A 115,343-nucleotide genomic window follows, 5' to 3' on the forward strand; every position below is an offset into this window, starting at 1 on the left:
AACAGACCTACTAGAACTTGGTAATCTTCATTTCGATATCTATACCGGCAAACTTACGATAAGTTCAATTTACGATCAGCTGATTACAATGTTGCAGGATGCAAACGTTAGTAATGAGCAAAGCTATTTTAGTTTTTTGGGAGATCAGTTAAGTTATAAACAGCTTACAATTTCAGATTGCAGCAATTGGATACTTCGATGGGGAAATGCCCCACCGCAGTTTATTCACATTCATCCTGCTCGTTTTGGTGAGCATATTTACCGGGTAAGGGCAACTGCCCTTAAAACGGTAATTGCAATGAACATATTAGGTAATAATATAAATGAAGTTGATCTTGAAGTCATAAACAGCACTCGCATCAATCTTGGTATTTCTCCAATAACTAATAATGGAATGAGATCTGTTATGGAGCTGATGTGTCTTTTGAAAGATTATTAAGGCCGCTGATATCAGTTTAAATAAAAAAGCACAATCCTATTCTTGCTTTAGGTGAATAGGATTGTGTAAATGCTTAATAAAAAATCTCAAAACACAAGACAGCTACTACCATAATTCCCAGGCCTATAAAATGTAAAGGTGGAACAATAGTTTTAGCGTTTACTTGTTGTTGAACTTCTGTTAGGTCATGTGTGAAATATTCTTCCTCTAAGACCTCCTGACAATTGGTACATTCAGCAACAGCCTTACGCCCCGTTGAAAATAAAGGGATTTGTAAGATGTGTGCGTAAGATGCATAAAATGACATTTGCATCTGTCCCGATGAGTTGCAGTTATTACAGCAATGCTCGGGAAGGGGAATTGAGCCGATCTGGGAATTGCGGCTTCCGAGTATTAACATAGTTAAAAGGTTTGGTATTCTTTTTAACTGCAAAAGCTTCTTAAAAGTTACTTAATTTAAACAAAAGTTTTCTGTCTTCTTTGTCAAATCCATAAACATCATCCCTGAAATTCAGGATATTACTGTCGTCAACCCAGGCTGTTAAGTAAATGATCGATACAGGAACACCTCGTTTTAGTGTAACCCAGGTTTCCTTTCCCCCGTTCATTGTTGCGGTTATTTTTGAGCTATCCCAATCCCTTTCATTTCTTAATAAATGTTCGGCAAGTTTTTGTGGTTCCGAAATTCGTATGCATCCATGACTAAACGAACGGGAAGTTGCTTTAAATAAACTTTTGGAAGGCGTATCATGTAGATAAATGTCGTATTCATTCGGAAAAAGAAATTTAACCAGGCCAAGTGAGTTTTCGCTTCCTGGTTTTTGTTTGACACTGTATGGAAATGGATTAGCAGGATATTGTTCCCAAAGGATGCTTTCGGTAGGGACGACTTTGTTACCTTGCCAAAACTCTAGTTGTTCCTTATTAATATAACCTCTGTTTTTTTTAATCTCAGGAATAATTTCTTTCTTAACGATGGATGGGGGTACATTCCAGTAAGGACTGAAAACAATATATTTCATATTTCCTGTAAACAAGGCAGTAGATGAAGAAGGTTTGCCTACCACTACTGGGCTGCTCCAGCAAAGTTCAGTACCTTGATAAACATGCATTTCGAACTCGGGTATATTAACCAGAATGTATTCAGAAGAATCTCGCTCAGGAAGCCATTTTAATCGCTGTATATTAATTAAGAGCTGCATGACCCTTTTCTCCGGAGAGATATTTATCGATTTTATAAAGTTCTTGCCAATAATACCATCGGGTGTTAGGCCGGTTTTGTTTTGAAAGTCAATTACATCATTTTGCATTTGTTCATCAAATACAATAGAGGTATCGCTCGAGTCAAAACCCTTAAGAATGTGTAAACGCTTTTTAATAGAAAGAATTAATGAGTCTTTAGCACCCACTTTTAATGATTTCTTCGGAAAAGGAAAAGGATTCCAATTGCCTTGATTTTGAAGCTTTTGATAAAACATGATCTCCTTTTCAAGCAGATTCACCTGGGTAGGTGTTTTAATATCTAGTGAATTAAGAAAAGTTTTTAATTGATAGTGCTTTGAAACGACCGAATCAACCGGCATTGGATTACAAGGGAGAAACCATTCCTCGATCTCGTCATAATTTCTACTATAAGTTGTTTTAATAAATTGAATAAATGCACTTGTTAATGAAAGTTCCAGCCGTATACGTTCACTTTCGAGTTGTGTTGAGTCAATGGTTCCGTTTTCAAACTTCTTGAAGTAATCCTTGGTTCTGGGTGAAAGATCTGAAAAGGAAGACCGGAGTAAATTTCTCAAGCTGCGGGCCTGCTCATTTAACCCATTCAGGTTGATCCATTGATAAGTGTAATTCCGTTTTTGATAAAAGCTAATGATTGCTGTATCAGAATGAATGAGTAATGAATCGTTCTTAATATAAACTTTAACAGAATTACTGTCTATGGAGAGTTGTGGGCTTGAATTAGGGGAATCGGTAGCGGCTACAAAAGCTCTATGCTGAGAAAGGGCCAAATTCGGGCAAAAAAGCGACTTCAACAGGTAAAGTGCTAAAAACAAATCCAATTTGAGCCACCGTTTCATAATTGAAAACCGTTGTTACAGGTGACTTCTGCTTAAAAACGAAACCTCCTGTTTTGCTTAATTTAACAAAAAGGAGGAATTCGAACAATATATAGTTTAATCGACTACTGCAAAAAAGTTGATTTATGATCATAAGATGGGCTGTTTCCGGCAATAAACAATACTGCTCCATCTTTTAAAACATCAATAATTTGTTTGTTGAGCTCTTTCGGTAAAGCCGGACATCCCCAGCTGCGTCCTAACATGCCATTGTGTGCAATAAATGAATCCGAAACGTAATCGGCTGAATGCACAATGATCTCACGGTCTTTAGCATTGCTGTTAATGCCTTTTTCCAAGCCATTTAAAATCATTGCATAGCCGTGCTTCGGACTAATAATAGTTTGACCTGTAAGGTAAAATCCTAAGCTGCTTTTTAAAGAACCCTCAATGTTTGAAAATTGCGTGGCATATTCCTCTCCTGAATTTTTGCCATGCGCAACAAGGGTATGAAATAACAATTGTTTGCTGGCTACATCGATAATGAATAGGCGCTTTTCATTCGAAGGCTTATTAAAATCGATAATTGCAAGAATTTGTTTTTTGGGGTTAATTTTTCTGAAACCGGTTAAGGCTTTTTCAAGAATATCTTTGTTTAAAAAGTTATTTAACCCGGTTGCCAAATAGAGTTGGTCAAGCTCCATGGCTGAATTGCTTTCTTTTTTGGCTACTAAAGGCGATTCATCTTTTAAGTTTTTTAAAAGCATTTTTCCATCGCTATTTCCCGCCATTAATGAGAAGCTAAATATCACTGCTATCCCAACTATTCTCTTCATTATGAGCTCTCCAGTTTTGGTTTAATTGTATAGGACTTGTACGAAAGCGTAATCCTCTGGGTTACAAATAATTGAAAGTTAATTTAAGGTAACATTTTCTGTATTAAAAACAAAGTTTTGTAACCAAGTTTATACTAAAGTAATTGTTGATTTCTTTCCACAGTTTTTGCCGTTCACTGTTTAATTAATCAATTGATTTTAAAACGTAAAATCCTGCATTTTAAACGTTACAATCAATTGACGTATTAGCTCGTTATTAATACTACTTTTGTAAATTAAAAACTAATGCGATGGGGACTTTTATAAGATTTATTCTTGAACTCATTTTAATTTTTTGGCTGTTAAGAGTTTTATTGAGATTTGCTGCTCCATTTTTATTTCGTTCGGTGGCGCAAAAAATGACCAATCAGGCTGAAAACTATTACCGTCAGCAACAGCAGCAATACTATAATAATGCTCGTAAATCTGATGGTGAAATGAATATTGATAGTGTTCCACACAATTCTACTCATCGAAAAGCTAACCTTGATAAGGGCGGTGAGTTTATTGATTACGAAGAAGTAAAATAGGGCTTAAGAATAGAACATACGAAAACATGAAATTTTACGACCTCGAAACCGAATTCAATTCTGGGAAATACCAAGGAAAAACATTACAGGAGATTGCTAAAATTGATCCCGAATATTTAAATACTTGTGCACTTAGTGACCAGAACTTTTTAATTACTGCGCCGGTTATTGAAGATTTGCAGGGTATCAATCCGGCCATAAGTTTTTCAGATCAGGCTATTCAAACGTTAATTGATAAGCACAGCAAATGGAAATCGGAGATGGATATTGAAGATGAGGATGACGAAGAAACATATGCATATTTCGATGAGCAATCATGGAAAGATGAATTTGGATTACCTGAGGATGATGATGCCGAAGATATTTTAAGTTTGGAGGCAGCCAGTTTAGCCGCAGAGGTTACTGGCGAGTTTCCTCGAATGGACGTTTCGAAAGGAGAAAAACCGACAAAACAAGTGGATAATTTTAAAGAAGAAGATGATGACTCGTTGGAAGAATTTCCCTTTGAAAAATTTGACGAGGATGAGGAAGATTGGGATGGGGAGTATGATGCGGATGATGAATGGAACTAAATCAGAAAAATAAAAATATTAAAGGCCGTGAATGAGCAATCATTGCGGCCTTAATTTTTACTATGAACTCTCGTTTGCTCTAATCCGAATTTAGTTTGGGTACAATGCCCTTTCACAGTAAATTCATTTTTCTATATTTGGCGGTTTCAAATAAACTAAAGACCAAAAAGATGAACCAGTGGTTTAAGAAAAATTGGCCGAGTATACTGGCCCTAGTGTTGTTTATCGCAATTTGTTTTATCTATTTCAGTCCGTTATTGCAGGGCAAAAGATTACTCCAAAGCGATGTGATCCAGGCTTCTGCTGTGCAGCAAGAAATCATGGGTTTTAGAAAAGACGGAGTTGGTCCTTTATGGACGAACGCCATGTTTGGCGGTATGCCTTCTTTTCAAATATGGGCTCAATACCCATGTAATCTCGCTTCACATATAATAGATATATGGAATAAGGTATTTCCTAATCCGGTAAACTTTGTGTTATTGTATTTGGTAGGAGGATTTTTCTTATTCAGAATGCTTCGCTTTAAGCCATGGCTTTCGTTTCTGGGAGCAATTGCTATCGCTTTTTCATCTTACAACTTTGTTTTAGTAGAAGCTGGCCATACCGGTAAAGCACTTGCTATTGCGTTCTTTGCCCCTATTTTAGGTGCAATTCTAATGGCATTCAGAGGACGCCGTTTATGGGGTGCAGCTTTACTAAGCTTGTTTTTAGCTCTGGAAATTCGTTCGAATCACCTCCAAATGACGTATTACCTGATGATCGCCATTTTGGTTTTAATTATTGCAGAATTAGTAGATGCAGTTAAACAAAAGAAACTTGTTGACTTTACAAAAACAGCTGCCGCTTTATTGGTGGCCGCAATTATTGGTTTAGGGGTGAACTTTGGTACTTTATGGGTTACGTACGAATATGCCCAGGAAACTATTCGTGGTAAATCTGATCTCGTGAAGCCGCAGGCGACTGCTAAAGAATCTAAAGGTTTAGATAAGGAATATGCATACCAATGGAGTGAAGGAGTGATGGAATCGGTTACATTCTTAATTCCTGATGCTTACGGAGGTGCTAATGGAATTCCTTTTACGCCAAAATCAAAAGTTTATGGCGAATTGGTTAAAAACAATGTACCTGCCCAGGATGCTGCCCAAATAGCTGCCCAAATTGGAGGCGCTGCAAGATACTGGGGCGATAAGCCTTTTACCTCTGGTCCCTATTATTTTGGTGCCGCGGTTATTTTCTTGTTTGTTTTGGGATTAAGTTTAGTTAAAGGTCCGTTAAAATGGGGAATTGCAATTGCTACCTTATTAAGCGTGATGTTATCATGGGGTCGAAACTTCCAATGGTTCTCAGATATCTTCTTCGACTATTTCCCAATGTACAACAAGTTCAGGGCTGTTGAGTCGATTTTAGTAATTGCTGGTTTATTGGTTCCTGTGTTGGCAGTTGTTCTACTTAATCAAATTTTTGAAGGTAAGATTTCGAAAGACAAGGTCCTTAAAAACTTAAAATATACCACGTATGGTTTAGGTGGTTTCTTGGTTGTGTTTTTGGCAATGCCAGGTTTGTTCCTGTCTGTACAATCTCCAAACGACACTAACTTATTGCAGCAATTAACTGGAATGGGTGGTGAATCGATGGCGAATAATCTAATGGCCGCAGTTAAAGCCGACCGATTAAATATCGCTCGTCTTGATGCTTTCCGTTCATTAGTTTTCGTGTTATTGGCAGCAGGTTTAATTTGGGCGTATGTTACCGATAAGATTAAAACCGAATTTGTTGCCCTTGGATTGGTGCTTACAATTATTGTTGATATGTGGGGCATTGATAAGCGCTACCTAAAAGACGATAACTTCGCTGAAAAACGCATGTTTGCTCAAACTATTCAGCCGCGTGAAGTTGACCTCGAAATCAAACAAGATACCGATCCATATTATCGTGTTTACGATATGACTACTGGTAACGCTTTTGCAAATGGTGCAACTTCAAAATTCCATAAAAGTATAGGGGGATATCACGCAGCTAAACTGATGCGTTATCAGAACTTCATCGATAGTCAGTTGGTAAAAGGTAACCCTTGGGCGTTCAATATGCTTAATACTAAGTATATCATTATGCCTGATAGTGCTAAAGGAGCTAGAGTTGTACGCAATGAGCAGGCTTTAGGAAATGCATGGTTCGTTAACGGTGTTAAATTCGTTAATAACGGAAATGAAGAATTAGCAGCTTTAGATTTTGCTAATCCTAAAACAACGGCAGTTATTAATGAGCAGTACAAAAAGAATATCGACATCATTAAAATGAACTTCGATACTACTGCCACAATTAAACTGGTAAGTTATCATCCTGAGAAATTGGTTTATGAGTCAAACTCTGCGGTTAGTCAGCTTGTGGTATTCTCGGAGGTTTACTATGATAAAGGCTGGAATGCTTATGTAGACGGAAAGCCTCATACTTATTTCCGCGCCGATTACTTATTGCGTGCAATGCAAATTGACGCAGGTAAGCATACAATTGAGTTCAAGTTTGAGCCAAAATCGTACTATGCAGGAGAAAAAGTATCATTGGTTTGCTCAATTTTACTTGTAGCCGGAATTGCCGGGGTTGGGTTCATCGAGTTTAAGAAAAGAAAAAAGACGGAAGCTTCTGAAGAAGTGAATGTTTAACAATAAAAATTAAATTCTTAAAAAAGGCTTGCAATCTTTTGATTGTAAGCCTTTTTTAATTGCATAACTTATAGTCTCAGGTTATAACATTTCTACAGTAAGGTTCCTTCCCTCTAAATTGGAAACAAGTACAGATTAATTGGTTCGTTTTTCACCTTTTAATTTCTGGCCAATGAATCGGGCCGTTATAGCCAAATGAGAGCTAATAACGGAAACAACTCCGTAATGCTTTTTCATTATATCAAACCGTTCCCTTAATGCTTTTTTCTGGTTTTGCCATGATGTTCCTCCTGTAAGGTATCGACATATAACTAAACCGGTATTTTCAATTTTGGAGGCTGATCTCATACAGGTGATACACCAATCAATATCTGCCGCAATCTTATAGTTAAGGTTATACAATGGAGCTAAACTTCTTCGGACAATAAACGACTGGTGACAAACCAACATGCCCATTCTAAAGCTTTTCCAGGTTAAGTTTTTAGGAGGTCTTAATCTTCGTAAACCCAGATCACTGTTATTATCATCAACAATTAAGGCATCTCCATAATAGATATCAGCGTTTGAATCATTTTTAAAGATATTTTCAACGGTGGTTCCATCATAAAACTGATCTCCGGCATTCATAAACAAAACATAATCACCTGTAGCTTGCTGCAAGCCCTTATTCATCGCATCATAAATACCTTTATCTTTTTCTGAAATCCAGAAAGCAATATGTTCTTCATAATGTTTCACCTGTTGCAAGGTATTGTCTTTTGATGCGCCGTCAACTACAATGTATTCAATGTTGGTATAGCTTTGTTCAACAACACTTTTAAGGGTTCGCTCTATAAAATGTTCTCCGTTATAAACAATGGTAATTACGCTTAAAACAGGTTTGTCGGCTGTTTTTTTTGAGGTTATATTTTGAAGTCGGTATCCGCCCTGCATGGTTCAGTTCAAATTAGCTTTTCTGTAATAGAGTTTTGTAAAGTTCAAGATGCTTATGGCCTACAGCCGTTAAGCTGAACTTTTGCTCAACAGTTTGTCGTGCATTTTCGTTTAATACTTCACGATTAGGGTGATTGAAAGCCCATAAAATTCCATTGCAAAAATCTTCAGAAGATTTGTATTGCGCCAGATAACCGTTTTGCTGATGACTGACCATGTCCGGTACCCCACCGGTGGTAAATGAAATAACCGGTGTTCCGCATGATAGACTTTCCATCACTGTATTTGGAAGATTATCTTCAAGGGTGGTAGTTAAAAAAACATGAGCGGCAGAATAAATAGTTGCTAATTCCGCATCGTTATTGATAATGCCTAAATACGTGGTTTTTATTTTGAATGATGGTTTTTCAGCGTCAGGCTTATTGCCAAAAATAACCAGCTCAACTTGGGAAAGATCTACTTTTGATGCCAGCATTTCTAAGGCTTCCAATAAATAGCTGGTTCCCTTATGCATATCAACCTTTGATGGCATGAAACCGCTTAACATTATAAACCGATTAGAATTAAGGTTGAGTTTATTTCTTGCTTCAGTTTTATTAGTAGGTTTGAATAAATCAGCATCAATGGCATTTGGGATAACCTGAACGTTAAAGTTATTCATTAAAGAGCTTTGCTTTACGGCGTTTCCAAGCCAGTTACTTGGTGTAATTACCTGAAACTGATACTCGGCATAAAGGGCCTTCTTTTTTAACCAAAACTGGTGTGAAACATCCCTAGGTGAAGGGTTCTTAACAACCGGACAGTTTCCACATTCTGCTTTATAATTCTCACAACTATAACGAACATGGCAGCCTCCTGTAAATGCATAACTATCGTGAAAGGTCCAGACTACAGGCTTGCCCATCGCCAATAACTTTTTAAGCGAACTGATAGTTAAAAATCCCTGATTGGTCCAATGTAAATGAAGAATGTCAGCAGCTTTAATTAATGGATGTTTCTCAATGGATTTGCCGATAAAGGGAATAGAAAACGGGATCTTTACCTTTTTGATCTGAAGTTTGGTGTAAACATGCTCGAGGCCGATCAGAAAAAAAGCATACAATCTGGCCAATTTACCTTCAGAAAAGGTTTTTATACTAGTATCTGTTCCATATTTGTAGTTGACAATGAATTCACTTTCTACCTGTTGAAGTTTTAATGCTTCGTTCAATCTTGCTGCCGCACGCGCTGCTCCCCCGCTTCCATCGTAACTGTTAATATGTACTACTTTCATTAACTGAGTAAGTGGCTTTTATTTCAAATAATTCTTAATCTTACAAATTATTAAAGTGGGTCAAAAGTACACATTCAAATAGTTAATTTCGCGGACAAAAATGGAAACCCAAGCATTGGAGAATAGTTTAACCGACCAAGAGTTTTGGTCGAAATATTGGGAGTCAAAAACGGATATCTTACATGAGATCAATTCGAATTATGTATTCTCTGCATTATTCAGAAAAGTTTGTGCTGAAAATAAGATAACAACTTCCATTGAGCTGGGAGGCTTTCCAGGCTACTTTTCGCTGTTTCTTACAAAATATCTTAAGCGAAAATGTACATTACTTGATTTCTTTATTCTTCCAAAGATTATTCATGAGCTCGAAGAATTTAATAATGTACCTACAGGAAGTATTCGGTTTATAGAAGGCGATTTATTTGAGGCTACTGAACGCGAGAAATTTGACCTGGTGTTTTCATGTGGGTTAATAGAGCATTTTCAGGATACAAAAGATATTATCCGTAGGCATATCGACTTTTTAGATAAAGACGGAACCTTGTTGTTAACGCTTCCAAACTTTAGAGGTGTTAACGGTTGGTGGCAGCGCAAATTTGATAAGGAAAACTACGACAAACACAACATTAATTCCATGGATCCTGAACTTTTGCGTTCGATCTTTAAGGAATTGGGGGTTGAAGTAAGTGAATATGGTTATTTAGGGAAATTCTCAATCTGGCTCGAAAACAAAAAAGAGCAGCCAATACTTATTAAAGGTTTGTTCAAACTATGCTGGCTGGTTGGAAAAGTTATTACAAGAGTTATTCCTGTTGAAAGTAAGCTAATGTCTCCCTATATTTTTATTTGGGGTAAAAAGAAATAATAAAAAAGTTGGAAACAGATTAAATGCTAGAAAAGAAATTAATACAGGTCGGTGAATTTATAAAGTTGGGTTTTGATTCGGTATTAACAATTGCGAAAGTAATTGCCAAGTCAGGTTTTAATGTTAAACTGACGCCTGCATCGCAAGCTCGGTGCAGTATTTTAGGCAACGGTCCATCCTTAAAACAGTCATTAGAGAACCATTTGGCTTTTATTAAGAGCACGGAGATGGTGTGCGTAAATAACTTTACTCACTCCTCTTACTTTGTTCAGCTAAAACCTCAAAGCTATGCTTTGCTCGATCCGGCGTTCTTTATGTACGATGGTGTGACTTTCGTTCGTGAAGATATTGGGATTACTCTTACTGCTTTCTCAAAGGTTGATTGGCCAATGAATGTTTTCATTCCAATGGAAGCTAAAAAGTCCGCCTACCTATCGAATATCTTCCAACAAAACGCCAATCTAAAACCCGTGTACTATAACTATACTGTGATACAAGGTTTTTCTTGGTTTCGGCATTGGTTGTTTAAAAAGAACCTGGGAATGCAGCAATCGCAAAATATTTTGGCCGTTTCCATCTTCCTTTCATTAAACAGAGGTTTTAAAGAAACATTTGTGTTTGGTGCCGACCATTCATGGCATGAGCAGTTGACTGTGGTTGATAACAATGATCTGGTAAGAAAGGATGTTCACTTTTACGATGAAAAGGAGGTGAAGGCTACTACTATTATTGATGTGGTCCATAATCAATCTTCCCGAATGTCAGACCAGTTCATGTCGCTTTCAAAGGCTTTTTATAGCTATGAAGTGCTCGAAACTTATGCAAAACATCTCAATTTAAAAGTTTATAACGCAAGTGCTAAAAGCTACATTGATGCATTTGAAAGAATTAGGCTATCTTAGCGTTTTTATTTTTGAGCATGTTAGATTTAAATCATAAAGCAGTACTAATAACCGGAGGAACTGGTTCGTTTGGGAAAAAGTTTGTCGAAACCATTTTAACTAGATTTCCGGATGTCAAACGAGTGGTTGTTTACTCAAGAGATGAACTGAAACAGTTTGAAATGTCGCAAACTTTTCCACATTCAAAATACAAAGCCATCCGTTATTTTATTGGTGATGTACGTGATGGTGAGCGTTTAAAAAGAGCATGCGAAGGAATAGATATCATCATTCATGCTGCAGCTTTAAAGCAGGTGCCTGCGGCCGAATACAATCCGATGGAATGTATCAAAACCAATGTAATGGGTGCCGAAAATGTGATTGAAGCAGCATTAGCTTGCGGTGTAAAGAATGTGGTAGCTCTTTCAACAGACAAAGCTGCTGCTCCAATTAACTTATACGGTGCAACCAAACTGTGTTCTGATAAGTTGTTCATAGCAGCAAATAATATTAAGGGCTCTCGCGACATTAAATTTTCTGTTGTGCGTTACGGAAACGTAATGGGCTCTAGAGGTTCAGTTATTCCTTTTTTCTTGGAGAAGCGGAAATCGGGTGTATTGCCAATTACAGATGATAAAATGACCCGTTTCAATATTTCATTAGAAGAGGGTGTTAGTATGGTGCTTCACGCTATTGAACATGCATGGGGAGGAGAGGTTTTTGTTCCTAAAATTCCATCATACCGAATCACTGATGTGGCAACGGCAATTGGTCCTGAATGTAAACAAGAGCTTGTAGGTATTCGTCCCGGAGAAAAGATTCATGAAGAAATGATCACTTCTTCAGATTCGTTTACAACGGTTGATTTGGGTCGTTACTATGCTATTCTTCCTCAGGTGCCAAATTGGAACCGTGATGAATTTGACAATCATTTTAATGCTAAAGCAGTTCCAATGGGCTTTCAATATAACTCCGGAACCAATGATGAATGGATAACTGTAGAGCAGATCAGGGAGCTCATCGTTCAGTACGTAGATAAAGATTTTAAAGCGTAATAGCTTTCAATGATAGTTTGATAACCATGCCGGAATATTTAACCATTTTCCGGCATCTCTTATTTTAAGAAATGAATCCAATTCCATACGGCAAACAACACATTACAGAAGAAGATATAAACGCTGTAATCGAGGTGTTAAAATCTGATTATCTTACACAAGGCCCTACTATTCTGGCTTTTGAACATGCTTTTGCGCAATACATCGGAGCGAAATACGCTGTAGCTGTTTCAAACGGAACGGCTGCCTTGCATTTGGCTGCTTTGGCATTGGACGTAAAAGATGGCGATAAGGTAATTACTACGCCAATTACGTTTGCTGCTTCGGCCAATTGTATCAGATACTGTGGTGGTGAGGTGGTTTTCGCCGATATTGATGAAGAGACCTATTTGCTCGATATCGAAAAAGTAAAAAAGTTATTGGAGGCCAGTCCGAAAGGAACTTACAAGGGCATTGTTCCGGTTGATTTTGCGGGTAAAGCAGTTGATCAGGAAGCCTTCAGAGAACTTGCGGATGAATATGGTTTGTGGATCATTGAAGATGCCTGTCACGCTCCAGGTGGGTTCTTTATTGATCGCAATGGAGATAAACAATTGTGCGGAAATGGAAAGCTTGCTGACCTGTCGATCTTCTCTTTTCACCCGGTAAAGCATATTGCAACAGGCGAAGGAGGAATGATTACTACCGATAATGAAGAACTCTATAAAAAGTTGATAAAACTACGAACTCACGGAATTACCCGCGAGACTTCGTTGTTTGAGAATACACCGGAGTTTGCTTGCGGAACCGAAAGTGAGGTTTACCCAGGCTGGTATATGGAAATGCAGGCTTTGGGGTATAATTATCGTATCACCGATTTCCAGGCGGCATTAGGATTAAGTCAACTTAAAAAGGCGGATAAGGGTTTACAGCGACGTGTTGAAATTGCAAGGAAATACGATAATGCCTTTAAAGATGTTGCTGGCATCACATCGCAGTTAAACGAGTTGACCAACGAACATTCAGGCCATGCCTATCATTTATATGTGATCCAGGTTGAAAACCGTCTTGGGTTGTACAACTACCTAAAAGACCAGCAGATTTTTGCCCAGGTGCACTACATTCCAACGCATTTGATGCCGTACTACAGAGAGCAAGGTTGGAAAGAAGGTGATTTTCCTATTGCAGAGGCTTATTATAAACGTTGTTTAAGTCTTCCAATGTACCCATCAATGACAGATGAACAGCAGAATTATGTGATTGAGAAGATTATTAATTTTGTCAATTCTTAAGCTTGACTTCCATGAAGATCGGAATTATTTCTCAGGCCCGAATGACCAGCACCCGTTTGCCGGGCAAGATTTTGCTTAAAGCCGGCGGGCAGGTTATGCTGAAGCATCATGTTAACCGATTAGCATGGAGTGGCTTGCCAATTTATATTGCCACTACGACAAATGAAACGGATGATCCTGTGGTGGCTTTTGCCGAACTTAATGGAATTTCTTTTTTCAGAGGGGACGAGGAGAATGTACTAAGTCGATATTATGGCTGTGCAAAAGAAAACGGGTTAGATGTTATTGTTAGAGTAACTTCTGATTGTCCCCTGATTGATGGCGATCTTATCAAAAGTGCGGTCAATTATTATAAACAGCATTATACACCAAATTTATACGTTTCCAATGCATTGGAGCGTACGTATCCACGTGGTCTTGATTTCGAAATATTTTCCTTTGCACTTTTAGAAGAAGCCTTCCAGAACGCCACATTGCTATCAGACATCGAACACGTAACGCCATACATTCATCAAAATCGGTCAGGCAAAGTTGAGTTCCATCATATAAAAAATGAAACGGATAAAAGTGCTTATCGTATAACGCTTGATACCGAGGATGACTTTAAACTGATAAAAACGTTATTTGAAGAATATAGTGCGGCAGCCTTAAGTTATAAGCAGCTAATTTCATTACTCGATTATATGCCCGATTTGGTGGCAATTAATGCACATATAGAACAAAAAAAACTGTAAACCATACTAATGAAACCCTTAACCATCGATACACAGCAGTTTAATAAAGAAGGATATACAATTGTAAAAAATGTTTTTTCAGCGGATGAAATTCAACAGCTGAGAGACAATGTTTATAAGTCGTTTGAAATTGATAAAGCCAAAGGTTTAACGTATAAATTGCCTCAGGTTAAAGACGCAACATACATTAATGGAGATGTATTAAGTAAAGAGTTGCTTTTCTCTTTGGTTTATGATGAGCGTATTCTGCATATTGTGAAAACAGTGATGGGAGTAAATGATATCTTCTACTTTGGTGACAGTTCTTATCAAATTGGAAGAGGCTTGCGTGGCTTCCATCGCGATAATGTTGATCGTAAATTCAATGAGGGTCCCGATTGGAATAACGAAAATTACGGTATCATTCGCTTAGGAATTTATCTTCAAGATCATAAATACCATAGTGGCGGCCTGAAAATCAGACCGGGTTCGCATCTGAATGAATCAGGGCCAGCTATGTTTGTTGATACCGAACCAGGTGATCTGGTAATTTGGAACATGAGACTATTGCACAGCGGAAATGCGGTTCGTTTACGCTTTTTAAAAAATGCTTCTGTAAATAAGGCCACCCGCGAATCACTGATTCCGTCTTTTTTAAGAAGACCAGAGCAGAAGGAAAGAGTATCATTCTTTATGGCGTATGCAACTCCTTCGGCCGACTTCGAACGATATAAGAATGAATACATGCTTAAGCGTAAAGATGTTAAAGAACATTTGAAGGTTTCGGTTTACCCTGAGAAAATACTTCAATTGGCGAAAGAGAATAATTTAGAAGTGGTTGATTTAAAACCGTTGATTGGGTAATCGAATGGATCAAGGTCGCCGAACAGTATACTTACGTGCTGATGGGAATAGCCAGATCGGACTAGGGCATGTTGTTCGAACTTTGGCCTTGGCCGAAATGCTTAAAGCTCATTTCAACTGCATCTTTCTGATAAGGGAGCCTAAACAGCATTTGATCGAACAATTATTGATGACTTGTTCAGAGGTCATAAAACTTTCGTCAGATGGTTCATTCGTTGATGAGGCTGCAGAAATTGCTTCCAGGTGTTTATCTCCTGAGGATATCATTGTAATCGATGGGTATTCTTTTGAAACCGAGTACCAACGATTGCTAAAGAAATCAGGGTGTAAATTGGTTGCAATTGACGATCTGCACAAGTGGCACATGGTAGCCGATGTAATCATTAATCAGGCTGGAAACATTGAATCTAATCTTTATTCTTGCGAACCATATACTCGGTTTTATTTAGGGCCTCATTATGCGTTGTTGAGACCTGCATTCTTGCAAAAAAAGCCTTATCAGTTTAATGATCAATTAATGATCAATCTTGGAGGGGCTGATCCTGAGAATATTTCGTTGAAGGTTTTAAGTTGTTTGCATCTTGTTGGAACTCAGTTTAAAGTTAAATTAGTTGTAGGTGCAGCAAATAAACATCTGGAATCAATAGAAAACTTTATAAAAATTAATAACGATTTAAAGGTCGAGATCCGCTTAAACTTATCTGCAGATCAAATGGCTGAGGCTATAGCAGAAAGTGGATTGGTTATCTGTTCTTGCAGTAGCATTTCTTATGAAGCGGCTGCAATTGGAAGACCCATAATAGGAATTCAAACAGCCGATAACCAGAAAGACTTCAGATCTTTTTTGGAAGATGAAACACTTGCGCTCTTAACGATCGATAAAGATTTTAAGTCTTCAGAATTGATTAGCGGTATTTATAACTATTTAAGAGATAAGAGTCAGCGAGAAGAGGTTATAAAGGCGCAAGAGCAATATTTTGACGGACAATCGGGAAGCCGACTTTTAAATGTATTTTTGGCGCTATGATCAGTTTTAGACAAGCCGAACCTGCTGATGTAGACTTGATTTTTGATTGGGCTAATGACGAATTGACCCGTAAAAACTCTTTCAACTCAGATCCGGTTAAATATGAAACTCATGTAACATGGTTCAATAATCAATTGCAAAACGCTGGTTCAATTATACTGATCTTTTTCTCAGATCAGGTTGCTTGTGGACAGGTTCGTTTTAATATGGGGAATGAAACCATAATTGGAATCACTATCGCAAGAGAGTTTAGAGGAAGATCACTCGGGAAGATTATGTTAAAAGAGGCCTGTGATTTTTTCTTTACAAAATTCCCAAAGAATGAAATAACAGCTTATATAAAAGAAGAAAATAAAGCGTCGATAAGCGCTTTTGAAAAGGCAGGGTTCTTATTTTACGAGAAAAGAACCGTGAGTAATTGCGAAAGTGTGGTTTATAAAAAGCGGAAAGAGGAAATAAAATGAGACCTTTTAAAATTGGAAGTTTTGAGATAAGCCCGGAGCATAAGCCGTTTATCATTGCCGAGATGTCGGGCAATCATAATCAATCGCTAGAGCGGGCATTGGAGATTGTTGATGCCGCCGCCGATGCGGGTGCGCACTGCATTAAGCTTCAAACATACAGAGCTGATACAATAACATTTAATAGTAGTTCGGCAGAGTTTACCATAAATGATGATAAATCAATATGGAAAGGTCAAAACCTTTACAAGCTCTATGAACAGGCCTATACTCCATGGGAATGGCATCAACCTATATTTGAGCATGCAAAGAGAAGAGGAATACTGGCTTTTAGTTCTCCTTTTGATGTTACCGCAGTTGATTTTCTTGAGACCTTAGATGTTCCTGCTTATAAAGTAGCATCGTTTGAGAACACTGATCATATTCTGTTAAAAAAGGTCGCAAAAACAGGTAAACCTGTGATTATGTCGACCGGAGTAGCTTCAGTTGCTGATATTGAAGAATCGGTAAGGGTGTTGAGAGATGCAGGTTGTGAGCAATTGGTGCTGTTAAAATGTACGAGCACCTACCCTGCTTCACCAGAGAATACGAATATTCTAACCATTCCGCATATGGCCCAATTATTTAATGTGCAGGTAGGGCTTTCTGATCATACTATGGGTATTGGAGCTTCAGTAGCTGCTGTGGCCATGGGAGCAAGAGTTATTGAGAAACATTTCACACTACGTAGAGCCGATGGAGGTGTTGACTCTACTTTCTCTTTGGAGCCTGAAGAAATGAAAGCACTGGTTATCGAATCGGAGCGTGCATTTTTAGCAATGGGTAAAGTAAATTATACCCTTTCAGATAAGGAAAAGAATAGTTTACAGTTTAAGCGATCATTATTTGTGGTAAAGGACCTGAAAGAAGGAGAAGAGTTCTCAGAAGAGAATGTAAAATCGATCAGACCTGCAAATGGACTGCACACTCGATATTATGAGCAAGTTTTAGGTAAAAGGGCTAAAACTGCTATAATAGCAGGAACTCCTTTGGCCTGGGATCTTATAAATTTGTAATTTTTAAAACATAACCGTTACTTTTACTGATTGATTGAATTTGATAATCAATCAGAATTTATATCTAAATATCTATATGATCATTCACCGCCTAGCGAAACCTACCGACGTTGATTTATACTTTAAATGGGCAAATGAAGACCAGGCTCGTAAAAACTCTTATAGTCAGAAAAAGATCGATTATCAAACACACGTAAATTGGTTCAATGCCAGTTTAAAGGATGAAAACTCGATCATGCTTTTGTTCGAGTATGAAACTGGAATGCCAATCGGGCAAATTCGCTTTGAACGACATAATAGTGATACTATCATTCGTATTTCTATCGATAAGGATTTTAGAGGTCGGTTATTGGCGAAACAAATGATCATGGATGCATGCCGCCACTTCTTCACTCTTTTCCCTGGAGATTTGGTGCGAGCTTATATCCGCAAGGAAAATATGGCATCAGTTAGGGCCTTCGAACATTCGGGGTTTGAATTTGAGAAGGAAACCGTGATAAACGAAATTCCTAGTTTTGTTTACACCATTCGGAAATCATAATCACCATTATTCCTTTAATTATTCCTGATGGGATTAATTCAAAAACAAACCATAAAAGGAACAATCTACTCATATCTGGGGGTGGCCGTAGGATTTGTAACAACAGTTGTCCTTCGGCCTCGTTGTTTAAGTACTGATGAAAACGGTGTTTTAGGGCTTTTATTAGCTTACTCCAGTGTAATTGCCCAATTATCTAGCTTAGGGTTTCAAACGGCTTCCATGCGTTTCTTTCCCTATTTTCGTAATGCCGAAAAGAACAATCATGGCTTCCTGTTTCTCTCTAGTCTTGTTTCGGCAGTAGGATTTCTTCTTTGCTGGCTCTTTATAGCTTTTGGAGGAGAAGCCCTTTGGGGTAGCAATGCTGGATTTCAACTGGTGTTTAAGCAGTATGGCCCTGTGCTTTGGGGACTATCATTCTTTCTTCAATTCTTTGGAGTACTTGATAACTATAACCGGGCGCTATATGATACCGTTACAGGAACAGCTTTACGTGAGTTTTATCAGAAATTGTTTGTGGCGTTGTCTATGACACTGATTTTGGTGTTTACCCTCAACTTTCAACAGTTTATTTATGTTTGGCTTTTTGCTAATATTTTACCCACACTAATTATTGCGATTAAGTTAGGGCGTGAAAACCGACTAGACTTTACTTCGGAGCTTTCTTTCCCCAATAAGGCACTCATTAAAGGAATGGTAAGTATCAGTTCTTTTGCCATTATTAGTGGTTTTACCACCGCGGTTATTCAATATATTGACAAGATAATGATCAATAACCTGTTGGGATTAAGCGAAACAGGTATTTACGACATTACCATTTACTTTGCCGCGGTAATTGCAATGCCTTCGCGGGCGATGTACCGTATTGCAGGAACAATCATTGCCGATCGCTGGAAGGAGCGTGATATGAATGGTATCCTTTCGATTTATCGAAAAAGCTGCATCAACCAATTGCTTATTGGTCTACTGTTGTTTATTGGCATTTGGGCTAATATTGATAATGTGTTTCATATTCTGCCTGCTGAATATATTGAGGGTAAATATGTGGTGTTGTTTGTTGGTCTTGGTAGTTTATTTGATATGGCCACAGGTGTAAATGGGGTTATCCTTGGAACTTCAAAATACTTTAGATTCGATACGTATTTCTTTGTTGCTCTTATCGGAATCATCATTGGTGCTAATTATTTATTTATCCCCAAATACGGTTTAACAGGCGCAGCCATGGCTGCCGCATCAGGGACTTTCTTATTTAATTTTTTCCGCTACCTCTTTGTATGGTTTAAGTTTGGTTTACAGCCATTTAATTATAGAAACGCTGCAGTTTTACTGGTTGGTTTGATTGTTTTGGCGTTGAATTATTTACTGCCGGCTTTGCCTAATTTTATCATTGATATTATCATCCGTTCCGGATTAATAACAGTAATTTATTTATTCGTTATTTACTGGTTCCACCTTTCACCGGAGATGAATGAGTTAGTAAATGGGAAACTAAAACAAATTGGATTGAAAAAATAAGATAAGGGAAACCTCCCCTTGTCCACTTCGCATTTTTGGCTACAATAAACATCGATTTGGCTACATCTTTCTTTCAGTTGTTTTGAACCTTTGTATTGTCAAAACAAGTGTAAAATGAAGATCATAGTCACCGGTTCTTTAGGGAACATTAGCAAACCTTTAACACAGCTGTTAGTTCAAGACGGTCATTCAGTAATTGTTATTAGTAGCAATGATTACAAAAGAACTGAAATAGAATTGCTGGGCGCCAAAGCGGCAATTGGCAGTATTGACGATCTGGCATTCTTAAAAACAGTCTTCAAAGGGGCTGATGCTATTTATTGTATGATACCTCCTGATTTCGCAGCACCTGATCAAGTGGACTATTATAGTTGTATTGGCACTAATTATACTAAAGCAATCGAACATGCGGGTGTAAAACAAGTGGTTGAACTGAGTAGCTATGGTGCCCATCGGCCAAGTGGTACTGGTTTTATAGTAGGGTCAAATAGAGTTGAGCAACTGTTCAATGCTTTGAAAGACGTAAATGTGATGCATATGCGCCCTGGATATTTCTATTATAATCTCTTAACTTTTATTCCAATGATAAAGGCCACCGGTAGGATGGCTGCTAACTTTGACGGGAAGGATAAGCTTCCTTTAGTATCACCCCTGGACATTGCTGCGGCTGTAGCTGAAGAACTTACCAAACAAACTTTTAAATCAGGCGTTCGTTATGTGGTTAGTGACAATCGAACTTGTAACGAGATTGCCGGTGTACTTGGAAAAGCAATTAACCTTCCCGAACTTCAATGGAAAACAATTTCAGATGCGGAAATGCAACATAATCTTGAGCGAAATGGGATGTCGCCAGCTACTGCAGCAGCATTGGTAGAACTTGGTGCAGCAACACACAATGGCATTTTAAGGGAGCATATGAATCTGCAAGAGATAACCCATGGGAAAGTAACCCTCGAAAGTTTTGCAAAGGATTTTGCCGTTGCTTACAAACAAAATCAAATGAAATATTAAACGATTTAATTAGATAGAACATGAGTAACAATAATAAAATAGCCTTGGTTACCGGTGGTAGTCGGGGATTAGGTAAAAATATGGTAGTAGCACTAGCTCAAAAAGGTATTGATATAGTGTTTACTTACCATACAAATAAAGCAGCAGCAGATGAAGTAATTGCCGAAGTAAAAGCATTGGGACAAAAGGCATTTGCTTTTCAGTTAGATACAAGTAATGTTCAATTATTCGATTCTTTTCTGACAAAAGTAAGTGAGCACTTACAAGCTGAAACAGGTAGCCCTAAGTTTGATTTTCTGATTAACAATGCCGGTACAGCCTTATATTCCCCAATTACCGATACCACAGCAGAGCAAATGGATGCTATCTTCAATATTCATTACAAGGGAATTTTCTTTCTTACTCAGAAAGCGCTGTCGCATATGAATGATGGAGGAGGAATTGTTAACATTTCCAGCGGTCTTGCTCGTATCACCATGCCGGGGTCTTCGGTGTATGCTTCAATGAAAGGTGCAGTTGAGGTGCTTACTCGCTATATGGCTAAAGAATTAGGTAGCCGGAAAATTCGCGTGAATGTAGTGGCGCCGGGAGCTATTGAAACTGATTTTGGAGGAGGTCGTGTAAGAGATAATGAAGAAATCAATAAACAAATTGCAAGTATTACCGCACTTGGACGAGTGGGCCTGCCTGATGATATTGGTGGAGTAGTTGCGTTTTTATGCACTGATGATGCGCGTTGGATCAATGCGCAACGCCTTGAAGTATCAGGCGGCCAAGCAATTTAATCAGTTTAATGCCGTACAAAATGACACCCTTGCGAATCAAAAGTATTACCGAGTTTCATCGCTTGTTCAACCTGCCGCAGCCGGAGCATCCTTTAATTAGTGTGGTGGATTACACGCAAGTGGCCGCTGCAAAAGATACGAGTAAAGTTCAGGCTACCGTTGCCGACTATTATTCTATTTCAATTAAACGTGGTTTAAGTGGAAAGATGCGTTATGGGCAACAGGAATATGATTTCGATGAGGGTGTTATGTATTTTTTGGCTCCTGGTCAGGTGTTGCATTTGAGTCCGCCAAATGATCCTTCACTACAGCCTTCAGGTTGGATACTCTTGATCCACCCTGACTTTTTGTGGAATACTCCACTTTCAAAGAATATACGGCAATATGAATTTTTTGATTATGCAGTAAACGAAGCGCTTTTTTTATCTGAGAAAGAAGAAGCTATGATTAACATGATTGTCAAAAATATTCAGCAAGAGTACCATTCTAACATTGATAAATTCAGTCAGAACATCATCATAGCCCAATTGGAGTTACTACTTAATTACGCAGAGCGTTTTTACCAACGTCAGTTTATTACACGTAAAATAACCAATCATAAATTGTTAAATGAGTTGGAAAATATCCTTAATGGCTATTTCAACAATCCTCAACTTTCAATATCGGGTTTGCCTTCGGGGCAGTATGTAGCTGATAAGCTAAATGTTTCATCCGGTTATCTGAGCGGTTTACTTAAATCATTAACGGGTCAAAGTACGCAGCAGCACATTCACGAAAAGCTAATGGAAAAGGCTAAGGAGAAATTGTCAACTACTGACTTGTCTGTAAGCGAAATTGCATATGAGCTGGGCTTTGAACATTCACAGTCATTTAGTAAGTTCTTTAAAACAAAGACAAACCTTTCTCCTTTAAAATTCCGACAATCATTTAACTAAAAACGCCCCGATTTATTCGGGGCGTTCTTTATGCTAGTTTAGCAATGATACTTTCAATTGCGAGTTTTTCCTGTTCACCACTAATCATGTTTTTAATGGTTAGTTGACCTGACTGAATTTCCTCATCTCCGATCAGAATTACATAAGGAATTCGTTTAGCATCGGCATACTTCATTTGTTTTTGAAGTTTTGAAGAACTTGGATACAGTTCGGTATTTACTCCTTCTGCTCTTAGTTTAGCTAAAATTGGCAAAGCATATTTCTCTGCATTTGCGTCGAAATTGGTAATGAGTACTTTGGTGGAGATAACTGCACTTTCGGGGAACAGGTTAAGGTCGAGCATTACATCATAGATACGGTCGGCACCAAATGAAATACCAGCACCTGTAACACCTTTTAATCCAAACATACCGGTTAAGTCATCATAACGACCACCTCCGCCAATCGAGCCCATTTGGACCTCATTTGATTTTACTTCAAAAATGGCGCCTGTATAATAATTTAAACCACGGGCAAGGGTAATATCGAGCTCTACTTTAGCTTTTTTTAACTCAAATGCCGAAAGATAGCTAAAGATAGTCTCCAGTTCTTCGATGCCTTTTTTACCAATTTCTGTTGACCTTAGGCTTGATCTTAGCACTTGTAGTTTCTCTTCATTTGAACCGCTTAGCTCAATGAACGGACGAAGTATTTCAACATCCTGTTCGTTGAAGCCACGTTCAATCAATTCCTTAACAACGCCATCATAGCCTATTTTGTCCAGCTTATCAATGGCAACCGTCATATCTACAATCAATTCGGGTTTGCCAATAATTTCGGCTATTCCGCTTAATATCTTGCGGTTGTTGATCTTTATTGTGAAGTCATTTAAGCCCAGGTTTGATAAAGCCTCATCGTAAATGCAAACAAACTCCGCTTCATTCAATAACGATTCAGAACCTACCACATCAGCATCACACTGGTAAAACTCACGGTAACGTCCTTTTTGTGGTCGGTCGGCACGCCATACCGGCTGCACCTGGTAGCGTTTAAATGGCATAGCGATCTCATTCTGATGCATAACCACATAGCGGGCAAACGGAACAGTTAAATCGTAACGAAGCGCTTTTTCTGAAATTTCAAACGTAAGAGCCTTTGAGTTCCGGTCTTCCAGTTTTTTGGCATCGGCCTTTGATAAGAAATCCCCCGAATTTAACACCTTAAATATCAGTTGATCGCCTTCTTCACCATATTTGCCGGTTAAGGTACTCAGGTTCTCCATAACAGGTGTTTCAATAGGCTGATAGCCAAATTTCTGAAATACACGTTTAATGGTATCGAAAATATAAGTGCGGCGGGTTACTTCAACTGGAGAAAAATCGCGGGTTCCCTTTGGAATACTAGGCTTCATTCGTTGTTTGTGTTTCTTTTAAATGATCGTTTACCCAGAATATAAAACCTGGGTTCATACGGCGGGCAAAAATACAATTATTTAAGTGTTTAAAACTTATTCAGTATGCCTAATTCAGCATTGATAATCTGATTGCATGCCTGTTCAATTTGTTTGTAAACTGGGATGAACAGTGATTCATCGAACCACGGATCCTCAACTTCCATGTTTTTGCCCGGATGAGAAGCGTTTAATAATAAATCCACCTTTAAACGATCTTGTTCATTGCGAACCATTGAAAGAACATTGCTATAGTTCGACTGGTCCATCACATAAATCCGGTCAAATTCATCAAAGTCAGCTTGTGAGAACTGTCGTGCACGCAGGTCGCTGATATCAACGCCAAAATTTTTGGCTGTTCGTTGTGCCCTGCTGTCAGGAGCTTCGCCAATATGCCAGCTACCGGTTCCACATGAATCTACCTTCCATTGCAGCTGGTTCTTCTCAATCATGTAGCGCATTACTCCTTCTGCCATAGGTGAGCGGCAAATATTTCCTAAGCAAACCATCAGTATTTTCATGCTTCAAAGATAAATGTTTAATGAATACTAACCTTTAATGATTTGTAGCCAGCAGAAAGCAATAGGATGAATCCGAAAGTGAAAAACTTTCGCGGTTTTTTTCTGCAATAATCTTTTAAGGATTTCTATTTTTACTTCAAACCCACACATTATCATGAATTCAATCAATATAACTTCAGTCCTTGAGGAGTTACACATTTTAGAAAACAATGAAGCATGGAGTACCGGCCAGAATTGGGGTGCAGGTACAAATGCCTCAAGCAAAACAATTTTTTCACCTGTTGATGGAAAAGCAATTGCCAACGTTCTATTTGCCACTAGAGATGATTTCGATCAGGTAATTAAAACAGCTCAATCAGCTTTTGAAAGTTGGCGTTTATTGCCGGCACCTAAGCGCGGAGAAATTGTTCGTCAGCTGGGTGAAGAACTTCGAGTTAAAAAGAAAGCATTAGGTGCTTTGGTATCGTATGAAATGGGCAAAAGTCTGCAAGAGGGCCTGGGCGAAGTGCAAGAAATGATCGACATATGCGATTTCGCAGTTGGTCTTTCTCGGCAGTTATATGGCTTAACGATGCACTCGGAGCGATCACGTCATCGTATGTATGAGCAGTATCATCCATTGGGTTTAGTTGGAATCATATCAGCCTTCAATTTTCCAGTAGCGGTTTGGTCATGGAATGCCGCATTGGCTTGGGTCTGTGGAGATGTTTGCATCTGGAAACCTTCGGAGAAAACGCCTTTAACAGCTATTGCCTGCCAGAAAATTGCTGCCAAGGTGCTTGCGGCCAATGGAATTGATGAGGGTGTATCATGCTTAATAATTGGCGATAGAGAAATCGGGGAGCTAATGGCTAATGACGAGCGTGTGCCACTTATTTCGGCTACCGGTTCAACCCGCATGGGTAAGGCTGTTGGAGCAGCAGTTGGTCAACGCTTAGGCAGAAGTTTGTTGGAGTTAGGCGGCAATAATGCGATCATCATTTCAGAACATGCTGATTTAAATATAGCCTTGCCAGGAGTAGTATTTGGCGCTGTAGGTACTGCTGGTCAACGTTGTACAACTACTCGCCGATTAATTATCCATGAGTCGGCTTATGAAGAATTTAAAACCAAACTTTCAGCCGCCTACGCTCAACTTCGTATTGGCGATCCTTTAGATGAACTCAATCATGTTGGTCCGTTGATTGATAAAGACGCTGTTCAGCAATATCAAAATGCCATTGCTAAAGCAAAAGAGCAAGGTGCAAAAATACTTGTAGAGGGCGGTGTTCTGGAAGGCGATGGTTTTGAATCGGGATGTTATGTGAAACCTGCCATTTTTGAGGCTGAGAATCACTTTGAGATCGTTCAGCACGAAACCTTTGCACCGATCTTATACATTATGAAGTATAAGACAATTGAGGATGCCATTGCTTTGCAAAACGGTGTTCCACAGGGGCTTTCTTCTTCAATTATGACAACCAATTTGCGTGAAGCGGAAAAATTCCTTTCACATGCAGGCTCTGATTGTGGTATTGCAAACGTTAATATTGGTACTTCTGGCGCCGAAATTGGTGGAGCCTTTGGTGGCGAGAAAGAAACCGGTGGTGGTCGTGAGTCAGGATCGGATGCATGGAAAGTATATATGCGCCGTCAAACGAATACGATTAACTACGGGGCTGATTTGCCTTTAGCTCAGGGTATTAAGTTTGATCTATAAGAACTCAAATTCACTCGATAAAGGAGCCTTAATGGGCTCCTTTCTTATTTTGTATGGATATGGTAACTATTAAGTAATTTTCCCGAATGAAAGCTGCATCTATAACAGATCTTAAAAAAGAACTTCAATCCCAGCCTCCTAATAAACTGATTGAACTTTGCCTAAGGATGGCGAAATATAAAAAGGAGAATAAGGAGCTGTTAACGTATTTGATTTTTGAAGCTGAGGATGAAAATGCTTACGTGATAGCGGTGAAGAGTTTAATTGATGAGCAGTTTGAAGATATGCCGAGACTAAACACCTATTTAGCAACTAAGGCTGTTCGAAAGATACTTCGTACTACTAAAAAATATATTAAATATTCAGGCCAGAAGGCAACAGAAGCAGAATTGCTTATTTACTTCTGTCACAAATTAAAAGGTTCAAGAATTAAACTGAATACAAGTACGGCATTAACAAATCTTTATCAGCAACAATTAAAGCTAATTAATAAAGCAATTGAAAAGCTTCATGAAGATCTGCAGTTTGACTTTCAACAGGAATTGGAAGCATTATTTTAGCACAAAAGCCAATGAAGTTTATCCATTGGCTTTTATGTTTATACTGATTCATTTAGAGTTTAGCTTAGGTTCAATTTAAAGTCAATTGGAAGCACATATTTAGCATTTACAATTAATCCATGGTGAACAGCTGGTTTCCATTTTGGCATTGCTTTAATAATCCGAACCGCTTCTTCACTTAATCCATCCTTCACTTTTTTAATCACTTTAATATCACTAATAGAGCCATCTTTCTTTACAACAAATGAAACCGAAACTTTTCCTTGAGTGAAATTTTCTAATGCTTTTTGAGGATATTTTAAATTTCGATTGATGAAATTGGCTAAAGCTGTTGAACCTCCGGGAAATTTTGGTGGATTCTCAACATACAAATAAATATCATTGTCCTCAGGATCTTGTTGAGTTGTTTGCTGTATTATTGAGGTTGTTTGGGAAGAAACTTTGCCTTCGATAAAGGATGAGCATAGGGTCATTACAAGAATTCCCAAGCAAAAAGATTTAGATGTATTCATATAATAGAGTTTGGTTTAACTGTTTAATGATTGAATGTAATCTATTAATACTTAAAATCAAAAACTTTTGTTTAATAAATATTCATTCTAATAAATACAAACTCTTGTAAGTAAGGTTTTTATAAATAGAGTTTGGTTTTAATGTTTGATTTTATGATAGATATTTTAAACACGATAAGTGTTAATATTCATTTAATTATCAGGATATCAATTAATTATCTTCTTGTTGATTTTGTTTAGATCAAGTAAAGATTCTGGAAGGGGAACAAACAAATTCAGCTTCATTAGAAAAGCCAATAAAGCTGAAAATAAAATACTTGTAAAATAAAGAAGCTGCCGAAGCAGCTTCATTTTATTTCTTTATAAGTTCAATACCTATGTCTGAGATTTCTTTTAACGGATCATCGCGCATGTATTGTTCAAGTTCGATTCTATAAGTGCCGGGCTTCGCAAATTTAAATCCATCGGTTAAGAACACTTTTCGAGCAACCAGTTTTCCAGAACCAGATCCAATCCATTTTCCGTCTTTTTCAGCCAATTTAACCTCAATAATACGGGTTGTTTGATTCTTTCCATCTGGATTCTTAACATACATCCGGAAGAAAATGTTGGAATATTTATAATCATCCGTATGTCTCAAATTAAGATAAATTGAATAAGTGCCAGCCTGGTCAAGCTTTACGTCATAAACAGCCTTGTCGTTTGAAAGCCAGCCTTTAGGTTCAATGGTTAAAGTGTTGTTATAAACCGAATTATCTGTACAGGAAAACAAAAACAAAGCGATGGCTATAATGCCGCTCAATAAACAGGTTTTTCTAGACATTTACTCCTTAGTTGAATCGTTATTGGTTGGTTTTGGATTATTCCTCTGCTGACCGCCACGGCGTTGATTATTACGTTGATTTTTGTTGCCTTGTTGGTCATTTGGCTGTTGTTCACGATTTTGATTTTCAGCAGGTTTATTTACACGTTGCTGTTGCTGTGGGCGGTTCTGTTGTTGACCTCCTCCTTGTTGTTGAGGACGATTTTGTTGTTGGCCTCCCGGCTGTTGCGAACGGCTTTGCTGTTGAGGTTTATTGCCTCCGGGGCCCTGTTGAGGGCGATTTTGTTGCGGAGTCACAGCTTGTTGTGGCTTTGGCTGAGCTTGTTGTGGCCGTTCTTGCGAACCTCTTGCCTCATCTTTCTGGCCAGCACCTCCCTTAGATTTTTTCTTTTTCTTCTTTTTGTTCTTTTCATCGAGGCGGGTTAGTGAATCCTGACCAACCACATTCTCATAATCAAAGGTAACAGGCTTAGCTGCAGTAGAAGAAGTATTGTATTCAAGGAATTTGATATCAGCCGATTTCTGACCTTTGGCATTTATCGACAGAATTTCACGCACTTTAGTTACTTCCAACGGAATCCAGTCGGTAACTCCTTCGTAGCTAAACCACATAATTCTTTTGAAAATATCCGTTTTTTGTAAGCGTGCATAACCACGTTCCGTTTGCAGTCCGCTAACGTTTTCTGGAATATCTCTTAACGCATCAATGTATGTGTCCAATTCGTAGTTCAGACAGCACTTCAGCTTGCCACATTGCCCGGCAAGTTTTAATGTGTTTAAAGAAAGGTTTTGATAACGTGCAGCAGCGGTTGATACCGTCCGGAAATCAGTTAACCATGTCGAACAGCATAGCTCTCGTCCACATGAACCAATTCCTCCTAAACGGCTAGCTTCCTGACGCATTCCAATCTGGCGCATTTCAATTCGAATCTTAAATGTTTCGGCCATGCGCTTGATCAATTCACGGAAGTCAACACGATCATCAGCGGTATAATAAAAAGTAGCTTTGGTTTTATCTCCCTGATAGTCTACGTCACTAAGCTTCATCTTTAACCCTAGTTCAAGAGCCAGCGTACGAGCTTTATGCATTGTTTCATATTCAAGGCCTTTGGCTAATTTCCATTTGTCAATATCTGACTGGCTAGCTTTGCGGATGATTTTGCGAAACTCAACAGAGTCTTTCACGCCTTTTTTCTTCATCTGCATACGCACAAGTTCACCCGTCAATGACACGTGTCCTAAGTCATATCCACCTTGATTGCCTTCTACGGCTACCATTTCGCCCATTTCGAGGTAATGATTGTTGGGGTTCACATAAAAGTCTTTACGTGATCCTTTAAACTTTACCTCAACTATGTTAAATGGTTTATAGTGTGCAGGCAGGTCCATGTCGGACAGCCAATCGTAAACATCCAGCTTACTACATCCACCGTCGGTTAAGCACGAGCCGTTGCTTTTACATCCGGCCGGGGTACAACCTCCGGTTGAACAGGTACTACATCCCATATTTATTTTTCTCTATCTATAATGAAACCGATCCTTTAAATTTATCAGGACGGTTGTGTTCGCAAATAACGATTAATTTGCAAAGATACATCTAAAAATAAGATTTTCGGGTTTGCATTTCTTTCAACATGATAGATGGCCTCTTCGAAGCATTTGACTATCATTTCGCCCTTTTTTACGCCTACCAATGCCGAAAATTTACTTACAAACTCCAATTCTTCTCCTTCCAGATAGATCATTTCTTTAACACCATCTCCGTATAACAAGCAATCGCGAATGATGTTGAGGCCGTAACGAATAAAATTTTTCTGTCGCTCACGGCCAATTTTGGCAAAGTCCTCTACCCATTTTACAATTCCGGTTCCGTTGCCAGTATAACAAAGTCGCATCCAGTCAGCAAAACTTCCGGTTTCTTTATTTTCTTCTTCATTAAAAATAGAGTAAGCTGTAGCCATGTTTCCATTAGAAAGATAAGCTATGCGGTTTGCCTGTGTCGAATCGCAGTTATGTGATTCAATAAAATGCTGCTGAATATCTTTGTTACTAAGCTTATTGATTTTAACCAATTGCGTACGTGATAAGATCGTATTCAACATTTTATCACGGTTTTCGGCAACTAATAAAAACAACGTTTTATGTGCAGGCTCTTCAATAATCTTCAGCAAGGAGTTTCCTTCATTGCCTAAAAATTCAGGAAGCCACATGATTAACACCTTGAATTCAGATTCAAACGGCTTTAAGCTTAATTTTTGAATGATCGCATGGCATTCGGCAATGGGTATGTTGGGTTGCTTGTTTTCAACGTCGAGATATTTTAACCAGGCGTTAAGTGACAAGTATTTATCACCTGAGAGGGCTTTCCGCCACTCTTCAATCACATCTACGCTGGTTTCCACTTTATGGGTTTTGTTGGCAATAAAGGGGTAGGAAAAATGAAGGTCGGGATGAATGAACTTTTGATACTTGCGGCATGAACTGCATTGCCCGCAAGAGTCATCCGCTTGTTTATCTTCACAAGCAATATATTGGGCATAGGCAATGGCCAATGACAAGGCGCCGGAGCCTTCGGGGCCTAAAAATAATTGCGCATGACTGATCCTGTTTTCGTTAACCGATCTAATCAATTGTTCTTTAACGTCTTTGTTGCCTACAATGTCTTTAAACAGCATGTCGTAAAGTTCTAAAATATTCGGTCTTTTTCACTATTCTGTTTTAAAGCTTCTAATATCTGACCACCTTTGCATAAATTTATTACTTATGGCTCGATTAATGGCTTTTGATTTTGGCACTAAACGCTTAGGGATAGCAGTTACTGATCCCTTACAAATTATAGCAACAGCTTTAACAACCATTCATCCAAAGGATATTGTGACATTTTTAAATGATTATCTTAAAACGGAAACTATAGATGCATTTGTTGTTGGGGAACCAAAACAAATGGATAGCTCTCCCTCTGAATCGGCAAGACACGTGGATGCATTTATTAATTTATTAAAAAAGCAATTCCCTTTGATTCCTATTGAACGTATGGATGAACGGTTCACCTCAAAAATGGCCAGTCAAACTATTGCTCAAAGCGGTCTAAAGAAATCTCAGCGAGAAAAGAAGGAATTAATAGATACTGTTAGTGCTGTAATTATCCTGCAATCATATATGGAAAAACGCTCATTTGGCTTTTAAGCCTTTTTCGTATTTTTGCAGCCTGTTTAAAAATAAAAAATGCAAATCGGCCCTCCAACGGTTGATTGAGCAATTGTTCAATAATTTTCAGAATAAATGATATTACCAATCACCGCCTATGGCGATCCTGTTTTATTAAAAAAAGCACAACCAATTGATAAAGATTATCCCGATCTGTCAGGGTTAATTACCAATATGTTCGAAACCATGTATAATGCCAGTGGTGTTGGTATTGCAGCTCCACAGGTAGGGCTTTCTGTTCGCTTATTTGTAATTGATGCAAAACCTTTTGGCGATGATGATGATGATGAAATAACTGAAGCTGAATCAAAAGCGTTGAAGGGGTTTAAAAGGGTATTTATTAACGCTGAAATGATAGAGCAAACAGGTGAAAAATGGCCCTTTACTGAAGGATGCTTAAGTATTCCTGAGATCAGGGAGGATGTTTTAAGACCTGCCAATATCAAAATAAAATATTTCGATGAACATTGGGTGGAGCATATTGAAGAGTATTCGGGTATTGCAGCAAGGGTGATTCAACATGAGTACGATCATATTGAAGGTAAATTGTTTACGGATTACCTCAATCCATTGAAGAAAGCGATGCTAAAAGGCCGTTTAGATGCAATTTCTAAAGGAAACATCAAAACGGATTATAAAATGAAATTTCCGGCAAGGAAAAAAGGCAGAAGGTAGTTAGGGCTCATATCCCTAACTCCCACCCTGATATTTCACGTTCTTTTCTGTCGATTTTATAAATATAAAGAAACATAAAATTGGCAGCTAAAGCCCCGAAGGCATGCCACAAAAAATGAGTTCCAATCGATAATAGTCCCCAACTATCCGAAATTCTGAAAAACAAGGCCAGCAGAAAGGAGGCGAATGCAAAAACCGGCAGTTTCCATTTATAAAAGTTGTTGATGAGCAAATGAGAAAATGCTGGTCCGACTACAATTGCGGCCATAAAACCATAATTAAGATTGATGCCCAAATGAGTGTGTTCTGAAACTGTGAACTTCCAGATAATGCTCATAATAATCAGTGCTCCTAATATAACCGAAGCCGTATAATACTTCTTGCGGGTAACTTTGTAGAGCAGGTAAATACCGGCCATGAAACACAGAATGAGGATGGGAACCCAGTCCATTAATAGAAATACATGTGATTCTCTGAACGCATGATATAACGTACCCCCTACAGCGCCAATGCCAAGGAAGATGACGGATAAAGTTAAAAACCAAAACTCCCGATAACGTCCTTTTAATTTAATTACCCAATAAACGGTCATGCCAACAAACAGCAAACACGACAAGGCATTAAAGGGCTCAACAATAAAGTATTTTAAATTAGTTTCGGTATAAACTGGGCCACCATCTGGAAGCAACTGTAGTAAGGTAGAAAACTCAGGCATATTTTATCCTCCTTTAACTGGTTAACCTACTAGTGGTATTAATTGTTTAACGTTTTAAAAAATTACGAAAATGATATGATATAAAGGCGTATTATTAAATAATCCTTAACTTTTGAACCATTAATTAAAAGAACGATGGCAATAGACATTTATCAGGTTGATGCATTTAGCGCTCACTTATTTAAGGGGAATCCTGCGGCGGTTTGTCTTTTAGACGAATGGCTTCCCGATGAGCTCTTAAAATCAATTGCTGCTGAAAATAATCTTTCGGAAACGGCCTATGTAGTTCGTAAGGGTAACCACTTTGAATTACGTTGGTTTACACCCACTATTGAAGTTAGCTTATGCGGTCATGCGACGGTTGCAACAGCCCTGGTTTTATTTGATGAATTGAAATATGAGAATGATTTGATTCGTTTTCAAACTAAAAGCGGTGAATTAACGGTTCGGAAGGATAATAACTTTTTCATTTTAAACTTCCCAACTAATGTTCCGAGTGTGGAAACAGATTATCCAAAGGCGCTTATTGAAGCTTTAAACTGTCATCCGGTTGAGGTTTTGAAGGGCAAAACCGATTATGTAGTTGTGGTAAAAACACAGCAAGAGGTGGAAGCTATTCAGCCAAATCACGCGCTGTTAAGGACAATTAAAGTAAGAGGAGTAGTTGTTACAGCATTGGGTGATGAAGTTGATTTTGTTTCGCGGTTTTTTGCACCTGGCTCTGGTATTGATGAAGATCCGGTTACAGGCTCGGCTCATACGATGCTTATTCCTTATTGGGCCGAAAAACTGGGCAAACAATCGTTTTACGCAAAACAACTTTCGCAACGGGGCGGAACCCTTAAATGTAAATTATTGGGCGACCGTGTAGAAATTGGTGGAACAGCAAAGCTGTATATGAAAGGCCAGTTGTTTTTACCATGAAACTTCTTAGAGTAAAACTACAAACAAGTGATTTGGAGCTGGTAGAACAGTTCTATTGTAAGCAACTGGGTTTGAAGGGTAGCAAAACAGAGGGTGAACTACTAATTGAAATCGGCAGTACTCTTTTGGTTTTTCATCCATCCGACGAAAATGATAAGCCGTATTATCATTTTGCTATAAATATTCCCAAGAATCAATTGACCGAAGCAATAAGCTATATCGGCCCATTTGTCTCATTGTTAAAAGTAAATTCAGTGGGAGATATTATTGCTGATTTTCGTAATTGGAATGCTAAATCAGTTTACTTTATTGATCCGGTTGGGAACATAGTTGAGCTCATTGCGCAGTTTAATTTATCGAATCAATCCTCTGCAGCATTTTCTGCTAAATCTTTTTTGTCTATAAGTGAGATAGGCTTAGTGGTGAACATCGTAAAAAGCACAATAACGGAGTTTGCCGAACATTATGGGATAGATATTTTCGTTCCATCAACTTCTACGGAACAATTCGCCGCTTTAGGAAATGATGAAGGTTTGTTTATCCTTTCAGAAGCAAATCGAAATTGGTATCCAACGCAGATGAATGCAAAGGCATTTGCATTAGAAGTGAAATTTGAAACTGATGATAATGTAGTTTTTGATTTTACCAATTGAAAAATCGATATTATTATTGAAATAGTTTTGAATTATTAATAAAATTTATAAGTTTGTAATAGAGAATTAATAAATGAAAATCGCGCAGTTAAATATGACAAATAAAGTAATTACCGCCCAGGTAATTGTTTGCGCTATTTCTATTATTACCACCACAATTATTACCCCTTTGGGGGTTTAGTATATATTTCCGCGCCTTAGGGCAATTCTATCAATCAATCTTTTTTTTAACCTTAGGAAGCTAAACATTTAAGTTTTAGGCAAACCCAGTTATTCGCATATATGAAAGTTTTAAAATTTGGTGGTTCATCAGTTGCATCAGCAGAAAACATTGACAAGGTTGTTGCAATTGTTAAAGAGAAATCGGAAGAAGGGAAATTGGCTGTATTTGTATCGGCCTTGAGGGGTATTACAGATAAACTAATTGCAGCCGGAAAAATGGCAGCACAAGGAAATGAAGATTATAAAGATGTTTTAAACGAGATTGAGAACAGGCATTTGGCCGAAGTTCGCAAGCTCATTCCTATAGCTAATCAGAGTGCTGTACTAAGTCAGGTTAAAAAGCTGCTTAATGAACTCGAAAGCACCTGTGAGGGAGTATTTCTTATTGGAGAGCTCTCCTCAAAAACCCTCGATCGCATTATGTCGAAAGGCGAGCTTTTATCTTCTTTTATCATTGCAGAGCGTATGAAATCAGAGGGTGTAAATGTGTCGCTAAAAGATACAAGGGAACTTATCAAAACCGACTCAAATTTTGGTAAAGCCGCTGTTGATTTTGAAACAACCAATTTGCGTTGTTGGCAATATTTTAACCAAGCTAGTGATGTAACGGTTTTGCCAGGCTTTGTAGCTACTAATGAAAATGGAGAAACTACAACATTGGGCCGTGGCGGTTCTGATTATTCAGCAGCTATTGTTGCAGGTGCAATTAATGCAGAGGTGCTTGAAATTTGGACCGATGTAAGCGGTATGATGACTGCAGATCCTCGAGTAGTAAGTCAGGCTTATCCAATTGAACGAATTTCTTATGGTGAAGCATTTGAGCTTTCTCATTTCGGAGCCAAAGTCATTTATCCGCCAACTATCCAGCCGGTTTTAGAGAAAAGGATCCCTGTGTGGGTGAAGAACACTTTTGCTCCTGATGATGCAGGAACCCTGATCCATGAGAATGGCAATGGTAACGATACCATGGTTAAAGGGATTTCGAGCATTAATAAGATTGCCTTAATGAGCTTGGAAGGAAGTGGTATGGTGGGTGTTCCGGGCTTTTCAAAGCGTTTGTTTGAGGCTTTAGCGCGTGAAGCAGTAAATGTTATCCTTATCACGCAAAGTTCTTCTGAACATTCAATTTGTGTAGCCATCAACGAAGCAGATATCATCAAAGCTAAAACAGCTATCGATAGTGAGTTTGCTTTTGAGATAAGCGTTAAAAAAGTGGATCCGGTAATGATTGAACGAGAGCTTTCTATTGTAGCATTAATAGGCGACAAGATGAAGAATCATGCAGGGGTAAGTGGTAAAATGTTCAGCGCCTTAGGTAAAAATGGTATAAACATCAGGGCCATTGCTCAAGGTTCATCTGAAAAGAATATTTCAACAGTAATTAATGAGAAGGACGTTAAAAAAGGACTCAACGTATTACACGAGGAGTTCTTTGAGAAACCTATAAAGCAGCTTAACTTATTTATTACCGGAGTGGGTAATGTTGGGAGCAAGCTTTTAGATCAGATTAAGAAACAACAGCGCTTTTTAAGTGAGGAACTTCGCTTAAATGTACGTGTTGTAGGCTTGGCTAACTCAAAGAAAATGGCCTTTAATGATGAAGGGATTTGCCTCGAAAGCTGGAAGGAACAATTAGAAGGCGGTGAGCCGATGACTTTAACTTCGTTTGCTAAACATGCAAAGGCTAAAAATATGCGTAACAGTGTATTTGTGGATAATTCTGCTAGTGAAGATGTAGCCATGATCTACAATGATTACTTGAAAAGTAGCATATCAGTTGTGACCTGTAATAAAATTGCCGCCGCTTCCGCCTATCAGAACTACCGCAGCTTAAAACGCGCAGCAATGGATCATAACGTTTCATTCTTGTTCGAAACCAATGTGGGGGCAGGATTGCCGATCATTGGAACCTTGAACGACATGGTTCGCAGCGGTGACCGCATTCGTAAAATAGAAGCGGTGTTATCAGGCAGTTTAAACTTCATCTTTAACAACTTTAAAACAGGTGTTTCATTTGAAGAAATTGTTCGTCAAGCACAAACTGAGGGTTATACTGAGCCAGATCCACGCATCGACCTAACCGGTACCGATGTAAAACGCAAGATCCTGATACTTATTCGTGAAAGCGGTGTGGCAATGGAAATGGATGATATTAACTCTGATCCGTTTATGCCGGCCGATTGCCTTGAAGGTTCGGTGGATAATTTCTTTGAGAAATTAAAAGAGCACAAACAAGTTTTCGATGATTTGTATACTGAAGCGTCAGCTAAAGGAGAGAAATTAAAATTTGTGGCTACCTACGACAATGGAAAAGCTTCTGTTGGATTAAAATCAGTGGCGCCTGAGCATCCGCTTTATAAGTTGGATGGGAAAGATAATATCGTATTGTTTACCACCGACAGATATCCTGACCAACCATTAATTGTAAAAGGAGCTGGTGCAGGCGCTGATGTTACAGCTTCTGGGATTTTTGCTGATATTATCAAAACTGTTCTTTAATAGCCGGTTCAACATAACTCATGAAAGAAATAAGAATTTTTGCCCCTGGAACTGTTGCCAATGTTGCTTGCGGTTTTGATGTAATGGGCTTTGCGTTAGATAGTCCGGGAGATGAAATGGTTTTACGGACAATCCCCGAAAAAACGGTTCGTATTACTAAGGTGGATGGGTTTAACCTTCCGCTCGAAGCTGCCAAGAATGTGGCCGGCGTTGCTTTACTTTCGCTTTTGAATGAAGTAAAAGAAATGGTTGGTTTTGAAGTTGAGATCTATAAAAAGATAAAACCCGGCAGCGGGATCGGATCAAGTGCAGCAAGTTCAGCAGGTGCCGTGGTAGCTGCAAATAAGCTTTTGGGAGAACCATTTTCGAAAACTGACTTGGCTCGTTTTGCGATGGAAGGAGAGCGTTTAGCATCGGGTACAGCTCATGCCGACAATGTTGCTCCGGCAATTTTTGGAGGTTTTACCTTGGTTCGCAGTTATCAGCCTTTAGATATTATTAGTATTGATACCCCTGATGAGCTTTATGCAACAGTCATCCATCCTCAAATAGAAGTAAAAACTTCTGATGCACGCGAAATCTTAAAGCGTAATGTGCTGCTGAAAGATGCGATCAGACAATGGGGTAATGTTGGCGGATTGGTAGCAGGATTAATGAAATCAGACTATAATTTGATCAGCCGTTCATTGGAGGATGCTATTGTCGAACCGATCCGTTCGATTTTGATACCAGCTTTTCAGGAAGTGAAACTGAAGTCGAAAGAAGCAGGTGCATTGGGAGGTGGGATTTCGGGCTCAGGTCCATCCATTTTTATGCTAAGCCGTGGCGAAGAAACTGCCCAAAGGGTTAAATCAATAATGGCCGAGATCTATGATAAGGTTGGTATCGATTATGACATTCATTTGTCGAAAGTGAATAAAGAAGGTGTCAAAGTGGTTAATGGCAGATAGTTCATGGGCATGCAAGCGCTGTGTTCAAACGCAATTAATAACAATTAACCAAGAACTATTAACTATTAAATTATGAACTATTTCAGTTTAAATCATAAAGCCCCAAAGGTGAAATTCAGCGAAGCGGTGGTAAAAGGCCTTGCTCCCGACAAAGGATTGTATTTTCCAGAGTCCATTACTCCCTTAGCTAAAGAATTTATTGAGAATATTGATAATTATTCTAAGGAAGAAATTGCTTTTCAGGCAATTAAGCAGTTTGTTGGTGATGAAATAAGCGAGACGGATTTACGTCGAATCGTTGCTGAAACCATCAATTTTGATTTTCCTTTAGTTGCAGTTGAACCAAATGTGTACTCTTTAGAGCTTTTTCATGGGCCAACGCTCGCCTTTAAAGATGTAGGTGCTCGCTTTATGGCTCGTTGTTTAGGGGCTTTCTCAAAATTTGAAGAGAAGAAAGTTACGGTGCTTGTGGCAACATCGGGAGATACTGGTGGAGCTGTGGCCGATGGTTTTTTGGGAGTTCCCGGCGTTGAGGTCGTGATACTTTATCCAAGTGGTAAGGTTAGCGATATACAGGAAAAACAACTGACCACTCTTGGTAAAAATATAAAGGCTTTAGAAGTTAATGGAACGTTTGACGATTGCCAGCGTATGGTTAAAACCGCCTTTTTAGATGAAGACTTAAATAAGGCTCTTAACCTTACTTCTGCAAACTCTATTAATGTTGCTCGTTGGTTGCCTCAAATGTTTTATTACTTTTTCGCTTATCAGCAGCTGAAAGACAAAACCAAGAAATTGGTTGTTTCGGTGCCAAGTGGAAACTTCGGTAATATTTGCGCCGGAATGATGGCCAAAAAACTAGGTTTGCCAATTGATCTTTTTGTGGCTTCAACTAACGCCAATAAAGTAGTGACCGAATATTTGAACACCGGTGATTATTTGCCAAAACCATCGGTTCAAACAATTTCAAACGCCATGGATGTTGGTGAGCCTAGCAATTTTATCAGAATTGAAGAGTTGCACGATAAAAGCTTTAACGTATTAAAGTCATCGCTTTTGAGTTTTAGTTACACTGATGATGAAACCAAAGCGGTGATGCGTGATGTGAAAAAACAAACCGGCTATGTGCTCGACCCTCATGGAGCAGTAGGCTATCTGGGTTTAAAAGAAGCGCTTATACAAAGCGATAATGCTCAGGGAATTTTTCTGGAAACCGCACATCCATGCAAATTTATTGATGTGGTAGAAGATACATTAGGTGAAAAGGTAACTATTCCATCAGAACTGGAAAGCCTGCTTTCTAAAGAAAAGGTGTCTGTGCTACTCGAAAACAATTATAATCAGCTTAAAGAACTGCTTTTGAAAAGCGTTGATATTCAATTGGTTTAAAGCTGGGTTTGGTGAACTAATGTCAGTTATTTTTACGTTAATTACTTTAAATTGATTAACTTATAATTACTGATATTAGTTCATTTACTAACTGTTTAAAACCATATTTTATGAAGTCCAAACGTTCTCCCTCATTTTGGATAATTATTGCTGCCTTTTTGGCTCTTCCTATCATTGTATCCACCTCTTGTAAGAAAAATTCAGATTCCGATCCGGTACCTCCTGTAACGGCGGGCGATGTGCGAGATAGTGTTTATCTGGTAGCAGAAACTTTTTATTTATGGGTTGATAATTTGCCGTCGGAAGAAGTTTTTAAAGCTACGTCTTTAGCGGGTCCTGATGAGGTAATTGAAAAAGTTAAAACCTATAGTCCATTATTAAATGGTAAACATATAGATCATTATAGTTTTGGTTTACCCAAGGCTGATTACGATAATCTAGCCAATGGTAATGAATCAGATTTTGGCTGCGGTTTTAAATTTAACAGAATTTCATCAGGTGACTATTCTGATGACCTTCGTATCACCTATGTGTATAAAAACTCATCTGCAGGTGCTCAAAATGTGGCCCGAGGTTGGAGAGTAATGTCTATAAACGGTGTTGCTGCCAACACTGATAATATTAGTGCTTTGAACACCGCCTTGAATAGCAACTCAATTTCTGTAGTGTTTAAAACTCCAGCGAATGCTACTAAGACACTTACTTTAGGTTCTAGTACTTATAGTGCCAATACCGTAATTAAAAGTTCAGTGATTGATTTGGGAGCTAAGAAAGTTGGCTATATCATGTTTAACACTTTTTTTGGTACTGCAATTCAGGAGATTTCTGCTGCCTTTGATGATTTTGCTTCTAAAAATGTTACAGATGTTGTGGTAGATTTACGTTATAACGGTGGCGGAAGAGTTGATATTGCTGAACATTTTGCCAATTTGCTGGCACCCGCAGCAGCAAAAAATAAACTAATGTATTCTGATCAGCATAATGCCTTATTGACAAATGAAGGATGGAATGAAAGCGTTAAATTCGACAATTCAGCTCAAAAACTTCCTTTGCTCAGTAAAGTAGCTTTTATTGGCACCAGCGGTACAGCATCGGCGAGTGAATTGTTAATCAATGTACTCAAGCCTTATTTAGGTGAGAATCAGAAATTGTTCGGAGCGACCACTTATGGTAAACCGGTTGGTTTTTATCCTATAACCATCAATCGGGGACTTAGTGATGCCTATACTACTTTAATTGTTGCAGTTAAGTCAACTAACTCGGCTGGAACAAGTGATTATTTTCAAGGGTTTACTCCCGATGGATTAGCTAAAGATGATCTGACTAAAGATTTTGGTGATTCTGAGGAAGCGTCATTAAAGGCTGCTTTAGGGTGGATTCAGAATGGCGTTATTTCTACATCGGCAGCTGCAACCGAATCGGTTACTCGTCCAAGCCCGATTGTAGAGGCTGCTAATGCTAAGTTCGATCGCTCATTTAAAGGATCAATTTTTAAAGAAAAAAAACATTAAGCTAGTTTAGCAATAAACCTTGTGTGTTAACAAGCGGACTTATGATAATAGGTTCGCTTGTTTGCGTTTAATGCAATGAATTTTATAGATATAAAATGATAAAATTCACCTCTTTGGAGTGGAAAAACTCTAAATTTGCCCGCCAATAATAAATAGTTTTTTATTCAAAATATAACATATGGAATACCGCATAGAAAAGGACACCATGGGTGAAGTTCAGGTTCCGGCAGAGAAATTCTGGGGAGCTCAAACTCAACGTTCAATCGAAAATTTTAAGATTGCGCAAGACATCAACAAAATGCCAAAAGAAATTGTTAAGGCATTTGCTTACCTGAAAAAAGCGGCTGCATTAACTAACTTGGATGCAGGTGTATTATCAAAAGAAAAATCTGACTTGATCGGTAAAGCTTGCGATGAAATTTTGGGAGGTAAACTTGATGATCAGTTTCCGTTGGTTGTTTGGCAAACAGGTTCAGGAACCCAATCGAATATGAACGTGAATGAGGTTGTTGCATACCGCGCTCATGTGCTAAACGGTGGTCAGTTAACAGATAAAGACAAAGTATTAAACCCGAATGATGATGTGAACAAATCACAGTCGTCAAATGATACTTTTCCAACAGCTATGCACATTGCTGCATACAAAATGCTGATTGAAACTACTATTCCAGGTATTACTAAATTAAGAGACACTCTTGCAGCTAAAGCTGAAGCATTTAAGCACGTAGTTAAAATTGGTCGTACGCACTTTATGGATGCAACTCCATTAACCTTAGGTCAGGAGTTTTCAGGTTATGTTTCTCAATTAAACCATGGCTTAAAAGCCATCAATAATACCTTGGCGCATCTTTCGGAATTAGCTTTGGGTGGAACTGCCGTTGGAACAGGAATTAACACCCCAAAAGGTTATTCAGAGAATGTGGCTAAACACATTGCTAACTTAACAGGACTGCCTTTTGTAACTGCTGAGAATAAGTTTGAAGCCTTAGCTGCTCACGATGCAATTGTTGAAGCTCATGGTGCTTTAAAAACAGTTGCTGTTAGCATGATGAAAATCGGTAACGATATCCGAATGTTATCATCTGGTCCTCGTTCAGGTATTGGTGAGATCCATATTCCGGATAATGAGCCAGGTTCTTCAATTATGCCAGGTAAAGTAAACCCTACTCAATGTGAAGCTATGACCATGGTTGCAGCTCAGGTTTTAGGAAACGATGTAGCAATTAATATTGGAGGTTCAAACGGTCACTTTGAATTGAACGTTTTCAAGCCAATGATGATCTATAACTTCTTGCATTCAGCGCGTTTAATTGGTGATGTTTGTGTTTCTTTCAATGATAAATGTGCGACCGGGATTGAGCCAATTGAGAAGAACATTAGCAACCACCTGAACAATTCGTTGATGCTTGTAACTTCCTTAAATACAAAAATTGGGTATTACAAAGCAGCTGAAATTGCTCAAACAGCACACAAACAAGGTAAAACTTTAAAAGAAACTGCTGTTGAATTAGGTTATGTTACGGCTGAACAGTTCGACGAGTGGGTTAACCCATTAGATATGGTAGGTGAAATTAAGTAACCTATAACAATAAGTGTGATTGTCAATTTTGGCAATCACACTTTCTTTTTCAGTTTTATATTCCCCGTATAAAATTTACCAATTACCTTTTGTTCAATATTATTTATTTTGCCTTTTTAACAGTTATTAGCAATTGTAATGAGCAGACTTACCACCGAAGAAAGACAACAAAGGTCATTGTTAAACCTGCAGAGATTAAGAGAGCAATCGCGTAGAGATAGAGCCATTAATTTTTTATATCGAAAAAGTAAATTCTTTAAGGTGACTGTCTATGTCAGGTGCTTTTTTATTCTTTTTACAGTTCTGAATTATCTGCCGTTCTTACCTTTCAAATCGACTCCAGAGGAAGTTACAGGGTACTCTTTTAGTAGCTCTCGGACAAAATATGGAGGGTCGTCTACTACCAATTATAACTATTCTACAACGGAGGGCAATGTTTACACAACACCAATTGGAGGTTGCGTTAGTATCAATAAGGGTGATCATATAATAGCGTATCGAAATGTTTTTTTTAAAGCGACGGCGATTTCAAAAGTGGATAACTCATGCTTTAACTATACTTCTAATATTGCTATGGTAAAAATATTTCTAACCATGCTATCTATCTTATCCATCCTTACTTTTTTCAAAAGAGGCTGGCTCGAGGAAGAAGAACAGCTGAATGCAATTATGCTTGCCGGTTTAGGGTTAACTATTTGGTATTTTTTTGCGTAATCTAAATAAGTATTTTAAGTAAGACTAATAACCTTATTTAAGTAATCACACTAATAAGACTTAAATTGCTAGGAAAAACTTGCAATGAACAGCACCCCTATTCAAACCCCTCGTCTCGTCCTTCGTCCTATCCTTCCGGAAGATGAATCAGCACTTTTTGAGCTCGATTCCAACCCGGAAGTGCATCGTTATTTAGGAAATAAACCTGTAAAGGCTATTGATGAAATACAGGAAGTTATTAAAATGATCCATCAGCAATACAAAGAAAACGGGATCGGTCGTTGGGCGGTAATTGAAAAGGAATCAGGTAATTTTATGGGTTGGGCTGGGTTGAAATTGGTAAAAGAGCCTGTGAACAATCAGATTAATTACTATGATCTCGGTTATCGTTTTATACCAGACTATTGGAACAAAGGATATGCAACAGAGGCTGCATTGGCTTGGGTTGATTATGCCTTTGAACAATTGAATCTTGATGAATTAATTGGGGTTGCTGATGTAGACAACCTTGGCTCAAGAAAGGTTTTGGAAAAGGTAGGACTAAAGCACGTTGAAACCTTTGATTACCATGGAGCCGAGCAAGTTTGGCTTAAGATTACACGACAAGACTGGGAGCAATTGAAAAGGAAAGCTTATATTCATTGATTCAAAACGCTGTTTAACAAGTGGCTATCAATATATTTAGAGCTCTTTTTCTATTTTTACACAAAGCATGTCCATGAAATCATTAAACATATTACTGGTAGTAGTTTCTTTGGTAACTACAGTTAGTTGCAAAAAAGATCGGGATGCAGACTTAACGACTAAGTTAACCGGAAGCTGGGAGTGGGTTTATTCAGTTGGCGGTTTGACCGGAAATCAAAAGACTTATCCGAAGGAAACCTCAAGAGTTGTATTCACCACCGATAAAACCTTTAGAACACTTGCAAATGGGCAAACAATTCGAGAAGGAAAGTATGATATCGTTTATATCGATAATATCTTTTCCACCGAAAAAGCTCCGGCAATAAAATTTGTTGACTTGGCAGGTAATAGTGAAGACAATCTGTTTACCATAACAGTCGATACATTGACCTTTATAGATAATCATGTTGAGCCATTCGGTCATGTGTACGTTAGGGTGAAAGAGGTGAAATAAATTCAGTTTACAGTAACCGAAAGAAATATTGGCAGAAGAGACTCAACTCGAAAAATATTGGTATTGTTTTAAAAAAACAGGAAAATAATTAAGATAGACGCGACTAATTTTGATTATCAACTTGAAGATATCGAGGAAAAAATAAATGCATTTATTCATTAAAAAAACAGCTCTCCTCTTAATCGTTAGTTGTTTGAGCTTTTCTGTTTTTGCTCAGATAAAAAGGTCCAACTTCAATGTAGTTGCCTTTTATACAGCTAAGAACGATGAAGCACATATCAGTTTCGTCCATGAAGCTAATCGCTGGTTCACCAAAATGAGTAGTCAATATCATTTTAAATACGATTCGACTAATAACTGGAATAACCTGAACGAAACGTTTCTTTCTAATTATCAAATCGTGATTTTTCTGGATACCCGACCTGATTCGCTATCTCAACGATTGACGTTTGAAAAATATATGGAAAGAGGTGGAGCCTGGATGGGCTTTCACTTTGCAGCATTTGCGCTGAATGATTCTTCCTATCCACAAAACTGGGATTGGTATCATAATAAGTTCTTAGGTTCGGGTGAATATAGTTGCAATACATGGCGACCTACCTCAGCTATTCTGAAAGTGGAAGACAATAAACATTCGGCTACAAAAGGTCTGCCGAAGACCTTTAAATCTGCTCCTAATGAATGGTATCGATGGAGTAATGACTTACGCCAAAACCCTGAAATTAAAATCTTGTTATCAATTGACTCAATGAGCTTCCCTCTGGGAACAGGGCCTAAGCCGAATGAAATATGGCACAAGGGTTATTATCCGGTAGTTTGGACTAACACACGCTATAAAATGATCTACATCAATATGGGTCATAATGATATTGATTACGAGCACAAGACCAATAAAGAATTGTCGTTTACTTTCGATAATGAAACTCAAAATCAGTTAGTGATCAATTCTTTGCTATGGCTGGGGAAGAAAAAGTAAAGGTTGGATATAGCCGTGTGCTAAAGTTAGCTATTTGCGTTCAGCCAGTTCAGCTTTTCGGGCTAATTCACTGTTTTTGCCAATTGTTTTATAGTCACCGGTACCTTTTAAGATATTATAGTAGTTCACTTTTTGAGTAAAAAGTTTTAGGGCCTCATTCAATTCTATGTCGTACTTAAACGATGATTCAATACGGCCCCGTTGGTAGTAATATCTCGATACGATTTCGTTTTCTAATAATTGAGAAATTTCGGGTTTAAATTCGACAAGGTCGTCCTTCCGATTATTTTGTGCTTTAAATTTAAGCACTTCGTATTGCTCGTTAATTTGATCAAAGTATTTTTCCTTTTTGGTTACTTTTTCAAGGTCTTCAAGCAGTTTATCACTTTGTGTGGAATAACTAAAGGATTGACTGTTCACAAACTCAACAAACTCATTGTATTCATTAGGTCTAATTCGAAACTCGCGAGCCTGCTTTATACTGTTATTTTTTAGTCGAAACGTCGTTCCGTAGTCAAAGATCAAATTATTCTCAATCAAGGCTGCCGCCAGTGAACTAAAATAATAGGGTTTAACGTACACATCCGGTGTAATACCGCGACCATCATAGACAACACGTCCGTTTTTGGTCCTGAATTCGGATATTAACGAATCGGCAATGTTTATTGCCTGTCCATTAGTGTTTTTATGCAGGTAATCTATTTTCTGAATACATCTTCCGCTTGGAGTATAGTATTTAGCAATAGTAATTTTCAGCAAGCTATTGTAAGGAAGTTTTAATGTTTGTTGAACAAGTCCTTTTCCAAAACTTTGTTGTCCTATGATCACCCCTCGGTCAAGGTCCTGCATGGCGCCGGCAACTATCTCAGATGCAGAGGCCGTTCCGTCATCTACTAAAACAACTAATGGAATGGAGTTATCTAATGGCAAAGCACCTGCATGATATACATAATTGTTCTGCGGCAAGCGACCTTTTTGTGTAACCACAGTTTCGCCTTTGGCAACAAAATAATTCACTATTTTAACTGCTTCTTGTAAAATTCCGCCTCCATTGCCGCGTAGATCAAGCACCAGGGCTGTTATTTTATACTTTTTCTTTAAGGCCAAAAAAGCATCTTTAACCTCAAGGGCAGAACCTTCTAAAAAGCGGTCGAGTTTTATATAACCTACCTGGTTTGTTAATATTCCGGAATAAGAAACATTAGGAAACTTGATCTCTGCACGGGCAAGCTTTTTCTCAATTGGTTTGGTTTCTCCCGTGCGAAGTATAGAAATAGTTAATGCAGAGCTATTGGCTCCTTTTAACAATTCGCTTACTTCATCATTGCTTTTATTGTCTAATGAAACACCGTTGATGGAAAGCATCTGATCGCCGGCTCTGATATCCGCTTTTTGAGCCGGAAAGCCTTCGTAGGTTTCAGAAACATACGTTTTGTTATTTTTTTGAAGAATTAATGCGCCAATACCTCCATATTCATTGGAGACATAATTCATCTTAAATGTTTCGATATCTGATTCGGGAATGTATTCGGTATAAGGATCGAGGGAACTATCGATCGCATTAGAAGCCGTATTGATAAGTTTGGCAGGGTCTACTTTATCAACGTAATTGAGATTAATTTCGCGGTAAACACCAGCAAATATGTCAAGGTTTTTGGTGATCTCGAATTGTTCATCAATCGCCTTAAACGACAAAAACAGTCCGGCACCGATACCAGCAGTTAAAAATATGTTTCTGGGCGACCGAAAGAAAGCACCTACCTTGTTCATAAAGTTTATTTCACCTAAGCTAAATAATACTCTCTAAAAACGGAAAATTTACAATGGTATTGTTGCTTAATCGAGGCTAACTGTAAGGCCTTTAAACTTAAGTATATTATAATACTCTACCAGATTACGGCGGGCGCCCTCTAAAAGAATGTATTTGCCTTTAGTATGAACAACCCATGCAATAGCCTCTGCCTCGTCGTATGATTTCTTGATATACTTGATAAGACAGGCAATTACATGCTCAAAGGTGTTAAAATCATCATTCCAAAGTACAAGCTTTACAGGCTCACCCACTTCGGTCGATACTTCAACTTCCTCAACAACTTCGGTTTCAATAACCGTACTCATCATTATAAGCGGTTGTTTTCTTTATTCGACTGCATTTTGCTTAGCATAAACTCAACATAATTGCGGTCTTTGTTAATTGCTTTCATTAATCTGTTGATGAAATCGTCCTCCTGTCCCGGAACAAAAGTTAACTCTTCATCAGTTAATCGATTGTATTTACGTTTGATCTTGGTTTTAACTTGATTCCAGTTTGCTGAATTAATCAGATTGCTCATTTACTACAATTATTTAGTGCAAAAATAAGAGATTGCACGGGTTATGACAAGGGAAGTTTTGGAGGAATTGCCGTACTATTAACTATTGCATGTGTAAAGTTTGAAAACGGATGAAGGGTAATGGTACTTTAACCTTAGCAAATGCATAGTCTAAAGAAAATAGCATTCGATTTTCAGAAGTTAATATCCTAAACAAAGGTTGAATACTTAAAAACTTGGTTGCGATTTTCTATAGAAAAAAGATTGAGAACTATAAATAAAAGCTTTTCTGCTAATCCTTTATACAACGAATAGCCGCTCCATTTTGCCGACTGCCTGTAATTATGAGCGCATCAGTACCATCGTTCTTCAAGAGTACAGCGTTGGCTTCTGCAAAATCTTCCGTAATTGTCCACCAATAACAACTATTGCCTATAAAGGAAAAGGCTCCAGTATTTAGTCGGGAACCGTTGGGTAGTCCGTTAAAACCACTGGAATTGGTTGCTCCTGTATTAGGTGTAGTCCAATGTGCAAGGCCGGCTTCTTTCAATTCGCCGCCTGCCGTTGATGATCCTCCAAGAAAATTAATTAGAGTTTCCCATTCCTCTCTGCTGGGCACATGCCAACCAGGAGGGGCAATTTTTCGGGAATCAACACCAGCATGCCAATTATAGAGTTTACCGTACAAGCTGTTATTGGCCGCTTCATTATTATACACGCTGACTGCACCGGACGTAGTGCTCCCCCAGGCAGCATCATTTAAAGATGGTATCTCATCCCCATTTTGATAATGTGTCGTTTTTAGGTTTTCTAACATCCATGTCTGGTTTCCTATTGTCTTGACAGGATAAATATTGCCATCAATATCTGTTACGGTGGTGGTAGACACTGCTGATGTTGTAAAGAGAACCTCATTGCCATAAGCTGTACCTACACTGTTGGTGGCGTAAGCCCGAATATAATAGGTTGTAGCAGGTAAAAGTCCTGTTGCATAACTGGTAAAGATCCTACCATCAGAACTCAAAATCGTTTTAGAATTTGAAATGGTTGGATCATGGCTTGTACTCCAGCATATGCCACGTGCTGATACCGATGCTCCGCCATCATCTAAAATATGTCCACCGCTTGATCCGGTGGTTTGCGAAATTGCCCCTACTTCATCAGTGACCACAGTAGCCAGCGTCGCTGCATCAATCGGTGCCGAGTCAGAAGATTTACTGCATCCCGAGGCGAGTAATAGAAAGAATACTGCAGCCAGTAGCACCGGAAGTGCCAAAAAATTTGTACTCCATCTTTCTGTATTGATATTGAAAATTTTGTAGGGCGCCGGAAAAGGCATTGGGCAGGTGTGTTGTGTTATATGCTTTCTCATACCAACAGGCATTTGCTATATTAATATAACGAAAAAGCAAACAGGAAAAAAGCATTTATTCTGGCAGAGGGCTAGCTTCAATCAAACAAAAAAGCGACAACCGGAGTCGTCGCTTTTCGATTATAAGTAAATGTTTATTTCTTCAACTATTTCTGTGCCTCGTCCAACAAGGTTTTACAACGCTCAGCTCCCCAGTCAGGAGCAAATGCGAATGCTGGTTTGTAGTTTTCAAATTTTTTCATGGCATCCTGTAGCATTGGCAATGCTAATTTTTTACCACCACCGTAGGCTTCAGGAGTATAAAAAGTGTTTTGAGCTAAAATGAATGCTGCACGAGGGTTGTTTTGATCCAGTTCTTTAGCTTTTTGCAGATTACCCATAGCAGCCTGAATGTCCATATAGCGGTTCATTGGATCTACATATACTTTCATCAGTTTAATATAGCCGGCTAATGCTTCAAGTTCCGAGTTGGTCGGTTGGATGGCCTGAGCTTGTAAGGTAAGGTTAAGAGCTTTATCAAAGATGCCGTCTTTTTTGTTTTGATCTTGCTCGAAGTGGCCGCTAACAAGTAAGTTGTAGGCCGAGTAGTAAAAGGGAAGCCATTGTGTTTTTTCGGTGGTTGCAACACGTTCGAAGAAGTTGGCGGTTGCCAAAAAGTCTTCGCCACTTTTGGCGCTTTTCATCATTTCCAGCCCTTTGGTCATTCCTTTATCAAAGTTCGGACTTTGAGCAAAGGCAATTGTGGTAGCAAAAATAGCTGCGATTGTTAGGAGTGTAGTTTTCATAATTATTAGTTCTAAATAGTTAATGTTCTAATGTGATTATTGAATTATAAAGCGTTAAAGTCGGAACTGCCAATGGTAATGAACATACCCAAAAAGATCGTCCTTCGAGCCGGCGGTTCAATGGGCTGACGAACTGAGCCATCTTTCGAGTAATTATATCCATAGATATTAGTTATCCCTGGAACATTATTTATCGATAAATAAACCACTGTAAACTGACGCATTACCCGGGTTAAATAGCTGATGTTCATACTTAGGTTATGATAATCACGAGTTCTATCACTCATGAAATCAATATTATTTGGGTTGTAATACGGACGGCCTGAAGCATAGGTGTATGTGAACCCTACTTGTGAGTGAATAGCGGTTAAATATTGTTTGTACACCAAGCTAAGGGTGTGTTTAGCAGCAAAACTTGGACGGGCGGCTGTCGGATAATCATTGAAATTACGTTTGGTATCCAAAAATGAGTAGCTGATCCAGTAATCGGCGGTTGGTAAGGTTTTTCGGTCTCTCCAAAAAATATCAACACCACGGGCATAGCCATTCCCATTATTATTCAGATTATTGAAATCATCACTGGTGTATTTTACCAAGTTATTGTAGTTCTTGTAATAGGCTTCAGCTCTGAAAGTTCGCTTATCGGTCATGTACTGATAATTCAGAATGTAATGATCAGCCGATTGGAAGTCCAGATTTTGATCCGTGATCAATAGATTATCATCCGGATTTTGGTAAAATCTGCCATAAGCCATAGAGGTTTGAGAATTCTTATTGAGTTTATAACTCAGCGATAAGCGAGGAGCCAGGTTGGTTTGTTGCATTAAGCTCGAGTTTTCTAGTCTTAAACCGATACGGGCAACTAATGATCTAGTGAAATAATAATCAGTTTCCGCAAAAGTTGCAGTTTGATTGTCGGTAAAGTTTCGTGTATTACCATTAAAACGTTGGTGTTTGAAAGTGATGAGTTAGATCCTCAAGATTGTCATAATTGAGGCCCAATTTTCCGTTCGAGAACTCAGAATAAAACTTGAACATGCCGGTTTTGCCAGTTTTCAACTTATAGTTTGCTGATGCACTGTAACTGTGTGGGGCATAATTCCAATGAGCCTGTTGTTTCACCAACTCGTAATATGGTTGCAGGTTAATATATTGTCCGCCAACTTGCAGAGAGCTGTTTTTGAATTTATTGGTTTGAACCAATCCTCCTCCAACACTCATAATGCTTACCCCTGTGGTTGTTTTAGGTTCGAGGTCTTTACTTTCAAGTACCAAAGCCGATGAAAGAGCTTGTCCGTATTGAGCAGAATAGCCTCCCGCACTAAAACTCATACCCTTAAACATAAATGGAGAAAATCGTCCACGAGAGGCAATATCAGGTAAGTCATTCAGGTAAGGATTTTTGATCAGCATGCCGTCAAAGTACATCTTGGTTTCTGATGCAGCTCCTCCACGGACCAATAAGCCTTGTTCAGAACTTGCAGCTTGTGTGCCCGGTAAAGTTTGAAGTGCAGAGATAATATCAGCCTCAGCACCGGCAGTTGTGGCAATATCCAATGATTTAAGTTGGGCCATCTTGCTGCGATCATTGGCTTCCATTGTTCCTGCAGTAACAACAACCGTATTTAGTTCTGTAGCTTCTTCTTCTAAAGTAATTGTTAGTTCGATAGTTGTGCCGTTTAGAGAAATTGGCTGCATGTTAACCTCATAACCTGTCAAATTAGTTATCAGTTCTTTATTGCCTTTTTCATCCGTGGTAAATGAAAATTTGCCGTCTTTACCGGAGGTTGCTCCATCATAAGAATCTTTAATAGCGATTGCCGCCCCACTTAGCACCTGGCCTTTCTGATTTTTAATCACACCGGAAACCTTGGTTTGAGCGAAAGATCCAATTGCAATCAATAACAAGGAAAGCGTGAGTGGTATTAGATGTGTTTTCATTAGTTGTGTTAGGGTTGATGGATCAAATTTGGCTATAAAGACTGCTTTTATAAACACTTTACCGATGAACACGACAATTAGCCCGATGAAATGCTTAATAATAACGGTGAACGGCAATTGGCATCATCCACCGATGATTATCATTTATTCACCGAAACATTAATAACGGGTTATAAAAAAAATACCACCATTGTTAAGCTTAAAAAACTTTCAATGAACTATAGTAATTCATGATGCATTTTATTAACTTCCAGTAATTTACACTCTCAAAATGACTCGAAACTATAAGTTGTTTTCTGTGCTTGCCTCACAGATATCGTTACTACTCTTTTTAAGTGTTGGTTGTCGTGAAAAAACTGCTACAGTAGGGCCGCCATCCGAGGTCTCCGTTATTAACTCTCAACAAGTAAATGTTCCAATTTATCAGGAATATGTTGGACAAACCTATGGTTTAGCTGATGTTGACATTAGAGCACGAGTTGAAGGTTGGGTAACGGGTATGTATTTCAAGGAGGGAACTAAAGTAAATAAAGGTACTCTACTTTACACTATCGATGATATGCAATACAAAACCCGTGTTGATCAGGCGGCGGGCAATGTGGCATCAGCAAAAACAGAAGTAGCTAGAGCACAAAGCCAGCTTAACCGGGTAAGGCCTTTAGCCGAGATGAATGCATTAAGCAAAATGGACCTTGATAACGCTCAGGCCGAATATAATGCCGCAAAAGCCCGTCAGCAGGTTGCCGAAGCAGCGTTGCAGAATTCAAAAATTGAACTGGGGTATGCTAAAGTCTATGCCCCCATAGATGGAATTATTGGAATTTCCAATGTTCGGGTTGGAGACTATGTAAGCCGGGTCAATTCAAATATACTCTCTACTATTTCCCAGACAGGTACAGTAAGAGTTCGCTTTCAGATAAATGAAACCGAATTCTTAAAGTTTATGCGTAGTTATAAAGGCGACCAGGCCGTTCGACAGGATGTTACCCTAATACTGCCCGATAACTCTGTATTTAACGAAAAAGGTAAAATTGATTTTGCGAACCGCCAGATAGACCCTGAGACCGGATCAATTACGCTCGAAGCTTCATTTGCTAATCAAGCCGGATTATTGCGACCTGGTCTGTATGTAAAGGTTGAGCTACTTGCCAGCAATTATCCTAATGCTGTTGTAGTGCCTCAGCGGGCAGTTAATCAAATTCAGAGTTTATATCAGGTTTTTGTAGTGGACAAAACCAATACACTAAAAGTTAGAATTGTGGAAGTTGGGCCACGTGTTGGAGATATGTGGATTATAACAAAAGGTCTTGACCCCAATGAACGGGTAGCTCTTATTGGAACTGCGGCCTTATCCGACAATTCAAAAGTTACACCGATTGAAGCCAAATGGACACCGGTAGTTCCTGGAAAAGGAATTTAACTACCCTAGCCAATTAATCGCATCTAAAACACAGATTCATGAGTGAGTTTTTCATCAGAAGGCCTATTGTGGCCATGGTTATCTCCATAATAATGGTTTTAATGGGATTGTTAACGCTGCGAAATATTCCAATAGCTCAGTATCCCGAAATTACTCCACCAATGATCCAGGTAACATCGGTTTACACCGGTGCAAGCGCCGTAAATGTTGAGCAAGCCGTTGCTACACCTATTGAACAACAGGTAAACGGGGTGGAACAAATGCTTTATATGAAATCTGTTAATGCCGGCGACGGGTCATTAACGCTACAGGTTTCTTTTGAAGTAGGGGTTAATCTCGATAATGCCAACATGCTTACACAAAACAGGGTTTCGCAAGCCAATGCTAAGTTACCTGCTGAAGTGAAAAGCTACGGTGTTACTACAAAAAAATCACTAGTTTTCCCTTTGTTACTAATTTCTTTGTCATCGCCAAACGGCTCATACAATGGCACATTCTTAAGCAATTATGCCAATATTAATATTGTCGACCGTATTTCTCGAATTTCCGGAGTAGGTAACGTTACCCTTTTTGGGGGATATGACTACTCTATGCGTATTTGGTTAAATCCCGACAGACTTTCGAAACTGAATCTTACTGCTAACGATGTGATCAATGCTGTTAAAAAACAAAATGCCATTGTACCCGGCGGAAAGTTTGGCGGTCCACCCTCTCCCAAAGGTGTTGACAATACCTACACCATTCGCTTGCAAGACCGATTAGCTACAGAAGATGAGTTTGGAAATATTGTAGTAAAATCAAGCTCGCAAGGAGCGATGGTTCGATTGAAAGATGTAGCGCGAATTGAATTGGGTGCTGAAAACTATATCTCCTACAGCCGGCTTAACCAAAAGCAAGCCGCAACAATAGCCGTTTATCAATTACCCGGATCAAATGCCTTGGACGTGGCTGCTAAGGTAAAGTCTACAATTGAAGAGATGTCAAAAAGCTTTCCTCCTGATTTAAAATATGACGTTTCATTGGATACTACCGCATCAGTAACGGTAGGGATTGAGGAAATTATCCATACACTTTTTGAAGCGGTTATCCTGGTAATCCTTGTGGTGTTTATTTTCTTGCAAGATTGGAGGGCTACACTAATTCCATTACTTACTGTTCCGGTTTCGCTGATCGGAACATTTATGGTATTTCCATTATTAGGTTTTTCGGTAAACGTGTTATCTCTTCTAGGCTTGGTATTAGCAATCGGGATTGTGGTCGACGACGCAATTGTGGTAGTTGAGGCAGTAATGCATAATATTGAACATGGAATGAGTCCTAGGGATGCAACCAGCAAGGCTATGCAGGAAGTAGGAGGGCCGGTAATTGCCATCGCCCTGATTCTCGCCGCTGTATTTATCCCAGTTGCACTGGCAGGTGGTATTACCGGGCGACTGTACCAACAGTTTGCTATTACTATTGCCATTTCTGTAGGCTTTTCAGCATTTAATGCTTTAACCTTAAGTCCTGCATTATCGGCTATGTTGCTTCGTCCTAAAAAAGAAAGCAAAGGATGGCTGGACAAGTTTTTTGATTGGTTCAACAAAATGTTTGGTTCATTTACCGATAAGTATGTTGCTATTGTTCAAGGTTTTGTGAAAAAATCATTCCGATCCATACTCTTTACATTAATAGTTGTTGTAGGCGTGGTCGTGCTGGCCAAACTAATTCCATCCGGATTTGTGCCTGAAGAAGACCAAGGCTATTACATGTTGAACATACAGTTGCCTGATGCCGCATCGCTAGGACGAACCGATGAAGTGGCTCATAAGATTGAACAGATTCTCGGAAAAATTGACGGGATCCAATTTTATACCACAATTATGGGCTATAGTATGGTTACATCAGCCTATACAACCAATACCGCTTTTGTGTTTGTTGCCTTAAAACCCTGGGATGAAAGGAAACATACTGTTTTTGATATCATTAAACAAACAAATACCGAATTCGCTCGTGAGATTACTGAGGCCACAGCTATAGCTTTTGGCCCACCCCCAATTATCGGTTTGGGAACCGGTGCTGGTTTTACCATTATGCTGCAAGATAAAACTGGTAATACTCCTGACTATTTATTCAATGAGTCAAAGAAATTTATTGCAGCAGCTTCAAAGCGTCCTGAAATCGGCAGGATATTTACAGCCTATCGTTCGAACGTGCCTCAAAAGAAAATTACCGTTGACCTTGATAAGGCCGAGAAACTAGAAGTTGATCTATCCGAGTTAAACAGTACTATATCTTCTTATCTGGGTAGTGCTTATGTGAACGACTTTAACAAATTTGGCCGGCAATATAAGGTGTATGTGCAGGCTGACTCTAACTATCGCACTAGTCCGAAGGACATGAACCTATTCTTTGTCAGAAGTAGAAATGGTTCTATAGTTCCAATAAGCACATTGGTTACAGTTACAGATACTGTAGGCCCTGAATTCACTAACCGCTTTAATATGTACCGATCTGCAGAGCTTAATGGAACTCCTGCAGAGGGTTACAGTTCTTCTCAAGCTTTAAAAGCATTAGAAGAAACAGCGGCACAGGTACTTCCTAAAGATCTGCAATATTCCTGGAGTAATATGTCATATCAGGAAAAAGCGGCGGAAGGAACGGCAGGGGTAATGTTTGCAACGGCACTTGTCTTTGTGTTTCTGATCCTTGCGGCACAATATGAAAGTTGGAAGTTACCTTTCAGCGTATTGCTCGGAACCCCGTTTGCTGTTTTAGGAGCATTCCTTGGACTTTGGCTTTGTGGATTTTTTAGCTCCAGCTATCAAAATAACGTATTTGCCCAAATTGGTTTGGTAATGCTTATCGGACTTGCGGCTAAAAATGCTATCCTTATTGTTGAGTTTGCAAAAGAATCACATGAAAAACATGGTAAATCTGTAATGGATGCGGCCATAGAGGCAGCCAGATTGCGGTTTAGACCAATTCTTATGACAGCATTTGCTTTTATCTTAGGTGTAGTTCCTCTTCTTACAGCCTCAGGAGCTGTTGCAGAAGCACGTAAAGTTATTGGCATGGCCGTATTTGCCGGAATGCTTATCGCTACCATACTGGGAGTGCTCTTTGTCCCTTCTTTCTTTACCTGGATAGAATCGAGGGGTAAGAAGAAAAATGAAAGTGAAAGTACAAACACACAAACAGGACACTAATATGAACCGACAACTCATAACTTTTACCGGTATTTTGTTCCTGCTTACAGGCTGCCTTGTTGGTCCAAAATATAGCAGGCCTCAAATGGATGTGCCAACATCATATGCACAGCAATCAGACTCACTCCGACGTGATTCTATCGCTAATATAAAGTGGTTTGAACTTTATCAGGACAGCACCTTACAGCACCTCATTCGTATTGCATTAGAGCAAAACAAAGATTTGAAAACGGCTGTTGCCAGGGTTGAAGAATCAAAAGCTGTTTTGGGCTTTAATAAGGCCAATCTTTATCCCTTTTTAAACTATAATGTGCAAGCCGGTTATAATAAGCTAAATGAAAATGCGCAGTTTGGGGGTGTTGGCTTTGATGGAGAGTCGTATAATTTGTTAGGTACTGTAAATTGGGAAATTGATCTGTGGGGGAAACTTCGCCACGCTAACCGCTCTGCGTTTGCCCAGTTGTTGGCTGATGAAGAAAATCGGAAAGCAATTACAGTGAGTGTAATTGCCCAAGTAGCAGAGCTCTACTTTCAGCTGAGAGGCTTGGATGAGCGACTGACTATCTCCAGAAATACAGTCAAAACCCGTACGGAGAGCTATGATTTGATAAAGGCCCGTTTTGACAAAGGATATGTTGCCGAAATTGATAAGTTTCAGGCCGAACAACAGGTTGCCTTTGCGATGGCCAATATTCCGCAAATAGAGCGGGAGATTGTTCAAACCGAAAATGCTCTCAGAGTTTTGTTAGGACAAATTCCCGGCTCAGTGCCAAGAGGTCTTTTAAACACAAATCAAGGAATTAGCCTTGAGATCCCTGCCGGGCTGCCCTCTGATTTAATTGAAAGACGTCCGGATGTAAAAGCCGCAGAAAACTCATTAATTGCCCAAAACGAACAGATTGGTGTTGCTCAGGCAATGCGCTTCCCATCATTGGCATTAACTGGATTTGGCGGTGTGGCTAGTAATGACTTAGGTAATCTCTTGCAGAATGGTTCTTTAGCCGTTGGTGTTGCTGGTCAGTTGTTTGGGCCAATTTTTAACTTTGGACAAAATAAACGCAGAGTTGAAATAGAAAGAAAACGGACAGAGCAGTTATTGTATCAATATGAAAAAACAGTATTGATTGCCTTTAGTGATGTTGAAAATTCATTAAAAGCGGTTAAAACGTTTCAGGATGAGTATGCGGCTCGAAATAAAGAGGTAATAGCAAACAGAAATATTGTTTCACTTTCAAGAGCTAGGTATGATGGTGGCTTTACCACATTCCTGGAAGTTTTGGAGTCGGAGCGTCAGTTGTATGAATCAGAATTAAACACTTCAATTACCAAACAAAATCAATTAGCTGCTACAGTGCAACTTTATAAATCATTAGGTGGAGGATGGTAGGTCAGGTATAAAATTTAAGAAGTTGGCTTGCTACTAATTTCGACAAGCCAACGCCTTAAATTTCCTTAATAGTATTAATTATAAACAAACTCCTTTAGATATCTAAAATTCGCTTCAGATTATCTGTATAACTGCGACTGGTAGAAATTTTAGTTCCGTTGCTATCATTCATAACAGCAATTAAAGCACCGTTAAAGCCCTTTCGAACTTCCTTCATATTTTCCGTGTTGATTATACATCCACGATGAACTCGCAGAAAGCATTCGGGTAGTTTATTTTCTAAGGTCGATAGCGTATAATCGGTGAGGTATGAATTTCCTGACAGGGTTTTGAGGGAAACATACTTTTCATCAGCCTCAATATGGCTTATTTCTGAAGTTTTAATTAGTAAGAACTTATCACCTATTTTAACGGGTAATGCTTTAAGCTCTTTTTTGGGCTGCAGTTTTTCAATTATTGTCAACAGGTTTTCGGTGTGGGCCGTGTCTTTCTGTTCGTTTACTTTCTGAAGCTTGGCAACTGTCAATTCTAACCGTTCAGGTTCAATGGGTTTTAGCAAATAATCAATAGAGTTCTCTTCAAAAGCTTTTATAGCATACTGATCAAAGGCAGTTGTGAAAACCACTAATGGAATAAATGACAATTTACTTAACATCTCAAATCCGTTAAGTAAAGGCATTTCAATGTCGAGAAAAATCAGGTCAGGTCTTAGCTCTTCAATAAGCTGGCGACCTTCTTCTCCATTAGCAGCCTCTGCTTCAATTGAGAAAAACTGTTCGTGGCTACCCAGAAGCCGCTTTAATCGATTGCGAGCCAAAGGCTCATCGTCAATAATGATAGTATTAAACCGAGGCATTAATTAGAAGGCGGTTTTGGTAAATGTCGAATGTTGTCGTCCTCAGTATTATCTTCATTTTCTTCTTCCTCCTCGTCTTCGTCCCAAATGTCAGAAAAGCCCTCACTTTCGTCATCAATTAATTCTTCATCTCCGTAGTCAACCACCATTGGCGTTACGTCTACTTCAAACCACTCATAAAACATCTCAATGGTAATGTCTTGTGGCCAGGTTTCTTGAGCCATTGAAACACCAAATAGTTCATCGATAAAAAACTGCTCGAAGTTCTCTTCTAGGTACTCTTCTATTTCTTCATCGCTATCGAAAACAGGAATGAGAAAGGTCGTTTTTTCTGTTTGATTGATTTCTTCCAATGATGCGAATGATTCATCGGGAAAAATAGAGTTATACCAATTGAGATAAGGTAGTTTATAGTGAAGATGCAGTGAGAAGCGATTAAGAAATTTCATGTTTTTAGGATTTGAAAACGAATTTCGGAATAATAATCTGAATTCTCTTCTCCGGAGTCTTCATAATATTCAATTTATACTCGTCATTGTAGAGTAGCTTCAATTTGTCAAATGTACTTTGTAAGCCATAGCCAGGATTAAGTTCCGTTGGAAAATCAGGGCCATTGTCAGCTACCCAAAGTTTTAGTTCGTTTTCATTAGTACGTTCGGCACCAATTTCAATTTTTCCGTGCTGAGCAACCTTTGAAATGCCGTGCTTGATAGAGTTCTCAATCAATGGCTGAAGCAAGAAACGCGGGATTTTTTCTTCATTTAAGGAGTTGTCAATTGTAAACGTTGTTTGCAAGCGATCTCCTAGTCGAATACTTTCAATATCTAGGTATGTTTTAACGATGTCAATTTCATAAGCCAGTGAGGTATAGTTTTCGTCGGAGCTATTTATCGCATATCGAAATAACTTTGAAAGTTTCAGTACCATTTCTTCAGCTTTATCAGCATCCTGGTGAATAAGTGAAGCAATGGAGTTTAAAGAGTTGTACAGAAAATGAGGGTTTATTTTTGATTGAAGGGCTTCGAGCTCGGCTCTTGTTTTTAACTCTTGAAGTTTTGCGAGCTGATAATCACTGTCTCTTAGCTTTAGTTCATAATTTACTTTCTGAAGCATATTTAACTGCCTGAAACCTCCAATTAAAAATCCAAGAAACAAGTTAAATGCAATGGAAGGTATTTGCTTGTCGAAACTTACCCAATTGCCATAGATCAGGTAGATCATAAAAAAGCAAAACTCTGTCGCAAAAAAAATCCCGACAAACATTAACGCAAGATCAAGCGCAATTTCTTTAGGAGTGTATTCTTTTTTTCGGTTAAATAGACATCTGGATAAATAGATAAGGTTGGTAATGGTATGAGTGATTACAATTGAAAAAAGAAAAGAGATGAAGATGCTTTTGCCAGAAAGTTTAAAATCCTGTAAGTAGTTAAGCAAGCAGATGGCCACTCCAACCACAAGTCCGGTTTTTCCATACTTCAGGTTGTAATAAAGCAATGAGTGCTCATGTTTTTTTTGTACGCTATTTGGTTGACTCATAATACGAATGTACAATTTAACCTTTCTGAAATGTTTTTTTTACGATAAGCTGTCAGTATTGAAAGATAAAATGCTGAATTTTGCCGACGGATAACCTCCAACGTTTAGCTGTGAGATCTGATATCAGCTAAAAAAATGTTCGTATATTAAATAAAGCTAAAATTAAATCTTATGAAAATTAAAGCACTATTATTAGCAGCGCTTTTAACTATTGCGAGTATCATGCCCGCTTGTAAAAATATGACTGGAACCCAAAAGGGAGCAGCTATAGGCGCTGGTTCAGGAGCAGCTATAGGCGCACTAATTGGACATGCAGCTGGAAACACAGCTATTGGAGCATTAATTGGCGGTGCTGTAGGTGGTGTTAGTGGAGCTTATATTGGTAAGTATATGGATAAACAGAAAAAGGAAATCCAGGAAACTATTCCAAATGCAAAGGTTGAAGAGATTAATAACGGTGAAGCGTTAAGAGTTACTTTCGATTCGAAGGTGTTGTTTGATGTGAATAAGTATGATTTGAAAGACGCCTCGAAGAATGCGGTAAAGCAGCTTTCAGAAATCATCAATAAATATCCTGATACATACGTTCAGATTCAGGGCCATACTGATAACACCGGTAAAGATGATTATAATATGACTCTTTCACAAAAACGTGCTGAGGCCGTAATGAACTATGCAGTTTCTATTGGTGTGCAAGCAAACCGTTTAATGTCTCAGGGTATGGGAGAAACTACTCCAATTGCTGACAACAATACAGTTGATGGACGTACCCAAAACCGTAGGGTTGAATTCTACATTGTTGCTAATGATAAGTTAAAACAAGAAGCAGCTAAACAGAAACAGAAATAAGCTGTACCTCGGTTATAATACTATAGGCCCGTTTGTATATATGCAAACGGGCTTCTTCTTTTTGTATTAATTATGTTGAAGTTAAAAATGCTCAATGGCACTTATTATCTTGCAAACCAATTTGCTAACTATAGTATGAAGAAAGTATACCTCGCCATTCCAGTCCTCTTGTTTCACTTTGCTGCATCGGCTCAAAAGCTAGATTCATTAAGTGTTGAAAAGATAATGCGAGATCCTAAATGGATAGGCGTTTCACCATCTGCTGTTTTCTGGGGTGAGGATAGTAAGAACGTCTACTTCAGCTGGAATCCGGATAAAAATAAAAGTGATTCGTTATACGCGGTTTCGGTTGAGGGTAAGCAAGTGACAAAGGTAGGTTCAGCACAAAGGCGCAGTTTGGCACCTCAAGGGGAATACAATAAAAACAAGACGCTGAAACTATACGAGAAATATGGTGACATTTTTTTGCTGGATCTGAAAACCGGTACAACTCGCCAGCTGACATATACCACTGATCAGGAGTTTTTTGCTTCATTTTCTGGCAAGGATGATAAGGTGGTTTTCAGAAGAGGAGATAATTTGTTCAGCCTTTCTATAAATACTGGCGAATTAGTTCAGCTAACAAATTTTCAGAAAGGAAGTAAATTAAAAGATGCTCGTTTAAATGAACAGGATCAATGGCTCAAAAATCAACAGCTTTCAGAGTTTGAGATACTGAAACAACGAAAAGCGTTTAAGGATGAAAGTTTGAAGGCAAAAAAGCAAGATCAGCCCAAACGTTTAAAAGAAATTTACCTTGAAGGCAGAACGGTTAATAACCTTAAAGCCAGTCCCGATGGACAAATAATAACATTTAATCTTACCAGCGATGGAGATGAAAGGCATACTTTGGTTCCTACTTATGTTACCGAATCAGGTTATACCGAAGAAATTCCAACTCGCCCGAAGGTTGGTGGAGAACAAGAATCCAAAGAGTTTTTTATTTACAACAAATCTCTTGATTCTGTTTACCAGGTTTCGACACTTCAGATTCCAGGGATTTATGATCTGCCTGATTATTTAAAAGATTATCCTTCTGAGAAAAAAATAAGGGAGAAGAATAAATCCGAGCGCAGCGTTAACTTTCAAACACCTATTTGGAGCGAAGATGGTAAAAATGTCATTGTTACAGCGTATTCTCTCGATAACAAAGATCGCTGGATTTTTAGTTTAGATGCTTCCAACGGAAAATTGAAATTAATAGATCGTCAGCGGGACGAGGCCTGGATTGGAGGCCCCGGTATCGATGGTTATAATGAGAACATTGGATGGATAGATAATTCATTAGTTTATTTTCAGAGTGAGGCATTAGGCTTTTCTCACCTTTACACCTATAACTTATCTACGAATAAAAAACAGCAGATAACGACTGGCAACTGGGAAGTTCAGGATGTTCAGCTATCGGCCGATAAAGCTAGTTTTTACCTAACAGCTAATAAGGAGCATCCAGGAACTAAAGATTTTTATAAGATAGGGGTAAAAGGCGGGGTATTGGAAAAGCTAACCTCAATGAAAGGCGCAAATGAAGTATCCCTTTCTCCCGATGAAAAATGGTTGGCAATTCGCTATTCATACAGCAACAAACCATGGGAATTATATCTGCAAGAAAACAAGGTTGGGGCAACAGTTCTACAAATAACCAATTCGGTTTCTGATGAGTTTAAATCATATTCGTGGAGAGAGCCGGAAGTTATCTCCTTTGTAAATCGCTCGGGCAATGAAGTTTATGCGAGGCTATATCGTCCGACAAAGCCTCATCCTAACAAACCAGCCGTGATTTTTGTACATGGGGCCGGATATTTGCAAAATGCGCACTACTGGTGGAGCAACTATTTCAGGGAGTTTATGTTTCACAACCTGCTTGCTGATAAAGGGTATACGGTACTTGATATCGATTACCAGGCAAGTTCAGGATATGGCCGTAACTGTCGAACCAATATTTATCGCCATATGGGAGGCGCAGATTTAAATGATCAGGTTGATGGAGCAAAATTATTGGCAGATAAGTACGGAGTTAATGCTAAAGCAATAGGCATTTACGGAGGATCTTATGGCGGTTTTATAACCCTGATGGCCATGTTTAACCAACCCGAAGTGTTTAAAGCCGGAGCCGCATTGCGTTCGGTAACTGATTGGGCTCATTATAATCATGGCTACACGGCCAATATTTTAAACTCACCAATAGAAGACAGTATCGCTTATCATCGAAGCTCTCCTTTGTATTTTGCCAATGGGCTAAAAGGCCGGTTGTTAATGTGTCATGGGATGGTTGATGTAAATGTCCATTTTCAGGATATTGTTCGTCTTTCCCAACGCCTGATTGAACTCGGTAAAAACGACTGGGAACTGGCAGTTTATCCTATGGAAGACCATGGATTTGTTGAAGCAAGCAGCTGGACAGACGAGTATAAACGAATATTTAAATTATTTGAAGAAGAACTAAAACATTAGTACTTCTTAAACGTTGAAAGTGCATTTAAGTAATAGAATAAAAATAATATAGACCCAACAATGAAGAGAATTAGCCTTGCGATCATAGCTTTGGCGGCGTTTGCCTCAAGCTCATTTGCTCAAACTAAAGACAGTATTCAGGTAGTGCCAATCGATAAAAGTCCTGCAGATATTGTTTATTACCCGGTCCGCGCCGCTTTTGAAAGAGATGTAACTAAAAGTCCGGTAGCACGTGTGATTTATTCCAGACCGCAGAAAAATGGCCGTGAGATTTTTGGGAAGTTGCAAGATTATGGAACCATTTGGAGAACAGGGGCAAATGAATCAACAGAGGTTAAGTTTTATAAGGATGTAAAAATTGGCGATAAAATTATTGCTGCGGGTGAATATTCATTGTTTACTATTCCGAATAAAGATAAATGGACGGTAATTCTTAATGCAGTAAATGATAAATGGGGTGCTTATTTTTATGATAAGTCAAAAGATGTGGTAAGAGTTGAGGTGCCAGTTAAAACACCTCCCGCTCCAATTGAAGTGTTTACTATTCTGTTTAAAGATGATAACAGCAATGGTGCTAAAATGGTAATGGGTTGGGATAATTGTTATGTAGAGCTTCCAATTAAGTTTCAGAATTAACGGTTAACCAATGCAATAATAAAAGGCCATCAATTTAATTTGAGGGCCTTTTATGTTGAATACGTTCATTCATTTATCTTGCCTGAAGTTGAAGCTGAATTTTGTTTTTCCCCGATTTATATTCTAACCAAAGATTAGCGTTGTCAAGTTTTTTGATAATGTAAATATTAATTTCGGTGTTAAATATTGTTTGAAGAGTGCTGTCTGTCAATAAACTCCAGTCACCATCAGGAGCAGGTATGCAGTTTTCGTTTACTGCACAAATTCTTCGGTATTTTAAATTTGAATAGAATACATGTTGACGACCAGGGGCAATAGCTGACTGTCCGTTCGTAACAATCCGGGATTCCATCCATGCTCGGGCAATTAATTTGTAACGATAGTCTTCTTCACCTTCCTTAACACATGCCGAAAGTAAGACCGATAAGCCTAAACAAAAGAGAATAGATATCCGAACTACTTTAATCATGCGACATTCTTGTGTTGTAGATTGCGGCTAAGCAATTTGTCAACAAATACCAGTAATAAAACCGCATCTACAATTAAAAAGGCAAACCATAAGTTTCGGTTGCTGATCAATGAATCAACCTGCGAGTTTACAACATTTTGCACCTGATTGCTGGCAGCAAGGTATTGAGCCGAAGGCTCGGCAGGGGCGTTGCCGATCACTAAAAATAATAACCCGATTATTGAAACAATAAATATTGCGGCTACTCCATAAATGATTTTACGGTTCACCAATGTTTTCAATGCTGATTGCTGCGGGGCTATTTCAGCCCTCCATTTAGCCATAACATTTGCAGTAAAGGAAGATGATGGCACTTCAAGCTCCATTGAGGCCAGCGAAATTTTGATAGCCTTTATTTCTTCAAACTTTTGTTTAAGCTTGGGGTCTAATGAAATTGAGCGTATCAATTCACCGGCTTCGGGCTCACTAATAAGGCCATCAGCTAAATCCCAAAGTTTTTCTTCTGTAATCCGGTTCATATTCATCCTTTCTATTCTAAACTCCTTATCTACTGCAACGCAAAGATAAGCAGCATATTATAATAATTCGTTTACTTCATCTTTTAATAAAAGCTCGAGCTGTGCTCTTAATCGCTGACGCGCCCTGTGCAACTTTACCTTCACTGTGTTGGCCGGCATGTTTATCACTGCGGCAATTTCTTCGAGCGACTGTTCATGCAGGTAAAACAAGGTAATGATGGTCGCATCATCGGGCAACAGATTGTCAATGGCTTTTTTCAGATATTCGCCACGAACCTTAAACTCAATAGCACTGCTGGTATCATCGTCCGAAGCATTTTGCACAATTATTGGATGCTCCTCATCGTCAAGTGATGCTGTATCTAATTTCCCCTTCCTTAGCTTACTCATTGCCGTTGTATAAACTATCGAGTACAGCCAGGTAGTAAATTTAGATGTCCGCTGAAATGCTGCCAAAGAACGAAAGGCTTTTAAAAAGCTATCCTGGGCAATTTCCTCTGCATCTTCCCTGCTTTTCACAAAACGTAAAGCCAGTGTAAATACATAACGTTGATGCCTGTTCAACAGGTCAACGTATGCGCCCTGATTTCCGTTTAAGGCCAGGTCGATGAGCTCTATATCCGATAAATGCTTTATCATTTTAGGTTATGACGCCAAGTGTTCTTCTTTGGTTACATACTATTGCTAAATTACATTAATTATAGGTTATTTAGACCTCCATTGCCGATATATTATGCAATAACCTTATCAGTATAATTGTATAAGCCGGGCACACAGCGAAGTGATTAAAATCCTTTACGAATTTTTTCAGTTTAAGTGTAACCTATGTTTAGTTTATGTAGTCATAGTATTCAAATCGCTTGCAAAGATGATTTCGATAATTAAAAAAAGTGTTTAACTATTAATTAAAATATAAAGTTATGGAAGGCATATTAGTTCCAATTTTGATCTCTCTAGGTGCATTTTTAATGGTCTTTGGTTTAAGATATCTGGAGAATAAAGAAAGAATGGCAATGATCGAACGCGGTATAGATCCTGGAAACCGCAAAAAAACAAATCCGGCAGGAGCTTTAAAATGGGGCTTGTTATTCGTTGGTGTAGGAAGTGGATTATTACTCGCCATGATTTTTACCCAATACATATTTGTAAATATGGATGAAGATAATCAGGTTCCGGTTTATTTTGGTTTGATTTTCATCGGTGGAGGTCTTGGTCTTTTACGATCATATACTTTAACTAAAAAAGAGGCTGCCGAAGAAAAACATACTGAAAAGCAGTCTGTATACTAGGTCTTTAAATTTTAAGCACAAAGGCCCGGCTAACTTAGCCGGGCCTTTGTTTGTTATCGATTCAGTAAATAACTGCTTAAACTTTTCCTTTAGGTACAACCATTACTGTTAAACGGCTTAAACAATTCATTTTACCCTGTTCATTATAAATTTTTATTTCCCAAACGTGCACCGTTGCTCCCAGTTTGATGGGTGAGCAAACGCCTGTTACTAATCCAGATCTAACCGCACGCAAATGGTTCGCATTAACTTCCAGGCCTACACAATCATATTTTGTCGGATCAACACATAATGCTGAGGCTACACTGCCTAAAGTTTCGGCCAACACTACCGATGCTCCTCCATGCAATAAACCATAGGGTTGATGAGTGCGTTCATCGACTGGCATTGTTGCCTTAATAAAATCATCACCTATTTCTGTAAATCTTATATCAAGTAAGGAACCTATGTGTTTAGTATGTCCGTAGCGATGGTTTATTTGCTCGGCTGTGAGTTCATTTTTCCAGATCATAATGGAGGTTTAATAGTTGATTTCTAAAATAAGCTTTAAGTGGTTATTAAAACGATAGTTTTTATTAAGAAGATATGTTGAGCAAAAAAAGAGGTCAGGACCTTGGCTTTATCCTTTGGTTGATTCTTCGCTTAATTCTGGAAGTTGAATAACAAATTCGGTTCCTGTTCCATGGAAAGAATACATGCTGATTTTTCCTTTGAGCTTTGTAGTCATTTCTTTCACAATATAAAGTCCCAAGCCCGAACCTGACGCCACCTGGGTTCCTTTGTAAAACATGTCAAATACCTTGGTTTGATGTTTTTCTTCAATTCCTTTTCCGTTATCCTTTACCCTAATGACGGCTAAACTATTCTTAACAGTTACTTCAATATAGATAAAAGGTTCTTTTTTACGGTACTCGTGAAACTTAATCGCATTATAGATCAGGTTATTCAGGATAGTGGTGATCCTATTCTTATCAGAATAAAATGGCACTTCCTGTTGAATAACTCTGGAGAACTTTATTTTGCTAACGTTCTTAATAAATTTAAAACTCTCAATACTTTCTTCCGTTAAACGGTCGAACCAAACCTCTTCAACTAAAAGCTCTAAACGGCTATTTCTTGAATAATTCATTATATCGATAACGAGTTTATCGAGTTTTTTAATGGTTTTTTCCATTAATCCGAAGTAATTACTGCGCTCTTTTTCTAAGGGTTCGTTCTTTGCCAGATTAATAAGGCCGAGCACTGAGCTTAAAGGAGAACGAAGATCATGGGAGGTAGTATATACCAAGCGATCAAGTTCAGTGTTTATTTTCTCGAGCTCTACATTTTTACGGATAAGCTGTTCTTCGGAGAATAATTTATGGGTGACATCCCGACCAATGCCTCGATAACCTATAATCTCGTCTTGACGGTTTTTGATGGCTGTTCCCGAAATCAACAGGTTGAGTATCTTTCCCTTGGCTGAAACCATTGTTAGCGGATAGTCTTTAACAAACCCGCTTTTATCCACCTCCGCTCTTATTCTCATTCTGTTTTCGCTGTCGCCATAAAAAGGCAATATGCTTCGGTTAAGATTAATTTCTTCTTTTGAGTTAACCTCCAATAGCTCTAACCCCGCCTGATTTATATCGATAATTTCGCCCCCGACAGAAGTAATAAAAACCATGTCGAGTGATTCCCTGAACAACTGACTATACTTTTCTCCCGATTCTTTTAGCTGGTTAATAAAAATTGCAGTTAGCCCGATGCAGATAACAGAGAGTAAAAAGCTTATCACTATAGTAGTAAATATTATTTGGCTTTTTAGTGATCTTCCTGCTTTATTCAGCTCAACTGCAAACTGATCCTCAAGAACTGTGAGTTTTTCATTAATCAAATAAATAGCTCTCTCAGCAGTTTTGACTTGTTCATTTGATAACTGCTTGTTGATAATTGCATTATGAATATTGAAAGCCAGAGAGTGCAGTTTATTGATATAGATGTCTCCTTCAGACCATAAGGCAATTGGCTTTCTCATCAAACTGGTATTCTTGCCATACTTAAATAGCATAATCATATTTCTGACATCGTCCGGATGAGTTCCTCCTTCAGTCAAAGTTAATCGCACAACTTTTATATTAGGATTACTCTTTTGAAGTTCATTACGGGCTCTTTGCCCTCCTAAAGGAATTTCAATATTTCGTTGGAATTTCTGAAAATACAGCTCGTTTCGGGTGGAAATATAAAGACTTAGGTTATAAACGGCTTCTTTTTGAGCTTTCGAATACTGACTTTCCCCATTTACATAAGCTCTTACTGCGGCCAAAGCTTGCAGACCAAGAAAATTAAGTAGTACTAAAGTTCCCGCTAGTATAAAAAAAAGAGCAATAAAGGGCAGTAACCGTTTAGTCATAATCCTTTTAAAAACTAACTTAAAATAGGGATTAATACTAATTTAAAAAGGTTTTTGATATTTTTTAGGATAATGGAGTGTTTCTGGACGGGACATGTCTTCAAATAGAAACGCCCCTGCATTTTTGCAGGGGCGTTTCTTAATACTAAAACAAGATTATCCTTTTTTTACCTCTTTAGCCCATGAATCTTTAAGAGTAACCGTTCGGTTAAATACCAAATGTTCAGGCGTTGAGTCCTTGTCCATTACGAAATAACCTTTACGAATAAACTGAAAACGATGTTCAGGGTTAAAGTCATCTGCTAATGCGGGCTCAATAAACGCTTGGCTTATTACCTGTAAGCTATCTGGATTTACATATTCTTTAAAATCGCCCTCTTCGCTCGCAGGGTTTTCTACCTTGAACAAGCGCTCGTATAAACGAACTTCTGCAGTTTTTGCATGAGGTACGCTCACCCAATGAATAGTTCCTTTTACCATAATGCCACTGGTATCATTCCCTGATTTTGAGTTAGGGGCATACGTACAATGTATTTCAGTTACGTTGCCGCTCTCATCTTTCACAAAATCATTGCAGGTAACAATGTAGGCGTGTTTTAATCGTGTTGATAGGCCTGGTCCTAAGCGGAAGAACTTCTTAGGAGGGTTTTCCATAAAGTCTTCACGTTCTATCCAAAGCTCCTTACTGAATGGTAACAAGCGTGACCCGTCTCCACCTTCAACTTCCGGATTGTTTTCACCCTCAAGCATTTCAACCTGACCTTCAGGATAATTGGTGATGACCATTTTTATCGGGTCAAGTACAGCCATTCTTCTCCATGAGGTTTTATTCAAATCTTCGCGAATACAGAATTCCAATAAGCTTACATCAATAATGTTTTCGCGTTTTTGAATACCTATACGCTCGCAGAACTCGCGGATGGATGCAGGTGTGTAACCACGACGGCGTAATCCACTGATAGTAGGCATGCGAGCATCATCCCAGCCATTTACGTAGTTCTCGTTCACTAATTGTAAAAGCTTACGCTTGCTCATAACCGTGTAGTTCATGTTCAAACGCGCAAACTCGTATTGTTTAGAAGGGAAAATTTCTAAATTTTCAATACACCAATTGTATAACGGACGATGAGGAATAAACTCCAGAGTACAGATTGAGTGAGTGATTTCTTCAATCGAATCGCTCTGTCCATGGGCAAAGTCATACATTGGGTAAATGCACCATTTGTCTCCTGTACGATGATGGTGCGCATGTTTGATACGATAAATAATCGGATCGCGCATGTGCATGTTAGGCGAAGCAAGATCAATCTTAGCTCTTAAAACCTTCTCACCATCTCTGTACTTGCCCTCTTTCATTTCTTCAAACAAACGTAGGTTCTCTTCCACGCTTCTTGAACGGTAAGGACTTGGGGTGCCCGGTTCAGTTGGGTTGCCTTTCTGCGCAGCAATTTCTTCCGATGTTGAGTCATCTACATAAGCCAAGCCCTTTTTAATAAGCGTTACAGCAAATTCGTACAACTTATCAAAATAGTCGGAAGTGTACAGCTCCTCTGCCCAATTAAAGCCCAACCACTTTACATCTTCCTTAATACTTTCTACGTATTCAGTATCCTCAGTAACTGGGTTGGTATCGTCGAAACGAAGATTGGTTTTTCCATTGTATTTTTTTGCCAAACCAAAATTCAGGCAAATAGATTTGGCATGGCCAATATGTAAATATCCGTTAGGTTCAGGCGGGAAACGCGTTAACACTCGCCCGTCATGGGTTCCTTCGGCTAAATCTTTTTCAATTATTTCTTCTAAAAAGTTAAGCGATCTCTCTTCACTCATAAAAATGCGTCAGTATTTAAAAATGCAAATATAGTAGAGTATTATATGATTTATGGCTAAATCCTACAGAAAATCAGGTTAGTTGACGAACTGAGTCAAATCATCTTCGTCCTTTGAATTCGGCTACAATAGCATTCGGGTCGTCTAATAGTTCTATCTCAGTGCTATCAAGGTATAAATCCTGAATTAATCTTTCCTTTGAAGGGCGAAATATGAGTAGAAATAAAGCTATAATGCCAATATTGTATCCCATGAAAAGCATACTTCCTGTTATCAGATATGCAACACTTGAAAACATGCATGAGGCTTCAATTGGAGCCCATTGAATAATTAGGGTCTTACTGTAATTTGTTAACTTTTCAATTAGAGTTGAATAACCTGCAATTGTAGATAGACGGTTTGGCAGCCATTGAAATCTAATGAAGAAGGCTGCAAGGACAATCACTGCCAAAATTGAAATGAAGACCAATAAGTTCTCGTTATTAATGGGCTGTTCCGAATTTCTTGTAAGAGCCACTACAATTGTAAACAGTGTCATTCCTGTCATTAAAGCGTAAAAAATAATCGTATTTGTGCGCAAATATTGCTGGCCATTTTGTCCTTGTGTAGTCATAAATAGGTGTTGAAATCGTGTTAATCCACTTAATTTATTTGGTTTTAAACCTACATGTTTTTCCTTTAAATTATAAGGAAAGTAAATCTCTGAAAAAAATTACATTTGTAATGCCTGTTGCATTCGCTGCAGAGCACTTATGATGACCAATTAATGAATAGACCAATACGCGTTTTAGTTGCCAAATGTGGCCTTGATGGCCATGACCGTGGCGCCAAGATAATTGCTACTTCCTTAAGAGACGCAGGCATGGAAGTAATTTATACCGGCCTTCGTCAAACTCCCGAAATGATTGTGAATACAGCCTTGCAAGAAGATGTGGATGCTATTGGTATCAGTATCTTATCGGGTGCTCACATGACTGTTTTTCCGAAGATCATGAAATTGATGAAGGAAAAGGAATTGGACGATGTATTGCTTACCGGAGGCGGTATTATTCCGGAAGAAGATATGAAACAACTGAATGAAATGGGTGTTGGTGTTTTATTTCCTCCCGGAACCAATACCAATGAGATTGTTGAGTATATCACTTCTTGGACTAAAGAAAATCGTTCGTTTTAAATATGAGGGGATTCGTATTTAGAGAATCACTAAAGAATCGATGAAATTAACGTCTAATCGGTGTGATTAATCATAAATAATCTATGAAATCAATAAATAACTATGCACAATAATTTATTAACTGAAATAAAGGACCGCATTTTATATATCACCATTAATCGTGCGGCTAAGCTCAATGCTTTAAATAAGGACACTCTAGCTGAGCTAAATATGGTTGTTAAGCAGTTTTATACTGATGAAAATGCTGGAGTTGCCATAATTACCGGTGACGGTCCCAAGGCCTTTGTTGCCGGAGCTGATATTTCGGAATTCTCTAGCTTTTCAATTGTTGAAGGTCAGCAACTAGCGTCAGATGGACATTCGAATGTGTTTAACCTAATTGAAAATTGTCCGAAACCAATTATTGCTGCCATTAACGGGTTTGCTTTAGGTGGAGGTTTGGAGTTAGCAATGGCTTGTCATCTTCGAGTGGCGAGTGATAACGCTAAACTTGGTTTACCAGAGGTAACTCTTGGACTAATTCCTGGTTATGGAGGTACCCAGCGTTTAACGCAATTGGTAGGCAAAGCCAAAGCCTTAGAGCTTATTTTAACCGCCGATATGATTACCGCTGACGAAGCTAAAAGCTTAGGACTGGTAAACCACGTAACCACATATGATGCCCTTATTGCCAAATGCGAAGAGCTGGCTGGCAAAATGTTGAATAAAGCTCCTCTGGCTTTGAAATCTGCCTTGACAGCGGTCAATTCGTTTTATTCAAAAGATAAAAACGGTTATTCTGTTGAAATTGAAGAGTTCGGAAAGCTGTTTGGTACTGAGGATTTTAAAGAAGGAACCCAAGCATTTCTCGAAAAGCGTAAAGCTAATTTTACAGGTAGATAATAATTGCTTTGTGTTAATGTTTTTAACTTCGTAACGTTTTATCTAATTACTACTTTTTTAGTAATAGCTGCTTTCTACTATCTTTTTAATATTTTTTTGAAAAACAATTACATACAAAACAAATTCTAATTATGAAACGTATCTTTTTATTAGCTATACTTTTTGTTAGCGCTATTTCAGTATCAAACAATGCAAAAGCCCAGGCTCCTGCTGGTAAAAAATTGTTAAACATTGCTTTTGAATCTGGTTTTCCAATCGGAAATTCAGCAGATTTCCACAAAGTAGTGTTAGGAGGTTCGTTGCAGGCGGAATTTCCTGTTAAGTCCAATCTATCAGTAACTGCAACTGCGGGTTATTCAAGCTTTTCCAACGGAAAAGAAACCCCATTGGGTGGTACTTACTCAAGCGTAGGCTTTATTCCGGTTAAAGTAGGTGGTAAATATTATTTCGGAAGTAACTTTTATGGCATTGGTGAGGTTGGAGCAGCTTTTTATACTGGAGATGGTTCATCAACTGCGTTTGTTTTTGCACCTGGTATAGGTTATTCATTCCCGGTTGCTGACAATAAATTTATTGATGTTTCGGCTCGTTTTGAAGATCACCTTGTTAGCGGTGGGGATCTTTCATTCTTCGGCTTGCGCTTTGCCTATGCTTTTGGTTTCTAAGAAAAGTCAAATAAAAGAGATAAAGCTCACCTTTTAGGTGGGCTTTTTTTGTACCTTGTTTTCAAGAGTCTATAATAAGATTGACAGGTAAGGCAATGGTTGTTTTACCGAAAAGAGGAAATCAATCAAAAGAAAAACTTATGAAGAGTAAAGAAGAAATTGTGGCCAATTGGTTGCCACGCTACACCGGTACCGAATTAAAGGATTTTGGCGATTACATTTTGTTAACCAATTTCAATAATTACGTGCGTTTATTTGCCGAATGGGAGGGTGTAGAACTTAGAGGGCAGGATAAGCCAATGTTAAATGCAACATCTGGTGATATTACCATCATTAACTTCGGAATGGGAAGCCCTAATGCAGCGATCATTATGGATCTATTATCGGCCATACAGCCAAAAGCTTCCTTGTTTTTAGGGAAATGTGGGGGATTAAAACGGAAAAATGAGCTGGGAGACCTCATCCTTCCAATTGCGGCTATCAGAGGTGAGGGAACTTCAAATGATTATTTTCCTCAAGAAGTGCCGGCGTTACCAGCGTTCTCCCTTCAAAAGGCTGTTTCAACAACCATTAGGGAGCATAAACGCGATTATTGGACTGGTACTGTTTATACAACCAATCGAAGGGTTTGGGAGCATGATGAAGAATTTAAGGATTACCTGCGTAAAATCAGATGCATGGCAATTGATATGGAAACTGCAACACTTTTTACGGCCGGATTTTATAATCGAATTCCTTCCGGAGCTTTGCTATTAGTATCCGATCAGCCTATGATTGCAAGCGGGGTGAAAACTTCAGAAAGTGATAAAAAAGTAACTGAAAAATTTCTGGAACAACATTTACGAATAGGCATTGATTCATTATATCAATTAATAAATAAAGGCAATACCATTAAACATCTGCGTTTCGAGGATGTTTGAATATAAATTCAACTTATTTTTTTACAAAAGCCGATAAACATCCGGCTTTTTGCTTTTATAATAATTGCAGTTTGTTTAATTATTTTCATTTGGTTCAGCCTTTGCATTATTTGTAGTAGACCAACAGCTGATATGATCGCAAGCAGATTGCACAGCAGTTATAAGTGATCAATTAAATTAAGCCTTGCAAAGGTTTCGGTTATCACTTGCTTAATGAAACCCTTTGTAAGTTCATATGATTTATACATCATATAAACCTGGTAAATAGAAACATGTGCATAGATTTTTACGAAATAAAGTAAAAGTGTGGAAAAATATACACAACTTTAATACGAGAATCATGTTCATGTTAAGTAATCATTTTTTAGATTTTAATATCGAATAAGCATGAAAAATATTCTGATCATTGACGATGAAGTAAACATTGGCCTACTCTTGACCCGCTTTTTAACCAAACACGGGTTTAACGTTGAAACTGCAACCAGTGGAGCAAAAGCAATGGAGTTGCTAAATGCAAATCGATATGACCTGGTGTTATGTGATTACAGATTAGAAGATACTGACGGACGCGAGATGCTGGATAAAATTCTGGCAATCCATCCGCAAACCATTGTTATTATTATTACTGGGTATTCCGATGTTAAAATAGCGGTAGAGATGGTTAAGAATGGTGCTTATGATTATATATCGAAACCTTTATACCCTGACGAAATATTAAATACGATCAATAAAGCACTTGAAAGTGCACAGGTTCGCGAAAGTGTAGTTACAGCTCCTAATGTGGAGGAAGTAAGACCGTCAAAACAATCAAAAATTCAACAGGGAGTACTAATTACAAAAAACTATGTTTTAGGTGATTGCGAGTCGGCAAAAGAACTTTTTCGTCAAATTAGCTTAGTGGCCCCTACTAATTTTAGTGTTATCCTTTTCGGAGAAAGCGGTACTGGTAAAGAATCGGTTGCTAACATGATCCATCAGAACAGCCCACGGAAAGATAAACCATTTATCCCACTAGATTGTGGTTCATTGTCAAAAGAATTGGCAGGAAGTGAATTGTTTGGACATGAGAAAGGCTCATTTACTGGAGCCTTGGGACAAAAAATAGGACATTTTGAGATGGCCAATGGAGGGACACTTTTTTTGGATGAAGTAGCTAATCTTTCATATGATATCCAAGTGTCACTTTTACGCGTGATCCAAGAACGCAAAGTAAAACGAATTGGAGGAAATAAAGAGATTGAACTGGATGTGCGAATCTTGGTTGCATCGAATGAAAACTTATGGGAGGCTGTCCAAAAGGGTCGTTTCCGTGAAGATTTATATCACCGATTTAATGAATTTAGCATCCATATTCCCCCGCTCAGAAGCCGTCATGGTGATTTAATGTTATTTGCAGATCATTTTTTGAAGCAAACCAGCAGCGAACTTAATAAGCATATACTAGGATTCTCGCCTGAGGTTATTCGCTATTTCGCTCGTTATTCATGGCCGGGCAATATTCGCGAATTGAAAAATGTGGTTCGCCGGGCGGCCTTACTTACCGAAGATGGCAAAGAAATAGAGTCTCGGTCATTACCGCTGGAATTATTAGAGTTAAATGTACCATTAACGCATCAACAAATAGAAACGCAGCTTACCGAACAGGTAAAAACGATGGCTTTTAACCGGAACGATTTGAAATCGGCTGCCCAGGAAGCAGAACTCGATACCATTATGAAGGTTTTGAGAGAGGTGAATTTTAATAAAACCAAAGCAGCTGCCATTCTAAATATTGACCGAAAAACTCTTTATAATAAAATGAAAGCCATGAAGCTTAACTAGTATTGTAGTGAAGAATAGTATAAGCCGGATTTTTGGTAATTATGAATTACCCGCACAGTTTATATGGTCAACGCTTATTATTTGTGTGTTGCCTAGCATTTTAAACCTTTTTGGATTTGATTTCGGAGTTCATGACAGGGTAATTGACATTACTAAATTAAACTCATTGAATTATGAAAGTCAGCAAAATGTAATTTATTATGCCTTAGCGGGTCGTTTTGTTCATATAATTCTGGTGAGTATTGCTATTGGCATTGCATTTCTTACCATAATACTCGCTTTCGTCGACTATAGTATTAAACGCGATATTACTACACCTATAGTAGGTGTAGCGTTGTTTTGTGCAGGCTTGTTCGATGTGTTCCATATACTTTCTGCCACTCAATTATTGTCAATTACAACCGAACTAGTTGATATTTCTGCCTTTACCTGGTTGCTAAGCAGTGGTTATCATGCCTTTATCCTTATTATCGGCACAGGGATGTTCCTAATTATGCGACCTGTTGGCAAAACAAGTGATGAACGCTCCAATGTTCGTTTTGTTACCTTCATAAGCATCATTTTTGTGTTACTTACGTTTTTAACTATCAATGTATTGCTTAGTTTAAAACGTTTGCCGACATCTGCAATTACCGGAAAGTTCTATACACATCCTGCAGATGGAATACCACTGTTGATGTATTTTGTTGCGCTGGTATTTGTGTTTCCAAGGTTTTATCAACGCTATCCGTCAAAATTTTCGTTAACATTAATCCTAAGTCTTTTCCCTGCCATATTTACGCAATTACATATGGCTTTCAGCTCCCAAATTTTCGATAATCATTTCATGATCGCACATTTCATGAAAATGGTAACGTATGTGATCCCATTCTGTGGATTAGGGCTCAATTATCTCGAAACCCTGCGTAATGAAAAGGTGGTAATCACAAATCTTCATCAAGTGGCTGAAGAGCGAAAAAAAGCGGAAGAGCTTATTAGTGGTGTACTCAATAGTTCTACTTATGCAATTATAACTTTTGAAACAATTCGTAACGAACAAAAGAGCATAATTGATTTCCGATCAATTTTAACAAATCCAGTTGCAGAGTATCTTTTGCGTAAGATTTACAATTACCCCTTTCAGGAAAGCCTGGTAAATAAAAAATTAACAGAGATTTTCTTGTATGTAAAAGAGTCGGGATTGTTTGACGAATATGTGAAAGTTGTTGAATACGATACGCTCTTTGAAACGCAACATTTTTCTAAAAGGCTCAATAAGTGGTTCTATATAAATGCGGTTAAATACCGGGATGGACTTGTTATTGTATTTGATGACATTTCTGAAATCAAAACCAACGAGATAGAACTTAAGGAAAGTAAAAACTTTATCGAGAAAATAGCCAACAATACCCCAACCGGAATCTTAGTAATTGATATTGAGAAACTAAAACCGATATATTGTAATAAGGAGCTATTACAAATTTTAGGTATTACAGAAGAGGAATTATTTCAGGTTGACAGACTTCTTTTAAATTCAATTATTAATGGAGAAATACAGCTGAATGCCGATGATTATTCTGGTCGATTATATGCAGTAGCGGAAGGTCAAACAGTAGAAAGCGAGTATCGGTTTAAACGACCTTCGGGTGAGTGGCGCTGGTTGTCTTCACGCAGAGTTGCATTTAGAACAGATTTTCACGGCAATACTACACAGGTACTTAGTGTAATACAGGATATCACCGAAAGAAAACATAATCAGGCTAAGATCTTAAAGAGCGAATATAAGTACCGTAGTTTGTTTGAGCAATCGAAAGATGTGATCTTTATTATTAATCGGGATGGTGATATTATCGATATTAATCAGTCGGCAGTTAATTTATTCGGAATAAGTCTTTCTGAATTAAAACACGCCAACTTAAAATCATTTTTCTACTTAAAGAATGATTGGGACTATTTTCAACAGCAATTAATTCAGCGGGGAAATCTGGTTGATCAGGAGGAAACCTTATTAAGTCATAAAGGTCAACGGATATATGCACTAATTACTGCTTCCGCGCAATACGATAATGAAGGGCGTTCTATTTTCTTTCAGGGAATCATTCATGATATAACCGTGTTGAAGCGCACAGAGCAAGAGCGTCTTGTTTCTCAAAAATTAGATGCAACAGAAAGAGTAGCCCGTACAATTGCTCATGAGGTACGAAATCCTTTAACTAATGTAAACCTGGCTCTTGAACAGTTGAAATTGGAGATAAATGATGCAGATGATAGCTATGACTTCTATTTCGATATTATACAAAGGAACTGTAAGCGTATAAATGTTCTTATAACACAATTGCTTAATAGCACCCGTGCTGAATACCTGGAGCTTCAAAAGAAACGGGTTAATACGTTGGTTGAGGAAACATTGGAATTGGCCATCGACAGGATTAAGCTTAATGAAATTAAAGTTGAAAAAGATTTTATGGAGCCGGATTGCGAGATCTCTGTTGATGATGATAAAATTAAAATAGCGATTCTGAATATTGTCATTAATGCTATTGAGGCAATGCAACCCCAAAGAGGAGTATTAAAAATTAAAACTCATTGCGAGGATGATAAGGCTATTGTTGAGATTGCCGACAATGGAACTGGTATACGGCCTGAAAATCTTGGTAAATTATTTGAACCGTTTTATACCGAAAAACAGAATGGAAGTGGTTTAGGTTTAACCAGCACGCAAAATATAATCCTTACTCACGCCGGTAGCATTGATGTGGAAAGTCAGTTGGGGGTTGGAACACGTTTTATTCTTAAATTTCAGAGGGTGTGATGAAAAAGTTACAATCTTAATAATCTTCTGTAATACAGCTTAATAGTAAATAGTTGTGCAAAACAACCAATAAATGGCTAACCATTGCCATGAATATGGCAATTAAATTGCCTTAGCTTTGACCCAACAATAAAAAGTTTAATAATGAACAAATCTACTTTTAAGAAGATAGCTGCTATGTCGCTGGTTGCAGCATTTAGCAGTCTATCGGCGTTTGCCCAAGACGGTGGCGCGAAAGTGTTTGGCGGGACCAAACAGTTCAGAACTTGGCAAATCGGAGTAAACGGCGGTGTAGCATCACCTGTTGTTTTCTTAGGAGGCCATAACGACTACAACGAATGGGACGCTAACTTTGGTTACGGCGTTTACATTCAGAAACAATTAACCCATGCCTTTGGTTTAAAATTAGACTATCAAGGTGGTAAAGTAGCTGGAAGCTATAACGGGTCCACCAATGCACAAGGTTACCCTGGTTTTGATTCATTCTCAACTACCATTAACTATGCAGTTTCATTACAAGGTCAGGTTGATTTAACCAGCTTGTTATGGAAACGCGATAGCAAAGTTGCCTTGTATCTACAAGGAGGTTACGGTTTAACCGGTTACAAACCAGATGGTGATACCCGTACCGAGCAGTTCATTCCTGTTGGAGGTGGTTTGAAATTCAAATTGTCAGAAGGCATTGGTTTGGATTTAGGTTACACCATGAACTTTTTGGATGCTGACAACTTGGACAGAACCTGGTATGGCCCAAGCAATGACAAATGGTCATACGGTTACGCAGGTTTAAACTTTGCCCTAGGAGCCAAAGAGAAGAAAAACCTGGACTGGGCTAATCCATATGCTTTGATGTATGATGAGTTGAAAGACAATCAATTACGTCAGGAAGTGGAGGCATTGAAATCACGTGTAGCAGCTAACGAAGGTGAGATTGCCAACGTGAAGAAAGATTCAGACGGTGATGGTGTATCGGACATCTTTGATAAAGAGCCAAACACTCCAGCTGGTAACGTGGTAGACGGAGCAGGTCGTACGATTGTATTCCCAACTCCAGCACCGGTAGCAGCTCCAGTTGAGCAAAGCAACACCATTCAGTTCGACTTCAACTCAGACAAATTACGTCCAGAGTCAGCAGGTGCAATTGAAAGCATGGCTAGCGAGTTAAAAGCATCAGGTGGTAAAATGTTGTTAGAAGGTCACGCTTCAGAAGAAGGTACTGAGAAATACAACATGGATTTATCAAAACGCCGTGCTGCTTCAGTGAAAAAAGCGTTGGTAAAAGCTGGTGTAAAATCAGGTAATATCACCACTAAAGGTTACGGCGAAACTCGTCCGGTAGCATCTAACGACACTGAAGAAGGTCGTCAGAAAAACCGTCGCGTTGAATTCAAAGTTCAATAATCGCAGGTAACGATAAAAGTTAACTAAAAAGGGAGTTCTGATGATTATCAGGACTCCCTTTTTGTTTAACAGTGGCTGTTACAGATACTTAAACTTGCTGTAATAATCCTTATCTTACATCATATAAATGCCTTTTATGTCAATATTCACTTTAAAAGAACGGAACAATATCATACTGGTTATTTTACTGGCATTAGCAGCTTTTTTATTTTATGCGTCGCTCGATATTATTGGAGCCGTTTTGGGCGCGGTAGTATTCTACACTATTTTCCGGCCATTGAATAAATACCTTATTGAGAAAAAGGGGTGGAAATCCGGTTTGTCATCAATTGCAATCATTATTCTTTCCTTCTTTATAATTGTAGTGCCATTCTTTTTTACCATTTCTATGGTGGTAGGCAAAATTCAGGAGTTTAGCCAGAATACTGCGTATATAAAAGAGTTGCTTGGCAATATTGATAAGTTTGCAGCCCAAAAGTTAAAACAACCTCATTTGGTTCAAGATATTTTTGTGAGAGCCCAAGCTGTAGCAGTCCAGATTTTTTCAAGTGTACTAGGTCGTGTTGGTCAGGTGCTACTCGAAATTTCAATAATGTATTTTCTGCTTTATTTTATGTTTGCTGACCATCGTGCATTTGAAGGGGCTTTGATCAAATATTCTCCCTTGTCTAAAGCCAATAGCATTATTTTCGGGCAAGAAATTAAAAATATGACATATTCTAATGTGTTGGGGCAAGGTTTTATTGCTTTGGTTCAGGGAAGCTTGCTGATGATTGGCTTCTTAATTTTTCACATTCAGGATGCGGTTTTCTGGGGGATAATTACTATCTTTTTATCATTTCTTCCGGTAGTGGGAGCCCCATTAATTTTTGTTCCGGCGGCTATTATTCAAATTTCCAATGGAGATACATTTTCAGGAGTAGGAATATTGCTTTGGGGATTCTTACTAATTACGAATATCGATAATGTACTACGATTCTTTATTTCTAAAAAATTTGCTGATACACACCCCATAATCGTTATTGTAGGCGTTATCATCGGCATACCCATCTTTGGTATTTTAGGATTGGTTTACGGGCCATTGCTTATTTCAGGGTTTATTATTCTTACAAATATTTATGTAGCCAATCGAGCTATTCTAAAAGAAGAAGAAGTAAATTAAGGAAGCTTATCACAATGTTTTGGCATAAAAATTCGTATTATTCATATAACAAAAATTGAAAGGCTATGAACGATAACACAAAAGCAATGCTGGCTTTTTTTGCCGGACTGGCTGTAGGTGCCACCCTGGGCATTTTGTTAGCTCCTGAAAAGGGATCTGATTTACGAGATAAGATCGGCGACTCTATTAAAAAAAGTGGAGATGATCTTTTAAGTAAAATAAACAGTGGAATTGAATCAGCAAAAAGCCGCTTCTCTAAGACAGTACATCAAGCCTCTGATGAGCTCGGTGTTTAAGCAACTTAAGGGAAGTGCTGTTATGTGCTTCCCTTCAATAATCTAAAGCCCATGAATGAAACGAAGGAACAATTTGACACTAATACCCTGATAGAAAATATCAAAGATTACGCTTCATTAAAAGCTCGGTTAATAACCCTTTCGGTTACCGAGAATACGGCTAATCTTTTAGCCAGTTTAATCACCAAAGGGGCTGTATTACTTTTTGTACTTATGTTTTGCCTTTTTTCGAGTATTGCGTTGGCATTATATCTCGGTCAGGAAATGCAAAACCATGCCTTAGGTTTTATTGCAGTTGCAGGCATTTATCTGTTTTTAGGCTTGATAATATTCTTGATTAAAGATAAATACCTTGAAAAGCCACTGATCAATTCAATAATCCAAAACTTCTTAAAAAGCAGCAACGATGATAAAGTTGACAACCAAAATTGAAAACATTGATCAGTTGCGGGCCGAAAGGGCGCGATTAAAAGTGCTTGCTGATGCAAAGGAACAAGAAATCACCAATCAGTTTAAGCAATTAAATGAACGATTAAAACCTATCCATAAAGCACTTGGCTTCTTTATGAAAGGAGGCGGGGGTGATAATATTATGAGCTCTGCCTTTGTGAGTGGTTTAAAATCGGTCTTCCCGTATTTATTGGGCAGCGTATTAACTGGACGAAAAAAAGGCTTTTTTGGAGCAGCGACGGCTGTTGGAGGCGATTTACTTCTTAAGAACCTGAAAAATATTGATGTAGATAGAATTCTTTCGTCAATTGGGGGGCTTTTCAAATGGGGTAAGAAAAAGGAACAAAGAGAGGATGAGTTTATTGACTGGGAGCGCGAAATTTATAGCTAAACGAAGAGGGGCCATTGCTTAATGGTCCCTCTTTCGTTTCTATTTATTGCTTACTTAAAAAATCGTTATAAGCTAATTTAATTCCTTCCGGCAACTCAATTTTATGTTTCCATCCTAATGAATGTAATTTTGTAACATCCATTAATTTGCGAGGTGTTCCATCGGGTTTTGAGGTGTTAAATGTAAGTTCTCCTTCAAATCCTACAATCTCCTTAACTAATAGCGCCAGATCTTTAATAGAAAGGTCTTCCCCTGTGCCAACATTCACAAAGGCTTCTTCATTATAGTTTTGCATCAGGTAAAAGCATGCTTCAGCTAAATCATCTGCATACAAAAACTCCCGTTTTGGTGAACCGGTTCCCCAAATCTCAACCTGGGAATCGTTATTTTTCTTTGCCTGATGAAACTTACGGATCAAGGCAGGAAGTACGTGTGATTTTTCCAGATCATAATTGTCGTTAGGGCCATAAAGATTGGTAGGCATAACCGAGATAAAATTGCAGCCATACTGGGCTCTATAGGCATCGCACATTTTGATGCCGGCAATTTTGGCAATGGCATATGGCTCGTTGGTGGGCTCAAGTAAACCTGTTAATAGGTATTCTTCTTTTAAAGGCTGAGGGGCCATTTTAGGATAAATACACGAAGAACCTAAAAACATCAGCTTTTTTACACCATGTACGTATGACTGATGAATAACATTGTTTTGTATGCAAAGATTCTCGTAAATAAAATCGGCGCGATAGGTATTGTTGGCGACAATGCCACCAACTTTTGCAGCTGCCAAAAAAACATAATCAGGTTTTTCAGTAGCAAAGAATTCTGCAACTGCCTGTTGATTTCGTAAATCTAAATCCGATGAGGTTTTAGTGATGATATTTACAAAACCTTCCTTTTGAAGCTTACGATAAATAGCCGATCCCACCATTCCACGGTGACCGGCAACATATATTTTCGAATCTTTATTCATTTATTAAAGTAGAATCTGGCGCCAAAGATAGATTCTTTTTTCTTGGAGGATAAAAGAAATCCAATGGTTTAGCAAAAAAATGCGCCAACACAAGTGTAAATAACTCCCCGGTTTGCTTAAAATTAACCTTTCTCGATCTTAAGGCTACAAATAATGAAAGACTAAAGCTTACCAGGAAATTCATCAGGCCAATCAAAAAAACACCTAAAAGCGATGTTGCAACCGTAATTCCTGATAAATAATCTCCCAAAGTATAATAGGCCATTGCAAAACTTCCTCCGGCAAGCGTAACGTGACGAATGTCGAATGGTAAACCAGCTATTTGGCCGAATGTCCCGGCAAAACCCAGGAAAAAACCTAAAAATAAATTACCCATTAGCCCGCCATAGTTTCTTTCTACATAATAACTGATTTTATCAATTGATTGCTGAGAAAAATACTTCTGCAATAAACGATAGTTCCTTATTCGTTTACCTACATTCCCATAGTGAATAACATTGTCATAAAAACCGTTGATAATACCTGAAATGAAGAGGAAGACACCTGTTGTGGCTGCATATAGCACCGAAAGTGAATGTACTGGATCAATGCTTTTAACTGTTTTAAGCGCCACGGCTTCATTAACAATTAATTGACCCGTAAAATGATGGTAGGCCCATGCAATTAGGTACGGCAACGGTATTACAATTATTAAATTCCCTAAGAACGATACAAATTGGCTTCTGGATAGCTTTACGATTAGTTCTGCTGTTTTATCGAGATTAATGGTGTGATGTTTTTGATCATCTAAGGCGCTAGCCAGTGCGGAAGCGGTCATTGAAGGCTGCTTTGTAGCCAGGGTCGAGTGAGTAACAAAGATGGCGATAAAGCTGCCTGCATAATTCAAACTGAATAAAAACCCTTCTACTAGTGGAGCTGCTTTTAAACTAGCCAATATAAATTTTAGCCAGGTTGTAAACGAAATGATCAAGCCGCCCGCCATTGATTGCAACAAAAACTTGTAATACTGTTTTGGGGTATTGGTAATATAATGTTCACCAGTTTGGCTGGTATGCTCCACCACCTGATAGGCCAACATTTCTGTATTTTCTTGGATATGTTGTCGTACCCCGTGTTTTTGATTCTCGAACCGAATCATTCGGGTAAACATTTCCACAGCCAATGTTAGCCTCAATTCTTTTGTTTCGCCTAGTATCGATCCTAATAAGCGTCCTAAACGCTCAATGTTCTGTTCAATGCGTAATAGCAAATAAACTAAACTAATACTTACGCCGGTTCTTTTTTGTCCTCTTCTAACATTGTCAATAGCTTCGCGACATTGAGTTAGCATTACAAGAATATGCTTGTAAAGCTGGAGAATAGGTTCAAGGCTTTGATTGGGAGTCTGAATCAGTTCTACTAACTTATTCACTTCATAGGAGAGTACCTGAAAAGGTGAATTGTAATTCTCAATATGGGGTAATCGAATGATCATTTCGGGCTCAAGGCCTAATGAAGTGATACGGCTTGCTATAATTTGTGCCGATGAGAGTAATGAAGGATTGAATTCGTCGACAATCATTCGGTTTGTTTCCGCTTTGAAACCCATCAGTTCAAATAAGTCGCACCAGGTATCAGGGTTAACGGCTTCTACCCACTGATAATCATCGTGTTCATAGAATGTGTCGGCAATAACGCTTAAAAGCTCTTGTTTATCGATATAGTCTGGAAGTATTCGTTCATTTAGGCGTCTTAATAATTCGGTTATAAAACTTCTACGGGGTGAAATACCTAGTTCAGTAAATAAACGAATGTGGTTTTTAGAGTTGATGATCTGCTTAATAAATTGTTGAAAGGCAGCTAACAATTCAGAGTCATTTTTTAATTCACCTACCAAGAAATCAAGATTTTGTTGAGCCTCTGTAGCATTTGAAGCTGCTGATGGCCTTAAACTTTCCACCAGCATTATTAGTTCTTTCACCGAAAGGTCGGGCGATTGTTTGATGTGTGCTAATACTGACTTGATTTTGTTCATTAAAAGATAACAACGGTTTGAATAAGTTATTGTTTAAATATAACAAATTGGATGCCTTCGCCTCGGAATAGCAAAACCTGCGGTTTTAGGTCGAACTTATTATCTTTGCGCCGTGGGAAAGAATAAAATACGTCAGTTTGCTGAGTTAGAAACGTTTCATAACGTTTTTCAAAAAGATGGTTCTTTGAAAGGAAAATGGAGAACCGAGTTTTTCAAAAATGAACATCCTATTGTTTTAGAACTTGCCTGTGGCAAGGGCGAATATTCTGTAAATCTAGCCAAGAAATTTCCAGAGAAAAACTTTATTGGTGTTGACTTAAAAGGCAACCGTTTATGGACGGGTGCAAAAATGGCTATAGAAGAAAGGATTGAAAACGTAGGGTTTTTACGAATTCAGATAGAGCATCTTCAGTCGTATTTTGAGGTTGAGGAAGTAGACGAAATTTGGATCACGTTCCCTGATCCGCAGCCTCAAGTGAGCCGTGAGAAAAAGCGCTTAACCTCAATGCGCTTTCTTGACGTTTACCGTCCTGTGTTAAAAGAAAATGCGGTTATTCATCTTAAAACAGATAATGATCAGCTATATGAATACACGTTGGAGGTAATTGAAGAAAACAAATTATCGTTGTTGGCAAATACAAATGATGTTTACAACTCTGAGCTTTTAGATGAACTGTTGTCGATAAAAACGTATTACGAACGCAAGTATCTTTCGCAAGGCAAAAACATTAATTATGTTCGTTTCAGCCTATAAAATCTAACAATACATTTATTGTCTTTTTGCTTTCCGAAACCCTGTTTACGTTATAGTTGCAGGGTTTTACTTTGTTTATGTGGTTCTGTTTGACTATTGCCGCTAAATAGGCTAAATTTCTGGAAAATTTGCACTGACCAAAGCATTGTGAACCAATGAAAGACCCCAATTTTTTTGAGAAAGTTTTTGATGTGGTACGAATGATTCCTCCAGGGAGGGTTACCTCGTACGGCGCAATTGCTAATTTCCTTGGAACCCGTGGCTCGTCGAGAATGGTAGGCTGGGCTATGCATGCCGCCTCTTCGGCGATACCTCCAATTCCGGCTCATCGTGTGGTCAATAGTGCCGGATTACTGACCGGAAAAGTGCATTTTGGAACCCCAACCTTAATGGAAGAGTTGCTTGCAAGTGAAGGCATTATGGTTTACAATGATAAAATTCAGAGCTTCAAAAAACATTTCTGGGATCCGAGTGTAGAACTTAAGTAGTAATTAATTTGAGCGCTTTTTAGGCTTATCTATCAATTTCAGACTTACAATAAATACAGATATGGGTAAATTAATCGAAGAATTTAACAACTACCGCAGCCGTATGAATGAGCGGGTAATGGAAACCGCCAATACAAATATTAAACGTTTTTACGCTTTGGATACAACGTCTTATGCTGATGGAGCACTAAACGTAAAAACTAAAGAATTGCTTGGATTAGTGGCTTCAATGGTGTTGCGTTGTGACGATTGTATAAAATATCACTTGGGTAAATGCAAAGAGGCAGGGGTTAATAATGAAGAAATGAACGAAACGTTTATGATTGCGATGCTGGTGGGAGGTTCAATTGTTATTCCACATTACCGAAGAGCTGTGGAGTATTGGGACGAACTGAACGAAGAATAATGAGGTGGTTCACAATTAATCGATCTTTATTTGTTAAATTAAATCTCCGGTAAACTAAAAACAACCACAATGAACTTCATCTATTACGGACACTCGTGCTTTGCTATTGAAACCAATGGCAAAACGCTACTATTCGATCCTTTTATATCAGGAAATGAACTGGCAAAAAACATAGATATACAGCAGATAAGAGCAGATTATATCCTGATTTCTCATGCACACTCAGATCATACTGCCGATGTGGAGTTAATAGCTAAGAACACAGGGGCCAAAATTATTTCCACTTTTGAGATCGTAACACATTATCAACAGAAAGGATTTGAGGGGCATCCGATGAATTTTGGTGGGAAGTGGGATTTTGATTTTGGTCGTGTTAAAATGGTTCAGGCTATGCACACCAGTAGTTTTGCCGATGGCAGTTATGGTGGCGCTGCCGGAGGGTTTATCTTAACCCTTGAAGGGAAGAGCATTTACTACTCAGGTGATACTGCCCTGTTTAGCGATATGGAGCTCTTTGGAAGAATGCATAATATTACCTGGGCCATATTGCCGGTGGGTGATAATTTTACTATGGATGTAGAACAGGCATTAATGGCATCCCTAATGCTTGATTGTGATCAGGTTATTGGTGTTCATTACGATACCTTTGGTTACATTATGATTGATCATGTTGGAGCCAAAGAAAAGTTTGCCGCTAAAGGAAAAGAATTGCATCTGCTTTCAATCGGAGAGCATTTAAACCTTTCATTTGAAGGTGTTAGTGTTTCAGAGATGAATAAGCATAATTTTATGGATGATAATCCGAAAGGAGAGGTTATTTAAGATTCTAGAAACTGACTTTCTCTAACCCTGAGAGAAAGTCAGTTTTTTAAAATGGAGTAAACATAAGAGTCCATAATTTCATGGTTTTTAATGACACTAAAACGTAAGATTGCTTCATGAATAAAACCAGCTTTTTCCAGTACTTTCATTGATGCCTGATTTCGCTCAAATACCTCGGCATAAATTCGTATAATATTGAAGTTGTCAAAGGCATAATCTACAAAGGCGTCTACAGCTTCACTCATTATGTTTCGGTTCCAAAACGATTCTCCGAGCCAGTACCCAATTTCCGCATTGATTCGAGAAGTATCTTCTTTAAGGAAAATGCCAATTCCTCCAACGGCATAACCATCAACTACAATAGCCATATTCGTGGGCGGATCAACGCCTTCATTCTTTGCAATCCATTCTTCAGCGTCTTTTAATGTATAAGGATGAGGGAAATAATCCCTAACATTATCCCATACAGCTTTACTATTAGCGTTTTCTGCTAATGACTTTGCATCGTCTTTTTGCCAGGGTCTTAGTACGCTTCGTTTAAGTTTTATTTGCATTATTTAACTAATTATTGATTGGTGGTTAAAATTGAAACTAAGCTATTTTTAATATACAAAGTTCTTAGATAACAACAGCTGCTATACACAATTTGCATAATATCCTATTCTAATAAGTTAGGCAAAAACGAAAAGCTTATTCACCCTTAATCATTCAGTCTCTTATCAAAAAGTTCGTTTACAATATAATTTGAGGCTTTTAGTATCAAACATTATACAATTATTTAATATTTATCGTTAGCATACTTTATTGTCATGTAATACTTTTGCCGAACATTAACTCTATCTAACTAAGCAGATCTAAATTTTATTCTACTTTATTACAGCATGCTAGAAACAGCCTTAAAAAAATCCAAACTCTTAGTTATTCTGCTTATATGCAGTATTACAGCTTTTGCCCAGCAAAAAAATAAAACGACCATAAGTGGTTACGTAAAACAAAGCGAGAACGGTGAAAACATTATTGGTGCATCGGTTTCAATTAAAGAAAACGGAAGCGGAGCCTCTACTAATAGTTATGGATTTTATTCCATAAGTGTAAGACCGGGCAGTTACACCCTAGTGTTTCAATACCTGGGTTTTAAAACACTTGAGAAGAAAGTCACCATTACAAGCTCAACAACATTAAATATTAATCTTGAGGCAGAGGGTAAGCAAATAAACGAAGTGGTGGTTAGTTCTTCGGGTGTAAAAAAGAACGTTACCAGTATGGATATGGGAGTGAATAAACTCGAAATGCGTTCCCTGCAAAAAATGCCGGCACTCATGGGCGAAGTAGATATTGTTCGTAGTATTCAGCTTTTGCCGGGAATAAGCACCGTTGGAGAAGGCTCTTCTGGCTTTAATGTGCGTGGCGGCGGAGTTGATCAAAATCTAATCCTTCTGGATGAATCACCAGTTTACAATAGCTCCCATCTTTTTGGTTTCTTTTCAGTATTTGATCCTGATGCGGTAAAAGATGTAAAACTGATAAAAGGAGGAATTCCGGCCATGTATGGAGGCAGATTGTCTTCAATTCTGGATGTCCGAATGAAAGATGGAAACGTTAATAACTTCAGTACATCAGGTGGAATAGGAACTGTTTCAGCTCGTTTTTTGGCCGAAGCTCCCATTGTGAAAGGGAAAGGGTCGTTTGTAATTGCTGCCCGAAGATCGTATGCTGATATGTTCCTGAAACTTTCTCCGGATGAAAGTCTGAATAAAAACTCCGCTTATTTTTATGATCTAAGCGGAAAAGCAAACTATACAATCAATGAGAATAACCGATTATACCTATCGGGCTATTTTGGGAAGGATAATTTTGGCTTTGCTGAGCGTTTTGCAATGAATTGGGGCAACGGAACCGGAACCTTACGGTGGAATCATACATTCAACCCTAGCCTTTTTGCAAACTTTACCGCTGTGTATAGTAACTATGATTATTCCTTAGGTATTCCTAGTGGTGTAAATGCCTTCGATTGGACCTCTAAAATTATTAATCAAACTATAAAAGGCGATCTTTCATATTACGCTAATCAAAACAATAAACTGAGTTTTGGTGCCAATGCCACTTTTTACAGGTTTAAACCCGGTTCGGCAACAACAGCCGATCAAAATACCTCATTCAATGACATAGCTCTGCAAACTCAGCTAGGGCAAGAGTATGCCGCATATGTGGATAATGAGCAAAAGATAACGGAAAAACTTTCGGCACAATATGGCTTAAGGTTATCAGCATTCAATTATGTAAGTGGTCAAAATAACTTTACGGTAAACGAATACGAAGGAATTACTGGTCAACGAAAGGAACCTGTTAATCCAAAAACATACAACAAAGGCGATGTTATTAAAACCTATTATAATCTCGAACCACGACTTTCGCTTCGCTACGTATTAACGGATGAATCATCGGTTAAAGCCAGTTATAACCGCACCACACAGTACTTACACTTAATTTCTAACACAACCGCTGCCACGCCGCTGGATGTTTGGCAGCCAACAACGAATAATATTAAACCTGAATGGGCTGATCAGGTGGCGTTGGGTTATTTCCGAAACTTCAAAAACAACAGCATTGAGTTTTCGTTGGAGGGCTTTTATAAGAAAATGCAGAACCAGATCGATTATATTGATGGAGCCCAACTTTTCTTAAATAGCAATTTAGAAAGCGAACTGTTGTATGGTAATGCCCGGGCCTACGGTCTTGAATTTTATTTGAAGAAAAACACTGGCAAATTAAATGGTTGGATAAGTTACACATGGTCGAAATCGGAACGCCAAATTGATGGCATTAATAACGATAATTATTATCCAAGCAAATACGACAAAACGCATAACCTTTCGGTGGTTGGTATTTATGATATGAGTAAACGTTGGAGCTTTTCGGCCATATTTACCTATTCAACTGGTGTGAGCACCACCTTCCCAAATGGCAGGTATGAAATAGATGGAATTGTTGTTCCTCATAATACCACTAATAGCCGCAATAATTACCGTATTCCATCTTATAATCGTTTAGATATTTCGGCAACACTTTATCCGCGTCATAAACCAGGAAGTAAATATGAAAGTAACTGGGTGTTCTCTATTTACAACCTTTATGCTCGCCGTAATCCATATACCATTTATTTTCAACCAAGTGAAAACAATCCTCAGGTAACTGAAGCCCGTCGACTATCAATTATCGGATCGCTAATCCCTTCTGTTACTTATAATTTTAATTTCAGATAATCTATGAATACGCGCTATATACTATTTATACTTTGTTGCATGACTGTTTTAGTAAGTTCATGCGAAGATGTGGTGGATGTAAATTTGGATTCGGGGCCACCCCTGTTAGCCGTGGACGGATGGCTGACAGATAGAGATATTCCTGATACAATTAAAGTAACGCAAACATCGCCTTATTTTTCAAACACTGCTCCGTTGAGTGTGGTAGGGGCAAAAGTTACACTTACAACCAGCTCCGGCGAAAGTGAACAGCTTACGGAACTTAGTTCAGGTAAGTTTATCGTACAAAATATCAGAAGTATAGAAGGTGTATCTTATACTTTAAAAATTGAACACGATGGAGAGGTTTATGAAGCAAAAACGACGGCAACCCGCCAAAGCTTTCTGTTAGATTCCTTAACATTTGAATTTCGTGAAAAATCAATTGGGCAGAAGGAAGATGGATACATAGTACAGTATTATGGTAAAGAATTAGAAGGCAAAGGCGACGCATGTCGGCTGAAGATTAAAAAGAATGGAGTTTACTTAAACTCAAAAGAAGACCTGAATTATATGAATGATGACTTTGTAGATAGTGCATCATTTAAAAAAGTTCGCATGTTTACTGAAAAACCGTTTCAACTGAATGATGAGGTAATAGTTGAAACATGGTCGATAACCATGGATGCGTATCATTTCTATGATGAGTTAAGAGCGCAGGTAAATAATGGGGGAATCTTTGCCAACCCTCCGGCAAATGTCAGAACAAATGTTAAGAACATTAATTCTTCTTCCTCGAAGAAAGCAGTAGGTTATTTTGGTGCTTCGCTGGTAAGCTCTGTTAGCGCTAAAGTTACTGATGCGGATAAATAAAAAATGCTTAATCTGAAGTTAAAAGAAAAACGGCTTGATTTATCAGGCCGTTTTTCTTTTATAGTTATTTTAATCTTTCTTTTATTATTGGCAATGCCAACTTTGCCCATTCAGCATACATCTTTCCCGAATAATGCAACTGATCACTTGCCAAGTAAGTCAAATCATCCAGTACCTTATAAGAACTTGGCGTAATGTCGGTATAGCTAACTCCGTACCGGGTGCACTCTTCATTATTAACTGCATTAAAACGATTTATGGCTGCGGTAATCGTTTCGCGATTCTCTTTGCCAAAAGGAGTTGCTCCCCAATCCGGTATCGACAGAACAAAGACTCTTTTCCGGTTTCCTCCAGCGAACTTATTAGCAATTCGTAATAACCGTCTGAAATCCCTTCTATAGGCTTCAGTGCTTCGTTTTCTATATTGATTATTAACTCCAATTAAAAGGGTGACAAAGTCAAAAGTTTCTGATAGTTGGGCCTTTTCAATGCCTGCCATTAACTCGTCTGTAGTCCAACCGGTTGTGGCAATGATTTTCGGGTTGGCTACATTAAGTCCATCTGAATTTAAAAAACTTGCCAGTTGAACTGGGTATCTGTCGGTTTCTTCAACAGCTTCGCCTATTGTATAAGAATCGCCAAGGGCTAAGTATGTGATTTTTTGTTGTGACATTGGGTAAAACTAACCAAAGTTGGATAAAACGTTGAAAGTGTTCCTTTAATATTTTAAAAGAATTAAATGGAAGTCTTTAAGACAGCGTCATTTCAAAAAGTTCACTAAGCTTCGATTTTAGTACCTCTTTTACCTCATTAATGTCTACATCTCGACCTAACTCTTTGTTTAATGAAGTCACCGCTTTATCAGCTATACCGCACGGAACAATGTTTCCAAAGTAATTTAAGTCAGCGTTTACATTGAAGGCAAAGCCATGCATGGTTACCCAACGGCTGCAGCGAACGCCCATGGCGCAAATTTTACGGGCTGTCCACGGATTATCTGCATCTAACCAAACGCCGGTTTGCCCTTCTGATCGGCCAGCCGTTACACCATACTCTTTTAAAGTGAGGATGATAGCTTCTTCCAAAAAACGCAGGTATTTATGGATATCGGTAAAAAAGTGGTCTAAATCTAAAATTGGGTAACCAACTATTTGGCCGGGGCCGTGGTAAGTAATATCTCCCCCGCGATTGATCTTATAGTAGGTGGCGTGTTTGTCTTCAAGCCCTTGTTCATCCAATAATAAATGTTCGGGTTTTCCACTTTTACCCAAAGTGTACACATGTGGATGCTCACAAAAAATCAGGTAATCATTTGTAGGAATTTGTGTTCCGTTTAAATTATCACGATTCTCAGTTTTAATGCGAACTGTTTCATTAAAAATGGTTTCCTGTTTATCCCAGGCTTCTTTATAGTCGATCAGCCCCCAGTCTATAAATTGAACTTCTTTCATTCTTATACTTCCTTAACCACTTTAGCACTTAGCTTCTGGTTTTGTTGATGCAAAAATAACTTAAAACTCCTAACTTAAGAGGAACATACTACCTACTTATGGCACATCATAATGAACTCGGCAAAAAAGGCGAACAGATCGCTCTTGAGCACCTTAAGAATAATGGCTTTGAAATCATTGCCAACAATTGGCGCTATCAGCACGCGGAAATAGACTTAATTGCACAAAAGAAAAATGAGCTGATTTTTATTGAAGTAAAAACCCGTACAGGTAACTTTTTTGGTCACCCGGAAGAATTTGTAACAAATCAAAAAGAAAAATTGTTTGCCATGGCCGCCGATGAGTTCATTTATAGAAAGGGACATAATGGCGAATGTCGTTTTGATATTATTTCAATTACTTTTAACAAAGAAGGAGATAGTTACCAGGTTCATCATATCGAAGACGCTTTCTTTCCGAGATAAATCACCGCTATAAATCAAGCTCTACCTGATTGCTAAATGATTTGAACTCTGGATCTAAATCGTCAATTAAGAAAACATACAATTCCTTAGGGCCATGTGCTCCAAGAACCAATGTTTTTTCAATATCGGCAGTTCGGCTTGGTCCCGTTATTACGGTAATATTAGAAGGTAATCGTTCTTCATACTTTTCTTTTAGTACGGCAAAAGCATCTTTCAGATCCATAACCAACTGAGAAGTATAAGCCAAAACGATATGAGTATGAGGGTAAACACTTAGTCGACGTCCGCTTTGTTGAGCGCTTGAAACAAGAACACTGCCGTTACGTGCAATTAGTGCTTCGCAGGTGGTTATGCCTACTTCAGCATTTACAAAGTTTTCATCATCCGCAATAAAGGGATAATCATATTTGCGTAACAGTTGCTGCAGTTTACTATCCCAGCAAATGATCTTCAGCCAATCTCTTTCTTCGGCCAGGTTAATGATGTTCTCAATAAAGTTGATCTCATCTTCGCAAAAAAGGAATTTACCTGCCACATTATTGAGCTCTTCCGCAAAAATCAATTCCAATAGCTCATGATTTGGCGGATAGAGAGGTGAATCTTCATAATTAGGGTAAGGATTATCACGTTTTTCGAGTAATGCTTTTCGAATGTTTTTTAACATTAATTCGCGTGGAGTAATAGCCGCCTTCTTCATATTGTAAAAATAGAAAAATTATACTGAAGGAATTCTTTTAAACAAAAACGTCCGAAATTACATTCGGACGTTCGGTCAATTTATAAAGTTTTGCAGAAAATATTAAACATTTTCTTCGCTTTGTGCTGCATTGGTTACCTCAATTGGTAAACTTTGATTGCCTTCAGCCAGTGGATGCTCAGCGCCATTCTGTGCACCATTTACAAACTCATCGTAAGTGGTACGTGTATCGAATGGTCGTTTTCCTAAAATCTCCTCCAAATCAGATTGGAATAAGATCTCTTTTTCTAACAGTTTTTGAGCTAAGGCTTCTAAACCATTGCGTTTTTCTAAAAGCAATGATTTGGTGCGTACATAAATGTCGCTAATCAACGAACGAACTTCATGGTCAATAAGTTCTGAAGTTTTCTCAGAATAAGGTTTAGTAAAACCACCGTATTCACCTTGTTGATCGTTGAATGAAACATTACCAACTTTATCATTCATACCATAAATGGTAACCATAGCATACGAAAGTTTAGTAATACGTTCCAGGTCATTTTGCGCACCTGTAGAAATTTTACCAAATATGATATCTTCTGCAACTCGTCCGCCCATTGTCATACACATGCCGTCAACTAACTGCTCGGTGGTATATAAATACTGCTCTTTTGGCAGATACTGGGCATAACCAAGAGCTGCCACACCGCGAGGAACAATCGAAACTTTTACTAAAGGATCAGCATGCTCTAAAAACCAACCTGCAATGGCATGTCCTGCTTCATGGTAAGCAACAATGCGTTTTTCCTCTGGTGAAATGATCTTGTTCTTTTTCTCCAATCCTCCAATTACACGGTCAATTGCATCTTGAAAATCTTTCAGATCAATTTCTTTTTTATTTCTACGAGCAGCAATTAGTGCCGCTTCATTACAAACGTTCATGATCTCGGCTCCGGCAAACCCTGGAGTCTGTGCCGAAAGTTTTTTAGGATCAACGTCTGGCGCTAATTTCAAAGGTTTTAAGTGTACTCTGAAAATCTCTTCACGACCGTTTAGGTCTGGTTTGTCAATTGAAATTTGTCTGTCGAAGCGTCCTGGGCGCAATAATGCGGAGTCGAGAACATCCGGGCGGTTTGTTGCTGCCATAATGATTACTCCCGAATCGGTTGCGAACCCATCCATTTCTACTAAAAGGGCGTTCAAGGTGTTTTCACGCTCATCGTTTCCACCCATGATCTGGTTTTTACCACGCGCACGGCCAATTGCATCGATCTCATCAATAAAGATAATACAAGGAGCTTTGTCGCGTGCCTGGCGGAACAAGTCACGAACACGTGATGCACCTACACCCACAAACATTTCAACAAAATCGGAACCCGAAAGTGAGAAGAAAGGAACCTGAGCCTCACCGGCAACCGCCTTTGCTAATAAAGTTTTACCTGTTCCCGGAGGACCTACCAATAAAACACCTTTTGGAATTTTACCTCCAAGGCTGGTGTATTTTTTAGGGTATTTTAAGAAATCAACGACTTCCATTACCTCTAACTTAGCTTCCTCTAAGCCGGCAACATCATTGAAGGTGATATTTACCTGTGATTCTTTATCAAATAAAGTGGCTTTTGATTTACCAATATTAAAGATTTGGCCACCAGGACCTCCGCCGCCGCCAGTCATTCGGCGCATGATGAAGATCCAGAAAACAGCAACCAATGCGATAGGTAATATCCATTGAATCAGGAACGTAAGAAATACGTTCTCCTGTTTTTGCTTATCTTCAATTTTGATTAGTTCATTTTGAGGCCAGCCTTTTTCAGCGGCTGTTATTTTATCGCGAATAGCTTTGTAGTCGAAGCTGGTAAACATATAATGCGGACCAGAATTAGATCCCCACGTACCTTTGCCACTAACTTCTTTATACTTTTCTGATTCTAAACGATCTTTTTTGATATAAACATAAAACTCATAAGCCTCACCGTTTTTATACACGTTTACGTATTCAACATCATGAGCTTTAAGCATTTTGGTCTCAAAGTCTTCATAGGTTGTTTTTACTGGCGAAGAACCTGAATAAAATAAGTTGAAGCCGATAATCAGGGCCAAAATAGTCCCATAAATCCATAAACCACTAAATTTAGGAGGCTTTGGAAGTATTTTTTTTGGCATTTTATCTCTCGAGTTTTTAGGTTCGGAATTGTTTTCTCTCATTAAAATGTTAATTAATAGATTAATAACCCGGAGGTTTAATGTTTTGTTTTGAATTAAGCGCTTTGATAATTTTTGATCTCTGCATCTCCCCACAATTCTTCAACACCGTAATATAAACGTTTTTCTTTCTTGAAAATGTGTACAACAACATTAACAAAATCGAGCAGCACCCATTCGCAGTGATCCAAACCTTCTTTTCTCCAGGGTTCTTCTTTTAGAGCTTTATACACCTCAGCTTCTACTGAATTAGCAATTGCCCTAACCTGAGTGGTTGATTCGGCATCGCAAATAATAAAGTAATCGGTAACTGAGCTGTGAATATTTCGGAGGTCGAGCCTTACAATATCATTGCCTTTTTTTTCCTGAATTCCATGAATGATAATATCTGAAATCAATTGGGATTCGTCAGTTCTTCTGTTTTTTACCATTCAAAAACCTAACTTTGAAAATTTATAAACTACGTTAAATACTCAATAAATGCAATTTACTACTAATTCTGCATTATTTATAGGTCAAAATCTTGTTGCATTAAATGAAGTTGATTCGACCAATAATTATTTGAAAGAATTACTTACAAATTCTACGCCACAGCCCGAGGGTACTGTTATAATGGCAGAAAACCAATTTAATGGCCGTGGGCAGGTGCATAATAAATGGCTGGCCGAACCAGGGAAAAATTTAACAGTAAGCATTCTCCTTTGTCCTTCTTTTCTGCCTGCAATTAAGCAATTTGATTTGAATAAAGTGGTGAGTTTAGGTGTAGCTGACTTTGTAAAATATTTTTTAGGTAATAATGTTAAGATTAAATGGCCTAATGATATTTTTTGGGAGGATAATAAACTCGGTGGAATTTTAATTGAAAATTTTCTTTCAGGCTCTTTTCTCAAACAATCCATTATCGGGATAGGTTTAAATATTAATCAGGTAAATTTTGCACCCGGATTAAAAGCAACTTCTTTTAGTTTAATCAGTAAAAGTGAATTTAATTTAAAAATCTGCCTTAATGCTCTTTGCTTATATCTGGAAGCTAGATATTTACAACTTAAATCAGGAAACCTGGAGAAGATTAATCAAGATTATTTAAGCTATCTGTATAGATTAAATACAACAGACTTATATAGGGCAAATGGTGAAGTTTTTTATGGCGAGATCATTGGAGTTAATTCAACAGGGCAACTGCTAATTAATTGTCATACAGGGGTAAAAGAATTCTCTTTTAAGGAGGTAGAATTTATTTAGTAATAATATTCTTACAATAAGGCAGTTATAAATTTATATTTTTGGGGGCCGATTTAATTCGGATTAACCTAAACGTATCAATCAAAAGTAGATGAAGAGAGTTTTCTTTTTGTTGTTAATGCTATTGGGAAGCTTAACAACATTTGCTCAGATTGAGAACCCGGTAACATGGCAGTTCTCGAGCAAAACCCTGAAGGGCGATGAAGCGGTTTTAGTTTTAACTGCCAAAATTGATGGTAACTGGCACACGTATTCGCAGTTTATTGCTGGCGATGGCCCTGTACCTACCTCATTTAAATTTAAACCATCAAATGATTATGAGCTGGTAGGAAAGGTTGTGGAGAAAACCCCTCCGCACAAAGGCTTCGATCCAACATTTGGAATTGAGATTGCCTATTTCGAAAACCAAGCTGTCTTTGAACAAAAAATCAAATTAAAAGTTCCTGCTGCCAAAGTTTCTGGTACACTGGAGTACATGGTTTGTAATGACAAGCAATGTTTACCCCCAGAAGAAGTGGAATTTAGTATTAGTGTAAAAGGAAATCCAAAGACTGCATCCGCAGAAACCAACACAACACAAAAACCAGCAAGTGAAGTTGCAGCCGCAGCCGCAACCACAGCGGTTTCAAATACTGATACAGTTAAAACTGTTACAGCTGAGGCAGCTACTGCAATTGATACTACAAACATTGCTAAGACAGATACCGCATCTGCTGCTACTCCAATAGCAGGTTTGGACAGCAACAATGGCGAAGTAAAATCTGCTTCTACTTGGGGTATTTTCATCGAAGGCTTTTTGTTTGGATTCATAGCCTTATTAATGCCTTGTATTTTTCCAATGATTCCTTTAACTGTTAGCTTCTTTACGAAGCGTAGTAGTTCTCGTGCAGTAGGAATACGTAAAGCAATTACGTTTGGTTTAGCAATTATTGGCATTTATGTAGTATTTGGTCTAGGAATTACCATTACTTTAGGCGAAGATGCATTAAACCAATTGGCGAGTAATGCAATTGCTAACCTTATATTCTTTGTTGTATTAGTGGTTTTCGCCGCTTCATTTTTTGGCGCGTTTGAAATCACTTTACCTAGTTCATGGGCCACTAAAGCTGATGAGAATGCTGACAAAGGCGGCCTGATAGGTATTTTCTTTATGGCGTTAGCTTTAGCCTTAGCTTCTTTTTCATGTACAGGACCACTAATTGGCAACTTGTTGGTTGAAGCGGCTAGAAAAGGCCAGTATTTAGGTCCTGCAATGGGTATGTTAGGCTTTTCAACTGCCCTAGCTATTCCATTTACCCTGTTTGCAATTTTCCCAAGCTGGCTTCAAAGCCTTCCTAAGTCTGGAGGTTGGTTAAACTCAGTGAAAGTTGTTTTGGGCTTTGTTGAGTTGGCCTTTGCTCTTAAGTTCTTGTCAAACGTAGATTTAGCTTATCATTGGGGTATTCTTGATCGCGAAGTATTCCTTGTATTATGGATTGTAATTTTCACAATGCTAGGATTCTACTTACTGGGTAAATTGAAATTTTCACATGATAGCGATTTAAGCTACATATCTGTTCCTAGATTATTCCTGGCATTATTTTCATTTGCCTTTGCTATTTATATGATCCCAGGTTTATGGGGTGCACCTCTTAAATCAATCAGTGCATTTGCTCCTCCAATTGGAACACAGGATTTTACCCTTGTAACAGGTTCGGAAGGTAATTCAGCACCTGCTGAGCACCATGCTAAAAAATATGCTGGTATCTTCCATGCACCACACGGCATTGATGCTTTCTTTGACTATGATGAAGCATTGGCTTACGCAAAAAAAACTGGTAAACCATTATTCGTTGACTTTACCGGCCACAGCTGTGTAAATTGCCGTAAGATGGAGGCTAACGTATGGTCAAATCCCGAGGTATTACAACGCTTAAAAGGTGACTACGTTTTAGTTTCATTATATGTTGATGACAGAACAGAATTACCTGAAAACGAACAATTCGTTTCAAAATCTACTGGCAAAACCATTAAAACTGTAGGTAAAAAATGGGCTGATTTACAGGCGTCTAGTTATAACACTAACTCTCAGCCATATTACGTGTTAGTTGATAATGATGGCAAGCCATTGGTTGCACCTCAGGCTTACAACCCTGACATTCCAAACTACATCAAGTTTTTGGACAGTGGTAAGGAAGCTTTTCAAAACCAAAAGCTAACAATGAAATAAGATTATAAACAATATAATAGAGAAGGCCTTCTGAAAAATATCAGAAGGCCTTTTGTTTGGAGGCTTGGCGGTTGTAGTACCACATATGCAATGCTGTCATAATTTTAAAATTTATATAAATTTGCACGTCTGTTTAAAAACAGTTGATTATTTTGCCATATAATTGGTAAGCATTTAAAGAAATCAGGAAATGTTTAAAAAAATAGGTGTTTTTACTTCGGGAGGTGATGCTCCTGGCATGAATGCATGTGTTCGTGCAGTGGTTAGAACTGCAATCTATCATAACATTGAAGTTGTAGGTATTATGCGCGGTTACGAAGGAATGATCAATGGAGAATTTATTCCTCTTGAAACAAAATCAGTAGCAAATATCATTCAGCGTGGGGGTACTATTTTAAAAACGGCAAGAAGCAAAGATTTTATGACTCCTGAAGGTCGTAAAAAGGCTTATGAGAAGCTTAAAGCAGAAGGCATTGAAGCCTTGGTGGCAATTGGTGGGAACGGAACTTTTACCGGAGCTTCAGTTTTTGAAAAAGAATTCGGAATTCCGGCTGTCGGAACCCCAGGTACCATCGATAATGACCTTTTAGGAACAGATTTTACCTTAGGTTATGATACTGCCATTAATACTGTAATTAAAGCAGTTGATGCTATTCGTGATACAGCTGAATCTCATGATCGTTTATTTTTTGTTGAAGTGATGGGTCGAGATTCTGGTCAGATTGCATTGGCTACCGGTATTGGTGCTGGTGCTGAAGCTATTTTGCTTCCAGAGGTGAAATTCGACCTGGCTAAGCTCTATGAGCGTTTGGAGAAAGGACGGAGAAAGTCGGCCAAAATTATAATTGTTGCTGAAGGTGATGAAGCCGGAGGTGCATTTGCTGTGGCCGAAAAGGTTAAAGAAAAATTCCCTCATTTTGATACCAAGGTTTCGGTATTAGGCCATATTCAGCGCGGAGGTTCTCCTTCGTGCTTCGATCGCATGTTGGCTAGTGAATTGGGCTTTCATGCCGTAGAAGCCTTGATTAATGGCAAAAAAGGTGTAATGGTAGGAAAGGTTGACAAGCAGATAGTTTATACACCATTTGATGAAGCTATTCAAGATACTTCAAAAATGGATACAGAGTTACTACGGATGGTTGGCATTTTAGCCTCATAATCAGCATTTCGATAACTCCCTATTAGCCCATTAACAAATTAATAAGTATATTCAGATATCATGCAACTATCTGATTATAAAGTATTGATTTGTTTAATGGGCTTTTTTATGCTGCTAAATTGCTCCGGTAAAAACAATCGCCATAATGAACAAGCCAGCACTGCTTCTTTACAATTGGTTGTAAAGGGGCTTGAATCTCCGATTGAAATGGGAATGCCTGATGATGGATCGGGAAGGATATTTATAGCCGAACAAAAGGGGATTATAAAAATCATACGAAATGGAGCTGTGCTGGCAACTCCGTTCTTAGACCTCCGTTCAAAAATGGTTGCTATGAATGATGGTTATACTGAAAAAGGACTTCTTGGATTTGTTTTCCATCCTCAGTATAAAAGTAACGGAAAGTTTTATGTTTATTATTCTGCTCATTCTTCAGGGTCTGGTAGTGATCATAAAAGTGTCATTGCCGAGTTTAAAGTTTCAGCCACGAATCCTGATAAAGCTGATTTAACCGAACGAAAAATTCTTGAAATTGAACAGCCTGAGGCCAATCATAACGGAGGACATTTAGCCTTTGGACCTGATAAGTATTTATATATCGGTTTGGGAGATGGTGGAGGCGGTGGCGATGAACATGGTCGTATTGGAAATGGTCAAAACTTGAATACGCTTTTAGGCAAGATCTTAAGAATTGACATAAACAAAGAGACAACTTACTCAATTCCTCCAGATAATCCTTTTGTGAATAGGGCTAACACTAAACCGGAGATTTGGGCTTATGGACTTCGCAATCCATGGAAATTTACTTTTGATAAAAACGGTCGTTTATTTTGTGCCGACGTAGGACAGAATAAATACGAAGAAGTAAACATTATTGAAAAGGGTAAAAACTATGGATGGAGGATTATGGAAGCATCACATTGTTTCAATCCCGCAACAAATTGTGCCGCCACTGGTTTAACCCTTCCGATCTATGAATACGATCACAAAGTTGGTATAAGTGTTACTGGTGGCTACTTTTATACTGGAGCGCAAATTCTTGAGTTACAAAATAAATATGTGTTTGCCGATTGGACCGGGGTGTTTTTTGCAATTACTGACCAGGGAAAAGGTGGAGTAATCAGTATTAAAAATAAACCAAATGATTTGAGAGTGCTCAGTTTCGGTAATGACTTGAAAGATGAATTGTACGTGCTAACCAGTTTAGATACTCAACCTATGAGTAAAACCGGAGCTCTTTATAAATTGGTCAAAAGTAATTAATAAGTATACAAAAAGAGGGGCCAGATCACAGGCTCCTCTTTTTGATTTCTTATTGTTATTCCGCAATTATTTGCTCAACAATGAATTGTTTCGATTTTTCAATGTCGATGGATAACTGACGGTCTTCGGTTATGAAAGCAACTTCTTCCCTGAAAGAGGTAAATAACTTTTCAATAAATGGTGATGACTTTAATGGTCGGCGAAGTTCTAGCGCTTGAGTTGCATTTAACCACTCAATACCTAAAATAGAAACAAGGTTTTGTACCACCTTATATGCTTTAACAGCCGCGTTTGCACCCATACTCACATGATCTTCTTGTCCATTTGATGACACGATAGAATCAACAGAAGCTGGCGTACATAACTGCTTGTTTTGACTGGCAATTGAGGCAGCCGTGTATTGAGGAATCATTAAGCCCGAATTCAGTCCAGGTTTTGCTACCAGGAATGCAGGTAGTTTCCGTAAGCCTGAGATCAACTGGAAGGTCCTTCTTTCGGAAATACTTCCCAGTTCTGATAAAGCGATGCATAAAAAGTCAAGAGCCAAGGCCAATGGTTGTCCATGGAAATTGCCACCCGAAAGGATTAGATCTTCAGCAGGAAATACATTCGGGTTATCAGTAACTGCATTAATTTCCGTTAAAAATACCCATTCAACATAATTAAGTGCATCTTTTGAGGCTCCGTGAACCTGTGGAACGCAACGGAATGAGTAAGGGTCTTGTGTTTGTTTTCCTGACTGATTAATCAACTCACTGCCGGCTAAAATTTCTGAAATGAACTTAGCGGTTTCAAGCTGACCTTTATGTGGGCGGATTTGATGGATCAACTCGTTAAAAGGGTCTAAACGACAATCGAAGGCATCAATTGAAGCAGCAGCCACTACATCGGCTACATGCGTTAGCTTTTTAGCTAGCAATAAGCAATGCACTCCGTAGGCGCTCATGAATTGAGTTCCATTGATAAGGGCCAATCCTTCTTTTGCTTTCATGTGTAATGGCTCCCAGCCAAACTGCTGTAGCATTGCTGAGGCTGCTTTTCTTTTCCCCATAACGTAAACTTCGCCAATCCCCAGTAAAGGCAAGGAAAGGTGTGCTAAAGGTGCCAAATCGCCTGATGCGCCTAATGAACCTTGGGTAAAAACAACAGGTATAATGTCGTGATTGTAGAAATCGATTAGGCGCTGAACAGTTGATAACTGTACGCCTGAATGGCCATAACTCAATGATTGGATTTTGAGGAACAGCATCAACTTTACGATTTCCTGAGGAACTTCATCGCCAGTGCCACATGCATGCGATTTAAGTAAGTTGCTTTGTAAGGCTTCCAGTTGGTCATTGTCAATAGAAACACTTTGTAATGAACCAAAACCGGTGTTTATGCCATAGATTGGAGCCGTACTTACTTTAATCTTTTCATGGAGGTAATTATGGCAATCATTTATCTTTTTTGCTGCCTCTTCTGATAGCGCTAATTGATGACCTTCGGTCATAATAGAGTGAATCAGCTCGAGCGTAATAGCCCCGGAGCCAATGGAATATAACTTCATTATTTCTGGTTTATTGAGTGGCCCCAAAAATAACGATTGTTCTCAAAATAAATTTATTGCTCTGTAAGTTCTTCACGTACATTAGTTAAGTTTCGTACACTTAACCGTGATGCACTCCAGGAGGCTATAAACGAGATGACGAATACGGTGATAAATACCAGCAGAAAATCAGGCCATTGCATTTCAACAGGGTATTTGTCCATCACAAAAGTACCCGATTGGCCTAGTTTAATTAAACCGAATTTCAATTGGACGAAGCAGAAGATGGCACCAAGTGTCAATCCGGCTAAGGTTCCAACCATTGAGATCAGCAGACCTTCAAACAGGAAAATATAGCGTATAATTCGCTTATTGGCTCCCATACTAAGCAATATGGCAATGTCTTTTTTCTTGTCGATTACCAACATAGTTAATGAGCCAATAATGTTACAGATAGCAATAATCAACACAAAAGTGAGTATCAGGTAAACTGCCCATTTCTCTGAGTTCAAAATTTTATATAGTAATTCATTTTGCTCAAATCGGTCCCTTACTTTAAAATTGTCACCCAACAGTTCTTTAGCATTGCGCTTATATTGCTTAAGGTTGGCTTCTTTCTTTAAATAGATTTCTACTGATGAAACATTGTTGCCCTCATCTAATTGCTTACGCGCAAATGAAAGGGGGACTAAAACGTATTTCAGATCAAAGTCTTGTTGAACCTGAAAAACACCCGAAACGTAAATCTCACTTCTGTTTAGGTCGTTTGTAGGGTCAATAGAAGAGCCCATGTTTTTTCTGGGAGAGAAAATCGTCAGGGGATCATCAGACTCAATATTCATCGATAAGTAATACTCTACCCCGCTTCCAATAATAGCCCTTGGTTCTTCGTTAGTTCCCAATGTGGCATTCCCACGTATGATCATTGAATCGAGCGCATGTGTTTTCAGAAAATCATCACTAACCCCTTTTACGGTGGCTATGTATTGATTCTTTCCAAAACGCAGCAGGGCTTTTTCTTCAAGCGCCTCTACATAAAATAAAGTTCCTGTTTTGGATTTAAGCTGACTAAAGGCCGATGTATTAGGGGCGAAGGTCTTTCCCTTTACAAGCTCGATTTTTATATCTGGTGTAAATCGGTTATAAAGTGAAAGAACCAATGCCTCGAAGCCATTGAATACCGACAAAATAACAATTAACGCCGCCGAGCCAATTAATACCCCGAACATGGATATGCCTGAAATAATATTGATAGCGTTAGTTGATTTTTTTGAAAAGAGGTATCGCTTAGCAAAGTATAAGGCCAGGTTCATCTATCAACGTTAGAGTTTTGATTTACGATTTAAGTAAACGAATATCTGTATTTGATTATAAAAAAGGATTATGCAACCTTTCAAAACCAATGCTGGTGGCCGGTCCATGACCAGGGTAAACCTTTACCTCGTCGCCCAAAGGGAATAATCGTTGTTCAATGCTTTTTTTCAAAACTTCAAAGCTGCCGCCCGGTAAATCGGTTCGGCCTACGCTTTGATAAAACAAAACGTCACCTCCAATTACAAACTGATCGTCCTTACTGTAAAAAGAAAGGCTTCCAGGAGAATGTCCCGGAGTAAAAATACTTTCGAGGGATGAATTGCCGAAAGTTATTACTTCATTGTCTTCAAGGTAATTCTCTACTGCAGGCGATAATTCATAATGCATACCCATTGATGGTGCATAGCCAGGTATGGCATCCAATATGAATTGTTCACTTTTATGAAAATGTGGCTTTAAGCCATAGCTGTCGAAAACAAATTTATTGCCCAGCACATGGTCGATATGGCAATGGGTGTTGATCAGCTTAACCGGTTTCAGTTCATTCGACTTAATGAAATCGACCAAAGCGTTTTGTTCCTGGGCATTATAGCATCCGGGATCAATGATCAAACATTCATTAGTTTCATCAAAAAGTATATAAGTATTTTCCTGGTAAGGATTAAAGGTTAAATAGTGTACCTGAATCATGTTAGAGAATTTAAAAATTTAGGAATTTGAAAATTTAAGAATTAACGGATGATCTGTTTCATCTTCAAATTCTCAAATTAACTTATTCTCAAATTAAATTTATTGCTTCCACTTAAAGGTTTTGATCATCACATCAACGTCCTTCTTGATAAAATCGAGTACAGGCTGAATGGAATCCAGTCGAGGCTCACTTCTAAAATAGAGTGCAGCCCTTAAAAAGTGTTTAGAACTATCAGTCAAATAAAACTGCAAGGAAGAAGCCGCATTTCCATCAATACTATAATAAGTTCCGTACACTTTATTCGCTTCATTCTTTATAACACTTTCATCAATGGACGTAGCTTTAATGGTGTGTTTAAATACCAAACTACGACTGTCTTCTGCCAGTGCGTTGAATTTTTTCTTATCGTTATTAATGTCGTGGTAGCTTAAGTGGAGCTTGCCATTGAACTGCGGATATTCAATATTGATCCAGCAAGACTGAGCATCTGCAGCATTATCGGTAGCTACTTTAGCATACACTGGTATATCAAATGAGTACTTACAACCTTCATCGAAGTGCTTATAGGCTTTCTTTGGGAAATCGATACGATGATATCCGCGTGGTTTTGGTGTAGAAGTACTTTCTTTGCAAGCAGGTAACAATAAAATTGGAGCTGCAATTAGGAGTGCCCACCAATTGAAAAATATGTTTTTAAACCTCAAAACTTTATAGTGTTTATAAGTTGTTATTGATTAAATAAACGGGTGCAAGGTACAATTAATGTACGAAGGTAGAAGTACGACTTTAGCCCAATGTAAGTTTCCCTAAATCGTCATTTTAAAATCTTACTTCCAAAATCTATTTACTCGTTCCAAATACTCCAGGCTTTTTCAGCTTGCAGATGCAGCATTTCTAAGCCGTTTTTAATGGTTGCTCTTTTTTCGATGCCTTTTTTAAGGAAAAGTGTTGTTTCCGGATTATAAACCAAATCGTAAAGAAGGTGATTAGGCGTAAGGTATTCATATGGCAAATCTGGGCAAGTATCAATGTTAGGATAAGTTCCCACCGGAGAACAATTGATGATTACCGTGTATTCCTCCATCATCTCTTTTGTCAAGTCGCTATAGGCCAGTTTTTGATCCGAACCAGTCCTCGACACAAAATGGTACTCAATATTCAGTTCTTTTAGAGCAAATTCCACAGCTTTTGATGCACCACCGGTTCCTAAAATCAAAGCCTTTTTATTTTCGGGTTTTAATAAAGGAAATAAAGAGTGTTTAAAACCATAGACATCGGAATTATAACCTATTAAAACTGGCTTATTGGTCTCTGATCGGTCAATCTTAATTACATTTACAGCTCCTACTCCTTTAGCTGATTCGTCCAGACGGTTTAGCAAAGGCATTACCTCGATTTTATGTGGAATGGTTACATTGATGCCAATAATTTCCGGATCATTGTTGATAATATCCATTAACTGCTCCGTTTTTTCAATGGGATATAAATCATACTGATGGTCAGTTAATCCCAGTTCATGAAATTTTTCTGTAAAATATTTTTTTGAGAAGGAGTGAGAGAGTGGAAAACCAATAAGTCCGAATTTTTTCATGTATAGATAAATTTGCGTTGGATATTTAAACTATTGAAGCGACCATTTTACCAATGGTCGCTTCAGAGTAAATTCTTCAATATCGAGGTGTTGCTGATTACATTACCGGAATGTCAAAATCTTTCAGGAAATGATTAAAGGTATCACCTCGTAAGCCTAAGCGAACAGTTTCCAAAGGAATCACTTCGGCAGGGGCTATGTTTCCTAAGTTAACATTGGCTCCAAGTAATTTTACAAACCATACTTGTTGTGATTTTTGAGGGGCTTCCCAAATGATGCTCTCTTGAGGGATTTTTGTAAGGATCTCTTCTACTAAGCCCGAACGCACTTCTCCATTTCCACGGAAAAGCCCTACGTTACCACTTTCGCGCGCTTCGGCAATTACCTTCCATGAGCCGGCATCAATTTCGGCCTGCATAAGTTCAATCCATTTATAGGGTGGAATGATAACGGTATCGTCTTTAGAGCCTACTTCTGAGATTACCGTCACCTGCCCTTTAAGTTTACGAATAAACTCACATTTAATGTCGTGCGGAATGGTGATAGAACCGTCAGAAACCTCGGCGTACTCCATGCCATAACGGTCGAGCAAACGCTGATAATCTTCAAACTGGCCGCGAATAATAAAGGCTTCGAATAATGTACCGCCAAAATAAACCGGAATACCTGCTTCGCGATATACCCTAAGTTTATCCTGGAGATTAGGCGTTACAAATGAAGTGGCCCATCCCAGTTTAACCAGATCGGTGTGATTTCCAGAAACAGAAAGAAAATTTTCAATTTCATTTACACTCAATCCTTTGTCCATTACCATAGTAATGCCTTTTTCACGAGGTTTAGCTTCTCTTTCCGGAACGTATTTCAAGGTATAATTCATTTCAAATTAACTATTTCCATATGGGCTCAGTCCCATTTTTTAGGCCCCACAAAATAAAGCCTAAGTGTTTAAAATAACAAATGTTTTAGTGTTACTGAAAAGGATATTTTGCTAACGTAAGAAAAGAGCTTTAATTATCCATTTAGAGTCCCTCAATCTCAACCCTTTAAAAATGAAGGGCAAATAATTATGGTTAAATAAACAAATCCCCGAATATTCGAGGATTTATATATTGTCTTTTATTCAATTGACCGGAAATCTAAGAAATGTATCGGTTAATGATATCAATAATTACTTTGTTGTTTTGAAGTTGAGGAAGATAGTCAAACAAAAGTTCACATTTTTCCGGATCGGCTACCAATGCCTGTTCCAAATAGCTGATAGCTTCCTGGTATTGTCCATTGGCGAATAAATAGGCCACCATCCGGTAATATAATTCGGCCGCTTGAGCATTTATTTTTATGCCTTCCGAGATAATACCAATGGCTTCTTCATTTCTGCCTTCTTCAAACATTAACGATGAATAGTCGAGCCAAATCTCCACATCATCCGGAGCAAGCTCCATGACTTTTTCATAAGCCTTTTCGGCTTCTTCCACATTACTCAATTTCGAATGTGAATCGCCTAATGCAAACCAATACTCGGGATTACTTTCATCCAACTCAAGGGCTTTTTTGTAAAAATGCAGCGATTCAAACCAGCGTTCTTCAAAATCGAGGGTAACACCTATGCCAAACCAGCCTTCAGCCAATCGCGCATCGAGTTTTACGGCTTTTTTATAGAAAGAACGGGCTTCGTCCATCATTTCCAGCTTTTCATAACACTCTCCCATACAGCAATAGGTCTCTGCATCGGGTTGCTCATATTCAAAAGTCTGACGATAAACGTTAATCGCTTCCATGTAACGCTCAAGACCTACCAAGGCATTGCCTTTGTTGAAATAAGCGGCTGCAAAATTCTCTTTGATCAAAATAGCGTAATCATAAGCATCAATGGCTTTTTCATACATCTCTATTTTGATATAGGCATTCCCAAGGTTGTACCAGGCAGCATACGAATAAGGTTCTTCATCAATATACTGTTCATAAAAATGAATACTTTCCTCTTGTTTATCCAACACGTCATAGCAAAATGCAAGTTCATACAAGGCATCCTGATGTTCCATATTGGCTTCAAGGCATCGTTTTAGATAAACGATAGCGTTTTTGTATTCACCCAGATTTTGATAAACATAAGCAATCTGCAAGCAGATCTCATCGGTCTCTTCGGCAAACAATAAAGCTTTCTGGTAATTTTCTAGTGCCTCCTGATGACGATCTTGATTTTCTAAAAGATTTCCTCTTAAAATATAGATGTCGGGATTGGAGGTTTCCAGCGATTCGGCCTTTTCGAGCATTTTAAATGCTTTGGCAGTTTGGTTGGTCATAATGAACAACTGAGCCTGCTTCACAAAAAAGCCAGAAGCGTAAGGGTGTTGGCTAAGTGCATATTCAACCACTTGAAGTGCCTTAACCGGGTCATTCTTTTCGATGTAGTAGTCAATGATCTTTTCAAATGCATCAGCATCAAAAAAATATTGATCTTTATTTCGAATCATCTCCTCATATCGTTCAACCGAAGATCGTGCTTCTTCCGGGTTGTCGAATTCAAAATCGTCGTCAAACATTGATTATTCCTCAAAAGGTTAAAAAGAACGAAGAGTGTTAAAAACAGCTCTCATGTTATGTATCGCAACTATCGTGCTGAATTAACTATTGAAAAGATAGAATTAATCTTCCAACCGCAGCAGTTCTTTTTTTCCACATATTAACTAAAAATGCTTTAAACCATTGAGTTCAAAAGCACTAATAATAACAAAGATAGGCTTTTTTGGTTTGGTTGGATTTGTTAAAAGAATCAACAAGTATTTAACCCTCCACTAATATAGAACAAAAACGGCACTGTGTTGTCTCAGTGCCGTTTCTTTATAGAAGGATATTTTTATTATTGATAAATCTCATTCAGCACATTAGCTAAACGTAAACCTCCTTTTAAAAGTTGCTCATTTAAGGTGCTTAAGAAATCATAATTGTATCTATAACCAAGGTCTGATTCTTTCTCAGCGTATTGATAAAGTTTTTTAGTTACCGTGTAGTTATCGCAAAACCATTCAGCCGGGTCGGTAGAGCGGCATAGTTCTTTTTGTGCGTTTGTTGGATGATTAATAGCGGTAGCATATTCGGTATAACTCAGATCTTGAGACTCCAGAAGATCCTCATCCCAAACGCGGTGCAAGTTTGTAGGTTTTTTAAACCAGGTCATTTTTACATCATTGCCACCACGGTCGCCCGGACGACCAATGTGCATTGGCTGGTTAGCATCACCAACTAAATGAATAATAAACCTTAAAGCATCTTTTTTTAAAGCTACACTACTGTTTTTATCTTTTAATATGGCGGTCATTTTACGAAGTGCGAAAGCCAGGTTAACTGAATCGTCAGCACAACGGTGATTGATCTGGTCACATGTTAAGCCGTCCTCGAAATTGATATAATGCCAAACTTGGGTACTGTCGTATTTTTTATCTGATTTTATAAAATCCGGCCAGTCACTCACCATGGCCATTGATTCTGGCCCTAGTATTTGCTTTATCGCCTTTTTTGCTTTTTTAGAAAGATGACGATCGGCAATTTCTCCAACAATGCGGTGGCCGGTTTTGCCCCAGGCATTACAGGTAATCGAAAATAGATTTGAGGTTAGAAAGAAAGCGCTGAAAACAACTAGAAAAACTTTTGAAGACTTCATTAATCTGGGTTTAATGCATTGAGTAAATACGGGCGCAAAAATAAATGAAAAGCTTTGTTGCAACGAATGAAGCAGGTTAAATAATTGGGTAAATCAGGTTAAGTTGTTGTATTGATTTTTCGGGCAATAACAATCAGGTGGCATGAGTTGGTTCCATCACCTTTGGGATAATCTTTACGAAATGTTGTTTCAGTTACGAAGTGGTTTTCGCTTAAAAACGCTTGAAGATAATCTAGCTGATGGTAATAAAAGAATATTTTGTCACCCTTGCTATTCGATTCAAAACCTGATTTGTTATAATCATCTTCCACTATGCTGAAGTAAAAAATGTCATTAGAGCGCAAGAGTGCTGAGCAATCTTTTATAAGTTTGGCACAATCCTCTTTGGATAAGTAAGGCATGCAAAAGCCACATATAATCGCGTTGTATTCCTCTTTTAGCTGATTTATTTCGCGACAATCCATTACCCTGAAATCAGCTGAAGGATTATTCTTTTTTGCCAACTCAATCATATTGGGAGCTACATCAATACCTGTTAATTTAAAATCGGGCATTTTGCTGAGTAGGTATTTAGTAATATTTCCCGGCCCGCAACCAATTTCAAGAACCGCGGCGTTGGGTTTATTTACCAACTTGCAAAAGGTATCATATGTATCGTTGTACAAATCTAAATTCATGAACTTTTGCTCATACAGCGCTGCGATCTTATTATAGGTTTCGAAAGTTATTTGGTAGCGATCCATTAAACGGATGGTTGGTTTTAACAATTAGTTAATTCCTTGTGGGAATTTATCGGCTATAAGGTTTAAGTTAATGCCATGTTCAAGAAATGCTTTCATGCCATCTAATACTGTAGTAAATCCTCCTGTTGAATCTTTAATTGCTGAAAGTAAATTGTCGCCGGTTTCGGTATAGCCATACTCTTTCACAACAACATACGTCGAGTGCTCGCTCAGACTTTTAAATGTAAATTCGACCGTTCTTGGCTCTTTTCCCCAGTTAAAAACGATCTTTTCGTTTTCAATAATTTCAATTATTTCCGCCTCGGTTGAGAAATTATACATCTCCCATGTCCAGGTTACTTTCTGGTTTGCTACCAGTTTTCCACTGCTTTTGGTAAACCAAAAATTAGTGGTTATAGCAGGGTCAATCATCGACTGAAAAACCTGTGAAACCGGTTTTCTGATCATCATTTGGGCTTCGGCACAGGCTGAATTATCAAGGTTCATTGTATTTGATTTTTTTGAATACTGAATTTAAGTTGAATAGGTTTGCTTAATAAGGAAAAGAACATAATGTAATAGATAAGAGCAAACACTACCCCATATTGAATAGTTTCGGTGTTTTTCCCCCAGGACAAGAATATGTATATGGACAATAAAGCTGCATTGAGCAACGATGATACCATTGCTGCTTGCCAACCTATTCTTTTGTTTAACAACAGTGCAATTCCAGAGGATGTGATTAAAAGATCTAATAGAAAAGGTATATATAGATCCTTTACCAAAATAAAAAAGAATTTAAGGCTTGAAACTTTGAATCCCTCCAGTTGAGAGAGATTGTTATAAAGGGCCATTTTCAACCAAATCAAATAGATTAAAATAGTTATTCCTATTACAACTTGAAATACTCCTATGACTTTCAGGGTGTCATTAATTGTCCAGTCTTTATTCATTAGGTAAAATAATTTTAACGACAATGATTGTTTTGAGGAACCGAAATTCTTTTCCGATACAAGATAACGCAATAGTGCCCAAAGCAGATAGAATTAGTGCTGGTCGATCATATCAAAGACTCCTAAAATAAGCAATATTATTTTAACCACAATCGGTTTTATGCCTTCGAAAGGTCTAGGCCTCTAAGGCTATAATAACCGTCAAAATTCCTATTAAAAGGCATAACGGAGAGTAAAACCTTGTATCATACCGACCGAATTTCGTGTGTTTGATTCTTTTGAAGAAGCCTACATACCTGAATTCTCCAATTGCACGCAAAAAGAAAATGGTTGCAATGAACCAAAGTCCATATTTCGAAAATCCGTTAGGAAGGTTAAACCTGATCAATCCGTTTTCAGTTAGAATAAATAATCCAATTGCCAATAACACCGACCCAACTATAAAACATTCCAAAAGTTTGGGGTTAAATACTTTTACATTGGAGCCTTTGGTTGGAACAACCGCATCAACAGCCCAACGGCCCCCAACTCCCCAATAAAAATGCATGCCAGCCAGAAATAGGAAAATGAAAAACAGGAAAAAAGAAATGATAGTAACCATAACAAGAGCGTAATAAATAAGTTATTTTCAATGATTTAATTGCTTATGTAAGATAAGAATTATCACTAAATCTTAAGGTTGTGATTTAAACAAGTAACCAATTCAATGAAAAATCAGTTTCAATCAGCTACAGGTGTTCGATTGGATTGACAAACCCATTTTGGAGTTGAAAAAGGATCCTACATAATTTAAATTCCAGGGGCTTATTGTTGCTGATATTCCCTGATTTCGGCAGACGCCTCAAAATCAAAAATGGGACAAGAGGAGATGATGGCTATTGCGTCCTCTATGTTTTCTGCCTTTAACAGGAGAAAACCGCCAATTATTTCAGTTCCTGCTTTATAAATATCTTTCACCACTTTTTTGTTAACGTCAATTGTTACACCTTTCAAGGTTAGGGGGCTGCCACCGGCTAGGTTCCCCTTGGTTCCATATGTTTCCATCCAGTCCTTCCAATTATCACGATGTTTACTTATTTCTTCTTCCGAATGCGTATTCTGACGGCCATCAGGTTCTCTAAAAAGAACAATAAAGTTTTTCATGGTTCATTTTTTTAGTTTCAGAAATTGAGTAAAAAGTTTTTATGAGTTATTCTGGAAGTAGAAGTTATAGAATAGAATAATTAGGAGCTTCGCAAGATCTTTTCCATCTTCCGGCCCTTGGCCAATTCATCAACCAGTTTATCTAAGTATCTCGCTTGTTTTGTCAGTGTATTCTTAATTTCTTCTATTCGATACCCACAAATTACTCCGGTGATAAGTGGTGCATTAACGTTTAGCTTTGCCTGTTGGAAAAAACTTTCAAATGTTACTCTATCATTGATTAACTCCTGAAGCTTAGCGTCACCAAAACCGGTTAACCACTCAATAACCTGATTCAATTCTTCCTTGGTTCTACCTTTCTTTTCCACTTTTGCTAAATACAATGGATAGACCGAAGCGAAAATCATTTTTGCGATACGCTCGTCATGTGTGCTGGTAGTGCTCATGCTTGATGTTTGGGCTTTGATCTTAAATTTCTGTTGACCCACTAAATTAGAAACTGATATTGTAAAATGGAAGAATCTTGCAAGTGAAATTATGTCAAATATAGAACCTTACCAACCTGTTACCAATAAGTTTCTAGCGGCTTTTTCACCGCATTTGATAGTTAGCATAAGCCAATGCTGCACGCGTCCTGATTTTTTGTTCGACTCGTTGATTTCGTCAGCCCTGCTTTTGCAAAACCGATGTTAAATCTTAAGCAGCATTTTGCTTTGTATCTTTTTTTGAACTTTCATTTTAAAACTTCAGCCATTCTTAAGAAATTACTATCGATGTTAGCAGCACTTGCCTGACTGACGTCAGGGTTTTCTTTCTCATACTAAGCACTTCGATTGCGCTCAGTATAAACTCCGGCGAAGTGCTCAGGCCTGTTGCGATAAAGTTGCCAACAAATTTTCCAAATTGTTCATTGACATTTTAAATCCTTCGGTGAAGCCCATTTCAATCATCTTCTCCATACGGGCAAGAGATTCGTTATAAATAATAATATTCACTGTTGCTCTTCCGCTTTGTTCGTTGAACGTATAATCCCAATCAGAACCCGGCAATTGAGGGTTTTCATCTTTGTCTGCAAAAGCATTAAACAGCTTGAAGTTGGTTTTTGGACTAATGGAAGTATATTTCTGAATTGCCCAATGTTCTTGTCCTTCCGGGCTTACCATTGCATAAAATCTTCGCCCACCAACTTTAAAATCCATAAATTTTGTTTTGGATACGTAGGGTTTAGGTGCCACCCATTGATCAAGGATTTCTGCTTTGGTAAATGC

General features: G+C 38.3%; 115 protein-coding genes (2 of these 115 cut by a window edge). 63 read left to right on the forward strand and 52 right to left on the reverse strand.

Features of this window, described 5'->3' with window-relative positions; genetic code table 11:
- On the forward strand, positions 1-439 hold the 3' portion of the coding sequence (locus NF867_RS08640; RefSeq protein WP_252587417.1) for a hypothetical protein. Its footprint begins 59 nt before the window's first position; 439 of the gene's 498 nt are visible here — the last part of the coding sequence; the start codon falls outside the window, past its left edge; it ends in the stop codon at positions 437-439.
- Positions 440-512: 73 nt separating this feature from the next.
- On the opposite strand, the gene NF867_RS08645 is transcribed toward NF867_RS08640, so the two are convergent.
- From NF867_RS08645 to NF867_RS08655, 3 genes are all read right to left on the reverse strand, one after another.
- On the reverse strand, positions 513-839 hold the full coding sequence (locus NF867_RS08645) for a zinc-ribbon domain-containing protein (protein ID WP_252587418.1): 327 nt from the start codon (positions 837-839) through the stop codon (positions 513-515).
- 40 nt (positions 840-879) lie between these two features.
- The gene (locus tag NF867_RS08650; protein WP_252587419.1) at positions 880-2,520 is read right to left on the reverse strand and encodes a L,D-transpeptidase family protein; all 1,641 of its coding nucleotides are present in this window, start codon (positions 2,518-2,520) and stop codon (positions 880-882) included.
- 104 nt (positions 2,521-2,624) lie between these two features.
- Positions 2,625-3,335, reverse strand: a complete 711-nt coding sequence (locus tag NF867_RS08655) for a murein L,D-transpeptidase catalytic domain family protein (protein WP_252587420.1) — start codon at positions 3,333-3,335, stop codon at positions 2,625-2,627.
- 290 nt (positions 3,336-3,625) lie between these two features.
- Between NF867_RS08655 and NF867_RS08660 the strand changes: the two genes are divergently transcribed.
- The 3 genes from NF867_RS08660 (at position 3,626) to NF867_RS08670 (ending at position 7,136) form a co-directional block, all read left to right on the forward strand.
- Positions 3,626-3,904 carry a DUF4834 family protein gene (locus NF867_RS08660; RefSeq protein WP_252587421.1) on the forward strand — a complete coding sequence of 93 codons (279 nt, stop codon included), beginning with the start codon at positions 3,626-3,628 and terminating at the stop codon, positions 3,902-3,904.
- 26 nt (positions 3,905-3,930) lie between these two features.
- On the forward strand, positions 3,931-4,476 hold the full coding sequence (locus NF867_RS08665; RefSeq protein WP_252587422.1) for an exodeoxyribonuclease X C-terminal domain-containing protein: 546 nt from the start codon (positions 3,931-3,933) through the stop codon (positions 4,474-4,476).
- Between the two features lie 170 nt (positions 4,477-4,646).
- Positions 4,647-7,136: a YfhO family protein gene (locus NF867_RS08670; protein WP_252587423.1), complete on the forward strand. Its 2,490-nt coding sequence runs from the start codon at positions 4,647-4,649 to the stop codon at positions 7,134-7,136.
- A gap of 135 nt (positions 7,137-7,271) precedes the next feature.
- Here NF867_RS08670 and NF867_RS08675 read toward each other — a convergent pair whose 3' ends face one another.
- A complete protein-coding gene (locus NF867_RS08675; protein ID WP_252587424.1) occupies positions 7,272-8,069 on the reverse strand; it encodes a glycosyltransferase family 2 protein in 798 nt (265 codons plus the stop codon).
- Between the two features lie 13 nt (positions 8,070-8,082).
- Positions 8,083-9,342 (reverse strand): glycosyltransferase, encoded by a 1,260-nt coding sequence (locus NF867_RS08680; RefSeq protein WP_252587425.1) that lies wholly within the window; start codon positions 9,340-9,342, stop codon positions 8,083-8,085.
- A 100-nt stretch (positions 9,343-9,442) separates the two neighbouring features.
- Here NF867_RS08680 and NF867_RS08685 point away from each other — a divergent pair, with 100 nt between their 5' ends.
- The 14 genes from NF867_RS08685 to NF867_RS08750 all read left to right on the forward strand — a co-directional run bounded on the left by NF867_RS08685 (position 9,443) and on the right by NF867_RS08750 (position 22,318).
- The gene (locus tag NF867_RS08685; protein WP_252587426.1) at positions 9,443-10,207 is read left to right on the forward strand and encodes a class I SAM-dependent methyltransferase; all 765 of its coding nucleotides are present in this window, start codon (positions 9,443-9,445) and stop codon (positions 10,205-10,207) included.
- A gap of 23 nt (positions 10,208-10,230) precedes the next feature.
- Positions 10,231-11,109 carry a hypothetical protein gene (locus tag NF867_RS08690; protein ID WP_252587427.1) on the forward strand — a complete coding sequence of 293 codons (879 nt, stop codon included), beginning with the start codon at positions 10,231-10,233 and terminating at the stop codon, positions 11,107-11,109.
- 17 nt (positions 11,110-11,126) lie between these two features.
- On the forward strand, positions 11,127-12,143 hold the full coding sequence (gene pseB / locus NF867_RS08695; protein ID WP_252587428.1) for a UDP-N-acetylglucosamine 4,6-dehydratase (inverting): 1,017 nt from the start codon (positions 11,127-11,129) through the stop codon (positions 12,141-12,143).
- Positions 12,144-12,214: 71 nt separating this feature from the next.
- Positions 12,215-13,414, forward strand: a complete 1,200-nt coding sequence (gene pseC / locus NF867_RS08700) for a UDP-4-amino-4,6-dideoxy-N-acetyl-beta-L-altrosamine transaminase (protein ID WP_252587429.1) — start codon at positions 12,215-12,217, stop codon at positions 13,412-13,414.
- An 11-nt stretch (positions 13,415-13,425) separates the two neighbouring features.
- A complete protein-coding gene (locus NF867_RS08705; protein WP_252587430.1) occupies positions 13,426-14,148 on the forward strand; it encodes a glycosyltransferase family protein in 723 nt (240 codons plus the stop codon).
- 9 nt (positions 14,149-14,157) lie between these two features.
- Positions 14,158-14,991, forward strand: a complete 834-nt coding sequence (locus NF867_RS08710) for a phytanoyl-CoA dioxygenase family protein (protein ID WP_252587431.1) — start codon at positions 14,158-14,160, stop codon at positions 14,989-14,991.
- A 4-nt stretch (positions 14,992-14,995) separates the two neighbouring features.
- Complete coding sequence (gene pseG / locus NF867_RS08715) at positions 14,996-16,018, forward strand: UDP-2,4-diacetamido-2,4,6-trideoxy-beta-L-altropyranose hydrolase (protein ID WP_252587432.1); 1,023 nt, start codon at positions 14,996-14,998, stop codon at positions 16,016-16,018.
- Positions 16,015-16,482: a GNAT family N-acetyltransferase gene (locus NF867_RS08720; RefSeq protein WP_252587433.1), complete on the forward strand. Its 468-nt coding sequence runs from the start codon at positions 16,015-16,017 to the stop codon at positions 16,480-16,482. Before pseG ends, NF867_RS08720 begins: the two co-directional genes overlap by 4 nt.
- On the forward strand, positions 16,479-17,534 hold the full coding sequence (pseI, locus tag NF867_RS08725; protein WP_252587434.1) for a pseudaminic acid synthase: 1,056 nt from the start codon (positions 16,479-16,481) through the stop codon (positions 17,532-17,534). The genes NF867_RS08720 and pseI overlap by 4 nt, the downstream gene beginning before the upstream one ends.
- Positions 17,535-17,610: 76 nt before the next feature.
- Positions 17,611-18,075, forward strand: coding sequence for a GNAT family N-acetyltransferase (locus tag NF867_RS08730; protein WP_252587435.1), 465 nt, complete (start codon positions 17,611-17,613; stop codon positions 18,073-18,075).
- A gap of 27 nt (positions 18,076-18,102) precedes the next feature.
- Complete coding sequence (locus tag NF867_RS08735) at positions 18,103-19,587, forward strand: lipopolysaccharide biosynthesis protein (RefSeq protein ID WP_252587436.1); 1,485 nt, start codon at positions 18,103-18,105, stop codon at positions 19,585-19,587.
- A gap of 114 nt (positions 19,588-19,701) precedes the next feature.
- On the forward strand, positions 19,702-20,598 hold the full coding sequence (locus NF867_RS08740) for an NmrA family NAD(P)-binding protein (protein ID WP_252587437.1): 897 nt from the start codon (positions 19,702-19,704) through the stop codon (positions 20,596-20,598).
- Between the two features lie 20 nt (positions 20,599-20,618).
- The gene (locus NF867_RS08745; RefSeq protein ID WP_252587438.1) at positions 20,619-21,383 is read left to right on the forward strand and encodes an SDR family oxidoreductase; all 765 of its coding nucleotides are present in this window, start codon (positions 20,619-20,621) and stop codon (positions 21,381-21,383) included.
- Between the two features lie 20 nt (positions 21,384-21,403).
- Positions 21,404-22,318 carry a helix-turn-helix domain-containing protein gene (locus NF867_RS08750; RefSeq protein ID WP_252587439.1) on the forward strand — a complete coding sequence of 305 codons (915 nt, stop codon included), beginning with the start codon at positions 21,404-21,406 and terminating at the stop codon, positions 22,316-22,318.
- A 28-nt stretch (positions 22,319-22,346) separates the two neighbouring features.
- Here NF867_RS08750 and hisS read toward each other — a convergent pair whose 3' ends face one another.
- Positions 22,347-23,708 (reverse strand): histidine--tRNA ligase, encoded by a 1,362-nt coding sequence (gene hisS / locus NF867_RS08755; RefSeq protein ID WP_252587440.1) that lies wholly within the window; start codon positions 23,706-23,708, stop codon positions 22,347-22,349.
- An 89-nt stretch (positions 23,709-23,797) separates the two neighbouring features.
- Positions 23,798-24,268, reverse strand: a complete 471-nt coding sequence (locus NF867_RS08760; RefSeq protein ID WP_252587441.1) for a low molecular weight protein-tyrosine-phosphatase — start codon at positions 24,266-24,268, stop codon at positions 23,798-23,800.
- A 154-nt stretch (positions 24,269-24,422) separates the two neighbouring features.
- Between NF867_RS08760 and amaB the strand changes: the two genes are divergently transcribed.
- Complete coding sequence (gene amaB, locus NF867_RS08765) at positions 24,423-25,967, forward strand: L-piperidine-6-carboxylate dehydrogenase (protein WP_252587442.1); 1,545 nt, start codon at positions 24,423-24,425, stop codon at positions 25,965-25,967.
- A gap of 86 nt (positions 25,968-26,053) precedes the next feature.
- Positions 26,054-26,527: a hypothetical protein gene (locus NF867_RS08770; RefSeq protein ID WP_252587443.1), complete on the forward strand. Its 474-nt coding sequence runs from the start codon at positions 26,054-26,056 to the stop codon at positions 26,525-26,527.
- A gap of 59 nt (positions 26,528-26,586) precedes the next feature.
- Here the strand turns inward: NF867_RS08770 and NF867_RS08775 are convergent, their stop codons facing one another.
- The 4 genes from NF867_RS08775 to NF867_RS08790 form a co-directional block, all read right to left on the reverse strand.
- Positions 26,587-27,039, reverse strand: a complete 453-nt coding sequence (locus NF867_RS08775; RefSeq protein ID WP_252587444.1) for an energy transducer TonB — start codon at positions 27,037-27,039, stop codon at positions 26,587-26,589.
- Positions 27,040-27,391: 352 nt separating this feature from the next.
- Positions 27,392-27,862: a gliding motility lipoprotein GldH gene (locus tag NF867_RS08780; protein ID WP_252587445.1), complete on the reverse strand. Its 471-nt coding sequence runs from the start codon at positions 27,860-27,862 to the stop codon at positions 27,392-27,394.
- Positions 27,863-29,368: a PSP1 domain-containing protein gene (locus tag NF867_RS08785; RefSeq protein WP_252587446.1), complete on the reverse strand. Its 1,506-nt coding sequence runs from the start codon at positions 29,366-29,368 to the stop codon at positions 27,863-27,865. It lies immediately after the preceding gene.
- A gap of 44 nt (positions 29,369-29,412) precedes the next feature.
- Positions 29,413-30,537: a DNA polymerase III subunit gene (locus NF867_RS08790; protein WP_252587447.1), complete on the reverse strand. Its 1,125-nt coding sequence runs from the start codon at positions 30,535-30,537 to the stop codon at positions 29,413-29,415.
- Positions 30,538-30,625: 88 nt separating this feature from the next.
- Between NF867_RS08790 and ruvX the strand changes: the two genes are divergently transcribed.
- A complete protein-coding gene (gene ruvX / locus NF867_RS08795) occupies positions 30,626-31,048 on the forward strand; it encodes a Holliday junction resolvase RuvX (RefSeq protein ID WP_252587448.1) in 423 nt (140 codons plus the stop codon).
- A gap of 96 nt (positions 31,049-31,144) precedes the next feature.
- On the forward strand, positions 31,145-31,744 hold the full coding sequence (def, locus tag NF867_RS08800) for a peptide deformylase (RefSeq protein ID WP_252587449.1): 600 nt from the start codon (positions 31,145-31,147) through the stop codon (positions 31,742-31,744).
- Positions 31,745-31,751: 7 nt separating this feature from the next.
- Here def and NF867_RS08805 read toward each other — a convergent pair whose 3' ends face one another.
- On the reverse strand, positions 31,752-32,459 hold the full coding sequence (locus NF867_RS08805) for a hypothetical protein (protein WP_252587450.1): 708 nt from the start codon (positions 32,457-32,459) through the stop codon (positions 31,752-31,754).
- A 135-nt stretch (positions 32,460-32,594) separates the two neighbouring features.
- On the opposite strand from NF867_RS08805, the gene NF867_RS08810 reads away from it, so the two are divergent.
- From NF867_RS08810 to NF867_RS08860, 11 genes are all read left to right on the forward strand, one after another.
- Positions 32,595-33,383, forward strand: coding sequence for a PhzF family phenazine biosynthesis protein (locus NF867_RS08810; protein WP_252587451.1), 789 nt, complete (start codon positions 32,595-32,597; stop codon positions 33,381-33,383).
- Positions 33,380-34,036, forward strand: coding sequence for a VOC family protein (locus NF867_RS08815; protein WP_252587452.1), 657 nt, complete (start codon positions 33,380-33,382; stop codon positions 34,034-34,036). The genes NF867_RS08810 and NF867_RS08815 overlap by 4 nt, the downstream gene beginning before the upstream one ends.
- 282 nt (positions 34,037-34,318) lie before the next feature.
- On the forward strand, positions 34,319-36,757 hold the full coding sequence (gene thrA / locus NF867_RS08820) for a bifunctional aspartate kinase/homoserine dehydrogenase I (RefSeq protein ID WP_252587453.1): 2,439 nt from the start codon (positions 34,319-34,321) through the stop codon (positions 36,755-36,757).
- Between the two features lie 20 nt (positions 36,758-36,777).
- Positions 36,778-37,707: a homoserine kinase gene (locus NF867_RS08825; RefSeq protein WP_252587454.1), complete on the forward strand. Its 930-nt coding sequence runs from the start codon at positions 36,778-36,780 to the stop codon at positions 37,705-37,707.
- A gap of 72 nt (positions 37,708-37,779) precedes the next feature.
- Positions 37,780-39,096 (forward strand): threonine synthase, encoded by a 1,317-nt coding sequence (gene thrC, locus NF867_RS08830; RefSeq protein ID WP_252587455.1) that lies wholly within the window; start codon positions 37,780-37,782, stop codon positions 39,094-39,096.
- 110 nt (positions 39,097-39,206) lie between these two features.
- Complete coding sequence (locus tag NF867_RS08835; protein WP_252587456.1) at positions 39,207-40,607, forward strand: S41 family peptidase; 1,401 nt, start codon at positions 39,207-39,209, stop codon at positions 40,605-40,607.
- 178 nt (positions 40,608-40,785) lie between these two features.
- Complete coding sequence (gene fumC / locus NF867_RS08840) at positions 40,786-42,186, forward strand: class II fumarate hydratase (protein WP_252587457.1); 1,401 nt, start codon at positions 40,786-40,788, stop codon at positions 42,184-42,186.
- Between the two features lie 138 nt (positions 42,187-42,324).
- Positions 42,325-42,900, forward strand: coding sequence for a hypothetical protein (locus tag NF867_RS08845; protein WP_252587458.1), 576 nt, complete (start codon positions 42,325-42,327; stop codon positions 42,898-42,900).
- Between the two features lie 84 nt (positions 42,901-42,984).
- Positions 42,985-43,545 carry a GNAT family N-acetyltransferase gene (locus tag NF867_RS08850; RefSeq protein ID WP_252587459.1) on the forward strand — a complete coding sequence of 187 codons (561 nt, stop codon included), beginning with the start codon at positions 42,985-42,987 and terminating at the stop codon, positions 43,543-43,545.
- Between the two features lie 73 nt (positions 43,546-43,618).
- Complete coding sequence (locus NF867_RS08855) at positions 43,619-44,038, forward strand: hypothetical protein (RefSeq protein WP_252587460.1); 420 nt, start codon at positions 43,619-43,621, stop codon at positions 44,036-44,038.
- A gap of 193 nt (positions 44,039-44,231) precedes the next feature.
- A complete protein-coding gene (locus NF867_RS08860; protein WP_252587461.1) occupies positions 44,232-45,014 on the forward strand; it encodes a ThuA domain-containing protein in 783 nt (260 codons plus the stop codon).
- A gap of 30 nt (positions 45,015-45,044) precedes the next feature.
- Here the strand turns inward: NF867_RS08860 and NF867_RS08865 are convergent, their stop codons facing one another.
- The 7 genes from NF867_RS08865 to NF867_RS08895 form a co-directional block, all read right to left on the reverse strand.
- Positions 45,045-46,784, reverse strand: a complete 1,740-nt coding sequence (locus NF867_RS08865) for a S41 family peptidase (RefSeq protein WP_252587462.1) — start codon at positions 46,782-46,784, stop codon at positions 45,045-45,047.
- A gap of 66 nt (positions 46,785-46,850) precedes the next feature.
- The gene (locus NF867_RS08870) at positions 46,851-47,135 is read right to left on the reverse strand and encodes an ATP-dependent Clp protease adaptor ClpS (protein WP_252587463.1); all 285 of its coding nucleotides are present in this window, start codon (positions 47,133-47,135) and stop codon (positions 46,851-46,853) included.
- Positions 47,135-47,347 carry a CsbD family protein gene (locus NF867_RS08875; RefSeq protein ID WP_252587464.1) on the reverse strand — a complete coding sequence of 71 codons (213 nt, stop codon included), beginning with the start codon at positions 47,345-47,347 and terminating at the stop codon, positions 47,135-47,137. Before NF867_RS08875 ends, NF867_RS08870 begins: the two co-directional genes overlap by 1 nt.
- A 271-nt stretch (positions 47,348-47,618) precedes the next feature.
- Positions 47,619-48,698 carry a fibrobacter succinogenes major paralogous domain-containing protein gene (locus NF867_RS08880; RefSeq protein WP_252587465.1) on the reverse strand — a complete coding sequence of 360 codons (1,080 nt, stop codon included), beginning with the start codon at positions 48,696-48,698 and terminating at the stop codon, positions 47,619-47,621.
- Between the two features lie 146 nt (positions 48,699-48,844).
- A complete protein-coding gene (locus NF867_RS08885) occupies positions 48,845-49,483 on the reverse strand; it encodes a hypothetical protein (protein ID WP_252587466.1) in 639 nt (212 codons plus the stop codon).
- A 44-nt stretch (positions 49,484-49,527) separates the two neighbouring features.
- On the reverse strand, positions 49,528-50,307 hold the full coding sequence (locus tag NF867_RS08890) for a TonB-dependent receptor (protein WP_252587467.1): 780 nt from the start codon (positions 50,305-50,307) through the stop codon (positions 49,528-49,530).
- Between the two features lie 115 nt (positions 50,308-50,422).
- Complete coding sequence (locus NF867_RS08895) at positions 50,423-51,424, reverse strand: carboxypeptidase-like regulatory domain-containing protein (RefSeq protein ID WP_252587468.1); 1,002 nt, start codon at positions 51,422-51,424, stop codon at positions 50,423-50,425.
- A gap of 90 nt (positions 51,425-51,514) precedes the next feature.
- On the opposite strand from NF867_RS08895, the gene NF867_RS08900 reads away from it, so the two are divergent.
- From NF867_RS08900 to NF867_RS08915, 4 genes are read left to right on the forward strand one after another with little or no spacing between them, the layout of a single operon-like run.
- Entirely contained in the window at positions 51,515-51,658 is a 144-nt protein-coding gene (locus NF867_RS08900) for a hypothetical protein (protein WP_252587469.1), read from the forward strand.
- Positions 51,659-51,695: 37 nt separating this feature from the next.
- A complete protein-coding gene (locus NF867_RS08905; protein WP_252587470.1) occupies positions 51,696-52,844 on the forward strand; it encodes an efflux RND transporter periplasmic adaptor subunit in 1,149 nt (382 codons plus the stop codon).
- 38 nt (positions 52,845-52,882) lie between these two features.
- The gene (locus NF867_RS08910; RefSeq protein WP_252587471.1) at positions 52,883-56,032 is read left to right on the forward strand and encodes an efflux RND transporter permease subunit; all 3,150 of its coding nucleotides are present in this window, start codon (positions 52,883-52,885) and stop codon (positions 56,030-56,032) included.
- A 1-nt stretch (position 56,033) separates the two neighbouring features.
- On the forward strand, positions 56,034-57,419 hold the full coding sequence (locus NF867_RS08915) for an efflux transporter outer membrane subunit (protein ID WP_252587472.1): 1,386 nt from the start codon (positions 56,034-56,036) through the stop codon (positions 57,417-57,419).
- Positions 57,420-57,513: 94 nt separating this feature from the next.
- On the opposite strand, the gene NF867_RS08920 is transcribed toward NF867_RS08915, so the two are convergent.
- From NF867_RS08920 to NF867_RS08930, 3 genes are read right to left on the reverse strand one after another with little or no spacing between them, the layout of a single operon-like run.
- The gene (locus NF867_RS08920; RefSeq protein WP_252587473.1) at positions 57,514-58,275 is read right to left on the reverse strand and encodes a LytR/AlgR family response regulator transcription factor; all 762 of its coding nucleotides are present in this window, start codon (positions 58,273-58,275) and stop codon (positions 57,514-57,516) included.
- Positions 58,275-58,724 carry a hypothetical protein gene (locus tag NF867_RS08925; protein ID WP_252587474.1) on the reverse strand — a complete coding sequence of 150 codons (450 nt, stop codon included), beginning with the start codon at positions 58,722-58,724 and terminating at the stop codon, positions 58,275-58,277. Before NF867_RS08925 ends, NF867_RS08920 begins: the two co-directional genes overlap by 1 nt.
- Before the next feature lie 4 nt (positions 58,725-58,728).
- Positions 58,729-59,811, reverse strand: a complete 1,083-nt coding sequence (locus NF867_RS08930; protein ID WP_252587475.1) for a sensor histidine kinase — start codon at positions 59,809-59,811, stop codon at positions 58,729-58,731.
- A 171-nt stretch (positions 59,812-59,982) separates the two neighbouring features.
- Here NF867_RS08930 and NF867_RS08935 point away from each other — a divergent pair, with 171 nt between their 5' ends.
- The 3 genes from NF867_RS08935 (at position 59,983) to NF867_RS08945 (ending at position 63,786) form a co-directional block, all read left to right on the forward strand.
- A complete protein-coding gene (locus NF867_RS08935) occupies positions 59,983-60,660 on the forward strand; it encodes a YiaD family glycine zipper/OmpA-like lipoprotein (protein ID WP_252587476.1) in 678 nt (225 codons plus the stop codon).
- A 72-nt stretch (positions 60,661-60,732) separates the two neighbouring features.
- On the forward strand, positions 60,733-63,150 hold the full coding sequence (locus NF867_RS08940) for a S9 family peptidase (RefSeq protein ID WP_252587477.1): 2,418 nt from the start codon (positions 60,733-60,735) through the stop codon (positions 63,148-63,150).
- A 60-nt stretch (positions 63,151-63,210) separates the two neighbouring features.
- On the forward strand, positions 63,211-63,786 hold the full coding sequence (locus NF867_RS08945) for a DUF2911 domain-containing protein (protein WP_252587478.1): 576 nt from the start codon (positions 63,211-63,213) through the stop codon (positions 63,784-63,786).
- Between the two features lie 73 nt (positions 63,787-63,859).
- Here NF867_RS08945 and NF867_RS08950 read toward each other — a convergent pair whose 3' ends face one another.
- Genes NF867_RS08950 through NF867_RS08960 form a run of 3 tightly spaced genes read right to left on the reverse strand, consistent with a single transcriptional unit; the run spans position 63,860 to position 65,412 of the window.
- The gene (locus tag NF867_RS08950; protein WP_252587479.1) at positions 63,860-64,255 is read right to left on the reverse strand and encodes a hypothetical protein; all 396 of its coding nucleotides are present in this window, start codon (positions 64,253-64,255) and stop codon (positions 63,860-63,862) included.
- On the reverse strand, positions 64,252-64,773 hold the full coding sequence (locus NF867_RS08955) for a hypothetical protein (protein WP_252587480.1): 522 nt from the start codon (positions 64,771-64,773) through the stop codon (positions 64,252-64,254). The genes NF867_RS08950 and NF867_RS08955 overlap by 4 nt, the downstream gene beginning before the upstream one ends.
- A gap of 57 nt (positions 64,774-64,830) precedes the next feature.
- A complete protein-coding gene (locus NF867_RS08960) occupies positions 64,831-65,412 on the reverse strand; it encodes an RNA polymerase sigma factor (protein ID WP_252587481.1) in 582 nt (193 codons plus the stop codon).
- A gap of 281 nt (positions 65,413-65,693) precedes the next feature.
- On the opposite strand from NF867_RS08960, the gene NF867_RS08965 reads away from it, so the two are divergent.
- Positions 65,694-66,062 (forward strand): DUF6249 domain-containing protein, encoded by a 369-nt coding sequence (locus NF867_RS08965; protein ID WP_252587482.1) that lies wholly within the window; start codon positions 65,694-65,696, stop codon positions 66,060-66,062.
- A 76-nt stretch (positions 66,063-66,138) separates the two neighbouring features.
- Here NF867_RS08965 and NF867_RS08970 read toward each other — a convergent pair whose 3' ends face one another.
- From NF867_RS08970 to NF867_RS08985, 4 genes are all read right to left on the reverse strand, one after another.
- On the reverse strand, positions 66,139-66,573 hold the full coding sequence (locus NF867_RS08970) for a hotdog fold thioesterase (protein WP_252587483.1): 435 nt from the start codon (positions 66,571-66,573) through the stop codon (positions 66,139-66,141).
- A gap of 108 nt (positions 66,574-66,681) precedes the next feature.
- The gene (locus tag NF867_RS08975) at positions 66,682-68,454 is read right to left on the reverse strand and encodes a PAS domain-containing sensor histidine kinase (protein WP_252587484.1); all 1,773 of its coding nucleotides are present in this window, start codon (positions 68,452-68,454) and stop codon (positions 66,682-66,684) included.
- A 156-nt stretch (positions 68,455-68,610) separates the two neighbouring features.
- On the reverse strand, positions 68,611-70,284 hold the full coding sequence (locus NF867_RS08980) for a glutamine--tRNA ligase/YqeY domain fusion protein (RefSeq protein WP_252587485.1): 1,674 nt from the start codon (positions 70,282-70,284) through the stop codon (positions 68,611-68,613).
- Positions 70,285-70,384: 100 nt separating this feature from the next.
- Entirely contained in the window at positions 70,385-70,897 is a 513-nt protein-coding gene (locus tag NF867_RS08985; RefSeq protein WP_252587486.1) for a hypothetical protein, read from the reverse strand.
- A 153-nt stretch (positions 70,898-71,050) separates the two neighbouring features.
- On the opposite strand from NF867_RS08985, the gene NF867_RS08990 reads away from it, so the two are divergent.
- The 11 genes from NF867_RS08990 (at position 71,051) to NF867_RS09040 (ending at position 82,237) form a co-directional block, all read left to right on the forward strand.
- Complete coding sequence (locus NF867_RS08990) at positions 71,051-71,458, forward strand: cobalamin B12-binding domain-containing protein (protein WP_252587487.1); 408 nt, start codon at positions 71,051-71,053, stop codon at positions 71,456-71,458.
- Positions 71,459-71,560: 102 nt separating this feature from the next.
- Positions 71,561-72,340, forward strand: coding sequence for an enoyl-CoA hydratase/isomerase family protein (locus NF867_RS08995; protein ID WP_252587488.1), 780 nt, complete (start codon positions 71,561-71,563; stop codon positions 72,338-72,340).
- 131 nt (positions 72,341-72,471) lie between these two features.
- The gene (locus tag NF867_RS09000; RefSeq protein WP_252587489.1) at positions 72,472-73,005 is read left to right on the forward strand and encodes a hypothetical protein; all 534 of its coding nucleotides are present in this window, start codon (positions 72,472-72,474) and stop codon (positions 73,003-73,005) included.
- A gap of 140 nt (positions 73,006-73,145) precedes the next feature.
- Positions 73,146-73,925 carry an AMP nucleosidase gene (locus tag NF867_RS09005; protein ID WP_252587490.1) on the forward strand — a complete coding sequence of 260 codons (780 nt, stop codon included), beginning with the start codon at positions 73,146-73,148 and terminating at the stop codon, positions 73,923-73,925.
- A 387-nt stretch (positions 73,926-74,312) separates the two neighbouring features.
- A complete protein-coding gene (locus NF867_RS09010) occupies positions 74,313-75,746 on the forward strand; it encodes a sigma-54-dependent transcriptional regulator (RefSeq protein ID WP_252587491.1) in 1,434 nt (477 codons plus the stop codon).
- 7 nt (positions 75,747-75,753) lie between these two features.
- Positions 75,754-78,537: a PAS domain S-box protein gene (locus tag NF867_RS09015; protein WP_252587492.1), complete on the forward strand. Its 2,784-nt coding sequence runs from the start codon at positions 75,754-75,756 to the stop codon at positions 78,535-78,537.
- Between the two features lie 144 nt (positions 78,538-78,681).
- A complete protein-coding gene (locus tag NF867_RS09020) occupies positions 78,682-79,938 on the forward strand; it encodes an OmpA family protein (protein WP_252587493.1) in 1,257 nt (418 codons plus the stop codon).
- A 136-nt stretch (positions 79,939-80,074) separates the two neighbouring features.
- Positions 80,075-81,100, forward strand: a complete 1,026-nt coding sequence (locus NF867_RS09025; RefSeq protein ID WP_252587494.1) for an AI-2E family transporter — start codon at positions 80,075-80,077, stop codon at positions 81,098-81,100.
- Positions 81,101-81,165: 65 nt separating this feature from the next.
- Complete coding sequence (locus NF867_RS09030) at positions 81,166-81,396, forward strand: YtxH domain-containing protein (protein WP_252587495.1); 231 nt, start codon at positions 81,166-81,168, stop codon at positions 81,394-81,396.
- Positions 81,397-81,447: 51 nt separating this feature from the next.
- Positions 81,448-81,828 (forward strand): phage holin family protein, encoded by a 381-nt coding sequence (locus tag NF867_RS09035; protein WP_252587496.1) that lies wholly within the window; start codon positions 81,448-81,450, stop codon positions 81,826-81,828.
- Complete coding sequence (locus tag NF867_RS09040) at positions 81,803-82,237, forward strand: hypothetical protein (RefSeq protein ID WP_252587497.1); 435 nt, start codon at positions 81,803-81,805, stop codon at positions 82,235-82,237. The genes NF867_RS09035 and NF867_RS09040 overlap by 26 nt, the downstream gene beginning before the upstream one ends.
- A gap of 43 nt (positions 82,238-82,280) precedes the next feature.
- On the opposite strand, the gene fcl is transcribed toward NF867_RS09040, so the two are convergent.
- A complete protein-coding gene (fcl, locus tag NF867_RS09045; RefSeq protein ID WP_252587498.1) occupies positions 82,281-83,207 on the reverse strand; it encodes a GDP-L-fucose synthase in 927 nt (308 codons plus the stop codon).
- Complete coding sequence (locus NF867_RS09050; RefSeq protein WP_252587499.1) at positions 83,200-85,221, reverse strand: site-specific recombinase; 2,022 nt, start codon at positions 85,219-85,221, stop codon at positions 83,200-83,202. Before NF867_RS09050 ends, fcl begins: the two co-directional genes overlap by 8 nt.
- Before the next feature lie 112 nt (positions 85,222-85,333).
- Here NF867_RS09050 and trmB point away from each other — a divergent pair, with 112 nt between their 5' ends.
- The 4 genes from trmB (at position 85,334) to NF867_RS09070 (ending at position 87,691) form a co-directional block, all read left to right on the forward strand.
- On the forward strand, positions 85,334-85,975 hold the full coding sequence (gene trmB, locus NF867_RS09055) for a tRNA (guanosine(46)-N7)-methyltransferase TrmB (RefSeq protein WP_252587500.1): 642 nt from the start codon (positions 85,334-85,336) through the stop codon (positions 85,973-85,975).
- 155 nt (positions 85,976-86,130) lie between these two features.
- Positions 86,131-86,463: an MGMT family protein gene (locus NF867_RS09060; RefSeq protein WP_252587501.1), complete on the forward strand. Its 333-nt coding sequence runs from the start codon at positions 86,131-86,133 to the stop codon at positions 86,461-86,463.
- Between the two features lie 61 nt (positions 86,464-86,524).
- Complete coding sequence (locus NF867_RS09065) at positions 86,525-86,869, forward strand: carboxymuconolactone decarboxylase family protein (protein ID WP_252587502.1); 345 nt, start codon at positions 86,525-86,527, stop codon at positions 86,867-86,869.
- Positions 86,870-86,938: 69 nt separating this feature from the next.
- Positions 86,939-87,691, forward strand: coding sequence for a metal-dependent hydrolase (locus tag NF867_RS09070; RefSeq protein ID WP_252587503.1), 753 nt, complete (start codon positions 86,939-86,941; stop codon positions 87,689-87,691).
- A 38-nt stretch (positions 87,692-87,729) separates the two neighbouring features.
- Here NF867_RS09070 and NF867_RS09075 read toward each other — a convergent pair whose 3' ends face one another.
- Entirely contained in the window at positions 87,730-88,245 is a 516-nt protein-coding gene (locus NF867_RS09075; RefSeq protein WP_252587504.1) for a GNAT family N-acetyltransferase, read from the reverse strand.
- A gap of 327 nt (positions 88,246-88,572) precedes the next feature.
- On the opposite strand from NF867_RS09075, the gene NF867_RS09080 reads away from it, so the two are divergent.
- Positions 88,573-90,954 (forward strand): TonB-dependent receptor, encoded by a 2,382-nt coding sequence (locus NF867_RS09080; protein WP_252587505.1) that lies wholly within the window; start codon positions 88,573-88,575, stop codon positions 90,952-90,954.
- A 39-nt stretch (positions 90,955-90,993) separates the two neighbouring features.
- Positions 90,994-91,806 carry a DUF4249 domain-containing protein gene (locus tag NF867_RS09085; protein ID WP_252587506.1) on the forward strand — a complete coding sequence of 271 codons (813 nt, stop codon included), beginning with the start codon at positions 90,994-90,996 and terminating at the stop codon, positions 91,804-91,806.
- 64 nt (positions 91,807-91,870) lie between these two features.
- Here the strand turns inward: NF867_RS09085 and NF867_RS09090 are convergent, their stop codons facing one another.
- Together NF867_RS09090 and lipB are read right to left on the reverse strand one after the other, a co-directional pair.
- Positions 91,871-92,479, reverse strand: coding sequence for an SGNH/GDSL hydrolase family protein (locus NF867_RS09090; protein WP_252587507.1), 609 nt, complete (start codon positions 92,477-92,479; stop codon positions 91,871-91,873).
- 76 nt (positions 92,480-92,555) lie between these two features.
- A complete protein-coding gene (lipB, locus tag NF867_RS09095; RefSeq protein WP_252587508.1) occupies positions 92,556-93,257 on the reverse strand; it encodes a lipoyl(octanoyl) transferase LipB in 702 nt (233 codons plus the stop codon).
- Positions 93,258-93,355: 98 nt separating this feature from the next.
- On the opposite strand from lipB, the gene NF867_RS09100 reads away from it, so the two are divergent.
- The gene (locus tag NF867_RS09100; RefSeq protein WP_252587509.1) at positions 93,356-93,721 is read left to right on the forward strand and encodes a YraN family protein; all 366 of its coding nucleotides are present in this window, start codon (positions 93,356-93,358) and stop codon (positions 93,719-93,721) included.
- Between the two features lie 7 nt (positions 93,722-93,728).
- On the opposite strand, the gene NF867_RS09105 is transcribed toward NF867_RS09100, so the two are convergent.
- From NF867_RS09105 to rsfS, 3 genes are all read right to left on the reverse strand, one after another.
- On the reverse strand, positions 93,729-94,418 hold the full coding sequence (locus NF867_RS09105) for a LutC/YkgG family protein (RefSeq protein WP_252587510.1): 690 nt from the start codon (positions 94,416-94,418) through the stop codon (positions 93,729-93,731).
- A 102-nt stretch (positions 94,419-94,520) separates the two neighbouring features.
- On the reverse strand, positions 94,521-96,602 hold the full coding sequence (gene ftsH / locus NF867_RS09110) for an ATP-dependent zinc metalloprotease FtsH (protein ID WP_252587511.1): 2,082 nt from the start codon (positions 96,600-96,602) through the stop codon (positions 94,521-94,523).
- Positions 96,603-96,655: 53 nt separating this feature from the next.
- Positions 96,656-97,030: a ribosome silencing factor gene (rsfS, locus tag NF867_RS09115; protein ID WP_252587512.1), complete on the reverse strand. Its 375-nt coding sequence runs from the start codon at positions 97,028-97,030 to the stop codon at positions 96,656-96,658.
- 49 nt (positions 97,031-97,079) lie between these two features.
- On the opposite strand from rsfS, the gene NF867_RS09120 reads away from it, so the two are divergent.
- The 4 genes from NF867_RS09120 to NF867_RS09135 all read left to right on the forward strand — a co-directional run bounded on the left by NF867_RS09120 (position 97,080) and on the right by NF867_RS09135 (position 102,472).
- A complete protein-coding gene (locus tag NF867_RS09120; protein WP_252587513.1) occupies positions 97,080-97,841 on the forward strand; it encodes a biotin--[acetyl-CoA-carboxylase] ligase in 762 nt (253 codons plus the stop codon).
- A gap of 91 nt (positions 97,842-97,932) precedes the next feature.
- Positions 97,933-100,050, forward strand: a complete 2,118-nt coding sequence (locus NF867_RS09125) for a protein-disulfide reductase DsbD family protein (protein ID WP_252587514.1) — start codon at positions 97,933-97,935, stop codon at positions 100,048-100,050.
- Between the two features lie 190 nt (positions 100,051-100,240).
- On the forward strand, positions 100,241-101,209 hold the full coding sequence (gene pfkA / locus NF867_RS09130) for a 6-phosphofructokinase (protein WP_252587515.1): 969 nt from the start codon (positions 100,241-100,243) through the stop codon (positions 101,207-101,209).
- A 60-nt stretch (positions 101,210-101,269) separates the two neighbouring features.
- On the forward strand, positions 101,270-102,472 hold the full coding sequence (locus NF867_RS09135; protein WP_252587516.1) for a PQQ-dependent sugar dehydrogenase: 1,203 nt from the start codon (positions 101,270-101,272) through the stop codon (positions 102,470-102,472).
- Positions 102,473-102,527: 55 nt separating this feature from the next.
- On the opposite strand, the gene hutH is transcribed toward NF867_RS09135, so the two are convergent.
- From hutH to NF867_RS09210, 15 genes are all read right to left on the reverse strand, one after another.
- Positions 102,528-104,021 carry a histidine ammonia-lyase gene (gene hutH / locus NF867_RS09140; protein ID WP_252587517.1) on the reverse strand — a complete coding sequence of 498 codons (1,494 nt, stop codon included), beginning with the start codon at positions 104,019-104,021 and terminating at the stop codon, positions 102,528-102,530.
- A 53-nt stretch (positions 104,022-104,074) separates the two neighbouring features.
- Positions 104,075-105,313 (reverse strand): FtsX-like permease family protein, encoded by a 1,239-nt coding sequence (locus NF867_RS09145; RefSeq protein WP_252587518.1) that lies wholly within the window; start codon positions 105,311-105,313, stop codon positions 104,075-104,077.
- Between the two features lie 55 nt (positions 105,314-105,368).
- A complete protein-coding gene (locus tag NF867_RS09150; protein WP_252587519.1) occupies positions 105,369-106,004 on the reverse strand; it encodes an MBL fold metallo-hydrolase in 636 nt (211 codons plus the stop codon).
- A gap of 99 nt (positions 106,005-106,103) precedes the next feature.
- Entirely contained in the window at positions 106,104-106,709 is a 606-nt protein-coding gene (gene gldD, locus NF867_RS09155) for a gliding motility lipoprotein GldD (protein ID WP_252587520.1), read from the reverse strand.
- Positions 106,710-106,849: 140 nt separating this feature from the next.
- Positions 106,850-107,596, reverse strand: coding sequence for a shikimate dehydrogenase family protein (locus tag NF867_RS09160; RefSeq protein WP_252587521.1), 747 nt, complete (start codon positions 107,594-107,596; stop codon positions 106,850-106,852).
- 97 nt (positions 107,597-107,693) lie between these two features.
- Positions 107,694-108,473: a phosphosulfolactate synthase gene (locus NF867_RS09165; protein ID WP_252587522.1), complete on the reverse strand. Its 780-nt coding sequence runs from the start codon at positions 108,471-108,473 to the stop codon at positions 107,694-107,696.
- Positions 108,474-108,732: 259 nt separating this feature from the next.
- Positions 108,733-110,139 carry a tetratricopeptide repeat protein gene (locus NF867_RS09170; RefSeq protein ID WP_252587523.1) on the reverse strand — a complete coding sequence of 469 codons (1,407 nt, stop codon included), beginning with the start codon at positions 110,137-110,139 and terminating at the stop codon, positions 108,733-108,735.
- A 317-nt stretch (positions 110,140-110,456) separates the two neighbouring features.
- Positions 110,457-111,257, reverse strand: a complete 801-nt coding sequence (locus NF867_RS09175; RefSeq protein ID WP_252587524.1) for a S1/P1 nuclease — start codon at positions 111,255-111,257, stop codon at positions 110,457-110,459.
- A gap of 98 nt (positions 111,258-111,355) precedes the next feature.
- Positions 111,356-112,000, reverse strand: a complete 645-nt coding sequence (locus tag NF867_RS09180) for a class I SAM-dependent DNA methyltransferase (RefSeq protein WP_252587525.1) — start codon at positions 111,998-112,000, stop codon at positions 111,356-111,358.
- Positions 112,001-112,024: 24 nt separating this feature from the next.
- Positions 112,025-112,486 (reverse strand): SRPBCC domain-containing protein, encoded by a 462-nt coding sequence (locus NF867_RS09185; RefSeq protein WP_252587526.1) that lies wholly within the window; start codon positions 112,484-112,486, stop codon positions 112,025-112,027.
- Positions 112,483-112,932 carry a hypothetical protein gene (locus tag NF867_RS09190; RefSeq protein WP_252587527.1) on the reverse strand — a complete coding sequence of 150 codons (450 nt, stop codon included), beginning with the start codon at positions 112,930-112,932 and terminating at the stop codon, positions 112,483-112,485. Before NF867_RS09190 ends, NF867_RS09185 begins: the two co-directional genes overlap by 4 nt.
- A 175-nt stretch (positions 112,933-113,107) precedes the next feature.
- Positions 113,108-113,533, reverse strand: coding sequence for a DUF3995 domain-containing protein (locus NF867_RS09195; RefSeq protein ID WP_252587528.1), 426 nt, complete (start codon positions 113,531-113,533; stop codon positions 113,108-113,110).
- Between the two features lie 203 nt (positions 113,534-113,736).
- Complete coding sequence (locus tag NF867_RS09200; RefSeq protein ID WP_252587529.1) at positions 113,737-114,075, reverse strand: YciI family protein; 339 nt, start codon at positions 114,073-114,075, stop codon at positions 113,737-113,739.
- A gap of 80 nt (positions 114,076-114,155) precedes the next feature.
- Positions 114,156-114,563 (reverse strand): DUF2200 domain-containing protein, encoded by a 408-nt coding sequence (locus NF867_RS09205; protein ID WP_341870040.1) that lies wholly within the window; start codon positions 114,561-114,563, stop codon positions 114,156-114,158.
- 375 nt (positions 114,564-114,938) lie between these two features.
- Positions 114,939-115,343: the 3' portion of an SRPBCC family protein gene (locus tag NF867_RS09210; protein ID WP_252587530.1), read on the reverse strand. Its footprint extends 99 nt past the window's final position; 405 of the gene's 504 nt are visible here — the last part of the coding sequence; its start codon lies beyond the right edge, outside the window — the gene reads right to left on this strand; its stop codon occupies positions 114,939-114,941.

It is taken from the genome of Solitalea agri (assembly GCF_023914155.1).
Taxonomy (GTDB): Bacteria; Bacteroidota; Bacteroidia; order Sphingobacteriales; family Sphingobacteriaceae; genus Solitalea; species Solitalea agri.

Bases quoted from the DNA above. Each gene is read 5' to 3' on its own strand.
- NF867_RS08645 (WP_252587418.1), bottom strand. From the start codon at position 839: ATGTTAATACTCGGAAGCCGCAATTCCCAGATCGGCTCAATTCCCCTT.
- NF867_RS08650 (WP_252587419.1), bottom strand. From the start codon at position 2,520: ATGAAACGGTGGCTCAAATTGGATTTGTTTTTAGCACTTTACCTGTTG.
- NF867_RS08655 (WP_252587420.1), bottom strand. From the start codon at position 3,335: ATGAAGAGAATAGTTGGGATAGCAGTGATATTTAGCTTCTCATTAATG.
- NF867_RS08660 (WP_252587421.1), top strand. From the start codon at position 3,626: ATGGGGACTTTTATAAGATTTATTCTTGAACTCATTTTAATTTTTTGG.
- NF867_RS08665 (WP_252587422.1), top strand. From the start codon at position 3,931: ATGAAATTTTACGACCTCGAAACCGAATTCAATTCTGGGAAATACCAA.
- NF867_RS08670 (WP_252587423.1), top strand. From the start codon at position 4,647: ATGAACCAGTGGTTTAAGAAAAATTGGCCGAGTATACTGGCCCTAGTG.
- NF867_RS08675 (WP_252587424.1), bottom strand. From the start codon at position 8,069: ATGCAGGGCGGATACCGACTTCAAAATATAACCTCAAAAAAAACAGCC.
- NF867_RS08680 (WP_252587425.1), bottom strand. From the start codon at position 9,342: ATGAAAGTAGTACATATTAACAGTTACGATGGAAGCGGGGGAGCAGCG.
- NF867_RS08685 (WP_252587426.1), top strand. From the start codon at position 9,443: ATGGAAACCCAAGCATTGGAGAATAGTTTAACCGACCAAGAGTTTTGG.
- NF867_RS08690 (WP_252587427.1), top strand. From the start codon at position 10,231: ATGCTAGAAAAGAAATTAATACAGGTCGGTGAATTTATAAAGTTGGGT.
- pseB (WP_252587428.1), top strand. From the start codon at position 11,127: ATGTTAGATTTAAATCATAAAGCAGTACTAATAACCGGAGGAACTGGT.
- pseC (WP_252587429.1), top strand. From the start codon at position 12,215: ATGAATCCAATTCCATACGGCAAACAACACATTACAGAAGAAGATATA.
- NF867_RS08705 (WP_252587430.1), top strand. From the start codon at position 13,426: ATGAAGATCGGAATTATTTCTCAGGCCCGAATGACCAGCACCCGTTTG.
- NF867_RS08710 (WP_252587431.1), top strand. From the start codon at position 14,158: ATGAAACCCTTAACCATCGATACACAGCAGTTTAATAAAGAAGGATAT.
- pseG (WP_252587432.1), top strand. From the start codon at position 14,996: ATGGATCAAGGTCGCCGAACAGTATACTTACGTGCTGATGGGAATAGC.
- NF867_RS08720 (WP_252587433.1), top strand. From the start codon at position 16,015: ATGATCAGTTTTAGACAAGCCGAACCTGCTGATGTAGACTTGATTTTT.
- pseI (WP_252587434.1), top strand. From the start codon at position 16,479: ATGAGACCTTTTAAAATTGGAAGTTTTGAGATAAGCCCGGAGCATAAG.
- NF867_RS08730 (WP_252587435.1), top strand. From the start codon at position 17,611: ATGATCATTCACCGCCTAGCGAAACCTACCGACGTTGATTTATACTTT.
- NF867_RS08735 (WP_252587436.1), top strand. From the start codon at position 18,103: ATGGGATTAATTCAAAAACAAACCATAAAAGGAACAATCTACTCATAT.
- NF867_RS08740 (WP_252587437.1), top strand. From the start codon at position 19,702: ATGAAGATCATAGTCACCGGTTCTTTAGGGAACATTAGCAAACCTTTA.
- NF867_RS08745 (WP_252587438.1), top strand. From the start codon at position 20,619: ATGAGTAACAATAATAAAATAGCCTTGGTTACCGGTGGTAGTCGGGGA.
- NF867_RS08750 (WP_252587439.1), top strand. From the start codon at position 21,404: ATGACACCCTTGCGAATCAAAAGTATTACCGAGTTTCATCGCTTGTTC.
- hisS (WP_252587440.1), bottom strand. From the start codon at position 23,708: ATGAAGCCTAGTATTCCAAAGGGAACCCGCGATTTTTCTCCAGTTGAA.
- NF867_RS08760 (WP_252587441.1), bottom strand. From the start codon at position 24,268: ATGAAAATACTGATGGTTTGCTTAGGAAATATTTGCCGCTCACCTATG.
- amaB (WP_252587442.1), top strand. From the start codon at position 24,423: ATGAATTCAATCAATATAACTTCAGTCCTTGAGGAGTTACACATTTTA.
- NF867_RS08770 (WP_252587443.1), top strand. From the start codon at position 26,054: ATGAAAGCTGCATCTATAACAGATCTTAAAAAAGAACTTCAATCCCAG.
- NF867_RS08775 (WP_252587444.1), bottom strand. From the start codon at position 27,039: ATGAATACATCTAAATCTTTTTGCTTGGGAATTCTTGTAATGACCCTA.
- NF867_RS08780 (WP_252587445.1), bottom strand. From the start codon at position 27,862: ATGTCTAGAAAAACCTGTTTATTGAGCGGCATTATAGCCATCGCTTTG.
- NF867_RS08785 (WP_252587446.1), bottom strand. From the start codon at position 29,368: ATGGGATGTAGTACCTGTTCAACCGGAGGTTGTACCCCGGCCGGATGT.
- NF867_RS08790 (WP_252587447.1), bottom strand. From the start codon at position 30,537: ATGCTGTTTAAAGACATTGTAGGCAACAAAGACGTTAAAGAACAATTG.
- ruvX (WP_252587448.1), top strand. From the start codon at position 30,626: ATGGCTCGATTAATGGCTTTTGATTTTGGCACTAAACGCTTAGGGATA.
- def (WP_252587449.1), top strand. From the start codon at position 31,145: ATGATATTACCAATCACCGCCTATGGCGATCCTGTTTTATTAAAAAAA.
- NF867_RS08805 (WP_252587450.1), bottom strand. From the start codon at position 32,459: ATGCCTGAGTTTTCTACCTTACTACAGTTGCTTCCAGATGGTGGCCCA.
- NF867_RS08810 (WP_252587451.1), top strand. From the start codon at position 32,595: ATGGCAATAGACATTTATCAGGTTGATGCATTTAGCGCTCACTTATTT.
- NF867_RS08815 (WP_252587452.1), top strand. From the start codon at position 33,380: ATGAAACTTCTTAGAGTAAAACTACAAACAAGTGATTTGGAGCTGGTA.
- thrA (WP_252587453.1), top strand. From the start codon at position 34,319: ATGAAAGTTTTAAAATTTGGTGGTTCATCAGTTGCATCAGCAGAAAAC.
- NF867_RS08825 (WP_252587454.1), top strand. From the start codon at position 36,778: ATGAAAGAAATAAGAATTTTTGCCCCTGGAACTGTTGCCAATGTTGCT.
- thrC (WP_252587455.1), top strand. From the start codon at position 37,780: ATGAACTATTTCAGTTTAAATCATAAAGCCCCAAAGGTGAAATTCAGC.
- NF867_RS08835 (WP_252587456.1), top strand. From the start codon at position 39,207: ATGAAGTCCAAACGTTCTCCCTCATTTTGGATAATTATTGCTGCCTTT.
- fumC (WP_252587457.1), top strand. From the start codon at position 40,786: ATGGAATACCGCATAGAAAAGGACACCATGGGTGAAGTTCAGGTTCCG.
- NF867_RS08845 (WP_252587458.1), top strand. From the start codon at position 42,325: ATGAGCAGACTTACCACCGAAGAAAGACAACAAAGGTCATTGTTAAAC.
- NF867_RS08850 (WP_252587459.1), top strand. From the start codon at position 42,985: ATGAACAGCACCCCTATTCAAACCCCTCGTCTCGTCCTTCGTCCTATC.
- NF867_RS08855 (WP_252587460.1), top strand. From the start codon at position 43,619: ATGAAATCATTAAACATATTACTGGTAGTAGTTTCTTTGGTAACTACA.
- NF867_RS08865 (WP_252587462.1), bottom strand. From the start codon at position 46,784: ATGAACAAGGTAGGTGCTTTCTTTCGGTCGCCCAGAAACATATTTTTA.
- NF867_RS08870 (WP_252587463.1), bottom strand. From the start codon at position 47,135: ATGATGAGTACGGTTATTGAAACCGAAGTTGTTGAGGAAGTTGAAGTA.
- NF867_RS08875 (WP_252587464.1), bottom strand. From the start codon at position 47,347: ATGAGCAATCTGATTAATTCAGCAAACTGGAATCAAGTTAAAACCAAG.
- NF867_RS08880 (WP_252587465.1), bottom strand. From the start codon at position 48,698: ATGAGAAAGCATATAACACAACACACCTGCCCAATGCCTTTTCCGGCG.
- NF867_RS08885 (WP_252587466.1), bottom strand. From the start codon at position 49,483: ATGAAAACTACACTCCTAACAATCGCAGCTATTTTTGCTACCACAATT.
- NF867_RS08890 (WP_252587467.1), bottom strand. From the start codon at position 50,307: ATGCAACAAACCAACCTGGCTCCTCGCTTATCGCTGAGTTATAAACTC.
- NF867_RS08895 (WP_252587468.1), bottom strand. From the start codon at position 51,424: ATGAAAACACATCTAATACCACTCACGCTTTCCTTGTTATTGATTGCA.
- NF867_RS08900 (WP_252587469.1), top strand. From the start codon at position 51,515: ATGCTTAATAATAACGGTGAACGGCAATTGGCATCATCCACCGATGAT.
- NF867_RS08905 (WP_252587470.1), top strand. From the start codon at position 51,696: ATGACTCGAAACTATAAGTTGTTTTCTGTGCTTGCCTCACAGATATCG.
- NF867_RS08910 (WP_252587471.1), top strand. From the start codon at position 52,883: ATGAGTGAGTTTTTCATCAGAAGGCCTATTGTGGCCATGGTTATCTCC.
- NF867_RS08915 (WP_252587472.1), top strand. From the start codon at position 56,034: ATGAACCGACAACTCATAACTTTTACCGGTATTTTGTTCCTGCTTACA.
- NF867_RS08920 (WP_252587473.1), bottom strand. From the start codon at position 58,275: ATGCCTCGGTTTAATACTATCATTATTGACGATGAGCCTTTGGCTCGC.
- NF867_RS08925 (WP_252587474.1), bottom strand. From the start codon at position 58,724: ATGAAATTTCTTAATCGCTTCTCACTGCATCTTCACTATAAACTACCT.
- NF867_RS08930 (WP_252587475.1), bottom strand. From the start codon at position 59,811: ATGAGTCAACCAAATAGCGTACAAAAAAAACATGAGCACTCATTGCTT.
- NF867_RS08935 (WP_252587476.1), top strand. From the start codon at position 59,983: ATGAAAATTAAAGCACTATTATTAGCAGCGCTTTTAACTATTGCGAGT.
- NF867_RS08940 (WP_252587477.1), top strand. From the start codon at position 60,733: ATGTTGAAGTTAAAAATGCTCAATGGCACTTATTATCTTGCAAACCAA.
- NF867_RS08945 (WP_252587478.1), top strand. From the start codon at position 63,211: ATGAAGAGAATTAGCCTTGCGATCATAGCTTTGGCGGCGTTTGCCTCA.
- NF867_RS08950 (WP_252587479.1), bottom strand. From the start codon at position 64,255: ATGATTAAAGTAGTTCGGATATCTATTCTCTTTTGTTTAGGCTTATCG.
- NF867_RS08955 (WP_252587480.1), bottom strand. From the start codon at position 64,773: ATGAACCGGATTACAGAAGAAAAACTTTGGGATTTAGCTGATGGCCTT.
- NF867_RS08960 (WP_252587481.1), bottom strand. From the start codon at position 65,412: ATGATAAAGCATTTATCGGATATAGAGCTCATCGACCTGGCCTTAAAC.
- NF867_RS08965 (WP_252587482.1), top strand. From the start codon at position 65,694: ATGGAAGGCATATTAGTTCCAATTTTGATCTCTCTAGGTGCATTTTTA.
- NF867_RS08970 (WP_252587483.1), bottom strand. From the start codon at position 66,573: ATGATCTGGAAAAATGAACTCACAGCCGAGCAAATAAACCATCGCTAC.
- NF867_RS08975 (WP_252587484.1), bottom strand. From the start codon at position 68,454: ATGACTAAACGGTTACTGCCCTTTATTGCTCTTTTTTTTATACTAGCG.
- NF867_RS08980 (WP_252587485.1), bottom strand. From the start codon at position 70,284: ATGAGTGAAGAGAGATCGCTTAACTTTTTAGAAGAAATAATTGAAAAA.
- NF867_RS08985 (WP_252587486.1), bottom strand. From the start codon at position 70,897: ATGACTACACAAGGACAAAATGGCCAGCAATATTTGCGCACAAATACG.
- NF867_RS08990 (WP_252587487.1), top strand. From the start codon at position 71,051: ATGAATAGACCAATACGCGTTTTAGTTGCCAAATGTGGCCTTGATGGC.
- NF867_RS08995 (WP_252587488.1), top strand. From the start codon at position 71,561: ATGCACAATAATTTATTAACTGAAATAAAGGACCGCATTTTATATATC.
- NF867_RS09000 (WP_252587489.1), top strand. From the start codon at position 72,472: ATGAAACGTATCTTTTTATTAGCTATACTTTTTGTTAGCGCTATTTCA.
- NF867_RS09005 (WP_252587490.1), top strand. From the start codon at position 73,146: ATGAAGAGTAAAGAAGAAATTGTGGCCAATTGGTTGCCACGCTACACC.
- NF867_RS09010 (WP_252587491.1), top strand. From the start codon at position 74,313: ATGAAAAATATTCTGATCATTGACGATGAAGTAAACATTGGCCTACTC.
- NF867_RS09020 (WP_252587493.1), top strand. From the start codon at position 78,682: ATGAACAAATCTACTTTTAAGAAGATAGCTGCTATGTCGCTGGTTGCA.
- NF867_RS09025 (WP_252587494.1), top strand. From the start codon at position 80,075: ATGTCAATATTCACTTTAAAAGAACGGAACAATATCATACTGGTTATT.
- NF867_RS09030 (WP_252587495.1), top strand. From the start codon at position 81,166: ATGAACGATAACACAAAAGCAATGCTGGCTTTTTTTGCCGGACTGGCT.
- NF867_RS09035 (WP_252587496.1), top strand. From the start codon at position 81,448: ATGAATGAAACGAAGGAACAATTTGACACTAATACCCTGATAGAAAAT.
- NF867_RS09040 (WP_252587497.1), top strand. From the start codon at position 81,803: ATGATAAAGTTGACAACCAAAATTGAAAACATTGATCAGTTGCGGGCC.
- fcl (WP_252587498.1), bottom strand. From the start codon at position 83,207: ATGAATAAAGATTCGAAAATATATGTTGCCGGTCACCGTGGAATGGTG.
- NF867_RS09050 (WP_252587499.1), bottom strand. From the start codon at position 85,221: ATGAACAAAATCAAGTCAGTATTAGCACACATCAAACAATCGCCCGAC.
- NF867_RS09060 (WP_252587501.1), top strand. From the start codon at position 86,131: ATGAAAGACCCCAATTTTTTTGAGAAAGTTTTTGATGTGGTACGAATG.
- NF867_RS09065 (WP_252587502.1), top strand. From the start codon at position 86,525: ATGGGTAAATTAATCGAAGAATTTAACAACTACCGCAGCCGTATGAAT.
- NF867_RS09070 (WP_252587503.1), top strand. From the start codon at position 86,939: ATGAACTTCATCTATTACGGACACTCGTGCTTTGCTATTGAAACCAAT.
- NF867_RS09075 (WP_252587504.1), bottom strand. From the start codon at position 88,245: ATGCAAATAAAACTTAAACGAAGCGTACTAAGACCCTGGCAAAAAGAC.
- NF867_RS09080 (WP_252587505.1), top strand. From the start codon at position 88,573: ATGCTAGAAACAGCCTTAAAAAAATCCAAACTCTTAGTTATTCTGCTT.
- NF867_RS09085 (WP_252587506.1), top strand. From the start codon at position 90,994: ATGACTGTTTTAGTAAGTTCATGCGAAGATGTGGTGGATGTAAATTTG.
- NF867_RS09090 (WP_252587507.1), bottom strand. From the start codon at position 92,479: ATGTCACAACAAAAAATCACATACTTAGCCCTTGGCGATTCTTATACA.
- lipB (WP_252587508.1), bottom strand. From the start codon at position 93,257: ATGAAAGAAGTTCAATTTATAGACTGGGGGCTGATCGACTATAAAGAA.
- NF867_RS09100 (WP_252587509.1), top strand. From the start codon at position 93,356: ATGGCACATCATAATGAACTCGGCAAAAAAGGCGAACAGATCGCTCTT.
- NF867_RS09105 (WP_252587510.1), bottom strand. From the start codon at position 94,418: ATGAAGAAGGCGGCTATTACTCCACGCGAATTAATGTTAAAAAACATT.
- ftsH (WP_252587511.1), bottom strand. From the start codon at position 96,602: ATGAGAGAAAACAATTCCGAACCTAAAAACTCGAGAGATAAAATGCCA.
- rsfS (WP_252587512.1), bottom strand. From the start codon at position 97,030: ATGGTAAAAAACAGAAGAACTGACGAATCCCAATTGATTTCAGATATT.
- NF867_RS09120 (WP_252587513.1), top strand. From the start codon at position 97,080: ATGCAATTTACTACTAATTCTGCATTATTTATAGGTCAAAATCTTGTT.
- NF867_RS09125 (WP_252587514.1), top strand. From the start codon at position 97,933: ATGAAGAGAGTTTTCTTTTTGTTGTTAATGCTATTGGGAAGCTTAACA.
- pfkA (WP_252587515.1), top strand. From the start codon at position 100,241: ATGTTTAAAAAAATAGGTGTTTTTACTTCGGGAGGTGATGCTCCTGGC.
- NF867_RS09135 (WP_252587516.1), top strand. From the start codon at position 101,270: ATGCAACTATCTGATTATAAAGTATTGATTTGTTTAATGGGCTTTTTT.
- hutH (WP_252587517.1), bottom strand. From the start codon at position 104,021: ATGAAGTTATATTCCATTGGCTCCGGGGCTATTACGCTCGAGCTGATT.
- NF867_RS09145 (WP_252587518.1), bottom strand. From the start codon at position 105,313: ATGAACCTGGCCTTATACTTTGCTAAGCGATACCTCTTTTCAAAAAAA.
- NF867_RS09150 (WP_252587519.1), bottom strand. From the start codon at position 106,004: ATGATTCAGGTACACTATTTAACCTTTAATCCTTACCAGGAAAATACT.
- NF867_RS09160 (WP_252587521.1), bottom strand. From the start codon at position 107,596: ATGAAAAAATTCGGACTTATTGGTTTTCCACTCTCTCACTCCTTCTCA.
- NF867_RS09165 (WP_252587522.1), bottom strand. From the start codon at position 108,473: ATGAATTATACCTTGAAATACGTTCCGGAAAGAGAAGCTAAACCTCGT.
- NF867_RS09170 (WP_252587523.1), bottom strand. From the start codon at position 110,139: ATGTTTGACGACGATTTTGAATTCGACAACCCGGAAGAAGCACGATCT.
- NF867_RS09175 (WP_252587524.1), bottom strand. From the start codon at position 111,257: ATGAAGTCTTCAAAAGTTTTTCTAGTTGTTTTCAGCGCTTTCTTTCTA.
- NF867_RS09180 (WP_252587525.1), bottom strand. From the start codon at position 112,000: ATGGATCGCTACCAAATAACTTTCGAAACCTATAATAAGATCGCAGCG.
- NF867_RS09185 (WP_252587526.1), bottom strand. From the start codon at position 112,486: ATGAACCTTGATAATTCAGCCTGTGCCGAAGCCCAAATGATGATCAGA.
- NF867_RS09190 (WP_252587527.1), bottom strand. From the start codon at position 112,932: ATGAATAAAGACTGGACAATTAATGACACCCTGAAAGTCATAGGAGTA.
- NF867_RS09195 (WP_252587528.1), bottom strand. From the start codon at position 113,533: ATGGTTACTATCATTTCTTTTTTCCTGTTTTTCATTTTCCTATTTCTG.
- NF867_RS09200 (WP_252587529.1), bottom strand. From the start codon at position 114,075: ATGAAAAACTTTATTGTTCTTTTTAGAGAACCTGATGGCCGTCAGAAT.